The following is a 114,316-nucleotide window of genomic DNA, read 5'->3' as shown; positions in this document are numbered from 1 at the left end:
AACGCCCTGTTTACGGTCGATAACCAGGAGGGGCGGTTGTTGCCCCAGATGACCGCCCAGGTATTCTTTATCCAGGATGAGGCGCTGAATGTATTGCGGGTGCCAGTCAGTGCGGTGGCGAGAAACCAGGTCAAGGTCCTGGATGCAAAAGGGCAGCCACAGATTCGGGACATCGAAACCGGCATCAGCAACCGGGTATACGTGGAGGTGCGGTCCGGGGTGAGCGAGGGTGACCAGGTCGTGCTCGCAAACCGGGATCCACGGGCCGCTCAGGGTGAGGGCAGATCTGCCTTTCGGGGTATGCTGAGATGAGCCCGCGGCCGTTGATTGAGCTTCATGGCATTACCCGATCCTTTGGTGAGGGTGAACTGGCGGTTCCTGTACTCAAAGGCATTGATCTGAAGATCTGGCCCGGTGAGTTTGTGGCCATTATGGGGCCATCGGGCTCCGGCAAGTCTACCCTGATGAACATCCTCGGCTGTCTGGATCAGCCCAGCGCTGGCCAGTACCGATTCAATGGCAGGGACGTATCCGCCCTGGACCGGGACGAACTGGCACTGCTTCGGCGTGACGCCTTTGGTTTTGTATTCCAGAGTTACAACCTGCTGCCCGGGATGACTGCCCGTGAGAATGTGGAGATCCCCGCCATTTACGCCGGAATGGCGCCGGCCGAGCGGCACGCAAGGGCAGAACGGTTACTCACCGGGCTTGGGCTGGGCGAGCGGCTGTCGCACAGGCCGGCACAGTTATCGGGTGGTCAGCAACAGCGAGTGTCTATTGCTCGGGCCCTGATGAATGGCGGCCAGTTGATCTTCGCAGACGAACCGACCGGTGCTCTGGACAGTAAAAGCAGCCAGGAAGTGATCCGGCTGTTAACCGATCTTTCTGAGCAGGGCCACACCATTATCCTGATCACCCACGACCCCGATGTGGCAACCGTGGCTCGTCGGCAAATTCGCATTGCCGATGGAGAGATTGTTGAGGACACCGGCGCAGAAGTGCCCTCAGTCGCGATGCCAGCAACCGAGCAGAATGGCCGTCGCCGTTCCCGCCTTGGTGACTGGCAGGAAGCCCTGAAAAGCGCGGTGCGTTCCCTGCACAGTAACCTGTTTCGGACGGCGTTGACCCTGCTTGGCATCGTAATCGGGGTTGCCTCAGTGATCACCATGCTGGCGATCGGGGAGGGGGCCCGAAAGGATGTGGTCGACAGAATCAGCACCATGGGCAGTGATCTGCTGCTGGTGCGCCCCGGTGGGCCCGATCAGCGGGGTGGGCGCTGGAGCGTGACCACGCTGGTACCATCTGACTTCAAAGCAATCAATGAGATAGAGGGTGTTCTTGCAGCAATACCTGAACTGACTGGCGGCCAGACGCTGCGCTATTCCAACCGGGATCACTCGGCCGAGATCAATGCCACCTCCTTCCGCTTCCCGGTTGCCCGCCAGTGGCCTGTGGTTGAAGGCACCTTCTTCAGCGCCGAGGATGAAGCCAGCTACGCAGCCGTGGCGGTACTTGGCAAAACCACCGCCAACGCCCTGTTTCCCGACGAAAGCCCTCTCGGCAAACACCTGATGGTTAACAACGTGCTGTTTCAGGTGATTGGTGTGATGGATGAAAAAGGCGCCTCTCCCATGGGGCAGGACCAGGACGATGTGGTGTTTGTTCCCTACACCACGGGCAGCCTGCGCATCTTCGGGCAAACGCACCTGCGCAACATCACCGTGGCTGTGGCCGATATCGATCGTATGGATGAGATCGAAGCCCTCATCCACGACACTCTGATGGCCCGCCATGGCATTGAGGACTTTACTATCCGCAACATGGCTTCATTGATTGAAACCATTTCGGAAACCCAGAATACGCTCACCTGGCTGCTGGGCTCTATTGCAGCAATTTCCCTGCTTGTGGGTGGTATCGGGGTTATGAATATCATGCTGGTGAGCGTCACCGAACGTACCCGCGAGATCGGTATTCGCATGGCCACTGGTGCCCGGGCGTGGAATATCCTGCAGCAGTTTCTGACCGAGGCCTGGCTGGTATCGGCCATTGGCGGGTTGATTGGTGTTGTCATCGGCATTGCGGCAACCCGGATTATTGGCTCCCTGGGAACACCCATTCACATGACGCTGCTACCCATGGCTCTGGCCTTTGGTTGCGCTTTTGCCACGGGCCTGCTGTTCGGGTTTCTGCCCGCCCGTAAGGCCGCCCATCTGGACCCTGTTCATGCCCTGGCCTCGGAGTAATGTTATGAGCCTTCGCCATATTGCTCTGTTGTCGGTGTTGCTGACCGGGTGCGCGAGCTTTCAGCCACAACCCGTTGATCTGCCGTTGAATCCGCCAGCCCAGTGGCACATCGGGGCTGGCGCCGGCGAAGCGGTTGGTGCGCGTTGGTGGTATACCTTCGATGATGAAGAACTCAACCGTTTAATAGACCGGGCACTTTCGAATAATCCGGATCTGGCTGCCACCGCTCAGGCAGTGATTCAGGCAGATTTGCAGTTGCGCAACGCCGGAGCTGCCTTGCTGCCGACCCTTGGTGCGTCGGGAAGCACGGGTAAACAGGCAAGCGAGGCCTCCGGCCAGGATCGTGTCACGAGTGGTTCGAGTAGCCTCGGGCTGTCGGTTGACTACGAGCTGGATCTCTGGGGTCGCCTGTCCGCCGCGGAAGCCGGGGCTCTCGCGGGTTTCCAGGCCTCGGAGTATGACTATGACGCCGCCCGAATGACGCTGGTGGCCTCGGTAGCCAGTACCTGGTTCGAATGGCAGGAGTTGCAGCAGCGTTTGGATATTGCGCGTCGGAATCTGGAACTGGGTGAAAAAACACTGGCCCTCGTCGAGGCCCGGTATCGTAACGGTGTGGCCGATCGCTCGGAATTGTCCCGCCAGCAAACCTCCGTACTGAACCTGAAGAATGCGGTGCCGCCACTGGAGTATCAGGCCAGGCAACGGTTGGCGGCCTTGCGGCTACTGACCGGGGATTATCCGTTTACGGAAGAGATTCCGGAGGCTGGGCTACTTGCGGTTCAAGTGCCGGAGATCAACCCGGAAACGCCGGCTAGCCTGGTTACCCGAAGACCGGACCTGGCGGCTGAGGAGGCTCGGCTGTTGGCCGCTAGTGCGGAGGTCGAGCAGGCCAGGGCGGCCTTGATGCCATCGGTGTCGCTCAGCGGCGCGGTTCGCTTCTCTACTAACAGCTTTGTAAGCCTGGCCGACCCATTGCAAACCGCCAATGGCCTGCTTGCCCTCAGCCAGACTTTGTTTGACGGAGGCCAGCGTCAAAACAATGTGGCCATTTCGGAATCCCGGCGGGTGGCTTTGTTGGCGAGTTACCGTGCCAGCCTGCTCTTGGCATTCCAGGAAGTAGGGGATGCACTCGACAGAGAAGCGCTGTACCTGGATCAGGAGCAGCGGTTACAGAGTATTCTCGCCCAGGCGGAAGAGACTTTGCGGTTGACCGAAGTGCGTTACCGGGAAGGGGCAGATGACTTGCTCACCTTGCTGGAAAGCCAGCGAACCGTATTTGATGCCCGGCAGCAGCTGAGCCAGGTGCGGTTGAATCGGCTGATTGCAGCGGTGGATCTTTACAAGGCGCTGGGAGGCGGCTGACAGGCCGATCATCAGGAGAGAGAAACGGCAGAAGCTACGGCGCCGGCTGAGGCAGTTCCCCTTCGATCAGAAACTGGTCCAGGCTGAATTCGTAAACCTGTTTGCTACCATCCGGTTCCGACAGGCTCATGGACACCTGGTTGGGCGACGTCACGGCAATCAGTTTTTGATAACTTCTGGGGGCGGCGTCCCGGAACACACTGGCATTGAACAAAGCTACATTGACGCCTTCGACGCCGTTGTCCGGATGGACGGGGAGCTCATAGAGGCCTGCCTGCAGAGCGCGGGCTGAGAGAAACTGGAAGGCGCCCACTTGCAGGCTGCGCATGTCGGTACCCAAGGCCTGGCTTTCCCGGTAGCTGACTGGATCTGCCAGCGTATGATGCAGATCCTGCCAGTGTTCAGACTGCAGCCGAACACCTCGTTCCGTGCGGAATCGGGCGCTGAACACCGTATGCAAGGTGGTTAACGGGCGCTTGAACGGGACTTTCAGATGGCTCATGAATACAAACCGATAAAACGCGGTTTCCGCCAGAGCCGTGGGAATGCTCATGGCTCCGTAAAACAGACTGGGTTCGAAACTGCGGCCAAAACGTGAGCCGTATTTCAGGGGCGGGTAGCGGAACGGGGTGGTCAGCAGGTAATGGCGTTTTCGGGCCGTGCCGGGCACCGGTGGTTTGTTGCTTTCCAGCAGTTCCTCCAGTCGATTCTGTTCCTGCATACTGTCTACGATGCGTGCCGTCGCGATGTCTTCCTGACTTTCCACCACCCGAAACAGGTTGCCTTGCAGCGGTGTGATGGACTGGGCAATCCGTTCCCGATAGTTCAAATCCGCCCCCGCATGGCGTCCAGGTAGTGAACCACCCGAACCAGGCCTTCCGTGCTCTGGATCATTTGTCTGGGTGTATCCTCAAAATAGTGGTTGGGCGTGTTCAGCCAATGGGTCATGGCCTCCCGTTCACCGCCGGTCAGTGCATAGACGCTGCGGTAAAGCCGGATAAACAACAGTGCCAGTTCACCCGACTTACTGGCCGGATCAATGCCGTCGCGGGTCAAACCTGTGCGGTTGCGGCCAACCACGGCCGCGATTTCCGCTTGTGGCAAACCAAAGGCTTTGGCTGCGTTCAGCAGGGCTTTGGACAGCAGAGCTTTATCGCTGGTTTCCGGTGCTGCACTAACAGCTTCTGGCATGCCCTGGCCTCCGTTGATGAATTTTCATCATTATAGGCTCCTCTGAATAAAAAGTCACCAAAAGGGCTAGCGCGGATAGCCGGTAATCTCCCGGATCTTTTTGTACAGTGGTTGCAGGCGAGGATACATATCCTGATAAACCTCCCGGTAGAGACGTTGATAAAGCGCAGATGCTTCCGGGTTGGGCTCGAATACCCGGCCGGTTCTGGTCATAGCCGTGACCGCCGTGTCGAAATCCGGGTGTAATCCCAGCCCCACGGCGGCATCAATAGCCGCTCCCAGTCCGGAGGTTTCATAGGTATGCGGGCGTTCCGCCGGCAGGCCAAATATATCCGCCGTCAATTGCATGGCCGCATCACTCTGGGAGCCGCCGCCTGCCACTCGAAGCCGCTTGATAGCCTGGCCGCTGCGTTTCTCGATGCGTTCCTTGCCTTCCTTCAAGGCGTAGGCCAGCCCTTCCAGTATGGCCCGATAGACGTGAGCTCGTGTGTGCACGTCGCCAAAGCCGATAATGGACCCCTTGGCTTCCGGGCCAGGTTGGCGCACGCCGGGGCTCCAGTAGGGCTGTAGCATCAAACCCATGGAGCCTGGCGGCACCGCATTCACCAGTTCGTCAAACAGGGCTTCGGGTTCAATGCCTTTCTGTTCTGCCAGCTTTTGCTCACGCAGCCCGAATTCCCGCTTGAACCAGCTCACCATCCAGAAACCCCGATAGATCATGACTTCGGTGGAGTAGTGGCCGGGCAGGGCAGACGGATACGGCGGCATGAACCGGGTGGGTTCCACATAGCGGGCATTGGTGGTGTTGATGGTGGCCGTGGTTCCATAGCTCATGCAGCCGGTCTCCGGAGACAGACCGCCGGAGCCGAGAATTTCGCAGGCTTTATCCGATGCCGCGGCGATGACGGGCAGTCCACCCGGCAGGCCAAGGTGCGCCGCCGCCTCAGGCAGCAGCGTTCCGATCTGCTCACCAGGTGGTATCAGTTCAGGCAGCATTCCCGGGGTCACCGGCATCACTTGCCATTTGAAATCCCGGTGGCCGGCCCAGCTCTGGCGTTTATAGTCAAAGGGCAGGTAGCCCACCTGACTGCCAGTGGAATCCCGGTATTCACCGGTCAGTCGGTAATTCAGGTAGCCTGATAGCAGCAGGTACTTGTGGGTTTTCGCCCAGATGTCCGGCTGATTCTGCGCAATCCAGTTCGCCTGGGTTTTTTCCCGGAATCGGCTGATGGTGTCTTCCAGGCGGGCAAGCTTGAACAGCCAGCCCCAGGGGCCTTTCACCGCCCCGTCTACCCGTGCATGGCGCTGATCCAGCCAGATGATGGCGGGCCGCAGGGGCTTGCCCCCACGATCGAGGTTGACCACCGTGCCGCGTTGCGTGGTAACGGTCACGCCCACCACCTGCTCCGGGCGGGCGCTGGTGGTTTGCCAGAGTTGCTGGCAAGCAATGCCAAGGTTGTCCCAGAAGTACTCCGGGTGCTGTTCTGCCCAGCCGGGTTGCTCGGAAAAGTAAGGCTCGATTTCCTGCTTGCCCTTACCCAACAAGTTACCCTGGGTGTCAAACAGCAGGGCGCGGATGCTCTGGGTGCCGTTGTCTATCGCCAGTATCAGTGGGGTCTCAGGCATCCCGGGCATCCTCGCCCATCGGCAGTTGGTAGGCCTTACGGTAGGTTGCCAGATACCGCTCTTGCTCCTGATCCCAGCGGGCATCATTCCAGCCAAGCAGGCTCTGGCATCGGTTGCGGATTTCAGGAAGTAAGCTGGCCGCCCCGTCAGGCAGGATCAGCCCCAGGCGGGTACGCCGCAGCATCAGATCATCCAGATGCTGAACCTGTTCATGGCGACAGGCCCATTCCAATTCGGCCCAGAGCAAACCGGTGTCCGGGATTTCGGTCGCGTCACCCTGGTTCAGAATAGACTGGCGGTGCGGGCCGTAATAGCCGCCCAGCCGATGCCAGGCCAGCGTCGGAATATCATCGGGTTTACGGTCGTTTGGCGTGGCCGTGAATACCCGTTGCTCGTCGCTACGAAGCCGGTCTTCATGCTGATCACCCAGGGCCATGGCCAACGCCTGTCGTGCCATCTGGCGGAAGGTGGTGAGCTTCCCGCCGGCGATGCTGATCAGGCCCTTGTCGTACCGAATGGCGTGTTCCCGATTCTCCCGGGACGGAGCTCTACCTCCGCCGTCGGTGACCACAGGTCGAACGCCCGCCCAGGTGGACAGCACGTCGGCCCGTTCAATGGTCGCACCGGGGAATAAACGGGTGGCAATTTGCAGCAGATAATTTACTTCCCCACCGGTGATGGCCGGCTCCTCGTTCAGATCTTTGGCGTGTTCGAGATCGGTTGTTCCCAGAACCGTGGCACCTGCCCAGGGGAAGGCAAATACAGGCCTTCGGTCATCCGGGTGCATCAGAGAAACCGCGCAGGTCACCGGCAGCTTGTGCCACGGAATGACCAGGTGACTGCCTCTCAGCGGTCGGATGGTGAGCGGGTGATCTGTCGCTGATTGTTTCTGCAACCGATCGGCCCAGGCGCCGGTAGCGTTAATAACGCATCGGGTATTGACCGTGATGGCGCTCTGCTCTGCATTCTCTTCGGCAGTCAGTCTTAATCCGCAGACAGTTCCGTTATCATCCCGATCGACGGCGGTCGCGGCGACGTAGTTCAGGCACATGGCGCCGTCGTGGGAGGCTTCGGCAATCAGCCTTTGGACCAGGCGGGCATCGTCTGTCACCGCATCGGTAAAACGACTGGTGGCGCGCAGGTTGGTAGTATCGAGCCCCGGGGCCCAGTTCAGGGTTTCCGCTGGCGTATATTTCTGATGGCTGCGGGTGCCGGCCAGGCGGTCGTACATGGCCAGCAGCATCTGGAACAGCCCGGGGCCCGGGAAACTGCCTTTGTAGTGGGGCATCAGGAAAGGCAGTGGATCGACCAGTCCAGGCGCTTCCAGCAACATGCGTTCGCGTTCCCGGACAGCATCGCGGGTTAACCCGATGTGTCCGCTGGCCAGATAGCGAAGTCCGCCATGGACCATCTTGGAAGAGCGGCTGGAGGTGCCCCAGGCGAAATCTTTCTGCTCCACCAGCAGCGTCTTCAATCCGCTGCCCGCGGCTTCGCGGGCAACGCCGGCGCCGGTAATGCCGCCGCCCACCACTACCACATCGAAGGTCTGCGTTTCGCCCTTCAGGTTTTCCAATATCTGTTGTCGATCCATGATCACTTCAATCCAGCAGAGTTTTGGGATTCAGGCGCTGGTCCGGATCAAAGCTCTGGGTCAGCGAACGAATTGCACGCATACCCAGCTCTCCCTTTTCGACAGGGAGGAAGGGGGCATGGTCCTTGCCTACGCCATGCTGATGGCTGATGGTGCCCCGGTTCCGCACGATCAGGTCTGAGGTGGTGTTTTTCAGATGTTGCCAGCGGCTCAGGGTCTCGTCATAGCTATCCGCAACCCGGAAAACATAGGTTGTATAGATGGAACAACCCTGGCCGTAAAAGTGGGACAGGTGGGTAAATACGTGGGTTCGCTCGTTCTTGTCTGCCAGACCTTCCCTGAGGTTGGTTTCAATCCGGTTCATCAGGGTATCAACGTTGTCCCAGTCGGTGGCGGTTTCCAGGGTGTCCACGGCATAGCCTATTTGCCACAGGGCTTCGCGCAGGTAGGGCATGGTGAAGCGCTTCTCCGCCCACTTCGCGCCAAGTTTTGTGCCGGTATAGACACCTTTGTAGTCACTGCAGAGTTTGCGGGCCTCCGTAAGTGCTCCCCGGCACTGGGCTTTGCTGCCGGTTACGCCAAAGGTCATCATGCATTTGCCGTCTTCCGCACCGCGGAAAGCCAGAAAACGTTCCAGTAGCCCGATCAGTTTCGGATGCCCGGCCAGCGCCAGCTGGGTTTCGGTTTCAATGGCGTTGCTCAGTCGTAGCATGGAAAGCTGAACCCGGTTCTGAACCAGCTTGCGAGCGGCGGTTCGGGCCTTGTCCCAGTCCGGGAAGAACACCACGTGAAAGCTTTCCTGTTCAGGCAGACGGCTGATCCGGGCTTTGACCTCGGTAATCAGGCCCAGCCGGCCCTCGGAACCGAGGATCATTTCCCTGACATCCGGGCCGGCGCTGGAGGCCGGAATGGTGGGGATTGTCAGGGTGCCTTGCAGGGTTTCAATCCGGCCGCCGGCAAACAGCTGTTCTATGCGGCCGTACCGCAGTGACTGCTGGCCACTGGAGCGGGATGCCACCCAGCCGCCAATCGTGGAGAGCTCGAACGACTGAGGGAAGTGTCCCAGGGTATAGCCATGGGCTCTTAACTGGGATTCCACCAGTGGGCCGGGGGTGCCTGCTCCGAAGGTGGCGATCTGGCTTTCCCGATCGAGGTCCATCAGGCGGTTAAGATTTGCAAGACTGACGGTCAGAACCGGTTTGCCCTGGTCTACCGGGTTGATGTGGCCAGCCACGCTGGTGCCACCCCCGTAGGGGATCAGTTGGATATCCTTGTCGTTAGCGTAATGGAGCAGGGCGCGAACATCGGTACTGGTGTTCGGGAAGGCCACGCCGTCCGGGAACTCGCCAATATCACCGCTGCGCATGGCCAGCCAGTCTGGCAGGCTTTGGCCCCGGGCGTGCCGGACCCGGGTTTCCGGGCTTCGGTCAATCAGATCGTCAACTCGGGCATCCGAGGGCAACCGGGATCCCGGAACCTGCTCACAAGCGGCATCCAGGGTGATATCCGCCAGCGGGGAGCCGCCTCCCACACGATCTGTGAGAAAGGCCTGACCTTGCTCCGGTAATTCCAGTGAGAACTGTTCGTCACCCCATCCATTCCAGCGTCGCATTCTGTACTGCTCCATCGTTTATCGAATTGCGGGCATTCTAACGGCTGGCCGGCCGTTACCAGTGTCAGAGAGCGACAAGCTCACTGTCATTTGCCGACAATCGGTATTCACAGCGCGTTCTTCTCAAGGGCGGAGGGCTTCGGTCAGCCTGTCGTTAAGATCCCGCCAATGCTCCAGCTTCCGGGCATCGCCAATTCTGGCATTGTCGCCGGATGTGCGATTCAGCCACAGGCCTTCACCGTTGAAGCTGTAAACCGGTTCCAGATCGTTTCTCTGGGAAGCCGGTTTGATGTCATTGATCAGGTTGTCGAGAATCAACGGGTCGGAGCCCGGCGTTTTATACCAGGCCAGAACCATATGGGCCTGGTTCAACTCCAGTGCCTTGACGTAGATAATCCGGAGTTGGTCATCCGGGACGCCCATGGCCCTCAAGGTGAGGTACTTGGCGATGGAGAAATCTTCACAGTCACCGCCGTTGGTGGTGAGCAACTCCACCGGCGTGGCCCAGTAGTCTTCCTGGCCCCAGTGGCGGATGTCGCTGACAAACGTCACCCGGTTGAAGAAGGAATTAACCAGCCGAAGCTGGCGATCTGTCGGAGCGTTGGCAGCCAGCGCATGCAGGCGTTGCCAGTTCTCAAGCCGCTGGTGCGCGGCCTCGCCGAACTCTTCCAGCACATAGGTCATCAGGCGGCTGCTTAATTCAAGTGCGCTGACAACAGACACGGTAAGGATAAGGGGAAGCAACAGGGACTGGCGACGTGTAAGTCTGCTTGCCGCTTCCATGGCGGGCCTCAGTTGTTGTTCTGAAGCCGCTGGCGTAACTGTTCCAGCCGTTGACGGATTTCCTCTCGCCGCTGTTGCTGGTCGGCCGACGAGGCGCTGGTTTGGGGGCGTGCTCTTTGCACCTGAACCTCTTGCTGTGGGGGAGCTTCGTAGGCAGGCTCGTCATTGCTTGCGAAATCGTCCCCGGAGCGATCTTCGGTCTCCGGGAAGTAGAGGTTTTCCAGTTTGCCGGATCGTTCAATGATGACCCGATTGGCAAACACAGTACGAAGCCTGGCATTTCCGGGCAGTTCATCACCCACCAGAAAGGCCTCGGTTTTGCCTTTGTCGTCTTCGATCAGGGCGCTGCCGGGGAAGTCGCCGTCTGCTGCCAGCACACCGCGCAAGGACAGGCGAAGGTTGGTTTCCGGCAGGTTCTCTGTGTTGGTGTCTTCATTTTGCGGGGTGGCAGTCGCCGAGCCGAACACTTCCAGATCCGACAACTGAACATCAGGCACGGTTCTGGCCTGATCTGCACCTGTTGAAGCTTCCCGGGTCGGTTGGGGCGGGGTACGTTGGGTTTCATTCTGCCAGAACTGATAGCCTTGCCAGCCGGTCAGCGCCAGCATGGCCGTTGCTGCTGCTATGGCCAGAAGCAGCGGAGTCCTTCGATCAATTGCAAGCATTGTCGTTCCTGAATGCATTGGGAAATCGTAAAAAGCTCACAGGTTATCAGACTGCAATGAATTAGTGGCAGTATAGTGTATAGAGTTGTTCAGTGGTTCCCATTCCTGTGGTAGCCTTTTTGCTTACGCTGACAACGTGGAGGGCCGTCGTAATGGGTGGCCCCATAAGAACAATCAGTGACCAGACGGATTAACGAGGACGAGCTTGACCACCCAAACCGACATTCAGCCGCAGGATGCGCCGCTGGGCCGACTTCCCTTTACCTTCGCCAAGCGTAATGGAGTCATCCTTACCCGCAACGAAGAGGGCGAGCCGGTCATTCTCGTGCGCCCGGGGGCTTCCCACACCGCACTGGCCGAGGCAAACCGCGTGAGCGGTGGCCGGGCGAAGTTCTCTACCGTCGAACCGGACCGCTTCGACCAGGCCCTGAATGCCGCCTATCAGAATGATTCGGCGGAAGCCATGCAAATGGTGGAGGGGATCGGTGACGACATGGATCTGGCCTCCCTGGCGGACTCAGTTCCGGAAACGGAGGATCTGCTGGAGCAGGAGGACGACGCTCCCATTATCCGCCTCATTAACGCCATTCTTACCGAGGCGGTCAAAACCAACGCCTCGGACGTTCACATCGAAACCTATGAGAAACAGCTGATTGTCCGGTTCCGGATTGACGGCGTGTTGCGGGAAGTGGTCCAGCCCAAGCGGGCGCTGGCACCATTATTGGTCTCGCGGATCAAGGTTATGGCAAAACTCGATATTGCAGAAAAGCGGGTACCCCAGGACGGCCGCATTGCTTTGAGGGTGGCCGGCCGGGAAGTTGATATCCGGGTGTCGACCATGCCTTCGTCCAGTGGTGAACGGGTGGTACTGCGCCTGCTCGACAAACAGGCGGGCACCATTCGGCTGGAGTCACTCGGCATGGCCGGGCAGGATCTGAAAACCCTGCGCAAGCTGATCTATCGTCCGTACGGTATTCTGCTGGTGACCGGTCCCACAGGTTCCGGTAAATCCACCACGCTTTACGCCTCGCTGCAGGAAATCAATGATCGTAGCCGCAATATACTGACGGTCGAGGATCCGATCGAGTACAACCTGCCGGGGATTGGGCAGACCCAGGTGAACCCGAAAGTGGATATGACCTTTGCTCGGGGCCTGCGAGCCATTCTGCGCCAGGATCCGGATGTGGTGATGATCGGGGAAATCCGGGATCTGGAAACTGCGGAGATTGCCGTTCAGGCGAGTCTGACCGGGCACCTTGTGTTGTCTACCCTGCACACAAATACCGCCGTGGGTGCCATTACCCGTTTGATGGACATGGGTATCGAGCCTTTCCTGATCTCCTCCAGTCTTGTCGGTATCGTTGCGCAACGGCTGGTGCGGGTGCTCTGTACCCACTGCCGCGAGCCCTATATGCCTACCGAAGAGCATTGTGAGTTCCTCCAGCAGGACCCGGCCAACCCGCCCACCATCTTCCGCGCCAAAGGCTGTGAGCATTGTAACCAGTTGGGCTATCGGGGCCGGATTGGTATCTACGAAGTGGTCGAGATCACGGAAGAAATCAGCACCCTTATTCATAAACGCGCAGGGGAGCTGGATCTGGAACGGGAGGCCCGCCTGCACAGCCCGAGTATTCATGCCGATGGCGTTCAGAAGATTCTGGATGGCGTAACCACGGTGGAAGAAGTACTGCGTGTGACCCACCGGAGCCAGTAATCCATGCCGGCCTACGAATACAAAGCTCTGGATGCCAGAGGCAAGCAGAAACAGGGCGTGCTGGAAGCCGACGCGCCCAGAGCGGTGCGCCAGCAACTCCGGGAAAAGGGGCTGACCCCGCTGGCGGTAGAAGCGGCCGTAGAAAAACAGGCCCGTAGCAACCCACTGAGTAGCCGCGGCTCTCTGAGCGCAGCCGATCTCGCGCTGGTCACCCGACAGCTGGCCACGCTAATCCAGTCCGGGATTCCGGTCGAGCAGGCACTGAGTGCGGCCGCCCAGCAATCCACCAAGCCGCGGATTCGCAGCATGCTGATTGCTATCCGGGCCAAGGTGATGGAAGGCTACACACTGGCGGACAGCTTCGGTGAATTCCCCAAGGCCTTTCCCCGGCTCTACCGCTCCACGGTCGCTGCCGGTGAACATGCCGGGCATCTGGACCTGGTGCTGAACCGGCTGGCGGACTACACGGAAAGTCGCCAGGAAGCCCGCCAGAAGATTCAGTTGGCTGCGATTTACCCGATTATCCTGAGTGTCGTAGCTATTGCCATTGTGGTGTTCCTGCTCACCTATGTGGTGCCCGACATTATCGAGGTCTTTCTCAAGCAGGGACAGGAGCTGCCCGGGCTGACGGTGGCTATGCTCTCGGTGTCGGAATTTCTCGGCAGTTTCGGAGTCTACCTTCTAGTCTTGCTGGTGGTGGCGATCATCGGCTTCCGTTTCGCGTTGACGAAACCGGCGGTGCGCCTGAAGTTTCACAAGCGGCTACTTCACCTGCCGCTGTTTGCAGGCATGGTACGAGGCGTGAATACGGCCCGCTACGCCAGTACCCTGAGCATTCTGACCACCAGTGGTGTACCACTGGTTGAAGCGATGCGCATTGCCGGGGAGGTGCTTTCCAACGATTATCTCCGGCAGGAACTGCGGGAGGCTGCCCGGAAGGTCAGTGAAGGGGGATCGTTGCACCGTTCACTGGACCAGACCGGTTACTTCCCGCCAATGATGCTGCATATGATTGCCAGTGGCGAGGCCAGTGGCGAGCTGGACAGTATGCTTGAACGCACGGCCCGCATGCAGGAAAACACCCTGCAATCCAAGATCGCCGCTATTGTGGGATTGTTTGAACCCATGATGCTGCTGTTCATGGGGGCGGTGGTGCTGATTATTGTTCTGGCGATCATGCTGCCGATTCTGAACATGAGCAACCTGGTGGGATGATGGCCCGCCGTCGGGCCAGCAAGGAAGCCAGAAAACTTTTCTGAAAGCGACGAGAAACAACGGACCCAAGATGAGTGAAACTATGAGCATGAACCAACCGAAAGCGCTGGCCCGGACCAAGGGCTTCACCCTGATCGAAATCATGGTAGTGATGGTCATTCTCGGCCTGTTGGTGGCAATTGTGGCGCCCAACATCATGGGGCGCAGTGATCAGGCCAAAGTAACGGTGGCCGAAACCCAGATCAGTAACATCGCCAACGCACTGGACCTGTATCGCCTGGACAACAGCCATTATCCCTCTACCCAGCAGGGCCTTGAAGCACTGGTCAACAAGCCCAGCGGCAGCCCTGAGCCCAAGAACTGGAACCCGGATGGCTACCTGAAAAATGTTCCCGAAGACCCCTGGGGTAACAACTACCAGTATGTCAGCCCTGGTGTAGACGGGCCGTACGATCTGTATTCCTATGGTTCTGACGGCCAGGAAGGCGGGGATGGCGATGCCGCTGATATCAGCGTCTGGGACAGCGGGAACTGATTGATTGTGGGCCGCAGGGCTGACCAAAACGGCTTTACGCTGATCGAGATTCTGGTAGTCCTGATCATCGTCGGACTGCTGGCGGCACTGGCGGTGTTCAATATGGCCGGCAGCTCCCAGCAGCGCGAGCTGGAAAGCCAGGTTCGGGAGCTCTACCTCCTGATGCAAACGGCACAGGAACAGGCGGTTCTCAATAACCTGGAAATGGGCTTGCTGCTGGAAGAAGACGGTTATCGGTTCGTGGCGTTTCAGGATAAGACAGGCGAGTGGAAATCCTCAGGTGAGCGCATATTCCACAAGCGAACCCTCCCGGAATGGTTGACCGTTACCCAGTATATCGAAAGTGACGCTCCGCGACTGGCCTCGGCCGAGGATCGGCTCAGGCCAGACGTGGTGTTCTTCTCCAGTGGTGAAACCACACCGTTTGAAATCGAATTCACCCTGGGCCGGGACACTGACCTGATGCACGTGGTTGCTTCAGATGGCGTCTCGCCGTTGGAATGGCGCAAACCTGGTTCCGGGGATGAGTCATGAGTCGGCCTCAGCGTGGTTTCACCCTGATTGAAGTCCTCGTCGCATTGCTCGTGTTCGGTCTGATTGCAACGGCCGCCGCCGAAGTGGGCGGGAATTACATCACCAGTTTCGAGCGCATACGTGACAAGACGCTGGCAGGCTGGGTGGCGGAAAACCGGATTAACGAACTACGGCTTCAGGATGAGCTGCCAGGGATTTCGGAGAATTCGGAAGATACCGACTTCGGAAATTTCCGCTGGCGGGTCACCACCGTTGTTGAGGCTACGGCAGAGCCCACGATGCGGCGGATTGAGGTAACCGTAGCCAAATACTCCGGGGCGCAATCAGAACCGTTTGCCGTCCATACCCTGGCTGCCTTCCTGGGAGAAACCTGATGAGCATGCCCGCGCGCCAGGTCAGGTTAGCCGGGGAGTCCGGTTTTACGCTGATGGAGGTACTGATTGCCGTCACTATCACAGCCGTGATCGGGCTGGGTGTTTGGCAGGTGGTGAGCAGTGTAATGAACTCCCGGGACCGGGTGGATGAGGTTGCCCAGGCGTTCGACGGTTTGCAGAAAACCATGTTGCTGCTGGAACGTGACATCACCCAGATCATCAACCGGCCCGCCCGGGATGTTTATGGTGATTATTCACCGTCCTTAACCTCAAGGGATGATGCGTTTGCGTTGATGCTGACCCGCCAGGGTTGGCGCAATCCGCTTGGTCTCCGGCGTAGCGGTCTGCAGCGCGTCGGCTGGGAATATACCGGAACTGAACTGCGCCGTCGGTATTGGCCTGTGGTGGATCAGGGGCAGGAAGACGAAAGCCTGGACATTCTGATGCTGGACGAGGTTCTGGAGTTTGAAATCCGGTTTCTGGATGAGAACGGTAACTGGCAGGAGCAATGGCCGGAAGATGACGCTTTGGCGCAGATGACGCCGGGTACCCGACCCGACATCTCCTTGCCTCGTGGGATTGAGATTACACTGGAACATGAACGCTTTGGTGAGTTGGTCCGCACATTCAGCTTGCCGGATTTTGAACCGTCGCAGGCCCAGGCGGTGATCAATCAGCAACAGGAGACTCAGACCGAGTCGGAAGATGACGCGGCTGAAGACGGATCTGGCCAGGCCGCGGGCGGGGTGACCGGCAATGATTAAGTTTGCCGGGAGCAGGCAGCAGGGCGTCGCCCTGATCATGGTGCTGTTGGCGATGGCTCTGGTGGTATTGATGGCATCGGGCATGACCCGCCAGCAAAGCCTGCGGGTGTTCAAGGCTGGCCATTACCTGGCCCAGCAACAAGGCCAGAGTATTGCTCTGGGTGCCGAGGAATTTGCCAAGCGTATTCTGGTTCGGGACTACGAAGAGGATAAGGAAAACAGTGTGATGGTCGACAGCCCGGATGAGTTCTGGGCCATGCACGCTGCCATTCTGCCTCTGGACGACAGTGGTGTTGCCGAGGTCCAGATCGATGATCTTGGAGGAAGAATCAACCTGAATAATCTGGTCACCGCGAGCGGAGAAGTGGACCCCATCACCAAAGACCGGCTCACCCGGTTATTTCGTGCTCTGGGTATCACCGGCCTCACCGTAGACCCGCTCATTGACTGGATGGACGCCGACGACCAGGCCATCAGTGCTTATGGCGCCGAAGACGGCCAGTATCTGATGGCAGACCCTCCGTATCGCACTGGCAACCAGCCCTTTGTTTCCATTACCGAGTTGCGTCTGATTGAGGGCATGACCGAGGAAATCTATGCTGCGCTGCGGCCTCATCTGGTGGCACTGCCAGTCTCTGGCGTCGGCATTAACGTGAATACTGCGACGGCGCAGGTTCTGATGAGTCTGCACGAGGATATGAATGAGGCTCAGGCGGAATCGATTATTGCCAAGCGCGAAGAAGAACGATTCGAAAACCTTCAGGATTTCCTGGCACTGCCGGAGTTCTCGGGGATGGGCCTGAAAGCCAACGGGTTAACGCTTCAGACCCGTTTTTTTGAAGTTGTCTCACGGATTACCTACGATAATCGTGTCGTCAATATGGTCAGCACCGTGTATAGAAACCCGGAGGGCGAAGTCCGGACGGTTCACAGGGATACCGGGCAGAAGAATCGCATTACCAAGGAACCTTACACTTTCTCAGAAGGATAACCATGTCTTACCGCCTTTTTGTCCGGCCGGTGCCTCCGTATGCGGACCCGGACCAGAGCCCCGATGCCCAGCTGTTCAGCTGGGTGCTCCAGGATGCCAGTGGCGATGCTCAGGCCAGAGGCACGGCTGATACACGGGAGCATATCGAGCAAACGCTGGCACAGAATGCGCTGGAGAAAGTGCTGCTGATCGGGCTGATTCCCGGTGACGAGGCGGTTTTCTGTCTGGCGGATATACCGGCGAAACAGACCCGTTTTATTCAGCAGGCCCTGCCGTATGCCGTTGAGGAGCAGATAGCCCAGGACATTGACTCGGTGCATCTCGCGCTGGGGCCGCACACGCCTGAGGGCTACCGGGTTGCTGCCATCGATCGCGAGCAGATGGCCCGCTGGCGCCAACTGTTTTCTGGCTGGTACCACGCCCGTCTGGAGGCCGTCTATCCTGACGCTTCACTGTTGCCGGCAGCGGAATCCGGATGGGTGATCTGCCTGGATGCAGAGTCGGCACTCCTGCAGAGCCAGCGGGGAGAGTGGCTGCGCATGCAGGCAGATAATCTTCCGCTGCTTGCAGTGACACTTGCTGCGCCTTCGTCTGACGAAGTGGTGGCCGAAATTCCGGTGCAGCTATATGGCACCGAGGCAGATCTGGACGCGAGCCAGGCCCTGGTGAGCGAGCTTTCGGGAACCACCGGGCTTCTTCGTATCGAAAAGAAGCCGTTGGAGTTTTCAGTAACCGAGTTCCTGGCGTGGTCGTACCACCATCACCTGAGCCAGCCCATTAATCTGTGCCAGGGGGCGTTCGCGTTCAAGGCGGAGGGCAGCAGCCCCCTGAAACCCTGGAAGCCGCTTATCGCCGTAGCATCACTCTGGTTCGTGATCCAGATGGGGCTGGAGATCGGTATGGGAATCTACCAGCAGCAGCAAGCGGAGCAGCTTGAAAGCCAGGCCATGGCAGTTTACCGGAATGCCTTTCCCTCGGACCGCCGAACCCATGCCGGAAACGTACGACGTGTGATCGAAGGCCAGTTACGGGTTGCTGGCTCCCAGGGCTCTGACGTCGATTTTATCACCCTGATGAAATACACCGGCGATCAGTACGGCCGGCTGCAGAATCCCGGAGCTGTTACCTTTAACTCGATCAACTACAGCCGGAGCCGGGGCGAACTCGTGGTGGATATCCGGGCCGACAGTTATGATCGGTTAAGCCGTCTGCGTAACGGACTGGCCAGCGAAGGGCTGCAGGCCCAGATCGGTTCCGTGGTCAACGAATCCAGCGGCGCCCGAGGCCGCCTCACGGTCTCAGGAGGATAAGCCCATGTGGTCACGCATCAAGGATCAACCAGCCGTGGGCAAACTGATTGCTCGCTATGATCAGTTACCCACCCGCGACCGTCAGGCATTGACTGCTCTGGGTATAGCCCTGTTGCTGGCATTGATTTATCTGCTGATCTGGCAGCCGGTGACTCAGTTTCATGACCGGGCTGCCTCGAGTCGTGAGAATGCCGCAGAACTCCTGGCCTGGATGCGGGCTAACGAGACGACCATTCAGCGCCTGGGCTCGGCTGGTGGCGCAGCGACAACTGCGGCAGGGGCTGACAAGCCGGAAGACGGGCGGGCATTGATGGCCCTGGTGACTCGTTCAGCCGGAGAGGCGGGGCTTTCTTTGCAACGCTTCGAGCCCAGCGGTGAGGGTGCCATCCGGGTCTGGCTTGAAAACGCCGCCTATGCGGATGTGGCAGCCTGGCTTGAGCGTTTGCACAGTAATCATGGCGTGGTGATTGACCAGGCCGCACTTGATCGGGGCAATGGGCCCGGGCAGGTATCCGTGAGGCTTACGCTGGCGATCTGACCGGCAAGCGTGACCCCACACTAGCGAGGGAGCAACACGATGGCAGACAACAACAATAATGCTGAAGCTGTTCTGGTTCGCCTGGACGAGACGGCACGAAACGAGGCCCAGTCGGTGCTTTTTCATGCCTATCGGGAGGAGCCGACATTCCAGTACCTGTTCGATCACCGGAAACCCGGTTACAGCCAGAGGGTGAGGGCGACCATCCGGGAACTGATCGACCTTTATCTGGAGCTGAATCAGGATGCCATCGGTGTGATGGTGGACGAAACACTGGTCGCGGTTGCGTTTGTAGGTGAGCCGGAACTCAGGCTGAATCTGGCAGACCAGCTTGGCTGGCGGGTGCGTATGGTTCTGACGGCGGGCTTTTCATCTACGCGCCGGTATCTGGAGTATCATCGCAGGATTCGCGACCTTTTGCCGCAGAGGCAGGCGCATCAGTTGCCGTTGATGGGAGTCAACCCAAAATACCAGCACAAGGGGTATGGTCGGATGTTGCTGCAGGCAGTGGAGCGCCTGTGTGAGGAAACCCCCCGGGGCAGTGGATTGGTGCTCGATACCGGGAACAGCCGTTACCTGCCGTTTTATGAATCCGAGGGGTTCCGAAGCCTGGGCAAGATCCGGCTTGGTGATTTTGAAGACCACGTGTTGTTCCGGGAAGTGCTCGCAGACGAAGATCAGTCGAGTGAGCCCCGGCAGCAGCAATCTTGAAGTAAACAGGAGAAACAGTGTCTGAGAGCCATGATTTTGATCTGATCGTTATCGGGGCCGGTTCCGGCGGTGTCCGGCTCGCCCGCATGTCGGCCCAGCGCGGTGCGCGGGTGGCGGTGGTTGAATCCCGTTATCTGGGAGGAACCTGCGTTAACGTGGGTTGTGTTCCGAAAAAACTCTTTGTCTATGGAGCGCACGTCAGGGAAGAGCTCGAAGATGCAAATGGATATGGCTGGTCTGTGCCAACAGACGATGTCTCGTTTGACTGGCCAACGCTGGTCGCCAACAAGAATGCCGAGATAGAGCGCTTGAATGGCATTTATGGCCGATTGCTCGAGAATGCCGGCGTCACCATCATTGAGGGTACGGCCAGTCTCCGCGACCCTCACACGGTGATCGTTGGTGATAGAGCTTTTTCGGCAGCGCACATCACAGTTGCCACGGGCAGCTGGCCAGTGGTTCCGGATGTTCCCGGCAAGGAATTTCTGCTCACCTCCAATGAGATGTTTTACCTGCCACAGTTACCTCGCCACGCCGTGGTCTGGGGCGGTGGTTACATTGCCGTCGAGTTCGCCGGCATTCTCGCGGGTCTTGGTGTGGAGACCACGCTGCTGTACCGGGGCGAGCTGTTCCTGCGAGGGTTTGACGATGATATCCGCAAGTTCACGGAACAGGAGATGCGCAAGAAAGGCGTGGATCTCCGGTTCAATGTCACGATTGAATCTGTCGAGCAGTTGAATGCTCACTACCAGGTGAATCTGAGCGATGGCAGCAGCATGGAGACCGGGCTGGTTATGGCTGCGACAGGTCGCCGCGCGCTCGTAGACGGACTCGGGCTGACCGATCTGGGAGTGGAACTCAATGCTTCGGGTCATGTTGAGGTGAACGATCATTTCCAGACGGCGGTACCGTCCATCTCCGCCCTTGGTGATGTCATCGGAACGCCGCAGCTAACGCCGGTTGCGCTGGCGCAGGCCATGGTGCTGTCCCGGCGGCTGTTTGGTGATGGCCAGGGTGATATGGACTACAGCGCAATACCGACCGCTGTCTTCTGTCAGCCTAATATCGGAACGGTCGGGTTGACCGAGAAAGAAGCGCGGGACGCGGGGCATTCGCTGCGGATTTACCGTTCCGAGTTTCGCCCCATGAAGTACACCCTGAGCGGCCGTGATGAGCGCTGTCTGATGAAGCTGATTGTGGATGATAGTTCAGACAAGGTACTGGGCGCCCATATGGTTGGGCCGGATGCCGGTGAAATCATCCAGGGACTGGCGGTGGCTATTAAAGCCGGTGCCACCAAGGCCCAGTTTGACGCTACGATGGGCATTCACCCGACATCCGCTGAAGAGTTTGTCACCATGCGAGAGCCGGTGGCCTGACAGGGTGGATAGCGCCGGAGTGCAAAGCCTGCCAGCTCCGGCGCTCGTTATTACACGCGAATCCAGCGAGAGAGTACCTCCCGCAACGTATCCCTTCGCACGGGCTTGGTCAGATAGTCGTTCATACCTGCTTCTTTGCAGGCTTTCTCAGTATCCTCAGACACATCGGCGGTCAGTGCGATAATGGGTACGCCGCTCTGACCATTTCCCTGTTCCCAGTCGCGGATCATACGGGTGGCATCATAGCCATCCATTACTGGCATCTGGCAGTCCATCAGAATGACATCATAACCTTCGTGGTCATTTTTGATTCGTCTAACAGCATCGGTACCATTGGTCACGCATTCGGTCTGGAATCCGAACTTCCGCAACAGCGCTTCCGTTACTTTCTGGTTCACCAGGTTATCCTCGACCACCAGGGCCCGGGCGGTACCGGTCACCTGTTCCCGTGGCTCATCGGTTGGAGGATTCTGATAGGCTAGCTCGAAAGGCAGCTCGAACCGGAATGAGGATCCCTGGCCGATGTCGGACTCCACCTGCACATGCCCACCCATCAATTCGACCAGGCGCTGAACCAGCGACAGCCCAAGCCCTGTGCCACCGTGAGCCCGGTTATCGCCGGCGTCCAGCTGCTCAAAGCTGTTGAAGACACTTTGCAGTCGTTCCGCAGGAATACCAGAGCCTGAATCCTTAACCGAGCATTGGACGAGTACGCAGTGGTTTTCAAGCTCAAGCCAGTTCACCCGGATGCCGACGAATCCTTCGCTGGTGAACTTCAGTGAGTTGTCGATCAGCCCGGCAAGAATCTGCCTCACCCGCGGCGCATCTCCAAGCACGGCAGGATGCCGTGGCCATTCACCGAGGAACTGGAGATCCAGGCTCAGCCCCTGCTTTTCTGCGGCGTGACGGTAGGAGGCGACGCAATTGGTGAACAGGCTCTGAAGATCGAAGGCCTGTTGGTCCAATACCAGATTGCCATTGTCCATTCTGGCGTAGTCCAGGATATCGGAGATCACGGTCAGCAGGTCTTCCGTGGATTGCCGGGCCGTGGTCAGGTAGTCGCTCTGGCGCTTGGTCAACGGCTCTTCATGAATCAGGTCAACCATGCCGAGCACGCCGTTCAGGGGAGTCCGAAGTTCGTGGCTCATGGTGGCAAGAAACTCTGACTTGGCCTGGCTGGCGTGTTCCGCTTTCTCCCGGGCACTTTCAGAAATCGCCAGTGTCTGGTCCCGGGCAGACCGAAGTTGTTCCAGATGAACTGCGAGTTCGTTCAACTGTTGCTGTATCTCCGCAATTTCCCGGGCACTGCCCTTGCTGGAGACCGGTTGCGTGGTGTAGTCACCAACAATCAGCTTGCCAACGCGGCTGGACAGTTGTCGCATGGGCTGAAGGATATTGTTCAGGAAATGGTTTGCCAGCAGCAGGCTGAACACCAGCAAGGCAAAGCCCACGGTCAGGGAGCTCCAGAGAATATCCTGCCTTCGGGTTTCCAGAACGTCGGGGTTCACCCCGACTTGCACCAGTCCCACCCGAAGCGATCCGGAATTGAAGTTCCAGCCGCCGGTAAACCAGTCACCCGCTCCACCAGAACCGATCTCCAGTGGTTCCTGCAGAATCTCGGCGTCATAGATGTCGAAGATTCCGTCTGCTGTATGTTCCGATTCGATACCTCGGCTGACAAAACCGAGCTCTTCGCCAACGACGTCGGTCACGCGAATCCAGTCTGCTTTGCTGCGTTTCAGGGACTGCCCGAGGACCTGCTCCAGAGCCGTTGAGTTACCGGAGACCACGGCATACTCAAGTGCTGGGGCGAGGCTGTCTGCGAGCATCTGACTGCTTTGGGCCAGATCCAGACGGGCATCTTCGAGACGGGCTGAGGTAAAGAAAACCATCAACGCCACAAAAATCACGACCGCGGGCAGGGCGCCAAGCAGGAGAAGGCGCCGCGAGAGCGACATGCCGGGAGTGTTGGCTGTGTTGCTCATTGGCCGGCCTCCTGGTTGTTCTCGCTAATCATGTTTTGTACCGCCTGGGCAATCCACTCCCGTTCTGGCATCGGGATGTTCAGGGATCGCGCAACCTGCTGGTTTACCTCAACCCGGTATTCGTCCGGGTAGGTTGGCGCCGGGAAGGTACCGGAGTCGAAATAGGCTATCAGGTGACCGGCTGCAAGCTCAGCCATCTCAATGAACGGCGCGTAGCTGGAGGCGAGGGCGCCGGCCTTGACGTAGGCCTGGCTCGGGCCGATCAGGATCTTGTTCCTGCGATAGGCGGTTAGCAGAATGTGTTTGATATTGCGTGGGTTGTAAATGGCATCATCCTGTCCGGCAAGCAGAAAATCACCGAAGCTGAGGGCACGAATCAGGCTTGGGATAAGTTGATCCTCGGTATCGGCAATAAAGACCTTGGCCTCCAGGCCGTAGGGTGCCAGTTGATCGATGAGGGGTTCGTAAAGTTCTACGCTTTCGGTCGTGGCAAGCAAGGCGACGCGGGTTGCCTGGGGCAGGATGACCTTGCCGGTCAAGGCTTGCCGTAATAAGGGCGCATCGTAATAGACGGCAGAAACCTGGCCGGAAAATCGTGTGGTATACCCCTCGATGAAATCCTTATCAACCAGTAATGCCAAAACCGGAAGATCTCTGTTGGCCTGGCGCACCCGTGAGAATGCGGCAGGCCCTATTGCGATCACTGGTTCATTCTCGAGAACGGCGAGCTGGCTTTCAGTCAGTGGCTCCAGTGTGACCTGGTCGCCAAGCTGTTCTGTCAGCAGGCGAGCAACGTGGTCATCCAGAGCCGCGTTTCCAGATCCAGCAATATAGGCTGATCCGGTCCCCGATTCCTGGCCTAGCGCGAGACCAGAATTCACGAACAGCAAAGCCATCAGCCAGACCAACATAGAGGTGAATCTGGCAAGTTTGAGTGTACGGCCCGTTGTAACGTTACCGTTAGGGTTGAGCATCGTCTGACAGCTGGCCCATTCCATTGACTGTTTAGTTTCCTGCCCTGCACACCGTCAAAAGCGAATACCGGCTTCAACAAAAAACTGGTTATGATCTTCGATGTTGTTGTCTGAGCTTAGCTCAGGTTCCCGGTTCAGGTAATGTTGCATGGATAGCGCGATTTCAGCCGTATAACGGGGCTGGAATATCTGTTTCACCAACCGGGTATCAAAGCGTTCAAACCGGGTGTTGAATTCGTCGGCCCAGTAAAATGCACCAGACCACTTAAAGCCTGCGGGAAGATCCTGAATAATCGCCAGGCTACCCGAGTGCCGGACAGACATCCGCTCCAGCAGTTCGGTCATGTAGCGCTGCTCGTTTTCGTTTACCGTGCCGTCAGATTCCAGAATCGGCGCGCCGGTATACCAGGTCTCCTGATCAAGATAACCGTAGCTTGCTCGAAGCAGGGTGCCGGGAAAATCGAGGCTGGCTTCAACCTCAAAGCCCTTCTGGTCAACGGCCACGTTGTTTTCCAGCGTCCACTCCTTGAGCTGGATAACGCCACTGATCATGTCTCTGAGCTCATCGCGAAAGCCTCTGACTTCAAGCGAGAACAACGCTTGATCCAGAGGAAACTGCCCGAAGTAGCTGATTTCGTGAGAGGTTATGGTCTCCTCCTCAAGATCGTTACCCAGTGTGAGGATACCTGTTTCCTGGGCGGCGTCCTCAATCGTGACGCGGCGACCATCAAGGTCAGAATAGATTGCCGGTCTGACATTACGCAGGGTGTATCCCCAGTCAGGGCTTTGTTCAAAGCCATCAGGAGTTCTGACAGCCTGGGAGAACACAAACCTCAGGGCGTGGTTATTGTTCACCACGAAGTTTGCGGCTGCGCGGGGAGAGAAATAGCTGTCGCCTGTGGTGCTGGTTCGCTCCCAGTTGCCGCCGGCATTAAAGGTGACCCATTGCCAGGGACTGTATTCCAGGTTGCCGAACAAGCGGGACTGATAGTTGTTTCCGCGCCCGTTGAAGTAGGTTTCTGAACGGAAGATATCTTTACGGAAACCCGCGCCGGAAACCAGTTTCAGGCTGTCGCTGACAATCAGCGTATCCTGAGCTTCCAGTTCAATCCGGGTATCTTCGGAATCTGCATCCACTACTGCAAAAGCGTCGGGACCGCCCTGGGATATGAAACAGCGCCGTTCCCGCCCGCCGGCCGTGTACGTGTACTCGTACAATGGAGTGTTGTTTCGGAGGCATTCCACCGTGCTGTCCGGGAAACTGATGGCATATTCCTGGCGCCGGTCAAAGTTCTCAACGCTGGCCTGCAAGTGGATGAAATGCTCGCTTGAGAAACTATGGTTGAGCTTGCTTTGCAGATAGTAGTCCCGCACGTCGATGTCCGGATGGTCCAGCGGATTGAGTTCGCCGCTTTTGTCCTTGTCCTGGTATTTGGTGCCATCGACCACGCCGCCCTGAAGTTCCAGGTTAGTCCCCGGCGTAAATGTCAGTCGAGAATCGTAGATAAAAGAGTTGATATCGTGGCCATCATTGAACGGGAAGCGTTCATCGTCATCGACCTGATAATCAAATCCGTCGAACTTGCGTCTCTCGAAACTCAGGCGCCAGTCGTAACTCGAATCCGCATTGCCGGTGGAGGCAAACGTGCGCAGGTAGCCTCTGGAGCCACTGGTGACCGTCGTTTCCAGGTTGGCGCTGTCCGCAGGATCCCGAGTAATGATGTTGATGGTGCCCAGAAATGCGTTGATACCATAGGCGGCCGAATTCGGTCCTCTGGCAACCTCAATGCGCTCGATCAGCTCGAGGGGCACAGGCATGGTTTCCCAGTCCATGTCGGACAGGGTTGCCCGGTGAGCCGTCCGGCCGTCTACCAGAACCTGCATTCTCCGCTGTTCGTAGTGGACTGTGCCGTGGTAGGTAACCACGGGCTGATGGCTGCCAACAAAATTCACCACCATGCCAGGCACCAGTCGGAAGACTTCGTACAGGTTCCGTATGCCCAGTTCCCGGATAAGATCGCCGTCAATCACCGTGGTGCTGCCGGGTACACGGGTTTTAGGCTGACGTAGCCGGGTGGTGGTCAATACCTCGGGAATGGTGCCATTGAGCCCGGGTATGTCATCATCAAAACTGGATTCCAGGGTCTGGGCGGTGCCGGGTATTGCCACCCCAATCAGGGCCGCAGAGAGGGAAACCGACAACCACAAGCGTCCGTGCAAGCGATGAAGAGAGCGTTGCTTTGCAAACAGGTAATTCGTAATGGCCATGTGTGTCGTTCTATAATTTGCCGAGATGAAAATATTGTTATGGTTCTCAACTAATCCTAAGTGAGAGAGCCCCGTTTGTCTCCATAAAGAATACAGATTTTCCATTATCGGAGTTGCTGTTGTATGAACTGTTGGGATCTTCTCGGAATTGAGCCGACTGGCGACCAGGATCGGATACGCCAGGCCTACGAGCGTCAGTTGAAGTTTGCGTCAGGCGATGAGGCCCGGGCCCTGGAGCGGGCCTACCGTGAAGCGACCGGTGGCGCGGAGCCCCAATCGACGGCCAATGCGCCGGACGGAGTCCCGTCATCAAGCCCGACAGACAATGATTCCGGACAACTCCGCTATGAAGACGCTGATTCCCGGGCGCTGACGTCCGAAGAGGCCCAGGTTACCCGGGAAGTCATTATCCAGATCAGGGCGTTGATGAACGATAATTACCGCCAGCAGGATGTTGCTATCTGGAAGGCCATCCTGTGTGAACCCCCGGCAGATCGTGTTGATGTTCGCCGGGAGATTGGTCGCCAGTTGGAGCCCCAGGTTCGCCCGCTGGCAGAAAACGGCGCGCTTCCGGCTCCGGTCGCGCGCTTTCTGGGGGACTGGTTCGAGTGGTTCAGCCTGAAAGATGTTGTTGAAGAGCCGGATCCACGGACTTACCCGGAGTCGGATATGCTATCTGGCCGAGGCATGGGGGAGGGGGAAAGCGATTCCGCCGACCAGCCTCCACAGATGGTGAATTTCTGGCCGGCGGTTATTGGCTGGATTGTGGGTTTAGCGATTCTGGCAACCATTTTCGGAGGCATGGGCGGGGGCTGATTTTGCCTGTTGAATTTTCTCACGATACTTCTGCGCAAGAATGGCCCCGACAATCACCTGGATCTGGTTGTAGCACATAATCGGCAACACGATCATGCCAAACCCCGGATGGCCAGAGAACAGCACTTTGGCCATCGGCAAGCCAGACGCCAGGCTCTTCTTCGAACCACAGAACACCACCGCGGCTTCATCCTCCAGACTGAACCCCAGCTTTCGTACCATCAATCGAGCGATCACCATAAACAGCCCCAGCAAACCGAAGCAGATCAGAATGGCCAGGACGATGGCCTGTATCGGAAGGTTCTGCCACAGGCCACTGACCACGGAATGAGAGAAGGCCGAGTACACGATGATCCAGATCACACACTGGTCATAGCGCGCCATTAGCGACTCATTGCGGGACAGGTAGCCGCCGAGCCAGGGGCGCAGGGCATGGCCAACCGCAAATGGCAGCAGTAGCTGAAGCACGATGTCTTTCAGTGCCTCGGCAACCGAGAACTCTCCGGCGCCCGAGGTGGATACCAGGAGCAGCAACAAAAACGGTGTCAGCATCATGCCGAACACATTGGATGCGGCCGCACTGCAGATGGCAGCCGGTACGTTGCCCCGGGCCATGGCGGTGTAGGCAATCGAAGAAGATACAGCGGATGGAAGTACGCCCAGATACAGAAAACCCAGCCCCAGGTCTTTGGGCATCCACTCGGGCGCAATAGTGCTCAGTTCATTGACCGGCAGTACGGCAAGGGGGAAAAACACGAAGGTGAGGGCGGTAATCAGGATGTGCAGCCGCCAATGGGTGGCGCCGTCGATGATCTGCTGTCTGGACAGAGCTGCGCCATGAAAGAAAAACAGTAAGGCCACCGCGATGGTGCCTGCGGTGCCGAGCGCTTCTGCCGCCTGTCCCGTTACCGGCAGGAACGAGGCGAGAACAATGGCGCCAAGTAACAGCAGGGTAAAGGTGTCTATCCGGAATTTCACAGCTTACTCCTTACCACTGAGGGCATTGAGGCTTGGTGTCAGAAGCGCCCTCGATAGTGCCTCCGCTTTATCGGAATCTTTCCGGCGAATGGCTGCCAACAGCAGTTCGTGGTCTTCCTGGCTGGGTTCCGGGAGATCTGAATCCATTTCGGTTCGCTCGATGGTCTGGCTAACCGCGTGAGAGAAATAGTCGTAGAGCTCAATCAGGGCAGAATTGTGAGATGCTCGCACCAACGAGTGATGAAACCGCTCGTCGTGCCGTATACGTTCGGCAATGACCTCTCCGGCCGCCGCTCGCGCATCCAGGGCCTCGGTCATGGCTTTAAGGTCCGCTTCGTTGCGGCGTCTCGCTGCCAGGCGTGCCGCTTCCGTCTCCAGCGTAATCCGGACCTCAATCTGTTCTGCCAGTCGGCTTCGGGCAATTCTCCGAAGTGTTTCTCCGGCGTCCCTGTTTGCGCGCACGTAGGTCCCGTCTCCCTGTCGGGTTTCCAGCATGCCAACGTGCACCAGAACCCTTACGGCTTCGCGGATTGTATTGCGACTGATCCCTAAAGCCTCGGAGAGCTCTGCCTCGACGGGTAAGCGAGTACCTACCGGCCATTCCCCGCTCTCAATCGTTTTCCGGAGACTGTCAATGGCGGTTTCGACCAGCGACCCTTTGCGGATTGGTGTTAGCATAATGGATCATCCCTCTATATGGTGATCCAATCATCCTATGTTTAAGTGTCTGATTCAACTCTGGCTTAAAAAACTCATGAGAGACCTCGGCGGGGCGGTTCCGTGCTGCCAGGCTCAGGCGTTCACCGGGTCAAGAAACTGGTAGTCCGCGGTATCCACTGACCGGGTCGCAAACCGGTAACTGAAGGTGAAGCCGGGCCAGTTCACGGTGTTTCGCCCATGCTCGTCCAGGTACCAGGAGCTGCAGCCAGCGTCCCATACACTGCCTTCCAGCCCGCGCTGGACCACCTGGCAGTATCGGCTCTGGCGATCCTCCCGCACATCCATGGCCGCGCCGGGGTAGCGGGAGAGGGCGTCCAGGGCACTTAACACGTACCGGTACTGAGATTCGAGCATGAACAGAATCGAATTGTGTGCCAGGTTGGTATTCGGGCCATAGAGCATGAAGAGATTGGGGAATCCACTGACTGAGATGCCTTTGAAAGCTTTGCTGCCGTTGGACCATGCGTCATTCAGCGTCAGACCCTCACGGCCGGCAATGTGGATGGGCGAGAGAAACTCGCTGGCCCGGAAGCCAGTTCCGAAGATGATGATGTCGGCAGGCCGGTGTTCGCCTTTTTCAGACACAATCCCGGTCTCGTCTATTCGGGCTATGCCGTCTGTGAGCAGGTTGACGTGGGGCTGATTGACCGCTCGGTACCAGTCGTTGGAGATCAGGATTCGCTTGCAGCCAATGCGGTAATCGGGGATCAAATGGTGGAGTTTATCCGGGTCTGTTACCCAGCGGCGGGCTTCTTTCCGGGCCTGATGGGCGAACAGATCCAGAATCCACGAGAAACGGGTAAATGCCAGAGCCCGGGATTCGTTCTTCCAGTAGATGAGGCCCCGGTAGAGGCGGTCCCACAGTGGCAGCTTTTTAAACAGTGTTTGCTCAAACTGGTGAAACGGCCGGTCCGGCTTGGGCAATACCCAGGCGGCTGAGCGCTGGTAAAGGTCCAGTTGCCCGACCAGTGGCGTAATTTCGGGCACAAACTGAATCGCGCTGGCGCCGGTTCCTATTACCGCAACGCGCTTGTTGCGAAGCTCGGTGTGGTGCTGCCATCGGGCGGAGTGAAAGCAGGCGCCCCGGAAGGTCTCGAGCCCCGGAATGTTCGGTATGGCTGGCCGGTTCAACTGGCCAGTGGCGGTGATTAACACGTCGGCGTTGAATGTGTCGCCGGTTTCGGTCACCACGCGCCACTGGTTGCTGTGATCGTCAAATGTTGCGGACGTTACCGCCTGATTGAACTGGATGTGAGGCTCCAGTTGGTATTTGGTAACACAGGCTTCCATGTATTCGAGGATTTCAGGCTGAGCTCCGAATTTCCGGCTCCAGTCGTGTTTGGGCTCGAACGAGTAGGAGTAGAGGTGGGACTGAACATCGCAGGCCGCGCCGGGGTATGTGTTGTCACGCCAGGTTCCGCCCACACCGCCGGCTTTTTCCAGCAGAGTCAGGTCCGTAAATCCTGCCTGTTTGAGTTTGATGGCCATACCGATTCCGCCGAATCCGGTACCGATAATGAGAACAGAGGGTTTTCGGGTGCGAGCGTGGACCATGGATAATCCTTGTTATTGTTGTACACCAACGACTATAACGGCCTGTTTGCGTAATACATAGGCCGAATCAACCAGATTGATTGTCCGAAAAGGTCAGTAACTCCTCGGCTTTCTGAGCCATCAACTCCCGCAATACCGGCGACTCAAACTGGCGCCGGATACGAATGGCGTAAAACTCTTCGAATACGCCGGGCAGGGCACCGTAGTCCTTCAACTCGCCGTTTCTCAACTCATCCCGGACCACCACCGGCGGCAGTATGGCGTAGTGGCCGCTGTCCCGGGTCAGCAAACGCATCATGGCCATGTCGTCTACTTCAGCGATGATTACAGGGTGAATGTGGTGGTGCTCACAGAGCTGATCGAAGGCCTGCCGTATGTTGTTGTCAGGCCCCGGCAGAATCAGGGGTCGGTCGCGCAGAATATCGGGAAATCCAGGGGCATTCTGGCTGCCCGGCGGCCCGATTACGCTGACCGACTGGCGGGCTATACGGCGTGAGCGCCAGGGCGTTTCTTCGTCACCTTGTACTGGCTGATTCGACAGAATCAGATCGAGTCGGTGCGCTGACAAACGGCGAAGAAGGTCGTCAAGGCTCCCGCTTTGCAGCTTGAGCTCCAGATCTTTTCGTCCCAGCAGGGGCCGCAGGAAGCCTTCCTGAAAGTTTCTGGAGAGGGTTGCGACCGCACCGACTTTCAGAGTTTCCCGGTTGGCCTGACGCCCGGTACGAAACAGCGCCTCTAGTTCCTCCCCCTGGCGGAAAATCTCTTCAGCGTAGGTAAAGGCGACCCGCCCGGCCTCCGATAGTCGAAGTCGACGTCCCTCCCGGACAAAAAGATCGTAGCCAAGGCTTTCCTCCAGCTTTCGTATCTGGCCGGACAATGCGGACTGAGAGATATGAAGTGATTCGGCCGCCCGGGTGAGGTGTCCGGTTCGAGCCACAGTCCAGAAATAGTAAAGGTGATGGTAGTTCAGACGCATGGTGGCCTCTTGTCTGTTCTTTAAAAGTGAACGATTTAATCTTTATAAACCATTTTATGTATGAGTGCATTAACGGCAAAGTAGGCGTGAACCTGAAGGAGCCCAACATGACAACACTTACCACGACTGCTTCGCTCGTGCTGTTGATGGCCTGGCTGGCCCTGCCTGTTGCCCTGCTGGCGCTGGCTGGATTCGCCAACTGGACGAAAAACCCTCTCAAACTGGCTCATTGCTGGCGCCTGGCGGAAAGCGGTTTCAGGCTGTTGCTGCTGGCAACTGCCACGATTGGTGCAGTCCTGTTGTTTGACCGGCTGGTGTTTGATACCGGTCTGCCGGAGCTCGGCATTCGACTGGGACTGTTCCCGGACGGATTGGCGGTATGGATGGCTCTGATGGTCTGCTTCATTGCCTGGGTCATTCTTCGCTATACCCGGGATTACCTGCGTGGCGACCCGGCTTATAATTCGTTTTTGCCCTGGTTCCTCACTACCGTGGTCAGTGTACTGGTGCTGGTGTTTACCGATCACTTGCTGGTGCTGGCTGGTGCCTGGGTGGGGGTAAGCCTCTCATTGCACCAGCTGCTGACGCTGTACGCGGAACGGCCACAGGCTCGCCTCGCGGCAGCTCAGAAATTTATTGCCAGCCGGCTTGGCGATGCCGCCATTCTGGCAGCCGTACTGTTAATCTGGAATCACTACGGCAGCTTCCGCATCCCTGAAATCTATGCTTTGGGCGAACACCTGGGCCGTGAATCCCAGTCGCTGACCATCGCTTCTGTTTTGCTGGCGGTGGCAGCTGCGCTCAAATGTGCCCAGCTGCCGTTCCACGGTTGGCTGATCCGGGTGATGGAAGCTCCCACCCCTGTGTCAGCACTTCTGCATGCGGGCGTAGTCAACCTGGGCGGTTTCCTTTGGCTGCGACTGTTCCCGGTGTTTGAAGGCTTCACGGCAGGGCACATGATCCTGCTGGTTGTTGGCGGGGCAACCGCCATCGTCGCGGTGTTCACCATGATGACCCAGAATTCAGCGAAACATGGCCTGGTCTGGTCCACCAATGCCCAGATGGGCTTCATGCTGTTCGAGATTGCGCTGGGCGCCTACACGCTGGCACTACTGCACCTGCTGGCTCACTCCCTGTACAAGGCGCACTCGTTCCTGGCCGTTGGCCGTACCGTTAAAGTCTCCCGGATTGCGTTTTCAGAGCAAATCAGCAAGTCGCAAGCCGGTCTCGCACTGCTGGCTTCTGGCCTGGCCGCCGCCTTGCTGTGGCAGGCCCCACAACTGGTAGCCCATAAGCCGGTACTGGCGGCCTTGCTGGTGTTCGCGGTTGGCGCTGCCGTTCTGGGTACCCCGGGAGCAAGCCAAAAAGGCGCCCGTGTCGTCGTGTTGCTGCTGGCCGTTACCCTGGTCCCCCTGTACGGGGTGCTTAACTGGCTGCTGAGCACCGCTTTGCCTCAGACCGCGCACACAGCCTTGCCGGTTGGTGCTGAGTGGTTCGCCTGGGTAATTCTGGCCGTGCTGTTTATGTTGTCGCTGGTGCTATTCGCCCGCCCGCAGGGCGTGGTGGCGCAGAAGCTCCACTGGCACTTCAGCCAAGGACTCTATCTCGACAAGCCTTTCGAAAAGCTTACCCGCCGCTGGGCACAAACCTGGCTCAATGCCCACGGTAAACCGGCCGACATCCGATTGCGGCACGGGGCTCTGACTGGAGAAAGATCATGAACGCACCTGTTACGTATTCTGCTTCCTGTGAACAGGTCATTCCGGAGCTTGTTAATGAAGCCTGCGAACGAATTGCGCCCATCTGGCCGTTAGATCGCTGGATTGCGGTTAACCCCTGGTGGGGCAGCAGGACTGGACCTGTCGAAAAGGTTTCCCGAGAACTGGACAACCTGTTCGGGGCAGGGTTGTTGATGCCTCCGGCTTTCTACCGGGAAGCCTGGGATGGCGGTCGTATTCAGCGTCCGCACCTTGAGGAAGCTGCCCGCGAAGCGGGTTTGAAAGATGATAGCCAGGCGCTCCTGGCCCAGCTTTCCGGGGCGGCATCAAATCAGCCCGGGTTTGTGTCGGCTCTTGGTTACACCCGCCGTGGTCAACAGGAACCGTCCCTCGAGGAGGTCCGGGAAGAGATCGGCCGCGCCTGTGCGCGCTACTTCGACCTGCGTCAGAATCGCTGGCGGGTTTCTGGTACAAAACAGGATCTGTATCAGTTCTGGCTTAGTCAGTCCGGACGCTCTCTGGCCCGGAAAGCCAGCGTGGAAATGTTGCTGAAGCCTGACTGGCAGGAAGCGGCTGCAACGGTAGCCCGTGAGTTGCCTTACAGCAGCCGCCAACTGCCCCTGGTGATCCACCACCTGCTCGGCCATTTGCTGGGCTGGGCATCCTGGTGCAGAGGTGTGGACTGGCGAGCAGCACTGGGCGATCCTCATGAAAGCGGTACCGAACACTTCTGCGCGCAATTGGCGACCATCTGGCTCATTCATGAGGCCCATGCGCTGATCAATATGACTGAGGCAGAGCGTGAGAGCTGGCAGAATCGTTACGTCAATGCGTTCGATCTGGCGCCGGCCTCCGCTAATGAACAGGCACTCTGGATATGGCATCGGGCCTATGAGCTGGCCTGGCAGTCCCGTTTCCTTGACGATATCCGCTCCAGTGAGCGGAGCTCGCTGGCGGAACCGGATCCTGTGGCGGAAGTGCAGGCCGCCTTCTGCATAGACGTAAGGTCCGAAGTCATTCGTCGACAGCTGGAGAAGGTATACCCTGAAATCAGAACGCTTGGCGTGGCGGGCTTTTTCGGCATGCCCATTGTTCATCACAGGCATGGTCCAACCGATGACGAAGCCCGGCTGCCGGGACTGCTGGCGCCGGTGTATCGGTACTCGGAAACCCTGGGCAGTCCGTCAGAAGACCGGGAGCTGGACCGGAAACTGGACAGCCGCGAACAGGTTCGGGAGTCCGTACGCCGGGCCAAATACTCCAGCCTGTCTACATTCACACTGGTGGAAACCACTGGCCTTGCCTGGGCCTGGAAGCTGGTTCGCGACAGCCTGAACAGAAACTCTGCAAAAGCAGAGGCGGTGGAACCCGGCAGGCTCCACCACTGCGTGGACGGCTATCCTTTGTCAGATCCTGAGCGGGTAAATCTGGCGGAAGGGCTTTTGCGGGCGATGTCCCTGACCAAAGGCTTCGCCAGCGTGTTGTTGCTGGTGGGCCATGGTGCCCATACGGACAACAACCCCAACGAAGCTGGTCTGGCCTGCGGAGCCTGTGGCGGCAAAAATGGAGGGGTAAATGCCAGAGTGGCTGCCGAGCTGCTGAATGACCGGCAGGTGAGGGCGGGCCTGGCAGAGCGTGGCATTGTTATGCCCGAGAGCACCATTGCCCTGGCGGCTGAGCATTGCACGATCACGGACAGAATAACCATTTACGGGCGGGACCAGGTGCCCGACAGCCATCAGCGGGTATTTAATACGCTGGTTGAGAAGCTTGAGGCTGCTGGCCAGGCCTGTCGCAGAGAAAGAGCCACCAGTCTTGGGCTTAATGGCAAGACCGATGATGACCTGCTTGCCGAACTCAAACGCCGGACTCGCAACTGGGCGGAAGTGCGGCCTGAGTGGGGCCTGGCCAACAATGCCGGGATGGTGATCGGCCCGCGTTCACTTACTCGCTCACTGGATCTCGGAGGGCGCTGCTTCCTGCACGACTATGATCCGTCGCAGGACCCGTCCGGAGAGGTTCTGACCCTGCTGATGTCTGCGCCCATGGTGGTGGCAAACTGGATTAATCTGCAGTATTTCGGTTCCGTTGCCAGGCCGGATATCTTCGGTGCCGGCAACAAACTGCTGCACTCGGTGGTTGGCGGCAACCTGGGTGTCGTCGAGGGGAATGGTGTCGATCTCAAGATCGGACTTCCGTTGCAGTCAGTATTCGACGGTGAGCACTGGCGCCATGAGCCAATGCGCCTTGCGGTGGTGGTCGATGCACCGGCGGAACGTATTGAAGCGGTAATCCGGGGTAACGCCGATGTCCGGGCTCTGGTGGAAAACCGCTGGCTCTGGCTGCACCGAGTGGAGGGCGACCAGACGCTGCGTTACGACGACGGCAGGTGGGTAACCACCTGACCGCCGATCACATATTGCTGGCGTTGGCTGCCTCGGTGTATTGCCAGTCGATCGTTCTCGGTTGAACGCTGTCGGCGACAAAGAGGTGGCCAACGTCTGGTACCGCGTACCAGAGTTCACCACGGGTGGGGTTCTGGCGCGCAAACTCCGCATGGCTCATGCCGATTTCCCAGATTTCATCGCTCTGCCAGCCTTCCGGGGCAAGTTCGATACGCACTTCCGAGCCGATCAGGCTGATGGCTTCAATGCGCAGGGGCAGGCGGGCCTTGGCCGCGGGGGATCGGGACAGCTGAACTTCGTGGGGGCGCAGATAGAGCTGGGCTTCCTGATCTTGACGAATCCCCGGCAAGGATACCCAGGCATCGCCCTGAACCAGTTTCTGACCTTTCACCAAGCCCGACAACACGTTGACGTGGCCCAGGAAGTCGAAAACGAACCGGCTTTCTGGCCGGGCATATAGTCCGGTCGGTGAATTCACCTGTTCCACCTGACCCTGGCTCATAACCACCACCTGGTCTGACAGCTCCAGCGCTTCTTCCTGATCGTGGGTCACGAAAATGCTGGTGAAGTGGTACTCGTCATGCAACGCTCGCAGCCAGCGGCGCAAATCCTTTCTTACTTTGGCATCCAGGGCGCCGAAGGGCTCATCCAGCAGCAGAATACGAGGCTGAGTTGCCAGCGCGCGAGCCAGAGCAACACGCTGTTTCTGCCCACCAGACAGCTGTGCCGGATAGCGTTTGGCCAGTTCGGGCAACTGAATCATCTCGAGCAGCTTGGCCACCCGTTGGCGGATTTCCGGTTTCGAGGGACGCTGCTTTTTGGGGAGCGACTCCAGGCCGAACGCGATGTTCTCGGCAACGGTCAGGTGCCGGAACAGGGCGTAATGCTGAAACACAAACCCGATGTTGCGGTCGCGAACGTGTAACTGGCTGACATCGTCACCACCGAACAGGATGCGGCCGGAATCCGAAGACTCCAGTCCGGCAATAATCCGGAGTAAGGTGGTTTTGCCGGAGCCAGAGGGGCCGAGAAGGGCGGTGAGCTGGCCTTCGGGAATATCCAGAGAGACATTCTTCAGCGCCTGAAAGCCGCCGAAGTGCTTGTTGATCTGGTCAATGGTGATACTCATGTCACGCACCTCCTTCTTCGGGCGTCGCGTGTTCAGCTCGGGACTGACGCCATTCGACAAATGCTTTTGCAATCAGTGTCAGGATGGCGATACCGGCCAGCAGCGAAGCGCTGGCAAAGGCCCCGACAATATTGTAATCCTGATAAAGCAGTTCAACATGCAGCGGTAAGGTATTGGTTTCTCCGCGAACATTGCCGGATACCACCGAGACCGCGCCGAATTCACCCACGGCCCGGGCGTTGGTCAGCACCACACCGTAGATCAATGCCCACTTGATATTAGGCAGTGTGATCTTGCGAAAAATCCGCCAGCCGGAAGCGCCCAGCACCACGCCGGCTTCTTCCTCCTCGCTGCCTTGTTGCTGCATCAAGGGGATCAGCTCCCTGGCCACAAACGGACAGGTTACGAATACGGTGACCATCACGATGCCGGGCCAGGAGAACATCAACTGAACGTCGTAGTTGCTCAGCCAACTGCCCAGCCAGCCGTTCCGGCCATAGAGCAGCAGGTACAGCAGACCGGCAACAACCGGTGATACCGCAAATGGAATATCGATCAGGGTGATCAACAGCTTGCGCCCGGGAAAACGGAACCGAGTAACAGACCAGGCGAGGGCTGTCCCGAAAACCAGGTTAAGCGGCACCGTGAGTGCGGCCACAAACAAAGTCAGGCCGATGGCATCCAGGGTGTATTCATCCAGGACATTGCCGGCAAAAGCGCTCCAGCCTGTGCTCAGCGCCTGCGTAAAGATCACCACTACGGGAATCACCAGCATGATCAGAGTAATTGCGAGGGCCAGCCCGATTAGGCTGCGGCGCACCCAGGGTTGGTCGCCAATACGGCGGTTTTGCGCAGCCATCTATCGACCCTCCAGCCTGCGCAGGTAGCGACCCTGCCAGAGGTTGATGGAGAACAGCAGAATCAGCGACGCCAGCAATACCAGCGAGGCAATGGCACTGGCGGCCGCGTAGTCATACTCCTGCAGACGGATGAAGATCATCAGGCTGGTGACTTCGCTGACATAGGGCGTGTTGCCGGCGATAAAGATAATCGCACCGAACTCTCCTAGGCTCCGCGTGAAGGACAACGCGATTCCAGTTACCAGGGCGGGCCAGAGTGATGGGAATATAACCTTGCGGAACACACGCCCGTCAGATGCCCCCAGGCTAACAGCAGCTTCTTCATCGGCTGGCGACAGCTCCTCAAGCACTGGCTGCACCGTACGCACCACAAACGGGATGCTGGTAAATGCCATGGCTACAACGATGCCCAGGGGTGTAAACGCAACCTCCACACCGATTTTGGCCAGCCATTGGCCGTACCAGCCATTCTGGGAAAACAGCGTTGCCAGGGTGATGCCGGCGACAGCAGTTGGCAAGGCAAAGGGCAGGTCGACCACGGCGTCGACAATGCGCTTGCCCGGAAACTCATAGCGAACCAGCACCCAGGCCAACAGCAACCCGAACAGGCCATTGAACAGTGACGCTGCAAGGGCCGTCCATAAGGTAACCTTGTAGGACTCCACCACGCGCGGATCGGTGATGGTGAACCAGAACTGGTCCCAGGTCATGCCGGAGGTTTCAACGACCAGCCCGGTCATCGGCAGCAGCAAAACCAGGCTGACAAAAAACAGCGAAATGCCGAGGCTCAGACCGAACCCCGGCAATACCCGTTTGTTACGACGACCAAGGCGCCGCACGGGGGCGACGCCTGCTTGAGCGGAGGTGGGCATAGCTTGCTCTTACCGGCGCCGCTGCAACTGGTCCAGCTTGCCGCCACTGCTGAAATGGGTGCTCATAGCGTTTTCCCAGCCACCGGCAATCTCTTCGATGGACAGCAGTTTCAGTTCCGGGAAGCGATCGGCATTCTCGGCTTTCACGGCGTCGTTGTGAACACGGTAGTTGAAGCCTGCCAGCAGGCGCTGGGAGTCTTCGGTATAGAGGTGCTCCAGGTACTCCTTGGCCAGCTCGGCGGTGCCATTCTGTTCAACGTAGTCGTCAATCCAGGTCACCGGGAATTCAGCCAGGAAGCTTACCTTCGGCGTGACAGCCACGTATTCACCGTTCTCGAAACGGTCTGCAATGTTCAGAACCTCCGACTCGAAGGTCAGCAGGACATCGCCAATGCCGCGCTCAACGAATGTGGTGGTGGCACCACGACCGCCGCTGTCAAAAACGCGTACCTGACCGAGCAGGTCCGCCATGAACTGATCAATTTTTTCCTGATCGTCGCCAAACTGGTCCTGGGCGTAGCCCAGAGCGGCAAGGTAGGTGTAACGGCCGTTTCCAGAGGTCTTAGGGTTCGGCATCACCAGTTGAACGTCTTCGCGAACAAGATCGTCCCAGTTCTCGATATTCTTTGGGTTACCCTCGCGTACCAGGAACGCCATGGTTGAGTAATAAGGCGAGCTGTTGTTCGGCAGGCGATCGGCCCAGTCTTCAGGAATCAGACGACCGCGCTGGTGCAGGATGTCGATGTCGGTCACCTGGTTAAACGTTGCAACATCGGCTTTCAGGCCCTGGATAATGGCCTGCGCCTGCTTGGATGAACCTGCGTGGGACTGTTTGATTTCGACCGTTTCACCGGTCTTTTCCTGCCAGTGCTTTTTAAACTCTTCGTTGTAGGCAGCGAACAGTTCGCGGGCGATGTCGTAAGAGGTGTTGAGCAGCTCCCGGTCTGCAGCCAGTACCGGTTGGGCGGAGAGCAGGGCGGCGCCGAGCGCGATTCCCTTGAACAATTGCTTCATAACGAGCTCCTCAGAATGATGGTTCTAATCTGAGGAGCAATCTAACAAAAGGTTTTAAGAACGAAAAATATTAAAAATAAATATTGAAAGGCTTGTTTGGTATATGAGCGTCAGCAATTAATAGCGTAGCAGTGCCGAGCCCCAGGTGAACCCGCCGCCAAAGGCCTCCAGCAGAACAACCTGCCCACGCTGGATTCGCCCATCGCGAACGGCTTCATCAAGCGCCAACGGGATGGAGGCCGCCGAGGTGTTGCCGTGGCGGTTGACGGTTACCACCACCTGATCCATCGGCATGTCCAGTTTGCGGGCCGTGGCTGCGATAATCCGCAGGTTGGCCTGATGCGGAACCAGCCAGTCGATATCGGATTTCTGCATCTGGTTCGCTTCCAGGGTTTCATCGACAATCCGGCCGAGAGTATTCACTGCCACCTTGAAGACTTCGTTGCCTTTCATCTCCACAAACGCCTGGCCGGCCTTTACAGCCTCAAAATCGTTGGCGATGCCACAGGGGACGTGCAGCAACTCTTCATACCGTCCATCGGCGTGCAGGTGTGTAGACAGAATGCCGGTCTCCTCACTGGCCTCCAGCACAACAGCGCCGGCGCCGTCGCCAAAAAGCACGCAGGTGGTACGGTCTTCCCAGTTAAGGATGCGGGAGAATACCTCCGCGCCGATCACCAGCGCTTTTTTGCTTGAACCGGTACGGATGAACTTCTCGGCAGTGGCCAGCGCATAGACGAAACCGCTGCACACGGCCTGAATATCAAAGGCGGGGCAGCCCTGAATGCCGAGCCGGGCCTGCAGGATACAGGCGCAACTGGGGAATACCTTGTCTGGCGTGGTGGTGGCAAAAACAATCAGATCAATATCGGTGGTTTCAATGCCGGCGGCTTCAATGGCGTTCAGGGCCGCTTGCTCAGCAAGATCCACCGTGCTTTGTCCGGGCAGGGCAATATGCCGTTGCTCGATACCGGTGCGTTCGCGAATCCACTGGTCAGAGGTTTCCATCTTCTGTTCCAGGTCGCGATTGGTAACGATGTTGTCCGGCAGATAGGAACCGGTTCCGGCAATGCGTGCAAAGGTCATGGACAATTTCCAGGGGTTTATAGGGTAACGATAGACCCATGCTAAACCTTTGCAACCGGATTGGTTATTAGCGGATTGTCAAAGACTGCCCGGGCGACACATTGGGCGCCCGGGCAAGGGGTGGGATATTAGCCTTCTTTCAACGTTTTCATATCAATGACGAAGCGGTACTTCACATCGCCTTTCTTCATGCGCACGTAGGCTTCGTTGATGTTCCGGATATCCAGCATCTCGATATCACAGGTGATGTCGTGCTCCGCACAGAAATCCAGAACCTCCTGTGTTTCCGGCATTCCGCCAATGAGAGAGCCGGCTACCACGCGGCGCTTGGTCACCAGCAGGCCAGCCTGAAGGGCGGGTTCAATTGGGGTGAGCAAACCCACGAGAATATGTGTGCCGTCGTACTTCAGACACTTCAGGTACGGGTTGAGGTCGTGGGCTACAGGAATGGTGTCGAGCAGAAAATCGAAGGAATCTGCGGCGGCTTTCATCTGCTCCTTGTCGGTGGAGATGATGACGTGGTCCGCGCCCTGCTTCTTCGCTTCCGCCACCTTGGCTTCGGAACGTGTGAAGATAGTGACTTCGGCGCCCAGCGCTTTGGCAAATTTTACGCCCATGTGGCCGAGACCGCCCATCCCCAGTACGCCTACCTTGTGGCCTTTGCCGACATTGAAGTGCTTGAGGGGGGAATAGGTGGTGATGCCTGCGCACAGAATGGGAGCCGCACTGGCGGGGTCGAGTTTTTCCGGTACCCGGACCACAAAACGTTCGCTGACAACAATCCGCTCGGAATAGCCGCCGTGGGTGACCGAGCCATCGTGACGATCCAGGCTGCCGTAGGTCATGGTGGAGCCTTCAATGCAGTACTGCTCCAGGCCGGAGTCGCAGGCGGAACAACTGCGACAGCTGTCTACCATGCAGCCCACGCCCACCAGGTCGCCGGCTTTGAAGTGACTGACCTCCGGCCCAACGGCGGTGACCCGGCCAACAATTTCGTGGCCCGGAATGACCGGATATTTTGAGCCGCCCCAGTCATTTTCAACGGTGTGGAGGTCACTGTGGCAGACACCGCAGTAGTCGATCTCGATCGCTACATCGTCAGCACGGAGTTCCCGGCGATCAATGGCGTAGGGGGCCAGGCCGGAGTCCGGGGCAGTGGCGGCGTATGCTTTGGTATTGGCCATTCGTTCACTCCTTTTCAGTTTTAGAACAAGGATCACGGTTCTGTTGCAGCAGGACAGTTACCTTGTGTTACTCAGCACATATCTATTGTAACCTACGTATTCCACTCCATCAGGGATGACCAGATGACAAACACGCAATCTCTTAAAGCTGTGTGGCTGGCGAGCGCAATCGCGCTGGGCGCGGGCCTGGTCGGCGGTTGTATGCCGGGAACCATTGCCACCGGCGTTGGCACCGGTTTTGTGTATGAGCAGAAACAGGACCACAAGCACCGCCATGAAGTGGAGCGGGCGGTGGATCAGTACGTCGAAGACCACGCCAACTCTCCGTGCAGGCACGGGGAAGACCGGGTAATGGAGTCTGCGGCGGAGATTCTCAAGGAATACCGGTTAACCGGTTTGAAGGAAGTGCTGGGCCGACTGGATAAGATCTATCAGGATGAAAGTCAGCCGGATCATATCCGGGCCGGTGCCCTGTACAACATGGCGGTGTTGCAGTCGCGCCGCAAGGAACCCAACAAGGTGCTCGCGCGGGAGTACTTCAAGCGCCTGTATGTAGAATTTCCCAACGAGTATCGTTGCATCTTTGAAGAATCAGACTGGCGGGATTCAATGATTGAACAGCAGTTGCTGCTGCCCGGCGAGACGGTTGAATCCTTCCTGAGAGATGCGAAAGCCGATGTGGAGCGCATGAAGCGGCAGGACTGAGCCTGCCGCCTTCAATATCAGGCTATCCAGCCGAAGAAGAAATCAAACAGCCAGGAGAAGAAGCCGCCGCTGCTCTGTGGGCGCGGTTCGGCCTTTGCTTCCTGGTTAGCAACCGGCTTGCTGGCGTTTGCCACTGGCGCATCAACAATCACGGGTTCCGGTTCTTCTTCAACGACGAGCGGCTCGTCCGGGCCCGCTGCGGTGGGCTCGGTGGGCAGTTGGGCGATCAGTTCTTCGTTATCGCCAGTGACCACCTCGACGACTTCTGCCGGCTCCTGATCTGCGGTGACTGGCGTTTGATAACTTTCGGAAACGGATGAAGAAAGCTCCATAACATGCTGTTCTGGCGTGTTTTCATCCGGGTTTGGTTCAGGGTTTTCTGCGGGGAGCGATTGTTCTGCCAGCTCCACGGCCGCCACCTGATTTTCTCGCGGTGCCGCAGTATCCACGACCTCCGGCTCGACTGTTTCCGGTTCAGGCTCCTGAGCTTCGGGAATTGGCTCCGGCCTGGGCTCTGGTGCGACAGCGGCAACGGAACGGGTGGGTGACGGGACCTTTTCGGTAAGTCCAAGTTGATCACGTGCCGCAGACCGGGAAGCCACAGAATTGCTCTGGATCGTCAGGGCCGGAGCCGCCTCAACACCAAGGGATTTGAGCGTGGCTGAATCCAGATTTCCGCTTGCTGAAAGCTCTGGGCGATCGGACTGGTACTGACGAATGGCCGTGCGCAGCTTGTTGTCTATCCAACCGTCAGCCGTACCGATATCGTAGCCGGACCCATAGAGCGCATTTTCAGCAGCAAAGACGGTGTGAACTGGAGAATTGGCCTGGGCCCAGCCACAGATGGCTATGCTTGAGAAAAGGGCCATGCCTTGCGCGGTAGTTTTGCAGCGTCCCTGCAACGGTGAGCGTTTCATGGCGAATCCCTCCAGAGGCTCTTTGGTATTGTTGTTTACATATTGTTACTAAGTGTCTTCACCGTATCAGGGATTAATAGTTGCGCCTATGAAGTGGTTAACAAGTTGGCGCAAGGTGCCCGTAGGATGTTGCGGGGGTTGCTGGTATTGTCACAACCCATCAGGCACAGAACGGGCAGAGCGCCCCCGGTAGTTTTGGCAGGCCAAGCATGCAGAATCTCGATTATCGCGTTATACAGCAGGCCATTGACTGGCTGGAGCAAGGGCACACGATCTGGCTGTGCACCGTGCTGTCCACGTTCGGCTCTTCCCCCCGGGAACCCGGAGCGATGATGGTAGCGAAAGCCGACGGAGCGCATGTGGGGTCATTGTCCGGCGGCTGTGTTGAAGAGGATTTTCTGGATCGACTGGTGCAGGGGGAATATACCTTGCCATCCGTTGTCATTAGATATGGTGGCGACAGCGAGGAAAACCGCAATCCAAAGGTAAAGCTGCCCTGTGGGGGCGCATTGGAAGTACTGGTTGAAAAGCGAGCTCCGGAGTCACCTTTTGTCGATCAGCTGCGGACGCTGCTGCAAGGGCTTTCAAGTGGTGAAGCTTTGGAGCGGGAAGTAGGCCTGGCTGGTGGCAACGTCAGTCTCCACCCTGTCGATGATCACGGTAGCCGGGTCATTTGGGAGCAGGGAAGCGAGACCATAAAGATTGTTGTCGCACCCGTCGCACGATTGATTCTGGCCGGATATTCAACGGTAGCGGACGCCTGCGCCCGGTTTGCTCTGGGCCTGGGTTATGAGGTGGTGCTTTGCGATCCACGGGAAGACACTGCAGGCACCCACAATTTGCCCGAAGGTGTCGAGTTTATTGCTCAACTGCCCTCCGTATACCTCGGCAAAGACGGTGCCTGTGCCCCCTCGACGGCCGTAGTGGCCACTACGCACGATCCAAAGATTGATGACCTGGCGATGATGGCCGCGGTCAAAACGCCAGCGGGCTATATCGGTGTCATGGGCTCAATGCGCACTTCAAAAGCCCGGGCGGAACGGTTGAAGCGCAGTGGCGGGCTCACTGAGGCCGAGATTCAGCGTATTCATATGCCGGTGGGGGTGGATATCGGCAGCAAGACACCGGCCGAGATTGCCCTGTCGATTATGGCAGATGTGGTTCGTGCCCGGCGCCAGCTTTTCCGGGCGGTCAGTTAACGCTCTCGGCTCGCGGGTTTCGAGGGTAGTACCGGTCGGGTAGCCGCTCGATGTGGGGGAAAAACCGGGTGTCCTTGTAGGGCATCTTCATATACCCGGACACGCCAAGCCCGGTAATCTGCTCTACCGCAGACAGGATCTCGCCCAGCAGCTCCCGGAATTCCGGTTCCCGCTCAGGATCCAGCAGCCGGTAATGACTGTGGATCTTCAGGTGCCGGGGCAGGGCTTCGAAGATGATCATTCCGGTGTGGTGAATGTCGTTCAGGCGTTCCAGTGCCCGGATAATCGTCTCGGGCAATACCAGGAATTCTTCCGGGTCTGGTCCATCCTCGAAATAGGAGTGCACGCGGCTTTCATCTTCCACTTCCGGTGCTGCGCTCACTTCGTAGTGTAGATTCATGCCGGGGGAGACGAGAAACGGCTGGCCCGGGTCTTCACGATCAATGTGCAGGGTGTTACGGGCGTTGAACAGGCAGCTTTTGAAGATACCTTTGCGGTAGATGGCCTGGGCCAGGTACACCATGTTATTGACGGCTTGGACAAAGGCCGATTTCAACGTCGGATCATGCAGGTTCAGAGAGGTATCGATATAGATGCCGTCGGTTTCCCAGCGTACCGCCAGGCCACCTTCTACGGGGTAGCGTCCGAGCCGACTAACCGCCGCCAGAAACGCTTTCTCGGTTTCTCCCATGCCCTGCATGAAGTTCTTGTAGTAGCGGTCGAGCTGGACGTCGTTCACATCACTCAGGGTCTCCGGCGCGCCTTCCTCCCGCAAAAACGATTTCCGGGAACTGTAGACCACGGTATCAATTTCCTGCCCGGACGCCCGCACCCATACCGGCACCTGCGGAGTGGTCGGCCGTGCCGGCAGGTCAATCATCACCGTGCGGGCCATTCGGGGCATTTCCCGCAAGTAGTAATCACCAGCCTTGCGGCGAGTCTCCGGGTCGGGCGACAGCATGCCATCGAGCATACGGGCAAATTCCATGGGAAGCCCCAGAGACGTAGCCGGAATAGCCCGGTGGCCGAATCGACAGGATTGTGCAGAGGCGAGGGCGTACAGGGTTCCGGCGGCGCCCTGTTCATCAAAACGGGGCGAGGATAGCCCTCCGTTCAGCTGCTCCTCGCCGATAAAATAGACATCGCCCAGTCTGGCATTGGTTTGCTGCAGGTTATCCGACATCAGTTCCATCACATTGGCGGTGACGAACTGTTGATTGGCATCCAGCTGGGCGAACACCGAGGACCCCCAGTCAATCAAGGCAATGTTCTCGGTGCGGGCGTCAAATACCAGGTTGGAAGGTTTGATGTCACCATGAACAATCGGACGGCCGGCGGGCCCGGTTTCCCGGCGCAGGCAGCGCAGAATATCCGCCAACTGGTCCGCTATCCGAATAATAAGCCGGGGCTTCAGACGGCCTTCCTGCAGCGAGACTTCCTCCAGATTGAGCCCTGCGGCTCGTTCCATGACCAGGATAGGTTGGTTGTTGGCGCGCTGGAAAGCGATTAGTCGCGGTACTCTGGGGTGATGCACCTGCTCCAGAATGAAGGCTTCGTCTTCCAGGCGATCCTGCAGGTGCTGGGGCAGGTTGATGCGAGTGAATTTGAACACATGCTCCGGGCCTGGTGTGTCCAGGCCGGGAAAACGGCCGGCAAACACAAAGCCATAGGCGCCCTTGCCAATCAGTTCAACGTCCCGGTAACCCAGTTGCCGGAGCTGGGCAACGCAAAGCGCCACCCAGTCCTTGAGCTTCTTGGCATCATCGTGGCTGAGCAGGTAGATCGACTGCTCTTCCGGTATATAGAATTGCTGAAGATGCTTTTCCTGCTCCATCACAGCCCGTCAGCCCATATGCAACAGCATGGTCTGGGGCGACTCCAGATAGCTCTTCCATAGATTGCAGAACCGCGCGATGGTGCCGCCATCAATAATGCGGTGATCGCCGGCCCAGCTGATCGTCATGATCGCCCGCTCAACCACCTGACCATTGGCGTCGAAACGCGGTAGTTTCTGGGTGCGGCCCAGTGCCACAATCGCCACTTCCGGTGCGTTGATGATGGGCGCTGCGTAGGTGCCGCCCAATGCGCCGATATTGGAAATGGTGATGGTGCCGCCTTTGAGATCATCCTGGCTGACACGTCCGGAACGGGCGGCCTCAGTCAACCGGGCGATTTCCTCGGCAATACCCAGCAGGGTGAGCTGTTCCACGTGCTTGACGTTGGGCACCACCAGGCCGGCCTTGCCATCTACCGCCATGCCAATGTTGCAGTGGGGCAGGTAGTGGATTTCGGTCACATCCTCGTTCAACTGACTGTTCAATACCGGGTATTCCTGAACAGCCAGGGCCATGGCCTTCATAAAGAACGGCATGAGCGTTAGCCGGGTGCCTTTGGCTTCAGCCTCCGGCTTCAGCTGTTCCCGCAGCATGAGCAAGTCGGTTACATCAATATCCTCACTGTAGATAAAGTGAGGGATGGTGGTTGCCGACTGAACCATCGCCTTGGCCATGGCCGCTTTCATGCCTTTGATCGGTTCCACGCGGACTTGCTGATCACCTTCGGCGTGGCGGCGAGGCGCCGTGCTGGGGTCAACCTGACGTTCGGTGGCACTGGGCTCTGATTTGGGCTGCTCCAAATGCGCCAGAACATCCGCCTTAAGCACCCGGCCATCCTTGCCGGAACCGGCAATGTCGCCCAGGTTCAGCTCGTGCTCGCGCACCAACCGACGGACCGCCGGGCTTGCTGGAATCCGGGCCCGAGTGCCGGTTGCTACCGGTGTCGCTTTTGTGGGCGCGGCGTCCGCCGAAGGCCTGGATTCACTCTTTGGCTGAGGAGCCTCTTCACGATCCCGCGGGATGAAGGCAAACAGCGGTGAATGCACCCGCGCCATGGATTGCTGCTCGTGGTAGAGCTTGGTGATTCGGCCGGCCTTGGGGGCGGTGATCTCAACCATGGCCTTATCGGTCATCACGTCCACTACCGGCTGATCTTCTTCGATCTCGTCGCCCTCGGCGACGCGCCATTCAACCACCTCGCACTCGACAATTCCTTCACCGATGTCGGGCAAAATAAAGTCTTCAGTCGCGTTATCGTCCCCGCCTTGTGCGGGTTCCGCTTTGGCTACAGCTTCCGGGGCAGCATCTACCTGCGACGACTCTTCAGCGCTTGCTGGTGCCGGCGCCCCGGCCTCGCCACTCTCATCCACCAACTCGAACAGTGGCGCATGCACCTTCGCGATATCGCCTTCCTTGTAATAGAGACGGGTAACCCGGCCCTTGTAGGGGGCAGGAATTTCCACCAGCGCCTTGTCAGTCATCACTTCGGCCACCGGCTGGTCTTCCTCGATGACGTCGCCTTCGGCTACCAGCCATTTGACCAGTTCACATTCCACGATACCTTCGCCGATATCGGGCAGAATAAAATCACTCATGCTTGTTCTCCTGTCCTGATATCCGCCTAGAATTCCACGCTTTCCCTGATGGCCTCGTAGACCTTCAGGTGATTCGGCAAGTGCTCCTTCTCAAGCACCAGCGGGAAGGGGGTGTCCATCCCGGTTACCCGCGCAATGGGAGATTCCAGGTACAGGAAGCAGCGCTCCTGAATGGTCGCTGCAATTTCGCCGGCAAAGCCGCCAGTGAGAGGAGCTTCGTGGGTAATCACAAGGCGCCCGGTTTTGAGCACGGAATTGGCCACGGTTTCCACATCCCAGGGCAGGATCGACCGGAGGTCAATCACCTCGCAGGAAATGCCTTCCTTCTCAGCGCGCTCAACCGCCTGGTCTATCACGTCCATCTGGGCGCCCCAGCCAAGAATGGTCACGTCAGTGCCTTCCTTGGTGATCTCGGCTTCACCCAGAGGCAGGCGGTAATCTTCATCTGGCACCTCGCCCACGGAGGCCCGGTACAGGCGCTTGGGTTCAAAGAACAGCACCGGGTTGGGGTCGTGGATGGCAGCCAACAGCAAGCCCTTGGCCTGATGGGGGTTGCGGGGCACCACGATTTTGAGGCCCGGGGTATGGGCAAAATAGGCTTCCGGAGATTGAGAATGGTAAAGGCCGCCGGCAATGCCACCACCGTAGGGTGCACGAATGGTCAGACCGCCAACGTTAAAGAGGTTGCCGGAGCGATAGCGGTATTTCGCCGATTCGTTCACGATCTGATCGAAGGCCGGGAAGATGTAGTCGGCAAACTGAATTTCAGCCACCGGCACAGAGCCCTGGGCGGCCAGACCGTTGGCAAAACCGATAATGCCCTGTTCCACCAGCGGTGTGTTGAAACAGCGGGACTTGCCGTATTTCTGTTGAAGATTACTGGTAGCGCGGAACACGCCGCCAAAAACGCCCACGTCTTCACCGAAACACAATACTTTGTCATCGGCCGCCATGGCGGTATCCAGGGCATTGTTGATGGCCTGGAGCATATTCATCTTGGTCATCTCACGCTCCTCCCTTAACGTGTTCGGCGCTCTTTGGGTACTCATCCGGATATCGACGTATGTGAGCCTTCAGTTTCTCAAACTGCTCGGCCAGCATGGGAGGTACTTCGTCGTAGACATCGGTAACCAGAGTTCCGAGGGCTGGTGGCGAACGCTTCTGCGCCCGCTTCATGGTTTCCAGCACTTCCCGGCGCATGTTTTCCTGGAACTGTTTTTCGTCGTCCTCACTCCACCATTTCTTGCTTTCCAGCCACAGGCGCATGCGCAGGATCGGGTCTTTCTCGCGCCATACCGCTTCCTCGTCTTTGCTGCGATAACCGGACGGGTCGTCGGAGGAGGAGTGGGCCGCAAGGCGGTAGCTCATGGCCTCGATCAATACCGGTCGATTGTGTTTGACGGCCAGCTCCCGGGCGGCTCTGGTGGCTTCATACATGGCCAGTACGTCGTTACCGTCTACCCGGATAACGTCCATCTTGTAGCCATAGGCTCTGGGTGCTACGCCGTCGGCTGCGAACTGTTCGGCTGCGGGGGTGGAAATGGCATAACCGTTGTTCCGGCACAGGAAGATGACGGGTACGCGATGGACTGCAGCCATGTTCAGGGCCGCGTGAAAGTCACCCTCGGACGCGGCGCCTTCGCCAAAATAGGTGATGGTGCAGTGGCCGTCTCCCGCCAGCTTCTGGCCATAGGCATAGCCGGTGGCCTGGGGAATCTGGGTGGCCAGGGGCGAAGAGATGGTCATGTAATTCAGCTTTTTCGAGCCGTAGTGCACGGGCATTTGCCGGCCCTTACCGTAATCAAGCTCATTGCCGAAAAGCTGGTTCATGAATTCGTCGATGGAAAAACCGCGGTAGGCGAGGGCGCCTTGCTCCCGGTACTGCGCCATGATCATGTCGTTATCATCCAGCGCGGCGGCGCTGCCGATCACGGCGGCTTCTTCACCGGTACACTGCATGTAGAAGCTCAGACGCCCCTGGCGCTGGGCAGCAAGCATACGCTCATCGAGAATCCGGGTGGTGACCATGGCCCGGTAGATGCGAAGGGCTTTCTCTTTTTCAAGATCCGGCGCTTTGGCGCTCTTATAGAGCTTGCCATCCTGCTTCAGGAGCTTGAACGTGGGAATACGGAATTCCGCACCATCGGTGAACGAGGGGGAATACACAACTTTCGATTTTGTTGTTGTCATAGTCCTCTTCCTGGGGTATTGGCCTGAGGAAACAAAACACGCCTTGTGGGCGTGTCGTTAATGTCATTGTAGACAACCTGGGGAAATCTGATGTGGATCATTCCAGGCTTACCTTTACCTTAACGTAAACTGCATCCATCGGGTAGACCCAGAATGCAGATTTTTATTTAACTGAGCCAAACCGATGAATTTTCCGTGTTGGCCGCAAGCATGCTAACGTCAATACAGGTACTCTATTGAATAGCTTCATTAAACGGACTCTGGTGGGCAGGCATATGAATGTGATCGTGATCGGCGCAGGGATAATGGGAACCACTTTTGCCACCCTGGCGAAGGAACTGGCGCCCGAACTGGATATCACCATTCTGGAGCGACTGGACAGCCCGGGCGCAGGCAACTCCTGGTCTTTCAACAATGCCGGCACGGGCCACGAGGCCAACTGCGAGCTTAACTATACGCCGGTGGATGGCGAGGTAATCTCGGTGGAGAAAGCCTTGAAAATCCATGCCCAGTTCAACGTTGCCAAGCAGTTCTGGGCCTACCTTGTTCGAAAAGGTGCGATAAAAGAGCCCACTAGCTTCATCAACCAGACCCGCCATTGCACCCTGGTCTCCGAGCCGTCCATCGAGGAACTCAAGCTACGCTTCAAGGAAATGTCCGCCCACCACTTTTTTGAGCACATGCGCTTTTCCGAGGAATTTGACGAGATCAAGAGCTGGATTCCCTACACCATGGACGGCCGTCCCCATCACGAGAAAATGGCAGCGACCGTTGTGGAAACGGGAACCGATGTGAATTTTGGTTCCCTGACTGAACAGATGGCGGAATATGCGACGAAGCAGTTGGGCGTAAAAGTCGAGTATGGCGTCCATGTAAAGCGGGTGCACCGAAACCCAGCGGGGAGCTGGTTGGTAGAAACGCAAACCCGGGGCGCTGCCGTTCAGCATCGGGCCGACATACTGTTTGTTGGCGCGGGCGGGGGTGCCTTCCCCATTCTCAAGAAAAGTCATTTACCGTTTGCCCGGAGGTTCACCGGTTTTCCGGTGGGCGGGCGTTTTCTGCAGGCGGAAATTACCGAAGAGCAGGCCCGTCAATACCGCGCAAAAACCTACGGCAAGGCGGAAGTTGGTGCACCTCCAATGTCTGTACCGCATCTGGACCTGCGGGTGGCTGATGGCAGGCATTATTTGCTGTTCGGCCCATTTGCCTCATTCAAGCCCGTTCTGGAAAAAGGGCGCGGATTCATTGATTATCTGAAGGCCATGCGCCTGCACGATATCCCCGGGTTGCTGAGCGTCGCGATAGAGCATTTCGCTCTCGTGAAATACCTGGTTTCTGAGACCTTCAAAGGCGAGAAAAGCATGCTGGAGTCGCTGGAGAAATTCGCTCCGGGCCTGAGCTCCAGGTTTGACTGGAAGCCTATTGAGGCTGGCCAGCGGGTACAGATCATCAAGGATGGGGATCTGCAGATGGGTACAGAGATTATCGTGTCGAAGGATAAAACCTACGGCACAATACTTGGGGCGTCGCCTGGCGCCTCGGTGTCACCTGAGGTGATGCTGCGTGCCCTGGAGCAATTGTTCCCGGCGGTATTTGCTGGAGAGTCCGCCAGATCCAAGCTGAAAGAGATGTTCCCTGAGGACAATCTGGATACACTGATCAGCAATCCGGAGCGGTATCGCGAGATTCGGGACGCCGTAAACTCAGCCTTGGGCATCCAGTCAGAGATACCAGCTTAGCCAAACGTTCTCAGGGACGAACACAAATAGTGAAAGCACTTGAACTCAAGGTTCCACCCGTTGTTCTAGTTATCCTTTTCGGGGCGGCCATGTGGGCTATTTCGAGGCTGTTGCCGTCTGGCTATTTTACCGTTCCGGGCAGGCTGATTCTGTGCACCCTCATGGTCCTGGCTGGCGCAGGTATTGCCCTGGCCGGCGTTCTGGCATTTCGTGCAGCAGGCACCACCGTGGATCCTCGTACGCCCCATCAGTCTGCCAGCCTGGTGGTTGACGGGATTTACCGTTACACCCGCAATCCCATGTACCTCGGATTTCTGCTGATGCTTATTGCGTGGAGCCTGTACTTGGGCAGTGTATTTGCCGCTCTGTTACTGCCTCTGTTCATGCTGTACATGAATCGCTTCCAGATCAAACCCGAGGAACGACACATGCGGGCGTTATTCGGTGACGACTACACCCAGTACGCCTCACGGGTTGGGCGCTGGTTCTAGCCGGATAAGGGAATAAAGTCTTCTTCATCACCGGGTACGGTGGGAAAACGTCGGTTCTGCCAGTCATCCTTGGCCTGTTCGATACACTCCTTACGGCTGGACACAAAATTCCATTCAATAAACCGTCGACCCAGTGGTTCGCCGCCAACAAGGGCGATCCGGGTATCTTCAATCGCCTCAACCGTAACGCCCTCGTGAGCCGCCAAAACGGCCATGGAATATTCAGGCACCTCCGTTCCGCCTGCCCGCAGCTTTCCTTTGGCAACGTACAACCCTCGTTCCTCGGCATCAGGCAGAGTAAGCTTTTGCCCCGGTTTCAGCCATGCCTCAATGTATAGGGTATCGGCAAAGGTCTTGACCGGCGACGCGGCAGCGAAAGCGGTTCCCACGGTGCAGGATTTCACCTTCAAACAGGTAGGTAACGGTCGCAATGCCAATATGGGGGTGAGGGCGCACGTTAATGCCATCCCCGGCCGCAAAATGGGCCGGCCCCATATGATCAAAAAAGATCCATGGCCCGATCATTCTCCGGCCAATTACCGGCAGAACCCGCCTTACCGAAAAGCCCCCGAGGTCACGGTTTCTGGGCTGAAGGAGCTGAACTATGGCGCCACATTCTTCGGTGATGGGGAAATCCATTTCAGTGTCGGGCGCGAGATTGCTCATGGTCAGCTCCGGACTTGAGTTCAATTAAGTGGTGCTCTTGGAGCTTGGTGCCAGCATGGGAAAGTGTCAAATGGGAACGATGGCTATGCCAGAGTTTGGCTTGGCTCAATACTTGTGCCAACAGCTGGCATCGCTATAATTGGCGCCCGCTTTGGTGTGCCCAGGCTGCGAATTTACCGCTCGCCGGCGGCTACGCCAGAAACTGGCACCGGCAGAAGCTCGTGCCACTTGTTGGCATGACGCCTCCAGAGAGTCTATGTACCGCGATTTCAAGACCACCCTTGAGCTCATTACCACTGTGCTGGATAACGCTGATCTGACTTCAGATGAGATCCGAAGACGTTATGCCAACATGCCTGACCGGACATTTAAGCGACACATGGCGATTGCCCGCAAACACGGCGCACAGATGGAATGTGTCTCTGATCCTGCCGGCCGCTATACCTGGATTTGTCGCAACAGAAATCAGATAGAGAGCCGAGTCCGAACCTGGCTGATCTTTGAGCGCGAACGAACACTGGTGGGCGATTCCCAGCTCGACCTTTTGCACCAGTCGCTGTAGTGGCTTTCATTCGCCCGAATGTGGCGCGTGTCGAAATCGCCACCATTGCCTCGATTTTGCTAAGCTTTCAGAGAGCAGGGAGAAGATGCAATGGCCTTCCATAACCCGGATCCAAAAATCCGTGAAATCGAACGTGACAATGCCCGACTACGTGCCGAATTTTTCGCCGAACTGTTTGGCGGTGCGTGGCGTGTGTTTCGCCGGGTTTTGTTGCGCTGTCGGGTCCGCCAGCCGCGCGTTTGTTGCCTGAAAACTGAGTGCGCACCCCACGAAAATTCTGATCAGCGAAGTGCAAGCTGCTCACAGGTACCGCGCTGAGGTTTGCCCGTATACCTGACGAACAACGACGAGATGAGCATTTCATGGCTGCGGCAACTGAAAGTGAGCTTTGGAGTAACCGATATAAGGAGATCGCTCGGGAGGCTTATGTGTTGCTTCGAAACCAAAAACGCACCGTCTCTGGTTCCAAGACGCAAATGAAGCAGCTATAGCTCAGCCGTGGCTTTCGGGCTGAACCTGGCCGCGGATAACAATCTGACCGCTGTATGGGGCCGGTTTTGCTGCATGGTACTCAGCGTCGCGATCCTGAATTTCACCGCGAATCACGATCTGTCCGCTATAGGGGGCGGGCTGAGCCTGCTCCGAGCGGGCCTCATCGGATTTGCGGTCTGCCAGGGTTGCGTTGGCGAGGCTGCCGGGAGAAGCTCGCCGCGCTCCCCGAAGGTGAAGGTGACCTCCAGTGGTTTGGCCGGGCAGCAGAGTGGGTCTTCAGCCGCATAGCTAAACCCGGACAGGACGAGGCCTTTTCCGGTTTCGCGAACGCCAGTGAACAGGCGGTCACCCTTGCCCCCAACGTGACGAACAGAGAGTAAGCGATAGGTCTTGACCGGCGACACGCCAGCAATGCTGTCGTTGATGGCGTACAAGGCAAGGTACTGATTGTTGGTTGCTCCGCCTCCCCAGCCCCCCAGAGTCATGAGCACGGCAACACCGTTGCTGTACCCGGGGCCATTCAGCGATGAGAGGGAGAGGTAAGAGGCACTTTCGGGATAGAAAACCGCCCGCCCATCACTGAGTATGCTTCCCAGCATGCCGGCCTCCTCGGCAAGCTCGTCTGGCAGGGAGGCAGGGTCTGCCAGAGCAAAGCCGCTCCAGAGCAGAAATAGCAGCATTAGAAGGGGATTCATGAACGGACGGACTCCTGCCAATAGTGATACAGATCGCGGATGTTACCAGAGCAGAGTAGTGGCATCGCAGCCTGAATGTCGTCCAGCGGCCAGTCCCACCAGGCCATCTCCAGAAGCCGCGCAATGTCTTCGTCGCAGAAGCGCTGTTTAATAGTTTTCGCTGGGTTGCCGCCCACGATCGTGTAGGGTTCGACATCCCGGGTGATCAGCGCACGGCTTCCAATAACGGCGCCATGACCGATGGTGATGCCGGGCATAATCATTGCCTCTGAGCCGATCCATACATCACTGCCAATCACCGTGTCGCCAGCCCGCTGAAATCCATCCAAGGCACTGGTGAAGGCGGCTTCATCTATCATATAAAAGAACGGAAACGCGGAAACCCAGTCGTGCCGGTGGCCCTGATTGCCTGCCATGATGAATGATGCACCGGAGCCGATGGAACAGAAACTGCCGATAACGAGCCGATCAACGTCATCACGATCAGGCATGAGATACCGGGCGCAATCGTCGAATGAATGGCCATGGTAATAACCGGAATAGTAACTGTATCGCCCGACCCTGATGTTTGGGTTAGTCACCTGGTTTGCGAGAAACTCGCCTTTGAAGGGGCCCTCAAAATGGTTGGTCATGGGGTCTGGAAAGCTCCTGATTCCTTGTGGGTTTCCTGGCTGTGAGGGCTAGCCCATTCTGGTAAGTTTAGCGGGCCCGGGGCAAACAAAGTAGGGGCTGCACTACTCACAGGTTCTATTTCGGAGCCGGAACCCCAGGGTATGCTGGACGATCACACAAGGTGCTAAATTCGTGGTCCGACTTGGCGTTCGGATGAATATCGCTGGAACCGCATGATTGGGAACGCGTAACAGGCATGAGTAGCAGGGGGCGCTATAAACAAAAGCGAACGTTCTAGATCCTCCACTGCGAACCGGTTTTTAATTCAGTCCTGAAGAACAATGAGCCGCTTCAATGGTTCGGCAATGCAAAGCCATTAGTTAACGAAATAGCGGCCCCATTTGTTCATGAAACCTGTTTATACGCAGTATTTGAGCATGAAGCCATGGACCGTTCCCTGTAGTTTGGCTGTAGGAAGCTCAACCAAGCCTTCCGAGAACCGGAAACGTCGACAACATCCACGACGCAAAGAGTGTCATCCGACCGGTGAGCACCATTACTCCCATTACAACGAGCACCAAGCCAGCAAGCGCTCTCAGCAGTCTACTCCAGCGACTGAGCCAGCGTACTCGTTGCCGAAAGTGTTCAATAAACAGGGCGGTTCCGAGAAAAGGAAGAGCCAACCCCAACGAATACGCCGCCAGATACAGCATGCCCGCCTCAGCATTGGCATGCGTGGAGCTGAGCGCCAATATGGCCCCGAGTATGGGGCCTATACAGGGTGTCCAGCCGATGGCAAACGCGGCGCCAATTCCCCAGGTTGCAAGATCAGGAATTTAGTCCCCTAAGTTTTGTAAGTCCGTTAAACTGCCCAGAAATCAAATTTGATACCTTCACTGGAAGGGTCGTTGTCGATGATAACCCTCGACCGCCATAGCATCTTGCCGGTACCGCACTCCGGCAGGGTAATGGTTCCCTGGTAAACACCCTGGGCATTCGGTAGCAGCTGGGTGCGGACCACGCCCATGTACATTTCAAGCCCTTCGAAATCCACGATCAGGGAGTCTGCTGTCATGTTATCGAGACGCACACGAATGGGAATCTCTGTCATCGATTCGATGGCTTCATTACCTAAGCCGACTGTGATGGTTTGATCGCCCTTTCGCCCGATACACTGACCTTCAAAAGGTGCGCATCCCTCGGTGGCGTAAAAAGTGACACCGGCATCCAGATCAGGCTTCAGGTACTGCGGCAACACGAAAATTGCAGCGACCACCAGACTGAAACCGGCTATACCGAATAACCATGACCATTTATTGAAGTGCTGCTTCAACGACATTTTCGAGTTACCGAGATTTAAAGGAGTGTTGTCTGGTATCCGTGAGAAGTCAGGAGGGGCTCTCGGCCTGGTTAATGTCCTGACTTTCGTTCTGTTGATAGCGGCGCTGGTCGTCTGTCCATAGTGTTCTCAGGTACTCGATCACCCACTGAATTTCCTCGTCGGTGAGGGTGTCCTCAAATGCTGGCATAGCCAGCCGATCTGTTTTGTTGAAGGGATGCCGCCATCCCTCGGCAATCATCCTGAACAGCATGGCATCACTGTGGCGCCAGGTGTGGCCGGTCTCATCGTGTGGTGGCGGGGGCATTTCGCCTTTCTCATCCGGTTTGTTCCAGTTGGCCGCACCTTCACCCTGCCATCCGTGGCAGGCGGCGCAGTATTGCTCGTAGATCTGGCGACCCTTGGCCACTTCGGTCGGCAAGCTGTCGCTGTTTGGTGGCGCGCCACCGGCCATCAGAAGGGCCGGGGCAACGAGCAAGACCAGCGGGACAAACCACTTATTCATGAACAGGCACCCATTCGCCAGAGGCGTTCCGCGAAAGCAGGTCTCCGTTTTCCGTGCCCACCACGAGTCCTTCCTTGGGTGAGAATGTCAGAGCGGTGATTGCCTGGGGTATTTCAAGGCCAACCCAGGTTTCGCCGCCGTCAGAACTGTGGTGAAGTTGCCCCTCGATTACGGCGTAGACGTTCTCCGGGGCCGAAGGATCGTAATCAATGGCCGTCACCGCCCCTCGCAATTCGCCGGCATCGCCCCAGAAGCAAAAACAGTCCATGGAACGGGCCACACCACGGGTGGTGCCCGCGAACAGCCAGCCACTTTCCATGCTGCCGGGCATATCCGAGTGCAGGAACGCCTGCACCGGCTCCCGGGGTCCACCGTCAACCTTCACCCATTCGCCACCGCCGTCCCTGGATCGGAACATGCCACCTTCACCAAGATAGGCGTAGAGCGTTTCCGGTTGGGTGGCGTGGGCGGCAATGGCGGTGATTCCGAGATCCGGCAGGGTGTCATTGAGGGAATGCCAGCGCTCGCTAGCATACTCATAGCGCCAGATGCCAAGGCCTGGCCCTGCCAGGTACAGGCGTTCGTCCGCGCCCTTTGCCATGGAACGGGGTTGAGCGCCGGAATCGGACGGTGGCAGCGGGATGTCGGCGGCAGTCTTATCATCAAGAACAAGCAGGCCGCTATCCCGAAGCACCAGCAGGGCGCCGGAGGAGTCAGTCGCCAGCGCTTTCACTGCTTGGGCATCATTCGCAGACTCGGCTTGAACCAGGGCCGGCATGACGGCAACCAACGCGAACAGGAAAAGCCTGGAAACGCCAGAATTCAGGCGGTAAACCATCGTTTTCATGGGGCTGACCTCAGTAATCCTTGTGTTCACGGAAAACACCTTGCTCAGGGCCTTCCAGAAGCCCAGTGCGCCGTCGCCAACAGCTAGCTTGGGCGAAGGCTCCAGGCCTCTTTCCCGTATGTCCGTGAGCAGCTCTCGCCAGCTGGCTTCGGACTCCCGGTGGCCGTCCTCGACCGCAACCAGCTCCTTGTGGCCGTGCTCGGTCACGCCAATGATCACCAGCAGGCAGAGCCGGTCATCCAGGCGGACGTTGCTGTACACGCCGTCCGCCCACCAGTAGACGTAACGCTTCTGGCTCAGGTCTCGTCGCTGCCAGTCCTTGTGCTCATCAAGCCACTTCGCCTTGAGCCGAGACACTGTGTTGGCCGACAGGCCATTGGCTTGTTCACCAACCAGCGCACTCAGGGCCTCCTGGAAATCACCGGAGGAAACACCTCGCAGGTAGAGCCAGGGAATCAGTTCCTCCAGGCTCCGGGCGCGCTTCAGGTAGGGTGGCAGCAGGTGGCTGTTGAAGCGAATGCCAGAGCCACTGCGGTCCCGGACCTTGGGAACCTGGACTTCTACGTCGCTGACGCCTGTCTGAACAGCGCGTTTGGGAAGGTGCCCATTGCGCACCACAGCACGGCGGCCATCCGGCGTCTTGACGTCCGCGTACTGCTTCAACAGGCTCTCCAGCTCCGTCTCAACGGCCTGTGCGATCAGATCCCGGGCACCCTGCCGGATCAACTCGTGCAACGGGTCGTTGCTGGCTACCTCTGGTTGTGAAAGAGCATGCAGGTTAGACTTGGGCATGGCGTATCATTCCTCTGTTGGTTGTGATCTTGGCGGAGATCAACCAACAGGATACGCCACCCCTTCAGCCTGCTTCCATACACCAGAAATCACCATAACTCGGTACTTGGCGTCGCAGCCCTCGGCAAGTACCTGTTTTCGAAAAACAGGGACGATTCTGGACGCGCGAGTAAGAACGCCAGAGGAGATTATGACTACCACCCTGAAGCATGAATTTCATCGGGTACCCATGGCAAGTATGGGAGTTAGACCGAACGCAAAAGCAAAAATAGTCGGGGTTATGCTCTTGCTGGCTGCACTGGCTGCGATCTATTGGGTCATGCTGGAGACCGGAGCATTGACCACCGTGACCAACAAGGCGGCCTTGTCGGAATGGATTGACCAACTGGGGTATTGGGGGCCGGTGGGTATCATTGGCCTGATGATCACGGCCATTGTCCTGAGCCCGATCCCCAGCGCCCCGATCGCCATGGTTGCCGGTGCGGTCTATGGATCGCTATGGGGAACAGTCATCGTGGTTATCGGTGCTGAGGCCGGCGCACTGATCGCTTTCGCCATTGCTCGATCCTTGGGGTACGACGTTATCCATCGCTGGAAGCGACTACGTCCGGTATTGAATTGGCTTGGCAAGGAACGCTCTCAGGGCGCATTGATGCTTGTCATTTTTACATCAAGGTTGGTGCCTTTTATCTCCTTCGATGGGGTCAGCTATGCAGCGGGCCTGACACCACTCGCGTTCTGGCGCTTCGTGGTCGCAACGCTGGCCGGTGTTATTCCGACAGCCTATCTGATCACTGCGTTTGGTGGCTTGCTCATGGCCTCTGAGTCCGGGGTGGTGACGGTGCTTCTGATTCTGGTCAGTGGCATTACCCTGTTACCGATTGTTGCCAAGCTGCTCATGGCTCGCCTAAGGCACCAGAAAGCGTCCGAACTTGCATGATAGAGGTTGGGTTGAAGGCGCCTTGGCAAATACTCATCCCGCACAGCAGGACAGCTGTTTCACGTCTTTGGTGAAGGTTTGCGCGCAGAGCTTGAGGCCTTCCACCATGGTCAGATAAGGAAACAGTTCATCGCCGATGTCCTGCACGGTCATCCGTGACCGAAGTGCAATGACTGCCGTCTGGATCAGTTCACCGGCTTCCCCGGCTACCGCCTGCACCCCCAGCAAGCGTCCCGAATCGCGCTCGGCCACCATCTTAATAAAGCCATGGGTGTTGAAATTCACCAGCGCTCGCGGCACGTTTTCCAGATCCAGCAGACGGGTGTCCACATTGTAGCCCTGCTTGAGCGCTTCGGCCTCTGTCAGGCCAACTGTGGCGACCTGAGGATCGGTAAACATCACCCCCGGCATGGCGCTGAGATCCAGGGTGGCCTCGCCTCCCGTCATGTTGACCGCAGCCCGGCTGCCCCCGGCAGCGGCGACGTAGACAAACTGCGGCTGATCGGTGCAGTCACCGGCGGCATAGACACCGGGGACCGTGGTTTGCAGTTGCCCATCTACCTGAATCGCGCCACGGGAGGTTTCCACACCGATGCCCGCCAGGTTCAGGTTTTCGGTATTGGGTATCCGGCCGGTCGCCACCAGCAGTTGATCAGTTCGTAAGGTACCGGCATTGGTCTCGATAACGAATTCATTGTCGGTATAGTCCACACGGCTGGCCTGGGTCTGCTTGAGCACCTCGATGCCCTCGCGCCTGAACGCCGCCTCTATGGCCTCACCGACGGCGGGTTCTTCACCGGATAGCAGGTGGCTGCGGGCCAACACGGTGACCTTGCTATCCAGCCGGGCGAACGCCTGGGCCAATTCCAGGGCAACAAAACCGGCGCCGATAACGATCAGCCGTTCAGGCACAGTAATTAATGCCAGCGCACTGGTGGAGGTGAGATAAGGCGTCTCAGCCAGCCCCGGTATCGACGGCTCTGCGGGACGGGCGCCAGTGCCAATAAAGGCGCGATCGAAATGGACGTTCTGCTCGCCGCCCTCGTTCAACTGGACCACCAGGTTATTGGCATCGACAAACCGGGCTTCACCGTTCAGGACCGTGATTGCCGTCTGGTCGCGCAGAATCCCTTCGTACTTGGCGTCGCGCAGTTCCTCGACACGCGTCTGCTGTTGCTGAAGCAGGTTCGCCCGGTCCACCTTCGGTATCTGGGCGCTGACGCCCCCGTCAAATGGGCTCTCCGTGCGCAGATGCGCGATATGCGCGGCACGACTCATGATTTTCGACGGCACGCAGCCGGTATTCACGCAGGTACCACCAATAATGCCGCGCTCGATCAGGGTGATGCGGGCGCCGCGCTCCGCGGCCTTCAGGGCAGCCGCCATGGCTGCGCCGCCGCTACCAATCACAGCGATATGCAGGTTTTTGTCACTATTCATTCCGAGTTCCTTGAATTACTGGGGCATTGTCACGGCAGGCGCCGAGTCGCGTGTAACAGAGGGCGCTTGGAGTCCTTTATCACAACTCACTTACTGTCCGTTTCCAGGGATTTCAGGGTGGAGGGATAGCCGACATCGCCCGTTGCCTGGGTTAAGGCTTCCACCGATGTTCGTGTGTCGTCAAAGGTAATCACGGCTTCTCGATCCGGATAGCTCACGTCGACTTGTGAAACACCGTCCACCTTGTTCAAGGCCAGCTTGATGGTAATGGGGCATGCGGAACAGGTCATCCCCGGAACTGGAAGCGTCACTGTCTGCATGGCGGCCCACGAGGGCATGCTGAGCAGGGCGAAAAGCAACGTCATGGCAAAGCGCATTTTCATGGGACAATCTCCTTTCAATAAAACAGAGGAAGGGCATAGGGAAACAACAGGGCGACCAGTATCAGTGCCGTTACTGCCCAAAAGATCACCTTATAAGTCGTTCGCACCCGTGGTACGGCACACACTTCACCGGGTTGACACTGTTCCACTGGCCGGAAGATTCGACGCCAGGCGAAGAACATGGCCACCAATGCAACGCCGATGAAAATCGGGCGGTAAGGTTCAAGAGCCGTGAGGTTGCCCATCCAGGCACCGGAGACACCCAGCGCGACAAGTACCAGCGGTCCGAGACAGCAGGCCGAAGCCAAAAGGCCCGCAATACCTCCCGCAGCCAAGGGGACACGCCCCGATTTGGAATTCGGCATAACGCTGACACCTTTCATGGTTTCATTCGATGAGATAAGATTACTTCCGTAGTCAGCTACGGAGTCAAGGGGTATGCCGGATAAAGCGAATTCATTGACCATCGGTGGCCTGGCTAAGGCTGCCAACGTCCATGTCGAGACAATCCGCTATTACCAGCGGCGACGTCTAGTACCGGAGCCGGAACGTCCTCCAGGTGGTATTAGGCGCTATGGTCCAGCTGATATCGAGCGGTTAATGTTCGTGAAAACGGCTCAGCAGCTGGGCTTCAGTCTTGTCGAAATCAGTGACCTGCTACAACTTGAAGATGGCGCTCACTGCCAGGAGGCCAGCGCTCTGGCCGAGCACAAGTTGCGGGACGTGCGTGAGAAAATCGACCAACTGGGGAGAATCGAGAAGGTACTGGGCGAGATGGTTGAGCAGTGCCATGCCCATCCGTACAATATTACCTGCCCATTGATTGCATCATTGCATGAGGGGGCAGTGGGGGGGAACGATCAACGTGAAAGAACATGATTTTCACTCGACTGAGGGCTCGAGGGAGAGCGGATGTTTTATCCCCGGATAGTCCCCACACCCAAGCTTCTGAGGAACTTATGTGCGCCGCCAACATCTTACTCTGGTAGCCGAATTGGCGGATACGGTGATGGAGCGTGTCTGTTTGCACTTCCGCCAATGTAGGTTAAAGTGGGCGACTATCTTCCCACGCGGAAGATGTTTTAGCTGTTCTGTAATCAGGATATCAGTGCGATGACCACACGGCTTATGGGACTGGCAGTACTACTGCTCGTGGCTCTTCTCCCCGTTGCACAGGGAGTTGCCGCGACCTCTTTTGAAGCGGAACCCATGGCCGAGGCTTGTGTCATGTTGCCAGACACCCAGGTGATGCATGACTGCGCCGGGCTCAATGCCGAGGGCAGCTGCAGTAGCCCGTGTTCAACGTCCCATGTCGGGAAATCTGCAATTAGAGACTCGGTAGTGCTGTTATCTTCCCCCTGCCCGAAAGGCTATTCTTCTCATTCCGGCCGTGTACTTTCTGGCCCAGACCCTTTTCCTCCCAAGTAATCAACAGTCTCCTGAACCTTTGATTACCAGAGGCTTTCGCTTCGAGTGCCTGTCGTTTGGCCTTGCGCGGTAGACCACCACGTAGGCAGCTTTGCTGGTGATTTTATCGACTGATGAATACATGAAAACGGGAACGTATCTGTGATGTCATTCTATCTGGAATACCCGGTGCGCGGCATGACCGTGCTCTGCCATAAGCTTTCGATGGCACTTTTTTTGAGTTTATTCGCTGCCTTGGCCTCGGCGTCACCACCAATGGACCCGGGAATCAAGGCACTGCAGGAGAGAATCGGTTTTACGGTGACTGAACGCTTCTCCACGCCAGCCGAGGGCGTGACCGGCTATGTTGTAAAGACCGGCGACGGGAAAACCGGAATCCTCTATGGTCTCGGTGACCTCACTTTTTCCGGCGCACTTCTGGAGAGTGATGGCAACGATCTGACCAGCGAATATTCCGCTCGTTATATACCGAAGCCGACGTATGCGTCGGTTGCCGAGCAGCTCTCCCGGGACCCCCATCTGGTGAGCGAGGGCGGTAAAGATGCCCCTGAGGTCTATATCTTCGCGGATCCCAACTGCATTTTTTGCCACAAATTCTGGCAGCAAACCAGGGATTGGGTTGCGGAGGGGAAAGTCAGGTTGCACTGGGTCATGGTTGGGTTTCTCAAACCGTCCAGCCTGGGGCTTTCTGCAGCAATCATGAACGCAGAGGATCGAGCCGCGGCGCTCCAGGTGTTTGAGGAAAACTTCGGAAAAAGCGGTGACGGCCGCGGCATTTCTGAACTCACTCCGATCCCGGCCGACCTTCAACAGGCCCTCGAACAACACGGTCAGTGGATGGCCGAGGCGGGTTTCAGCGGGACGCCAGGGCTGCTGTTCAAGGACACGAGCGGACAATGGCGGGGCCAGACTGGTGTGCCCAGCCAGGAAGCGCTCGGCAGGATGCTGGGAGTCACTGAGTAATGGATCAGCTGCCCTCATTACTCATTGCCGGCCAGATCATGATGGCGGTTATGGCAGGTCTACTGCTGAACCTGACGCCCTGCGTGCTGCCCGCGATCCCCATCAAGGTCCGGACCATCCTGCGGGAGGCGGGCGGCCAGAGGTCCCATCGGGTGCTGGCCGCGTTGGCATTCACGGCCGGAACACTCACCTTTTTCCTGACGCTGGGCGGCCTGACCGCACTGCTGCAGTGGAACTGGGGCACATTGTTCCAGTCAACGCTATTCGTGGCCGTCCTGGTTGCGTTAATGGTCGGGTTTGCGGTGATTACCTGGCTCGATCTGCCCATCCCCGTCCCGACATTCGCCGCCTCGGCGCATGGCCGGCGTTACTTTGAAGCCTATGTATCCGGGCTGTTGAGTGCGATTCTGGCCGCGCCCTGCGCAGGACCATTCCTCGGTGGCGTTCTGGCCTTTGCCGTTACCCAGCCGACACCGGTCATCATGGGGATATTCGGCAGTATCGGGCTGGGGCTGTCGTTGCCCTACGCGGTACTGATGCTCAGGCCCGAGTGGCTGAGCCGGTTGCCCAAGGCGGGCCCCTGGACCCTGGCCATTCGTGAAGTGCTCGCGCTGATATTGCTGGCCGCCGCCGTCTTTTTCAGCGCGAGCCTGGTGCCCAAAGCGGTATACCCCTGGCTGTGGTGGGCCTGGCTGGCGCTGGTGCTGGTCTGGGGTCTCCGTCGTTTCGTTCAGGGGAGCGGTGCCGTTCGCGTGATCACTGCAACGGCGACAGGCCTTGCCCTTGCGGTGACAGTGGTATTCGCATCTCCGTTGGGCAGCGGCGAAGACGAACTTGTCTGGCAGCCCTACTCCGCAGAACTCCTGGCGGACACAAAAGCCCGTGGCACGCCGTATTTGCTGGAGTTCACTGCCGATTGGTGCATCAACTGCAAGGTCCTGGAGCGCACCGTGTATAAAGAGCCCGCTGTGGCTGAAGCCGTAGCGCGGGCCGGCATGGTGCCGATTCAGGTGGATGTGACAGCAAGCGATCCCGAAAAAGACGCATTGTTAACCGCGACGGGTGGGCAAGCTTTGCCTTTTGCGGCGATTTTTGACGCTGACGGCACCGTTGTCGCCCGTTTCACTGGGCTCTTTGATACCGACAGCCTGGTCGAGGCGATCAACCGCACCGAGAATTCACAACCCTAGATACTGGAGATGAACCATGACAACCCAAGCCAAAGTATTGCTGACCGGCATAGCGGTTTTTCTGATCGCGATCGCGGCGTTCATGTTGATCGGTACCAATTCCGGAAAGGCCCCTGGCTCAGCCCAGCCTGAACAAGCCAGTTCCGACCCCCAGGCGCCAGTTGCCCGCACGGGGTTGGCAGATTCTTCCGATAAGGTCCGCCTCAATCTTGCGGAAGGCGGCAAAGCCCTGATAGGGGAGACCGGTGAAATCGTTCTGACACTGGACATTGAACCGGGCTGGCACGTGAATGCGAATCCAGCCTCCATGGAGTTTCTGATCCCCACCGTCGCCAAGTCTTCGGCTGGCGGCCAGTCGCTCGATATTCCGACGGAGTACCCGCGCGGCCGGGTCAGTGACATTGTGCTGGGTGACACCGCCCTGGAGGTGTACGACGACGGTGCGAGCATCCGGCTGCTGCCAGATGAAAAACAGACCGCCGCGCTGAAAGAGGCAGGCAAGCTAGACATGACGGTACGGGTACAGGCCTGCAGTGACGAGGGCGTTTGCCTGGCACCAGCTGACCTGCCCGTTGCGCTGAATCTGGACGATATCAAGCCACAATAAACCGGGACTCCCTTCGGAAAACAACTCAAATGGAGAATGACTGTGAACAGTGTATTCAGAATTGCTGATTGCCATGGTTGCCCAGGTCAGCACCAATGCCATGGCCCATTCCATGGAAGATGTGGAGGCCTCGTTGAACGAGAAAGAGCGGTATGCCCAGTTTGTGGATCAGCCGGCCCCTGAATTTGATCTTACAGGCGTTGATGGCAATACCCTTGCCCTTGCCGACTTAAACGGCAAAACCGTTGTGCTTAACTTTCTCTACACGCGCTGTACCGAGGCCTGCCCTTTGCATATGAACCTGATCCGGCAGTTGCAAACCGGGGTTGAAGAAGAAGGGCTGAGTGAAGAGGTGGTGTTCATCACCATTGCCACGGACCGGGAAGATGTTGCAGGCACCCGGAGAAACATGCGTGCCTACGGCGAGAATTTCGATCTGAATCCCCGCAACTGGCAATTCCTCTACCGAGCCAGGATGGAACCACCTGAACTGACACCAGAACTTGCTAAAGCCTACGGCGTTCAGTTCAGGGATACGGGTGAGGGTGTACAGGTCCATGGTGTGGTAACCCACGTGATTGACCCGGAAGGGCAGATGCGGGCCCGGTTCCATGGATTGAAATTCAAGCCTGAACACCTGGTGACCTACCTGACGGCCATTGCCAAAGGCCCCAACGCGGCAGCCGATGATGGGTTCTGGGGCCGACTGCACGGGCGAATTGAAGAGCTGTTACAGAGTGAGTAACGCGTGGGGCACCATGCCGGCAACAAACCGACCACTGTAATCAGGAGTAATGTCCAATGAGTCACCAGCGCATATCTGCCGCCCGGGGAATCGCCGTAGTCCTTTTCGCGCTTGCTATTTCCATAGCCGCTCAAGTTATGGCTGCAGGGAAGGTTCCGAAGTCGGTGGGGCCCCAGGGTTTCCTGATCTGGGAGTCCCCTCGCACTCTGCCCGAGCTGGCTTTTGAAGACGAAGACGGCAGGCCGCTGACACTGGCTGACTTTAAGGGTAAGGCGATTTTGCTCAATATCTGGGCGACCTGGTGCGCACCCTGCCGTGAGGAAATGCCGACGCTTGACTCACTCCAGGCTCAACTGGGCGGCGAGCAATTTGAAGTGGTCGCGCTGTCCGTTGACCACGTAGGCATCAGCGTTGTTGAAAAATTCTACCGGGAAACAAGCATTCAGCATCTTCGCCAGTATATTGATCCGTCCACACTGGCGACCTCAACACTGGGCATAGAAGGTGTTCCTACAACGCTGCTGCTTGATCATGACGGTCGCGAAATTGGCCGCCTGGTCGGTGCCGCGGAATGGGACAGCCCGGCCATGGTGGATTTGATGACCCGCACCATTGAAGGGGTTCCGGACTGACTGGATTTACGCAATTGAAAAGGCAGGTGCGTAATGCTTCAAGCTACTACTGCATGCTTCCTTCGCTGAGCCCTTCGAGAACCCCGCAGGCCTCAATTTCCCGATCATCGTTACAACTCGCTCGCAGCGACACAAGTTGTTTCTCCAGTACCTGCAGATCGGTTATCTGAGACCGTACTTGAGCGATGTGATCATCAAGCAAGGTGTTGATGGCCCTGCAAGGCTGATGGGGCGCGCCCTGATAACGCTGTAACTCGTGAATTTCAGCGAGTGACAGCTCGAGTATTCTGCAGCGCCGGATGAAGGCCAGTCGCTCAACATGCCGTTCAGTGTAAATACGATAGCCGTTGTCCTGACGATCCGGCGGCGGTAACAAGCCCTCTCGCTCATAGAAACGGATGGTCTGGGTGTCGACCCCTACGGACCGTGCCAACTGACCAATGCGCATCGGGTTTCTCCTCAACAGATGGTATCTGCTTTATTGACCTTATAGTGGCTATATGGTTTTAAATCATAATCCGACAATACTCAAGTGGAGCCGTATCATGAGTAAATCCTGTGAAGACGCCTGTGGCTGCGGACTGAATTGAGCGGAGCAAAAAAGCATGAGCCACAGGGTTGATACTGGCTTCGGAGGCGAGAGCATTGGGTGATAAGTACGCGCTACCCTCCACGGGCATGCGCCACAAGGAGCTTCTAACAAGGGGGATAGCTCTACTTGCCGGAGGCGCCATGCCGCTTGCCTTTGCCCCTGTGGGCTGGGCATGGCTTGCAATGATCGCTCTGGCTGCATTTTTTGCCCTGACCGCGCAATCTTCAAAGCGTCAGGTGCTATGGTCGGCCTACCTCTTTGGCCTTGGTTACTTCGGCGTAGGTGTCTCCTGGGTCTTCATCAGCATCAGCCAGTACGGCAATGGCCCTGTGGTGGCGGGGTTAGCCACAGCGGCCTTTGTCTCGCTGCTCGCCCTCTTCCCATGGGGCGTCGCCTATCTCGTGCGCCGCCTGAGACCTGAGATGGATGCGATGGCGCTCTGGCTAGGACTACCGGCGGCATGGGTGTTGAGTGAATGGATGCGCACCTGGTTCTTGACCGGCTTTCCCTGGCTCTTTATCGGCTACAGCCAGACCGACACCACACTCGCCACTATCGCTCCTGTCTTTGGTGTGCTTGGCGTGAGTTTTCTGGTGGCACTGTTCGCCGGCGGTCTTGCGTGGGTTATCTTAGGCCCAAGCCTGCGCCGTGCAGCGGTAGCCGGTGCCGTGTTAATCGTTACTCTCGCTGGCTTGCAGCTCCTGGACCGCGAGTGGACGCAGCCAGCCGCTGACCCTATCGATGTCGCCCTCTTGCAAGGAAACATCGCGCAAGACAAGAAATGGGACCCGGATTACCGGGAAATCACAATTGAGCGCTATCAGGCGCTTACGAAGCAGCATCTCGGGGCCGACATCGTGATCTGGCCAGAAGCGGCAATCCCGATGTGGCATGACCAGGCCAAAGAATATCTTGCTGAGCTTGAGGCGTTAGCCGATCAGGCAGGCACCTTGTTAATGATTGGCGTCCCGGTACGCGAGGCGGATGGCCGCGCCTATAATGCAGTGGTAAGCCTCTCCGATCCCTCAGGCTTCTACTACAAACGCCACCTGGTGCCCTTCGGTGAATATGTTCCGTTTCGGGAGTTTTTGGGTTCGGCCCTCGACGTGCTCGGGGCGCCCATGTCCGATTTTACACCGGGACGGGACGCGCACGTCCTGAATGCAGCAGGGGTGCCCGTAGGGGCACTCATCTGCTACGAGGCGGTCTTTGGTGCTGAAGTCACGGAACTTCTGCCCGAAGCGCAGGTGCTGGTGAATGTCAGTAATGATGCCTGGTTCGGCAGCTCGCTCGGCCCTCTCCAGCACTTCCAGATGGCCCGCATGCGTGCCATCGAAACCGGACGTGACCTACTGCGAGCCACGAACACGGGTATCACAGCAGCTGTCAGCTACGAGGGAAAGATCCTCAAGCGCGCTCCTCAGTTCCGCGTAGCCAGCCTCAGCGTCGAGGTGACACCGCGAACTGGTGCGACCCCTTATGTGCGCTGGAGGGATTGGCCTGTCCTTGGTGTGATCGCACTCGGACTCGGCTTGCTCCTGCTTCTTCGAATTCGCCAGTATCATCGGCTGGGTACATGACGCCCGCCACTCTATAGCGAGCAGATTTTCAATTGGGTGAGGAGGAAGGAATTTGTCTACTTATGGCAATTGGCTCGCAGAGAAAGCCCACGAGCCGAGAAAAACGATGCGCTGGCTGTGGCTCTCGCTCCTGTTACTGCTGGCGGATCAGGCGAGCAAGTACCTTGCCAGTACCATGCTTATGTATGGAGAAAGTGTATCGGTCACGCCCTTCTTCAATTGGGTCCACCGCCACAATACGGGGGCGGCGTTCAGCTTTCTAGCGGATGCCGGCGGTTGGCAGCAGCCGCTTTTCATCGGGCTGGCCTTGGTTATCTCGACGTTACTGGTGTACTGGCTTTGGCGTTCACCGAGCGTACTGAGTTATCGGCTCGCACTCAGCGCTATCCTCGGCGGTGCGTTGGGCAATGTCGCAGATCGCTTACGCTTGGGCTACGTCGAGGATCTTCTCGATTTTCATTATGCCCAGTGGCACTGGCCATCGTTCAACCTGGCGGACGTATGGATCGTCCTCGGTGCTGCCCTCTTTATCTGGGCCGAAATACGACATCAGCCAGGCAGCCGTCGCCGCGGAATCGGCTAGAGTCTTCGCTGTCGCACGCTTGATCCTATCCCAGATATACGTAGCTTCTTTCTCATAAAGCACACAGCAAGCCGGTTGCCCATGCAGGTTGATGGTAGCATTTGCGGATGGAAGCGCCGACGCAGACAGGGGACATCACATGATCTTTCGACAACTGTATGAACCCGTATCCAGCACTTACACCTATCTTCTGGGCTGCGAGGAAACCGGACGAGCGGTCCTGATTGATCCGGTTATCAACTCGGTCGAGCGCGACCTGGCAGAGGTATCAAAGCTGGGGCTCAAGCTGGAATACACTCTGGATACCCATATCCACGCCGATCACATCACTTCCGCCCGCGAGCTAAAGCAGAAAGCGGGCAGTAAAATCGCGGCGCCTGCCATGGATTGCCTGCCCTGCACGGACGTAGGAGTTGAGGAGGGGAGGCCCTTTCAGGTCGGTCGGCTCAGCTTCCAGCCGATTCACACGCCGGGCCATACCGATGGCCATTTCGCATACCGTCTGGACGACCGTATTTTCACCGACGACGCTCTTCTGATCGAAGACAGTGCTATTTTTCCTGTACTTGCTGATCTCATAGCGTTTCTGATGCACGACTGCTGCGATGGGCACTGTGCTTATTGCGACAAAGCCATCGAGTTGTTCGCGCAGTGTGAAGGTCGCCCAACCTCATCGGGCACGGTGGACTCCAAGATATGATCAGATTCATCTATTTTGTGGAGTCTAATCTTGTTTGGTTCGTTATCACTTTAGCTGGTTTGGTCTTAGTATTCCCAGGGTTAGGAACGCACCTAGAGCCCTTTATCGGTCCACTGCTCGCGCTGCTGATGCTTGTCATCAGTCTTACCTTCGACGCACATGCCGTTGGAGTGGTCTTTCGCAAACCTTCAAGGCAACTTTTAGCACTAGGTCTGGTCTATGGTCCGATGTCGATTGCCGGTTTTCTGACTGGCCGTTTATTTTTCGGGAACGGACCTCTTGCAGCAGGTCAAACGTTGCTTGGCACATTGCCGACAGATGTTTCGTCTCCGCTGCTGGTATTAATGGCGCGGGGGAATGTTGCCTTAGCAGCCGTTTTTAATGCGGTCAATACAGCACTATCGCCATTCATTGTTCCGTTCCTGTTTTTATGGCTGACTGGAATACAACTGGAAGTTCCTCTCGGGGCAATCATCTTTGAATTAGCCTTGATCGTTCTCGTTCCCACTGTTGTTGGAGTGAGCTTACGCACAGGATTTCCAGATTTTTTTGCACGCCATGATTCAACGTACGCGGGAATTGGATCAATCATATATCTTCTGATACTACTGGCTGTAGTAGGCCCAAACGCAGAAACTATCATTGGCTATGGCTGGTACGCTTTTTTGATTGCTGGAGCAGCCCTGAGTCTTAATCTGATTGGCTACCTGATAGGAATGTCCTCACGGTTGCTAACCTCTGACCGGAAAGAAGTGATTACCTATCTCTTCACCGTGAGCAAAAAAGAATTTAGCATTGCTGCTGCTTTTGTCGCCGCATCTGGCTTACCTTCAGAAATTGCGATTCCTGCCGCATTCTTTGCCGTGATACAAATGATTACTTCACCCATTGCCGCTAAGATCCTTGCACGGCACGGCTTACTACGATTCCGAGCGAGCGATCAGCACTAAGGATCTTGGTATTGTTTCAGCGCCGAATTACCCAACGAACTACTGGCAACAGTTGATGCAGCCTTTTCAACGAAACAGGAGATGATGAAGTACTTGCTCCATCTGCCGACTACTCAGGCTCCGTGTTGCCGAAAAACTCTGCCAGGGAACGGATGTTCAGCACCTACGCAAGTATCTTGATCTTTCCACGCGGGCTACCCTAATACTGAGCATAAGTGCTTCAGGCTACTGCTGCATGTTTCCTTCGCTGAGCCCTTCGAGAACCCCACAGGTCTCAATTTCCCGATCATCGTTACAACTCGCTCGCAGCGACACAAGTTGTTTCTCCAGTACCTGCAGATCGGTTATCTGAGACTGTACATGAGCGATCTGATCATCAAGCAAGGTGTTGATGGCCCTGCAAGGCTGATGGGGCGCGCCCTGATAACGCTGTAACTCGTGAATTTCAGCGAGTGACAGCTCAAGTATTCTGCAGCGCCGGATGAAGGCCAGTCGCTCAACATGCCGTTCGGTGTAAATACGGTAGCCGTTGTCCTGACGATCCGGCGGTGGTAACAAGCCTTCTCGCTCATAGAAACGGATGGTCTGGGTATCGACGCCTACGGACCGTGCCAACTGACCAATGCGCATCGGGCTTCTCCTCGACAAATGGTATCTGTTCTATTGACCTTATAGTGACTATATAGTTTTAAATCATAATCCGACAATACTCAAGTGGAGCCGTATCATGAGTAAATCCTGTGAAGACGCCTGTGGCTGCGACGCAACACCCGCCGAGGGTAATACCGGGTCGTGGGCCTCTGAAGCGTCCGGCAACTGGATCAGTGTGTATACCGTACCGAAGATGGATTGTCCTTCGGAGGAACGGATGATTCGCCTGGCCCTGAACGGTTTTGAAGACATTCGCGGGCTGTCCTTTGAGCTGTCTGATCGGCGGTTGAAGGTTGTGCACGATGGCGAGGCTGAGCCTATCACCGCGAAGCTGGCAACCCTCGGGCTGGGAGCTTCGCTTCAGGAAACGGCCGCTGCCGACCCTGAGTCAATCAAGGCGGTCGGGGGTACGGCTATCTCGGCCGAGCAGGAGTCCGGCACCCTGCGTTGGTTGCTCGGTATCAATGCCGTCCTGTTTGCGGTGGAAATGACGGCCGGCCTGATCGCCCAGTCTACCGGACTGATTGCAGAATCCCTGGACAATTTCGCCGACGCGGCCGTGTATGGGCTCGCCCTGTATGCGGTTGGGCACAGCGTGAAAATGCAGGTGCGTGCGGCGCATCTCGCGGGCGTACTCCAACTGATTCTGGCTGTGGGCGCACTCGCAGAGGTGGTGAGGCGCTTTGTCTTCGGCAGTGAGCCGGAGTCGCTGGCAATGATGGGGATTGCGTTCATCGCATTGATCGCTAACACCACCTGTCTGCTGCTGATATCCAAACATCGGGAGGGCGGTGCCCACATGAAGGCGAGCTGGATATTCTCAGCCAACGATGTGGTCATCAATCTGGGGGTCATTACCGCTGGCGCCCTGGTCGCATGGACTGGCTCCAATTATCCGGACCTGATCATCGGCAGCATCGCGGGGATTATCGTACTCAACGGTGCCAGGCGCATCCTGGCGCTTAAGGGTTAAACAATGTCCATCGTTACCAAAAAACTCTTGCCGTATAGCCTGCTGGCGATTTCGGGCCTGATTGCGGCGTCTGATCAGGTTGTAAAATGGCTGGTCCAGCAGTCAATGGCGTATGGCGAATCGATTCCGGTGACCCCGTTCTTTAACTGGGTTCATGTCTGGAACACCGGCGCCGCATTCAGCCTGTTTGCCGATGGCGGAGGTTGGCAGCGATACTTTCTTATCACAGTCGCGGTAGTTGTCTCGATTGTACTGATCGGGCTGATTCTTCAGTGCCGCCGCAGGGGAGAAGCCATCGCGTACAGTCTTATTCTTGGCGGTGCCATGGGCAACCTGATTGACCGGATATTCCGCGGCTATGTTGTGGATTCCTTTGATGTCTATTGGCAATCCTGGCACTGGCCAGCCTTTAACCTTGCCGATATCGCCATTGTGCTGGGCACCGTGCTTTTCCTCTATGTCAGTTTCATACCCGAAAAATCGGGCACGAACGTCGAGCTCGATGGATCAGGCTAAAAAACATCTGACAAACGCCTTGACCTTAAAGTTGACTTTAAAGATATCGTCTGTACTGACGAACCGAGAACGACAGCCAAAGCAAAGGAGAATGAAACGATGACATTGCAACTTGGAGAAACCGCTCCCGATTTCACCGTCGCATCCACCGAGGGAAACATTCAGTTTCATGAGTGGCTGGGAGACGACTGGGCCGTGCTGTTTTCACACCCCGCCGACTACACCCCTGTCTGTACCACAGAGCTCGGCGCCTTCGCCAAGCGTAAGGACGAGTTCGCCAGTCGCGGTGTGAAGCTGATCGGGGTCTCCGTCGACCCGCTCGACTCCCATAAAGACTGGGCGAAGGATATCGAGAAAACCCAGGGCAAGGGGCTCAATTTTCCCCTGTTGGCAGACAAGGATCAGGTGGTTGCCGACCAGTACGGAATGATCCATCCAAAAGCCGATCCCAAGGTGACTGTTCGAACGGTATTCATTATCGATTCCGCGAAAAAAATCCGCCTGATGCTGACGTATCCGCCCAGCACCGGGCGCAATCTGGACGAGATCCTGCGCGTCATTGATTCGCTCCAACTGACCGACAACCACAAAGTGGCCACGCCGGTGGACTGGAAGAATGGCGAGGATGTGATCATCGTTCCGTCGCTCTCCAACGAAGAGGCCAAAGAGCGCTTCCCCGACGGATGGGATGAGCAGACACCGTATCTGCGCGTTACCCGCCAACCTGGTCGGAAGTAATAGAGAATTCGTCAGCTGGCCTTGTGGCTGGCTGACGAAGCAATACCTGAGAAACCTTCACCGATAGGTTCGGTCATCGCCGAACCCGCAACCGAACACGGCCCCGAAATGCTTACCCTGACAATCCCTGAAGTTGGTCTCTTCGCGTTATTGATTGCACTTTGCCTGTCGCTGCTTCAGGCGACCGTGCCCTTGCTGGGAGCCGCCACCCGGCGCCCGTTGTGGATGGCATTTGCAGAGCCCATGGCATGGGGGCAATTTGTTTTTCTACTGGTTTCTTATGCCAGCCTGACCGCCAGTTTTCTTCTGGATGATTTCAGCGTGGATTATGTGGCCCGTAATTCCAACTCGATGCTGCCCTGGTACTACAAGTTCACCGCCGTCTGGGGCTCTCATGAAGGCTCGGTGCTGTTATGGAGTCTGATTCTCAGTGGCTGGGGCTTTGCCGTCAGTCTGTTTTCCCGCCAGTTGCCACGGGATATGCTGGCACGGGTTCTGGGAGTTCTGGGTGTCGTCAGCGCAGGGTTCCTGCTTTTCATCGTCGTTACGTCCAGTCCCTTTGATCGCCTGTTGCCGGGCATGCCAGCCGACGGTGCCGATCTGAATCCGTTGTTGCAGGATGTTGGCCTGATCATCCATCCGCCGATGCTTTACATGGGCTATGTGGGTTTTTCAGTGGTCTTTGCTTTTGCCATCGCTGCGCTGATCGAAGGGCGTCTCGATGCGGCCTGGACGCGCTGGGTTCGGCCGTGGACCAACATTGCCTGGGCCTTTCTGACCCTCGGCATCGCTCTGGGTAGCTGGTGGGCCTACTATGAGCTGGGTTGGGGCGGCTGGTGGTTCTGGGATCCGGTGGAAAATGCATCGCTCCTGCCCTGGCTGAGCGGGACAGCGCTGATACATTCACTGGCGGTCACGGAAAAACGCGGCACGTTCAAGAGCTGGACGGCACTGCTGGCGATTTTCACGTTCTCACTCTCGTTACTGGGCACCTTCCTGGTGCGCTCAGGGGTACTGACCTCGGTTCATGCCTTTGCCAATGATCCATCTCGGGGGCTCTTCATTCTGGCGTTGCTGGGAATAACGGTCGGCGTCTCGCTTTTGATCTTTGCGCTACGGGCGCCGCGAATGAGCGCCAATGCGGGCTTTAGCTGGCTTTCCCGGGATGCTCTGTTGCTGATCAACAATATTTTGCTGGTCATCATGACGATCACGGTCCTGATGGGCACCCTGTACCCCTTGATCCTGGATGCACTCGGGCTGGGCAAGGTCAGTATCGGCGCGCCTTACTTTAATAGCCTGTTCGTGCCACTGACCGTCATGCTGTGTGCCTTTATGGGGCTGGGGCCGGTCTCACGCTGGAAGCAGATGCCCGGTCGGGAGCTGTTCCGGCGACTACTGGGGGCGGGCTTGGCCGCACTGGCGATTGCGATATCGATACCGTTTCTTTACAACGGCCAGTGGAATGTCGCCGTGGCGCTGGGGATGGTGGCGGCCCTGTGGGTAGTACTGGCGTTGGTGCGCGACCTGTTTGATAAAGTCCGCAATGCGTCCTCTGCGCTGTCCGGATTGCGTAAGTTGACCCCTTCATACTGGGGCATGGTGGTCGGCCACGTGGGCCTGGCCGTCACCATCGTGGGCGTGGTGATGGTGTCGAACTACGCCATGGAGCGTAATGTGCGGCTTGATATCGGTGAGCAGGTGAATCTGGGCGGGTACGATTTTACGCTGACCGAACTGGGCGAGCGTCGGGGGCCCAACTTCCTCGCCGATACGGCGACCATCGAGGTTGCCCGTGAAGGCCGGATTGTCACCACCCTGTACCCGGAGAAGCGCCTGTACATTGCCCGAGGGCAGCCGATGACCGATGTCGCACTCGACCCCGGCCTGTTGCGGGACCTTTACGTGGCCATGGGGGAGGAACTGGACGACGGCAGCTGGGCAATGCGCCTACAGGTCAAGCCATTTGTACGCTGGCTTTGGCTGGGTGCGCTGCTGATGGCCTCCGGGGGCGTGCTGGCCGTGGCAGACCGTCGCTACCGTCGCCGCCGTGCAGCCGCAGCTGACCGCGAATCGATGAGGCCGGCACGCGAGGTTCGCGCATGATGCGTCGCCTGTTGCTGCTGCTTCCGTTTGTGGTGTTCCTTGGCCTGGCCTTCTTTTTGTACCGGGGGCTTTCGCTGGATCCCAGTGCTCGCGAGTCAGCCCTGATAGGCCAGGCGTTTCCCGCGTTCACGCTCCCGACGCTGGAGGACCCTGATACCGAGGTGGATGAATCCCTGCTTCGCGGGCAGATATCTCTGGTCAATGTCTGGGCATCCTGGTGCCCGACCTGCAAGGAGGAAATGCCCCAGCTACTGGCGCTCTCCGAGCGCGGCATTCAGATGGTGGGCATCAACTATAAAGACGCCCGTGACCTGGGGCGACAGTTTCTCGAAGAGTTCGGAAAACCTTTCGAGGTCAACATCTTCGATCCTGCCGGTGACCTGGGTTTTGAAATTGGCGTGTATGGCGTGCCCGAAACCTTCCTGGTCGACGCAGACGGTATCGTTCGATACAAGCACGTTGGGTACATAACGCCCGCCCAGGTGGATGAAGTCATGATGGAGGTAGAGAAATGGCGCTAACCCTGAAGATCCGTTGCTGTGTGGTCATCGTGCTTTTGATGGCCTCGTTCCAGTCGATGGCGGATACGGCAATTGATGCGCGTCATTTCGAGGATCCGGTGATGGCGGAGCGTTATCGCGACCTTACGGCGTCATTGCGGTGCCCTAAATGTGATGCTCAAGCCATCGACAGCTCCGATTCGCCGGTGGCGGCGGACATGCGGGAGCGGGTAGCGCTGATGCTTCATGAGGGGCGTGCGGATAAGGAAATTCTTGATTTCATGGCTAATCGTTTTGGCGAGTTCGTTCTTTACAATCCGCGCCTTGACGGGCGCACGTGGCTGCTTTGGGCATTGCCGGCAGCGCTGGTAGCAGGAGGCGCCCTGGTTGTGATTGCCTTTGTCCGGGCACGCAGGCACCGGCGAGTGCGGCCGCTCTCCGAGGAGGAGCGTACCCGCCTGTCCTCTTTGATTCATCGTCATCGTGAGAGGTCGGAATGACTATGCTCTGGTTAAGTATCGGCACACTGTTGCTTATAGCGCTGTGGTTCCTGAGTCTACCGTTGCGAAGAGCAAGGGCGATCCATGACTGGCAGCAGCGGTTTGAGGCCGATGATCACGCTGAGGCGCAAAACCTGGCCGTCTATGAACGCCGGCTTTCAGCCCTGAAAAGCGCCCGCGATCGCGGCGAGATTGACGTCGCCCGTTTTGAAGAAGGCCGCCACGAGCTGGACCGCAATCTGCTGGAGGACACCGAGGCCCATCGCCGAATGCCTCTCAGGCGCCCCCTGTCAGGACGTTTGATGATTCCACTGGTGATAACGGCAGTCATGGCTGCCAGCATGATCGGCTATCGATGGCTGGGTGCCGATGGCGATCTGGCGCTGCATGCCGCCCAGCAGGACGTGCTCAACACGCCCGGTGCCTCAATGAAAACCCTGGTTGGTCGGCTCGAAGAGGAAGCCGGGACTCAGCCGGATAATCCCAAGGTCTGGTCCTTGCTGTTTCCGCTTTACCAGAAGATCGGTCAACCGGGTCAGGCGATTGACGCCCTGGAACGACTGATCGAACTGGAAGGCCGCAGAGTAGATCTTCTGGCCCAACTGGCTCAGATAAAATTCTTTGTGGCCGGGCGCAGCCTGACCGATGAAGTGCATGCGCTGATCGACGAAATACTCGACAAGGATCCACGTGAGCCAACGGCGCTGGGCATACTGGGGGTCGAGGCCTTTGACGACGGCCGCTATGAACAGGCGATCAATTACTGGCGCCGGGCATTGGCTGGCTTCGGCGATAACGAGTCCGCACAGGCCATGCGCAGCGGTATCGCTGTTGCCAGGCAACGATTGGAGGAGACAGCCAATGGAGCGGAACGTGTTACTGATTGAAACCCTAACGCACGTTCACACACGAAATCAGGGAAGCTTATGCTTCAGTATCCTCAAATAGACCCGGTAGCCATTGCACTGGGCCCACTGAAAATCCATTGGTACGGCCTGATGTACCTTGTCGGTTTTCTCGCGGCCTGGTGGCTGGGGCGTCGTCGGGCTCATCGACTCGGGTTGAACGCAGACGCTGTTGAAACATTGATTTTCTACTGCGCGATGGGCGTCATTCTCGGTGGCCGCGTCGGTTATGCGCTCTTCTACGGTTTTGACAAGCTGGCAGACAATCCGCTTTGGCTGTTCAAGGTCTGGGAAGGGGGCATGAGTTTTCACGGCGGCTTGACCGGCGTCCTGATTGCAGCCTTGGTCTTCGCCCGCAAGCAGAACCTGCGGTTTTTCCAACTCACGGATTTTATAGCGCCACTGGTGCCAATTGGCCTGGGGGCGGGTCGCCTTGGCAACTTTATCAACCACGAGCTCCCGGGGCGGGTCAGCGACGTGCCCTGGGCCATGGTGTTCCCGAATATGGGGTCGGCGCCACGTCACCCGTCGTCATTGTACGAGTTTGCCCTGGAAGGTGTTGTGCTGTTTGTGGTGCTGTGGTGGTTCTCACGCCACCCTCGTCGGATGGGCGCAACGTCCGGCCTGTTCCTGTTGCTCTACGGAATTTTCCGTTTTGCGGTCGAGTTTGTTCGCCTCCCCGACCCGCAACTGGGGTTCATTGCCCTTGACTGGGTGACCATGGGGCAGTTGTTGACCTTGCCGATGATCCTTGGAGGCCTTGGGTTAGTCGCTTGGTCGAAAAGCCAACCGATCAATAACGTAAAGGTGGCGACGGGCGGATAAAGGTCGACTTCATTTATGCAATAACAAATTGAGAGAGTTTCAGAGTGGTCATGCTGGCGTTTTCTCCTCTGATATATCGGGATCTGTTTCATGCGAGCGATGTGGGCACGATGAAAGTCAATGAAATTGCAAACTTGGCGGATGTCTCTCCGGACACCGTTCGTTTCTATAACCGTGAAGGGTTACTTCGGCCACGAAAAGATCCCCGAAATGGCTACAACTTGTATAATTCGGAAGACCTGTGGCGCTTACGGTTTGTTCGCGTGGCAAACAAGCTGGGATTCAACCTGCGTGAAGTCAAAGTCATTCTAAGTCATGGGACGGAGGGTGGCTTGGCTGGCAGCGACCTGAAGGAGCTATTCACAGACCGCCTTTGCAGACTGGATCAGGAGTTAAAGGAGCTCAAGAGACTTCGTGACGACATGAAAACTACAGTCCAGGTTTGGAGACAGATGCCTGATGGAGCCCCCAATGGCCATTCTGTCCAGGAATTCAGTAGGGCACCTACTTCGGTATACGCCTATATTTTCGGTTTGAAAATAAGTGAACGTGCATTTATTTTAGGCCGACCAATTTGAAGCGTTGAGCAGACAAATGCGGCAAAGAGACGACTCGAAACGAATAGCCTTCCTGGAAGCTACCGTGAGGGAAGTAGCAGATCACGGTTTTTCAGCAACCTCGGTTGGCAAGATAGCCAAGGCTGCGGGTTTGTCACCAGCCACGCTGTACATCTATTACGAAGATAAAGAACAGCTTTTATTGGCGACATTTTATTACGTCAGCGATCAGGTCATTGATGCGGCGCTGGACAGTTTTTCTCGCGGGAAAGATCTGCGTGAAGGACTGCGACGCCAGTGGCACACACTGTTCCGGATCGGCCTTGAGCGTCCGGAACTATTCCGCTACCACGAGACGTTCACGCATTCTGCTTGGATGACTCCCGAGATCCAGGCACGAAACGAAAGCCGAGCCGCAAATCTTTTGAATGCAGTTGATCAGGGAAAGCAATCCGGGCTGATCAAACCGGTACCTTTTCCACTTCTCGAAACGTTTATGTTCCGCCCGATTTACCACCTCGTTCAACGATGCCTGCAAGGGTCGTTCGAAGGTACCGATGAGCATATCGAATTAGCGTTTAATATGGCTTGGGATGCGGTTGCCGATCGTCGGAATACCTAATTTTTTCTGGAGAGTGACGCGTTATGAAATTCAAGATGGTCAGTACCGCCATGCCCTTGAGAGGCCTACAAGCGCTTGCAATGCTTTCGAGCCTCCTGGTGATGGGATGTTCGGCGGAGGCGCCCCCTCTGACACAGCAAACTGTCTACCCGGTAAAGCTCATGACGCTGGAGCAGGCGCAGTCAGGCACGCTCAATCAGTATCCGGGCAGAGTCTCGGCGTCTGACCATTCAGAACTCTCTTTCAGAGTGGGAGGAGAGCTGACGGAGCTGGCCGTTAAAGCAGGCGACACTGTGGAAAAAGGGGAGGTCGTTGCCCGCCTGGACGATCGGGACGCAAGAACCCGCCTGGAAAACGCCCGGTCAAATTTCAATCTGGCACAGGCCACCTTCGAGCGAATGCGAATATCGTTGGAGCGCCAGGCCATCAGTCAGGCCCGTTTCGATGAGGCCGAGGCCGAGTACCTCTCTGCCAGAGCGCAACTGGCCAGCGCGGAGGACCAACTTTCCTATACCGTTCTCAAAGCGCCATTTGATGGCGTCATTTCACGGGTGCCGGTGGATGTCTTTCAGGTTGTATCAGCGCAGCAGGCCATTGCCGAACTGCAACGGCCCGGCTCTATCGACGTCTCGTTCCAGATGCCTGAACAACAGGTCCGCCGCCTTCAACCACAGAGATCCAGGAACGTTCGCGCCAATGGCAACACTATCGCGTGGGTACAGTTTCCCGAGCTTCCCGATAAACGCTACGCCGCGAGCTACAAAGAGCATGACAGCAATGCCTCTCAGGGGTCGCTCAGTTATGAGGTTACCGTAACGCTCCCTGAACCCGAGGACATCACAGTGCTTTCGGGGATGAGCGCGACCGTTCTGCTTGATTACGGCACATTGGCTGGAGAGAGCGCCCCGTCGTGGCTGATACCAACCGCGGCGCTTGTAACACCTGACGCAGAACCCGGCACTAGCGTGGTTTGGCGATACGTGGCTGCTGCCGATGGTGAGAATGGCGATAACACGGGCAGCGTCGAGCCGGTGGATGTCGAGCCGGGTAAGAAAATGAACGATGGCGTGCTTGTTCGGGGAGAGCTCAGCCCGGGCGACAGAATCGTGGTTGCCGGCGCTCACCGGATGAACAGGGATCGTTCGGTCCGTCCCTGGGAAAAAGAGGGCGGGCTCTGAGATGGTCGATTATTTTCTTGATCGGAAGTCCATCAGCTGGATGGTCACGCTGTTGCTTGGGGTTGGGGGCATGTTCGCGTTTCTGGGTCTTGGCCAGCTTGAATTCCCGGAGTTCACGTTACGTTCCGCCTTGGTGACCACCCAATATCCCGGAGCAACGCCTCTTGAAGTCGAGGAGGAGGTTACGCTGCCTCTGGAAAAAGCGATCCAGCAGATGCCGGGCATCGATGACATTACTTCGGTGAACTCGGACGGCTTGTCGCAGATTACTGTCCAACTCAAGAAGACGGTCAGAGAAGGGGAGTTAGACCAGTATTGGGATATCCTTCGGCGAAAGATTAATGATGCCCAGCCTGGTCTGCCACCAGGCGTGAACACGTCCATCGTGAACGATGACTTTGGCGATGTCTTCGGCCTGCTGCTCACGTTGCGTGGTGACGGCTACTCGCTGAAAGATCTTGGTGACCATGCGGATCTCATTCAGCGAGAACTGCGATTGTTGGAGGGCGTCGCAAAAGTCAGTATCGGTGGTCGTGTCGACGAGCAGATGATCGTGTCACTGGACCGTGACCGTATGCGTGCTCTTGGCATCTCGCCAGAATACCTGGCAAGCCTTCTGAATGCGCAGAATACGGTGGGCAACGCTGGCCACCTGCGCAGTGAAGGGCTGTCGTTATCCGTTCAGCCAACCGGTCAGCTTGATTCCGTTCAGGCACTTGAGCAACTGGCAGTTGGAAGCGCTGATTCGGGTATTATCCGGCTCAGCGATCTGGCCGAAGTTCGCAGGGTGACCAATGACTCACCCGCCTTGCTTTACCACTCTGACGGATTGCCTGCTTTGACCATCGGCGTGTCATTTGCAGAGGGCACCAACGTTGTTGATGTAGGTGAGAGTCTCAATGAGGCTTTGAAACGCCTGGAAAAACAGCAACCCATCGGCATGACACTGAACACAGTGTATAACCAGCCTGAAGTAGTCGAGGAGGCAGTATCTGCTTTTCTCATGAACCTTGCTCAGGCGGTGGGCATTGTCATTATTGTGCTTTTGCTGTTCATGGGGCTGCGAAGTGGCCTGCTCATGGGGCTGATCCTGCTGATTACCATCATGGGTACATTCGTGCTTATGGCAATACACGGTATTCAGCTCCAGAAGATTTCATTGGGTGCGCTGATCATTGCGCTGGGGATGCTGGTCGATAATGCCATCGTCGTCACCGAGGGCATGATGATTGGCCTTTCCAAGGGCAAGTCCAAAAGGCAGGCAGCCAAAGAAGTGGTCTCGCAGAACCGGTACCCGCTGCTCGGCGCTACCGTGATTGCCATTACGGCCTTTGCTCCTATCGGCCTTTCACCAGACACCACCGGAGAATTCATTGGCTCCCTGTTCTGGGTTCTGTGCTACTCGCTTTTCCTGAGCTGGCTGACGGCACTCACTCTGACCCCGTTTTTCTTTGATATGTTCTATCCCGACAAGCTCGAGAGTGTCGGGCAGTCATCCGATAACGACCCCTATAAGGGAATTGTTTTCGTCGTCTTCCGCCGCCTGCTGACCTACGCGATTCATTATCGCTTCGTGACATTAACACTTGCGATCGCGCTTCTGGCTGGGGTTCTATCGTTCTCGGGACAGGTTAAGAATGCTTTCTTCCCGAATGCCACAACGCCACTCTTCTTTGTTGACCTTTGGTTGCCCGAGGGCGCCGACATCTTGCAAACCGAAGAGACCGTAAAGCGGCTGGAATCGCGCGTGAATGACATGGACCAGGTCGTTCAGGTGACCAGTGTCACCGGTGGCGGAGCCCAGCGTTTTACGTTGACGTATTCACCGGAGCAGCGATACGCCAGTTTTGGCCAATTGATCGTAGAGACCCGGGATAAGGCGTCGAGAGAGGCCCGTATGGAGGAAGTCATTGAGCAACTGCGTACAGACTTCCCGAACGTGCATTACAAAGTGCAGGCTTTGCAGGTGGGGCCCTCAGCCAAAGCCAGTCTTGAAGCTCGTATCTTTGGAGAAGATCCCGAAGAACTCCGGAAAATCGGTGTGCGCGTGCAGGCAATTTTTGAAAATGAACCTCTGGCCGACAGCGTGCGCTTGTCCTGGGGTAATCGGGAAGCCGTGATCGTACCGGAGTTCCTCGAAGAACAGGCCCGGCGCCTTGGCGTATCTCGCGAATCACTGCACCAGGCGTTGTTGCTGAATAATCAGGGGCAGCAGGTTGGAGTGTACCGTGAGGGGAGCGACCTCATTCCGATCATTATGCGGTCAAGAGAGGAGCAGCGTTTTGACATCGAAAACCTTACCTCGATCAATGTCTGGAGTGAAGAGCAGGGCCGCTATGTCAGCGCGGGCAACGTCATCAATGCCATCAATACGGAACTGCGGGATCCGTTGATAAAACGCAGAAACAGGGAGCGGATGTTGGCGGTTTATGCCGAACCCATGCCTTTGTCGGGGGAGACGGCGGCGAGTGTGCTGGAGAGGATCCGCCCGCAGGTCGACGCGCTGGAGCTTCCCCACGGCTATTCGATTGAGTGGGGTGGAGAGTACGAGACCTCATCCGAAGCTCAGACTTCGCTTTTCTCCTCGCTGCCTCTTGGACTGCTGGGGATGTTCATTATTTCGATGCTGTTGTTCGGTAGCTTCCGACAGGCTCTGTCTATCTGGATGATTGTTCCTCTCATGATGATTGGAATCATTGGTGGACTGGTATTGCTCGGCGCGCCTTTTACATTCATGGCGCTGCTCGGGACTCTGAGTCTGATCGGTATGGTACTGAAGAATGCCATTGTGCTGGTTGAGGAGATCAATATTCAGTTAGAACAGCAGGATGATGCATTCACTGCGGTGGTTGAGGCCGCGGTAAGCCGGGTACGACCTGTGCTTATGGCGGCCGTAACCACCATGTTGGGAATGATTCCTCTGTTCAGCGATGCCTTCTTCGCGAGCATGGCGGTGGTTATCGTGTGCGGTTTGGGTGTTGCAACGGTATTGACGTTAGTGGTGCTGCCAGTGGTGTACTGCACGTTAATGAGAATTTCTTATCATCAATAACGCACCCGCTGTTTTTCAGGCGTCTTTTTTTCCTCCGGACAAGCGATCCGGAGGAAAAAAGCCTCCGGCAATCATTGCATTCATCAGTTCGCCTACTTTTGCACGCAGGTCATCCCTCAACAACCTCATTGCCGGCGTTATTGACTGTCGGGTAGGACAAATCAGCCACAGCTCGGATACCGGCGGCGCATAGTCCGGCATGATTGTGGTGACACGGCCTGCAAGCAGATCATCCGACATATCAAGACACGATTTTATCGCAAGACCGCGACCAGCGACGCACCACCGGCGAACCAGATCGCCATCGTTTGAGGCGCGATCGCCCGTCATTTTGACTCGATATTCCTCGTCTCCCCGTTTGAACGTCCAGAGGTCAAATGGGATGTCCTGCAACTGATAGAACAGTCCGTTGTGGTTCTCAAGGTCATCAGGATGAATGGGGCGACCATGACGCGAAAGGTAATCAGGAGATGCGCAAAGCAGGCGCGGCACATCGCAAATTTTGAAGCCATACAGGTTGGTGTCACTGGGCGCGCCGTAGCGAAGCGCCATGTCGACCGAATCCCGGTAAAAGTCCACGTTGGTGTCAGTAATCTGAACTCTGAGATTCAAACCTGGATGCGTTGCCATCAATTCGTCGATCCAGGGCACAACGCGGTAGCTGACCGAGCAATGACCACACCGGGTTGCGCAATAGGGCGTCACTGGGCGATGTGCCTGTTTCGCTAAGCGCTGTTTCCAGGTTGATGGATGGCAGCATGTCCTTGTAGGCAACGGACGTTCGAAAATCATTTGCCCTGATAGCCATATAGGCCGCTTTAAGGTCCGGGCGACGCTGCAATGTTTGCTCTGCAAGGTCGGACAGGGGTAAAAGAACCTGCGGATAGTCGGCGGAAATGACCGTGCTAGCCTGGCTTCGCCCGAGCAACAGGTTCAACGCCCTTTGCTGTTGCTGCAGGGATTCCTGAACTGCAATCAATGTCGCCCTGGCACTGGCCGCAGAGCTTTGGGCGCTGTCCAGATCTTCAAGGTCACCCAGTCCCGAGCGGTAACGCTGAAGAATCCACTGTTCGTTTTTTTCCAATAGCTCCGCGCGTTGCTTTTCGATGGCAACGGAGCGATTCAGATTCACCAGTTTCAACCAGCCCTGCATGACCTCGGCTGCGAGCGTATCCCGCGCAGCTTGGTAGAGAGCCAGCTGTTCAGCAACGTCACTGGCGGCAGCCGACGCCTCATCAGAAATCTTCGACCACAAATCCAGCTCCCAGCTGATGCTGACGGTGCCGGTGTAGGCAGTATCTAGACCGTCAGTGTTATTCGCGACGAATCCAGCCTCGACGTCGGGGAGTTGATCCGCCTGAGTCGCTCGGTATTGAGCACGGAGAATTTGGAGTGAAAGCCGTGTTTGCTGGAAATCAGGATTGGCCGCGCGCGCTTCGACAATAAGCGCGTCCAGGTCATGGCTGTTGACCAGCTCATTCAGGTAGGCTGTTTCGAGACCAACCTCCATCTCAAACTTGGAGACGACGTTCTGACGCTCGGAATCGGCCTGAGCGAGATAGTCCGTTCTCGTGGACAACGAACTGCAGCCTGCAATAACCAGGCAGCATAAAGCAGTCAGCACTACTTTCGAGCAGGGCAAGCGATACATAGGTAAAGTCCATTCGGGCGCGGTCAAATCTGCGGTAAACGACGGGATACAGACTATCTAGGAGGTGGTTAATGGAGGGTTAAGACCTTCATGGACCTGCCTATTATCTACGGCGACGACCAATGGATGCTCCATGAAGAACAGGGCCATGCGCGTGTCACGAAGACCAAAGAAGCATTCGAAGCAGCCGCCGCCCCGACGTGGCGGAAGAGTACAAGAACTACTGCGGTGAAGGACGCATAAAATGGCTTAAAAACGGCGAACCTGTCACTCCGCATGTTGCTGAGCGCCGCGAACAGGTAGAACAGGTTGGTGTTCTTCGACAGGCTGCGATCGCGGACTTTGGCATAACTTAACTGCCGCTTGATGGTGCGAAAGGGATGCTCCGAGTTCAAAAAGTCCGTCAACTGGACCAGAGTGTTCCAGTGCAATTCCACGAATCGGCCCGTTAGGCTGGCGCTATCTTCCAAGCTGAATGTTCGCTTTGCGACCAAACCCAACTTCGCATTCAGGCATCAATGCATCCCCAATAGCCATGAAATCTACGTTTGGTTGGCCAGATTGGGAATATGACTCGTGATCTGGAGGGGCAGGGCGGCTGTCGGTGTCCGGCGCTATCAACAAGACACATAACAAATGGGCTGAAAAATATTACCTGTCAGGTACGCAAACCAGAGTGCGTTTGAGGTGGTTGAACAATAATAACAACTGCTCTTTAAAGTTGATTCGGTTGCCGTACTAACCAAGATATTTGTACCCGGCATCTTGCAACGCTTCCTTCAGTGGCTCCTCGGGAGGTTCTTAGTAAATGAGCGTGGTTGACGGTGAGACATGCCCAGCGATTTTTCGCGCGACTTTAACTGACTTCTTTTTTCATGAATGATATGCGTTATTAACGTCCTCCGGCCGCTGTGGGAGCAGGCTCGCTCAATACCTGCCCAATGCCTCTGCATGTGGGCAAAGTGTTCCTGGAGAGTACTGGGGGAATAGAGGCTTTCTTCATTGGAAGATCACGCGATTTACCACGATGCTTTTTGACCTCAGGATAAAAATCCTTCGGTTTGATCTCGGCGCCGGCCTTGGCCATGATTTCAATTCGCTGAACAAGATGGTGGAAATCGTGAACACCAAAACTGATTCGACGCGGCTGATACGTGGATTTGGACCGCTTCAACGCATCGGCACACTTAGTGTAAGCCGAAGGCAACGCAAGGATTTCCGTAAGTTTGAAAGAGCGCTGACCAGAATCCGTACTCACAGGGCCAAGCTCGGCGACGTCTTTTATCTGGAGAAGCGCGATATCCTGGACTCGTAGTCCGAGCTTGAAGCTGATACGAGTCGGCGCCGTGTTCTTTTTCGGGTATCGATGCTTCTGGATAATGCCTAACAGGTGGGCGAACTGTTCGGGAGTAAGCGCGGGTGGCTGGCCGGTTTGCTCATCGGCTAAGCTCCTGGTAAGCCGCTAGGATGCAAGGAGAGAATGCAAAGATAGAATCCGTAATACTGTTATTTGAACGGATACCAGACTGCGCATAATGTATATTATGTTAAATATGATATTCACCGCTGAAGACCTAACCTCCCAATAACCTCTGCGCAAAATGCCCAGCACCAAATGCCAGCCCCGCAGCGGCCGTACCCATGCTCAATGTTCGGAGTCCTGATCGCACTACCGGTAAGCCATATACGATACTCTTAAGCATTCCGATACCGAGGAAGACGACTCCTGCCAATCCAAGACTGATCATGAACTGAATCCGACTCTCCAACCCCGGGATCGCATAAGGAAGCAACGGTAAAGCACCGACCGACAAAAATGCAGCGAACGTTGTCAGCGCAGCTCGACGTGGGCTAATTCCGGCACCCGAAAGTCCGTACTCTTCCCGCAACATGGTTGCCACCCAAACATCGGGATTACGACTAATGACATCTACAACTTGCTCCAGCAATTCACCGTCAAAGCCCTTCGCCTGAAAGAGCTGGCGAATTTCCTCGCGTTCACCTTCTGGCACAGCAGTTATATGTTCCCGTTCTGTGCGCTCAGCAAACTTGATTTGATTCAACTGCACCTGACCCGCTTCATAATTACTCACGGCCATGCTGAACCCGTCTGCAATCAGATTTGCAAAACCAAGCACCAGCGCGACCTGGGGCGAGAAGCCAGCACCGAAGGCCCCCGATACAACTGCAAACGTTGTGACGCAGCCATCGATGCCGCCAAGCACAGCATCTGGTAGCGTCGAGGCCTTAACGGGACCAGCAAGCCGTGCACGAACGGCATTAGGCTGGTGCTCGCTGAGCAGTCTTTCATTTTCTGTGGATGGCATCTTTCAGCTTCCTGTTCAGGACGCGATTTGGTGCTTTGGGATTATAGGCTCAGTTCGACCTTGTCACTTTATCTGTCAATATACATCTTCAAGATAACGTCCCTGGCCTCTCAGAGTTTCAATATCGATGTGCAAGGGTTTGAGAATGTCTTCTATAACCTGCCGCACAGCCGCCGCCATATCCCGGCCACCACAGACCAGTATCTGCGCACCGGTGTTAACCATCTGTCGCACGGCTAATTCATCCTGTTTGAGCTTATCCTGCACGTAGGCGCGCTCGTCTGTTCTTGAGAAGGCTGTGTTCAGCCCGCTCAGTCGATGATCCTCAAGATAGCGCCCAAGCTCAGGTTGGTAGAGAAAATCTGACCTGGCATCGCGACCGCCCCAGTACAGATACATAGGGTTGCATCTGGTATTGTTTCTGATGAAACCGGTTAACGGACCAATCCCGGCACCTGCACCGACAAGAATAACTGGTCGGTTACCGGTAGCTGGCCGAAAGCCTGGATTGGGGCGGATGAAGCCATCGATACAATCACCCGGCTTGAGGTCATGCAAATAACCGGAGCAAAGACCGCCGGCCTGCTTACGGACGCATATCTCAACAATTTCGTCATTAGCCGAGGAGGCGAGCGAGTAGAACCGCGGGGGTTGACCGTGTGGGGGAATAACCCCCAAAAGGTCTCCCGCCTCGAACGGTGGCAGCGCTTTAAATCTTCTTGGAAAAGCCGTTAGCCATCCGCCCTGCTCCGCCGGTTTGAACCGGAAGATACTGGTTGGTGCCTGAACCGCAATCCCGTAATCCGCCCTTTCTACCAGTTCCAGTTTGACCGTTGCTGGCTGCAATGCACAGTAGTTCAAGAAAAGCGGAGTACCGATAACCTCACCAACCCGGTTTCCCCACTCACTGAATTGCGAGGCAGAACACCGATCAATCAGTTCAATGGCGTGCAAACGGCTGACGCCTTTACCGGCGAGCGCAGCATCCACCGACAAGGCAAACTGACAGAAGTTCGGAAACTGCCGGTCACCAAAACCCAGCACCGTGTATCGCAGGTTCTTCTCAGCCCGGAAGTCTTTGAGCCTGGCCATAAACTGCCGGGCCGATGCGGGTGCATCACCATCGCCGTATGTCGAAGTCAACACGAACAGCCTGGAAGCCTGCGGATACTGCTTAGCCAGGGCATTCATCTCGCTGCAATGCACGCGGAAACCGGCCTTGTTCAGGCTGCTATGGAGTTCCCGGGCAAATCCCCAGGTGGCATTACCTTCGGAGCCGACCAGAATAATTGTATCCGCCTGAGCGGCATCGGCGTTGGCAGGAAGCTGCCCTGAAGACCGGCGACGCTGCCACCAGATGGTTGCACCTGTTATCGAGAGAGCTGGCACGGTCAGTGCCGTAGCGCCAAGAATCAGGCCCAGCCACCATAGGCCTTCACCGGTGTGCAAACGTACAATCCAGTCCTGCAATACGCCGCTGTCAGAGCGCGGCTGGAACTGCAGCAACTCGCCCGTAGCCTGGTCCACGAATCCGGAGCCGCCGGCGGTTGACAGCGAATAGACATCCTGCGGATCACCGGGATAGGGAAACACCAGTTCCCGGAGTTCGCCAAGGTCGAAATTGCCCAGTGCTTTTAAGGTGCCCACAGGCGATGGTTGCCCGCCCGAGACCTCAGCCGGAAACCCTGGCCCTGTGTCAGGCGCTTCCGGCAGCAAACCAAAGCGCTGTGCCGACATATAGCTACCGGTCAGTGCGGATAACAGTAGGCCGAGCACGGCAAACCGGGCCAGCTCGGCATGGATTCGTTTCCCGCCTGAGCCGGAAAGCGGTCTTAATATATTCTTCCAACCCCCGGTACGCCGGGCTATCAACAGTATTCCCGAAAGGCACAGAAGTACCATCAAAGCAGCTAATACGCCGGCAAGCGCCCTACCGGCATCATCAAGCATAAACGCACGGTGCAGGTTCTTGACCCAGCCAAAAAATGCGGAAGGTTCGTAGGGTGCCGTGCCCTCACCTGTTACCGGATTCACCAGATCCGCACCGGCCTGGCCGTCATGGCTGTAATAGACGATGATCTTGCCGGAAGGCTCTCGCACGATCTGCTCAGTCCCGGGATAGTGAGCAACAACCCGGTCAGCCAGTTCGGCGATACTGATTTCACCGGAAGCCGGAATGACCGCTGAGGCTCTTTCCAGCACCGGCGCCAAAGCCAACACAGCACCCGTGACTGAGAGAGCCATCAGAAACAAACCAGCAAGCAGGCCCGGTAAGCTGTGGAACTTGCGCAACATAGTCGATGCTCCCGGTGGATTATTGAAGCTCGTAGGTAAGAGCGCGCACGTAACCGCGCCCGGAAACCGGCTTCCCGGAACCTTCAGTGGTCAGGGGGGCTATGACATCAGCTCGAATATCGCGCATATCCTCAACGGCAGAGTCGACCCGAACCTCATAACCGTTGTCGATCAGCGAATCATCTAGGTTAAGAGTGATTTTCAACGTGCGGCCACTGGTGACACTGGCACCGGTCAAGCCATCGTACTCTGCCGGATCAAGCCGACTGCCGCGGGCCCATCCTCCCAGGTGTTTGTAGTATTTAGATTTCTTCCCGGAAACCCAAAGGGTACCCTGATACTCTCCGGCAGCATCGGTAAGATACAGAGCCAGATAGGCTCCATCGCCACCGTAATTCTGTAGTTCCGTAGTGAAGGTCACGTCGCGGGCCTGGGCGAATGCCGGCAAAACAAGGGCTGCAAAAAGGCTGCAAGTGAGAACAAACGTTTTCATAAATGGTCTCCGAAAACCTGATGAGCGTTAAATGAATAGGCCAAATTCAATCAGTTACTCAACGGAAACGGTGGGGCGACCCTTGACGATGCCGTTGCTTGGCGCCTGACTTTTGGGATTGCTCTGTCCATTTTTCCTGTTGCCGTGGTCCCTCTCCTCATCGTCACTGTCTTCACGCTCCCACTTCATCATGATCAGTGAAGCGGGCGCGAAGGAGGCTTCTGCGCTGACCCCCTTGGCGTCGAGGCCCCTGACTTCATAACAACCGTCGTCAACCTTTATTCGGTGAACTGTCCAGCCTTCTGCTTCCAGTTTTTCACGCAGGTTTTCACGGGGCTGCCAATTCGCCACCGGATCATTGCAGTCGTCATCTGCAAGTGCGGCGCCACTGAGAAGTAAAAAAGACAGGCTTAAAATAACGGGGTTCGTCTTCATGGTGTCTCTCCTGCTGGTTGCGTTAAATCCACTTTAAGGCGCTAACCTGACAACGACCTGAATAAGCGAGGCTATTTCAGCGGAACCGAAAAGCCTCTTTATGGAAGCGAGTCCGGCGGAAGGGCGCCGCGCGCAAGCCTTTTCTTATGGCTTGCCCCAATCCCACGGGGCCGCAGAACCAGACCTCTGCGCCTGCTGCCGAGCGTCCGTTGGTAGTCAACGTCTCGGCAGAAAACGCCTGCGCCTTGCTGCTGTCATGAATCTCAAGGTGAATCCCGGGAAAGCCATCGCAAAGAGCCCGAAGTCGATCCACCATGGGGTCCTGGTCGGCGTTGCGCGTGCAATAATGCAGATCGGCTTCAGCCACGGTGACGTCGGTTGCGCTGCCAAGATCTTCGAGCCAGGCCAGGAACGGCGTGATCCCGATGCCACCGGCTATCCAGATCTGGTGGGATTTTCGGTTGCGGCGCTCGAAGTTAAAGCAGCCGTAAGGGCCTTCTATCTTCACGGTTTGCCCCACTCTGAGTTTTTGGCTCAGATTGCGGGTGAAGTCGCCGAGCGATTTAATGATGAACGTAACCGTGCCATTTTCTCGATCGGCACTGGCAATCGTGAATGGGTGCGCGCCCTCTCGTCGCTCGAAGGTCACAAAGGCGAATTGCCCCGCACGGTGACCGGGCCATGCAGGCCCCATGTGGCAAGTAACTTCGGTGACGTCCCGGCCCGGTGTTTTGATCGCGGTGACGGTGCCGCAAACCTGGCGACGACGGCCAACTCTGCCGGTCAGAGACAGCCCGCTGGCGATGCTGCCGCCAAAGAGCAAAATGGCCATCAGTAGTCCGATTGGCTGCTGCCACCATTGCAGCGGAGTCAGCCACGCCGCGTGGAAAGCGAGCAACAGATAAAGCACCGGCATACCGCGATGCAAATAGCGCCAGTATCTGTAGGGGAACTTGCGCAACAAGGTGATCAGCAGCATGGCGAACAGCAGATAGACGGCGAACTCCCCTACCTCTTCCGCCGCATCGCGCATGGTTTCGATGAACCCGGAATAATCCTGATCGTGCAGCTTGGCGGCCTTTCCGAAAATCGACTCTATTACATCGTCACCCATTTCAATCAGCCAATGAGCGGCCGCGAATACCACGGCCAGAATGCCTGCCCATTTGTGGGTGCGATAGATCTGATCCAACCCGCCCAGCGGTCTCTCCAACCAGGCTGGGCGCAGTGCCAGCATCATGGTCAGTGACATCAAAGCAATGGATAACAGCCCACTGAGCAGCAGGCTCTGGTCATAGACTGCCCAGGGAGAACCGGCCCCAGGACCTGCAAAAAGGCTCCAGGCCCATAGGACCGAAACCAACATAACGAAAGGAAAGATCATCCGCATCATCACATCTCCTGCGATCGGTACCTGGAATATTTCCTCGAAGGCTAGCGTCCAAACCTGACAGCCAGCTGAAGGCCGCTGCAGAGAGATCGAAGCGTTATTGACCATTCAAGCTGTTGTCAGGTTTGAGCTGTAGTATCTTGGTTCCAGGGCTGGGTCAGAGGTGAACGATGCGGGTACTTTTGGTGGAGGATACCGTGGGGTTGGGCGAGTCGGTCCGGGATCAGATTGCCGACGACGGCCACGCCGTGGACTGGGTGCAAACGCTCGGCTTTGCCGAGGCGAGTGTCAGGACCACAACCTACGACCTGATTCTGCTGGACCTTATGCTGCCCGACGGCCATGGCTTGGGCTTTTTGCGAACACTCCGGGCTACCGGAAAAACAACACCGGTGATCATTCTTACGGCCAGGGATCAGGTGTCTGACCGGATTGAAGGATTAAATGCCGGTGCTGACGACTACCTGGTCAAACCCTTTGATCTTTCGGAGCTGTCGGCCCGCGTGGCCGCGGTAGCTCGCCGGTATCGGGGCGATCCAAGCCCGATCATCCAAGTGGGCGAACTGGTGATTGATCTTGGTGATCATCGCATCAGTCGCAACGGCTTGCCGGTAGAACTGACGGCACGGGAGTGGGCCTTGTTTGAGGGCTTTATCCAGCGACCAGGAATGCTGTTGTCGCGATCGCAACTGGAGGATCGTCTTTACGCCTTCGGGGCAGAAATCGAAAGTAACACCATCGAAGTTTATGTCAGCCGTCTGCGTAAAAAGCTGGGGCGGGACGCTATCGTAACTGTCAGGGGAATGGGCTATCGCCTGGAAACACATGGCCACTAGAACAAGTCTGCAAAAAACACTCGGTATCGGCCTGACGCTCGGCGTCACCCTGCTCTGGCTGCTAGGCGTGACCGCTTCGGGACTGGTGGCGCAGCACGAAATGAACGAGGTCTTCGACAGTGCCCTGGAAGAAACCGCACAGCGAATACTGCCGCTGGCGGTCACCGACATCCTGAACCGGGAGAACGGAGCGGGCAATCAAAAGGCCCCGGCCCTGAAAGACCATGACGAATATCTGACTTATCTGGTACGGGATCAACACGGAAACATTCTGCTCCAGTCCCACGATGCAGACCCTGGCGTGTTTAGCAGAACCCCCGCGGAAGGGTTTTCAGATACGCTGACCCACCGGCTATATGGCGTATCTGCAGTCAGCAATACCATCTATCTTGAAGTGGCCGAACCCCTGGCGCACCGGCGTGAATCCGCTCTGGAGGCGGGGTTAGCCTTACTGTTGCCTTTACTGGTGCTGATTCCAGTCAGCCTGTTGAGTGTCTGGTGGATTGTCCGGCTTTCCCTTCGCAAGGTGGTCGATTTTCAGCAAGACATTGAATCCCGAGGTGCAGGAGACCTTTCCCCTGTTGCAGAGGGCCAGCTACCCAATGAATTTGAACCAATCGCTGTTGCCGTCAACCGGCTGCTTGAGCGATTACACCGTGCGCTTGAATCGGAACGGAGCTTTACGGCCAACAGTGCCCATGAACTGCGGACACCTCTCGCAACAGCACTGGCCAAAGTGCAGCGGCTTAAAACCAGAGTGCCCGATGATCACCTGAAGAACGATATTGGGGAAATTGAAGAAGCGTTACGCAGGCTGTCTGTGCTGTCCGGAAAACTGCTCGAATTGGCAAAAGCCGAAGGCGGCGGTGCACTTTCACAAAGCCAGAAGGATCTTGCCCCCATCCTCGCGATGATAGTCCGGGATTTTGAGGCCCAGGCACCCGGGCGATTTGTTTTATCCTTGCCGGAGCGCGAAGTGAACTCCTTTCTTGATCCCGACGCCTTCGCCATCCTGGTGCGTAACCTGATCGAGAATGCGCTTAAGCATGGCTCCCGTAGCGAGCCGGTGGAGATCAACCTGAACGATAATGGCGTTCTAAGAATTTCCAATGGTGGTGAAAGGGTGCCACCTGAACAGCTCGCTCTTTTAAGAAACCGGTTTGCACGCGCCCATACGGGCGTCGCGGGATCTGGTTTGGGCCTCGCGATTGCCGATGCGATTGCGAAAGGTGCCGGCATGACCTTGCATCTCAGATCGCCGGCAACCGGACGGCAGGCTGGTTTTGAAGCGGAGCTGAGTCTGGCATGTATCTGACACTCACCGACATTGTGCTGCTGACGAGCATCTTCTGTGCTCTTGATGCGCGCCACCAGTAAACGTAATCTCGCTTCGGCCGCTTAAGGCACGGTTTAATTCATTTTCGGCGTTACTGGTTTCCCTGGCGCTGATTCTGGAGCATCTGTTCCATCATCAACTGCATCTGGTCCATGCGTTGTTCCATGCGCTGCAGCCGCTGATCTTCGCTCATGGCCGGGTTGCCTTGCCGCATTCCCTGTCCGCTGTTGCCAGGCCCCTGATTCTTCATCTGGCCCTGACCGGGATTTCGGTTACCCATGCCGGGGCCCTGGCCGTTCATTCCCATGCCTTGCCCCATCATTCCCGCGCCCTGGCCCATCATGCCTGGCCCCATTCCGGACTCTCGCATAATTTGCAGGTGTTCCTGCATGTGCTCCATATGTTCCTGCCGCAGGCGTTGGCGTTCTTCTCTGGTCGTCGCATTCTGCATCTGCTGCATGGTCTGGTTCATTCGATCCATGTTCTGCTGCATTTGCTGAATCCGTTCCTGGTTCATCATTCCTGCCTGACTGCCCTGCCCGGATCCACTCTGGGCAAAGGTAGCGAGTGGCAGCGAAATCAGGCTGGCACAGACCAGTGTTCTCAAACTGTGTTTCATGACTTTCTCTCCCCATTGTGACCTTTCCATCAATAACAGAAAGAGCGAATGCCCTTTTGATGTGCGTCAGATTTGAGTATAGCCAGTGCCCAGTAGTTTACTAACCTTGGAGGCTGCGACTAATGGGTTTAGAATCGCTGCCTTATCTCCCCCGGTGTTCAGGGTTCCAAAATGCCGATTCTTGAAGCTGTTCTGATTGCTGTTGCCATTTTGGCGCTGCTCGGCGTCATCTTTGAAGAAGTCATTCACGTCAACAAGGCGAAAACCACACTGTTCTTTGGTACGTTCAGCTGGGTTCTCCTGTTTCTGTTCAGTTCCGGTGTAGACGAAACCGCTGCAGTTTCCTCTGGCCTTTCGGAAAGCATTGCCGAGATCGCCGGGTTATGGCTGTTTCTGGTGGCGGCGATGACATTTGTGGCCTACCTGAACAAGAAAGGCATGATCGAAAACATGATCTACCTGATCATGCCTCGTCAGGTCACCGAGCGGCGATTGCTGTTTCTGACCGGTCTATTCTGCTTCGTGTTTTCTTCCCTGGCCGATAACATCACAGCAACACTGGTTTCCTGCTCCCTGATTCTCTCTTTAAACCTGGATCTGAAGAAGCGGTTACAATTTATTGTTTTGGTTGTATTTGCAGTGAACTCCGGCGGCGTTTCACTGATCACCGGCGATGTCACCACGCTGATGATCTTCCTGGCAGACAAAGTGGAAATCCTGACGCTGCTGACACTGGCCATTCCCGCTTCAATCACGGTGTTTTTGCTGGCCGTGCTTCTTTCAGGGGGGCTGTCCGGCACCGTTACCCTGAAAGCCAGTTCCAATGAAGTCCGAGCCGTGGACGCGGTAATCGCGGGCCTGTTTCTGGTTACAATCATTGCCACCATTACTGGCAACGCGTTATTCAGTATTCCTCCGGTGCTGACCTTCCTTTTTGGTCTTTCCATCATGTTCCTGGTGTCCCGCTTCATGAGCGACGACTCGGATCTGGACCCGATTCTCGAATACATCCGGGTTATCGAGTTTGAAACCCTGCTGTTCTTCCTGGGGATCCTGCTTCTGGTGGGTATGCTAAAAGAAATTCATGCTCTGGATTCACTGGTGGCAATCTATGATGTCATGCCGCCGGTGTACGCCAACTATCTGATGGGCATTTTCTCCGCGGTCATCGATAACGTGCCTTTAACGGCCGCACTGCTGAAGTCCGGTATCGACATGAGCCCCGGGGAATGGATGGGGCTAACCTATGCCGTTGGCGTCGGTGGTTCGTTGCTGGTAATCGGTTCTGCGGCGGGAATTGTAGCCATGAGCAAAATTGAGGGGCTCACGTTTGTGGCTTACCTGAAGTACGCGCTACACCTTCTGGCCGCGTACACAGTGGGCTATGCCGGGGTCATTCTGCTTGGCTCTGTGATGAACGGCTAACGTCGAATGCCTGCGAGGTCCCACCCGCAGGCATTGGTTATCTCATCGTCAGAAGTTGACCTGAACGCCCAGGCCGATGCCATCTACGGTAATATCATCGTCATCGTAGTAACGCATGTATTCGAGGTTGCCTGACAGGTTCTTGGCGAACTTCACATTCAGGCCGGCACCGTACGAGAAATCGGAATCATCGTCTTCCACTGAGCCTGCCTCAGCTTCAATACGAGTGAAACCGAAAACAGCGTAGGGTGTTACCGGGCTCTCGTTCACCACGTTCACCGTGCCGTAACCACCGAAGAAGTTGTCGATTTTAACGTCAACGCCGGCAATCCGATCGTCATCCACACCAAAGCCCGCTCGGGCCTCAACACCGAAATAGTCCGTGGCCATAACGCCGACCTTGCCAGACAAGGTGCCGGTGTCGGCTTCTGCCAGGCCATCGAAATCGGTTTCCATGAAGGTGTAATTCAGGCCGGCGTAGAGCCCGCCAACACCGGATTTATACATATCCTGGGCAGAAGCAAGCCCAGCCAGGGCCAGCCCGGCGAAGGCAGTTGATGCAACAAGAACCTTTCTTGTGGTCTTCATAGTCTTTCTCCCTGTTCATACAGGCCTTCACGGCCTGACAGTAAACGTGCATCAGTCCGACGATTCCCGCCATAGGTGCGTTCCGTATTTACCCATTTTTTACGCCGATTTAATTCCGGGTTAATACTTCTGTCCGGGGCCTGTTTCCTTGCGGTTAAGCAAGCCCGCGGGTATGCTGACGCCGTCTTTTTGTCAGCTGGCTTGAGCGTGCCTTGAGAAACCTAGCCCCTGTCGTCTTCATTGTCAGCGTCATGTTTATACTTCTGAGTGTTTTCATGACGTTACCGGTACTGCTGTTGGCTGCCACCCCTTCCGGTGCACCCAATGCCATCGCGTTTGCCGAATCGGCGGCTATTGTTTGCGTGCTTGGTGTTCTGGGGCTGTTGCTGACCTACCGTGAACCCCGCGAACTGAAACCGCGCTATATGTTCGTGCTCACGGTCTCCAGCTGGTTTGTCATCGCCCTTCTATCTGCCCTTCCCTTTTACCTGAGCGATAACGACATCTCGGCGGCAGATGCGTTTTTTGAGGGCACTTCCGGTATCACCACCACGGGGGCTACTGTGTTCACCGGTCTGGACACGATGGACAAGGATCTGCTGCTCTGGCGCTCGATCCTTCAGTGGCTGGGCGGTATCGGGATTATCGGCATGTTCGTTGCCGTGCTGCCTTTCCTGCGGGTAGGCGGGATGCGCCTGTTCGCTACCGAATCGTCTGAGTGGACGGAAAAGGCTCTGCCACGCATGAAGACTCTCAGCCGGGGCCTGCTGTTGGTGTATCTGGTGTTTTCCGTGGTTGCGGTTGTCACCTACTGGCTGTCTGGTATGTCTCTGTTTGACGCGTTCAACCATGGCCTGACCAGCATTGCCACAGGCGGCTTTTCAACCTCAGACCTGTCCATGGGTAAGTTCAACGACCTTATCCTGCTGGAAGCCACCTTTTTCATGATCATCGGCAGCCTGCCGTTCTTCCTGTTTGTGCGGGAAATGCACGGCCAGCATGGGGTTCTGTTCCGTGACCAGCAGGTTCGTCTGTTCCTGGGGATTCTGTTCGCGGTGCCGGCCATGCTCACGCTCTATCGCTGGTGGGTATCCCCGGTACCCTTCGATCCGATTCACAATTACGCAGCCACGCTTTTTAATGTGACTTCCGTTGTTACGACCACGGGCTACGCGTCTGAAGATTACTCCGCCTGGGGGCCTCTGGCCTTTGTGGTGTTCTTCTTCCTCATGTTTGTGGGCGGCTGCTCAGGCTCAACCGCCGGTGGCATGAAAATCTTCCGGTTCCAGCTATCGCTGATCATTCTGCGAGAGCAGTTAATGCGGCTGTTGCACCCACGGGCCGTATTTACCCGTAACTACAACGGCCGTGCCGTCAGCGACGAAATCATCTCCTCGATGATTGCCTATACCTTTATCTTCCTGTTGTGTCTGCTGGTGATCACCGTGTTGCTGGCATCCCTTCAGCTCGACTTTGTCACTGCCCTTTCTGGCGCCCTCACCTCACTGACCAACGTTGGTCCCGGCCTTGGCGATATCATTGGCCCCGCCGGGAACTTCTCGCCTCTGCCCGACGCCGCCAAGTGGATTCTGTCAGTGGGCATGCTGATGGGGCGTCTGGAAATCCTGAGCGTGGTGATCGTGCTCTCACCGGGCTTCTGGCGCGGCTGATCAGCGTAGCCAGAGAATGTGAGCGTCTTCCAGGGGCAGGTTTAGCCTGGGTTCATGAATGCGGATGCGTGGAGTGAAATGCTCTAGCGGGCGTGGTGGCACCGTGCAGTAATATCGGTACGTCTGTTCGGCTTCCTGTAGTGGCCCGTTAAACGCCATAGACTGCACCAGGCGTGGGCCGAAGCTTGAGGATTCTGCCACCAACTCTACGGCGACCAGTTCCGGGCTCAGGCCATCCAGATACACATCCAGATCGAAGCGCAGTTTTTGGCCTTCCTCCCGTGCGTCCATTGTGCCAAACCTAAGGCGTGGCCAGTGTCGGGCTATGGTTTCTTTCACTGAAACAAGTTCGTCAGCACCTGCAGCGGTGCGCTCCGCGCCTTGGGCCACCATGGGCAGATAGAAATCCGTGACATATTCCCGAACCATGCGGTTGGCCGAGTATCGCGCAGTTAATTCGTTCATGCTGGCCCGGATTCTCGCCAGCCAGTTGGCCGGTAAACCCTGTTCATTACGCAGGTAGAACTCCGGCACAACCTGATTCTCCAGCAACTGATAGAGTTCTTCAGCATCCGCCTCATCGTGTTTATCCGTCTGGCTCAACTCCTCGAAGGTGGCTCCCGGCCGAATGGCCCAGCCCAGCTCAGGCTGCCAGGCTTCTGCCCACCAGCCATCATACTGGGACAGGTTCAAACCACCATTTACCAGCACCTTCATGCCGCTGGTACCGCAGGCTTCCCAGGGATGGCGGGGACAATTCAGCCAAACATCCACGCCCTGAATAAGTTCGCTGGCCACCGCCATGTCGTAGTCTTCAATGAATACCACGCGCCCCTCTACTTCCGGCAGACGGGTAAACTGCTTCCAGCGTTTGATGATGTCCTTGCCTTCGTTGTCGTGAGGGTGGGCCTTGCCCGCCAATACAATCTGCAGGGGCCGGTCCCGATTGCTGAGGAGTCGGATCAGTCGTTCCGGATCTGTCAGCAGCAAATCCGGGCGCTTGTAATCGGTAAAGCGGCGGGCAAAACCTAGCGTCAGAGACTCAGTATCCAGAAGCAGACCACACGCCGCTTCCTCGCTGTTGCCGTAGTTGTGCTCACAATGCTGGCTCTGCAGTCGCGCTCGCAGGTAATACACCAATCGATGTCGCTGGTTTCTGCGCATCTGCCAGAGATCATGGTCAGTAGTCTCTTTCAGCGGGCAAAGGTCCGTCATAGGCTGTCGCCAGCGGTCCTGGCCACAGGCCGACGTCCATAATTCGTCCGCCTCCGGAGAATCCCAGCTTGGGGTATGCACGCCGTTGGTAACATATTCTGCTGGCACATCGGCCGCCGGCCAGCGCCCGAACCAGGGTTGGAAAATGGATTGAGTGACCTGTTTGTGAATCTGGCTGACACCGTTAAAACGACCGCTCATACCCAGCGCAAGCCCCGACATGTTCAAATCGCTTGAACCACCATTGGCAACGGTCAGTATGGTCTCCAACGGCTGGCCGATTTCCTGCAACCAGGGCTCCAGGTACAATCGGGCAAGTTTCGCCGGGAACCGGTCAAAACCAGCAGCTATCGAAGTGTGGGTGGTAAAAAGGTTGGTGACTCTGGTTGCCAGCCGCGCCACTTCAAAACTGGTCTCATTCTGCTGTTGCCAGTGCACCGCGCGTTCAACCAACGCCAATGCGCTGTGGCCTTCGTTAATGTGGCACAAAGCAGGTTTGCGCCCCAATTGTGCCAACAAGCGCCAGCCGCCAATTCCAAGCACCATTTCCTGTTGCAGGCGTTTTTCCGGATCGCCGCTGTAGAGTTCGCTGGTAATACCCCGGTCGCCGGGCTCATTCCGGGGGTCATTACTGTCGAGCAGCAACAATTCACAGCGCCCCACCTGTCCTTTCCAGGCCCTCAGGCGAACCGTACGGCCGGGAAAAGGTACGTTTACCCTTGCCCATTCTCCGTTGCTGTCCCGTAACGGAGTAACCGGGAGCATGGTCGGATCGTTATAGGGGTGAAACTCCAGCTGTTCCCCCTCAGCGTTCAGGGCCTGCCGGAAATAGCCCTGCTGGTAGAGCAAGCCCACGGCTGTGACCGGCACACCCAGATCGCTGGAAGCCTTCAGGAAATCCCCGGCCAGAACGCCCAGGCCTCCGCTGTATAACGGCAGGGATTCCGACACCCCATACTCCATGCAGAACCAGGCGACGCCAGTGGCCAGCTGGTTTCCGCAGTTTTCAGAATACCAGGTCGGGCACTGGTTGAAGGCTTCATGGCGATTCAGTTGTTGCTGGTACTGGGCCAGGAATTCGGGGTCTTCGGCCAGCTGTTGCAGCCGTTCTGCCGAAGCGCTGTTCAGCACCAGCCAGGCGTTATGGGTTGCCTCCCAGATCTCTTCATCGAGCTGCCGCCACAACTCATCACATCCGTGGTGCCAGCTCCACTGCAAATCCAGTGCAATCGCCATCAGCCCTGACATCTGTGCTGGCAGGGCCCTCATAGTATACGCGGCCAGAGTCATGGGGCTTCAGCCGTTAATGCGCGGTATAGCCGCCGTCGATAACCAGTTCGCTCCCGGTCATGAATTTGGACTCATCAGAGGCGAGGAAAACAATGCCCCAGGCAATGTCGTTCGGCTCGCCCATATGGCCAAGAGGATGTAAAGCGGCGGTGGCCTGCTTGGCAGCTTCCAGATCCTGGCCGGTGGTTTTCAGGTGGTTTTCGACCATCGGGGTCCAGATAAAGCCCGGATGCACGGAATTCACCCTTATGTTGTCCGGGGCGTAGAGCATCGCATCTGTTTTGGTCATCAACCGGACAGCACCCTTGGACGCATGGTATGGAGGTGCGTCCGGCGCGCCGATCAGGCCGTAAATGGAAGACAGATTGATGATGCTGCCGCCGCCGGCCTTCTTCATGTGAGGAATGGCGTGTTTGGTGCAGAAAAACACCCCTTTTACGTTAACCGCCTGTACCTTGTCCCATTCTTCCTCGGTCACTTCGTGGGTCGGCTTGTTGGCGCCGGACATGCCAGCGTTACTAACCACGACGTTTAGCGCTCCGAAGTGCCCGGCCACTCCGTCCAGAGCGGCTTTCACCTGCTGTTCATTGGTCACATCACAGTGCCAGTAACCAACCTTGTAGCCTTTGTCGCTGAGTGATTTGGCGAGGGTCTCGCCTTCGCTATCCAGGCAGTCAAGAATGCCAACGGCAGCGCCCTCTTCTGCCATCCGTTCAACCGTTGCTTTGCCAATGCCCAGTGCGCCGCCGGTTACCGCAGCTACTTTTCCTTCAAGTCGTGCCATGTCAGTCGTCCCTTACAGAATCAGTTGTTGTCATTATTGAAGTCAGTGCATTTGCTTGCGAACTCGCCCGGCAAGAAGGTCTGTAGACGCCTGTTCCTGCAGGCAGGCAATCAGTTCAGAAATTGTCAGCGCATCGTTCTCAACGCCGTCAAAATCAACCCCCAGACCGCCATCATCAGTCCTAACCACATGGGCGCTCAGCGTGCAGTGCCCCCGCTCCGAACGTTCCGGAAACCGGAAGGACAGCTCGATCGTCTGGTTCAGTCTCACATCCGAATAATCGGTCGCAATAAACAGACCACGTCGGGATGCATCCCGGATCATACCAGTCGCTACTGGCATGCCACGTTTGTAGACCAGAATGGGCAACCCGCCTTCTACCCGTTGGCTTAGCCGGTGTTCCATGCCGTTTCCTCCTGTCAGCTTGCCGAGTGGATACCGCAACTCCTCCACTTTACACCTGATTAAATATTAACCATCTTGATTCTGATCAAGAGGGTGATCACTCGGCTATCGACCGTATAGGTTCACAATATTTCTCAGCCCTGGCAGGTCGATCCTCGCTCGATAATCCTCGGGTAAGGTCCATTTCCAGTTACCCTGGATCGTGCCGGGCGTGTTGAAGCGTGCCTCGGATCCAAGAGCCAGAAGATCCTGTATCGGGACGATCACCAGTCGTGATACCGAGCCCATCGCAGCCTGTATCACGGGCCATGGCATATCCGGGCTGTTAATTCTCAGATACCGGTTAACATGCTCCCGGGTTCGCTCATCCAGGCTCTGGTACCAGCCCATTGTGGTGTCGTTGTCGTGGGTACCGGTATAGACCAGATCCCATTCCTTGTGGTTATGCAATAGATGGGGGTTGGCGGCGCTGCCATCAAAACCGAATTGTATGACGGTCATACCCGGTAACCGGAAACGGTGTCGAAGGGCTTCCACATCTTCCCCGATGATGCCGAGGTTCTCGGCAACCAGCGGCAAACGGGGTAACTCCCGGAAGCAGGTTTCCAGAAAATCATCGGCCGGGCCCGGCACCCAGTAGCCATCGACCGGGCGCGGATTCTCCGCCGGAATCTCCCAGTAAGCCTGCAGCCCCCGGAAATGGTCAATTCTAAGGAGATCGAACCGTTCCTGCTGGCTGGCCAGGCGCTGCACCCACCAGTGGTATCGGTCCTCCTCCATTCGCTGCCAGTCGAATAGCGGGTTTCCCCAGTGCTGACCCTCGGGGGAGAAATAGTCCGGGGGCACCCCGGCAACCACTCTGGGCTTACCTTCACCATCAAGCTTGTACAGGTGGGGTGCGGCCCAGACATCGGCGCTGTCGTGAGCGACGAAAATGGGGATGTCGCCAAACAGCCAGATGCCCCGTTCGGCCGCATAATGACGCACCGCTGTCCATTGTATGAAAAACAGGTACTGCTCCAGGCACACCCGTTCCAGTGTACTTTGGTGGGATTCTCTCAGGGCTTCCAGGGCGGCCGGCTTGTGATCCCGCAGGTCGTCGGGCCAGTCCAGCCAGTTCACGCCCGGAAACGCCTCTCTGGCTGTCATGAACAGCGCAAAATCATCCAGCCACTGATGGTGCTCCAGAAAATTCTGATAGGCCTGTGCGTTGAGCGCTTCTGACTCACGATAGCGACCGGCATGGAATCGCTGGCTGGCATGTTCCAGGGCTTCGGTACGGGTAAAGGCGGTAAGTTCCTGGCTATCGAGAAGACCGGGCGCCACCAGTTCCTCAAGGTCGATCAGAACGGGGTTCCCGGCATGGGCCGAGAGCGACTGGTACGGCGAAAGGTCTGCATGAGTGGGCCCCAATGGCAGTGTCTGCCACACCGTGATGCCTGCCTCGGCCAGAACATCCACAAACTGCCGGGCAGCGGCGCCCAGCTTGCCGGAAACGCCAGGTAATGCGGTCGGGTGCAACAGCACACCGGCACGCCGCCTTGCCAAAACCGGATTGGATGGCATTTCTACAGTCATGAATCAGCCTCATGCCCCGGCCGCATGGCACCGCCCTTGGCGGGCTCCCCTCCACCCTGGCTCAGGGGCTGGAACAGGCTGGACGGCGCCGGGTAGCCAATACGCTCATAAAGGTTGGCCAGGTGCCGGCGATACAGCTGCTCGAAATCCCGAACCACCGCTGCCGGGTTGTAATCGCCAAACCACCAGAACCAGTCCGAGCCTTCACACAATCCGAGCTGATGTGTGGCCGCCTGCTTCTGATCCATGTTGAGGGAGCCATTATCAAGCGCCCGGTCAAAATGCTGCTTGGCCTCACACAGCAGGTCCCAGGCCCGGTTTTTGTCGGAGTCGCCTATCCAGGTGGAAAAGGTTCCATAAATCCAGCTTCCAGCCACCAGTTCCGGGAGTTGCACAGGCTCTGTGTAATGCTCTTCCTGAAGGGTCGAATAAGTGGTCAGCCGCAGTTTCGGGTGTTTCTCAAGCACCCGGTACAGCTCGTCAAGAAAATGGAAGCCGTTCTCCGGGTAGTACTCCCAGGCATTCTCGCCGTCCAGAATCACCGAGATCACCGGGTTCTTGTCTTCTCTGGCGATGTTTTCCATGTGATGCACCAGGTCGCCAACCGCGTCCCTGGCGTGCCAGTCGGCATAGGTAAAACCAATCAGATCCGATAACCCATCGTCACGAAAAAAAGCCGTTACATTGGCATCAGTAAACCGGTACGGCTGATGGATGCTGGCAGCTTCAGGCAAGGATTTATTCGCCCTGGCCTTGTTGATGCTGTTATTGATGACTGAATCGCCGGAAGCGGTCCATCGAAAGCCTTGCTCGCCAAGCAACAGCAGCGTGGCCTGGCTCAACCCACCTTCAGAGGCCCAACAACCCGCAGGTTCGGTGCCGAAAAAGCGTTTGAAGGCTCGCCTGCCCTCGGCCAGATGCCAGATGGCCCGCTCTTTCCCCCCTGGATAGTGGTCATGCTCCGGAAGCGCGATGTCTGGCATCGCTTCTCGGGCGGCACTGAAATCCAGCAGCAGAGGCACGATGGGATGGGCCCAGGGGCTCATGGCCAGTTCCACCTGGCCTGTATGCGCCAGGTGACGGTAGCGAGGGCCTATGCTGGCCATCAATTCTGCGATCACGTCCAGCAATGCCTTGCGATCGTCCAGTGTGTACTGATGGGCCTTTTCCTGAAGGCTTTGTACCACGCCATGTTTGCGGCGCACGGTTTCCGCCATCCAGCCCAGGTGGTACCACACCAGCAGATCGGCAAGAAACTGGGTAGAAAGATAACGCTGAATGTCGGGCCGGGTTCGGTATAGATCGGCCACTTCCGCCAACCGAGCATAGGCGGGAAAACGCTTGATAATCCGCTCGGCGTTTGCCCTCAGGCACTTTTCCATCAAATCCAGAAATGCCGGTGAGCCAGGTTCCGGCAGCGCCGGATCAACCAGAGCCGCAAGCAGAGGATCGCCGATGGTTTGCCCTCCATGGCGCCATCGCTCAATGTGGTACAGATAGGTCTCAATCTGTTCCAGCAGCACCGGCGCGAAGTTCACCACCGCACGGGCATCCGGGTGGGCTTCCAGGTGCGCAGCCATGTCCACATAATCCTTGATGCAGTGCAGATAGACCCAGGGGAACAGGAACTGCCCATTGCTGTGATCCTGATAATCCGGCTGGTGCATATGCCAGCAAAGTACCACTGGCGTGCGGGGGTCAGAGGCCATGGGGATAATCCTGCCCGAGCATCTCGGGAGTGATCAGCACAACACCTTTAGACGACACGTGGAAGCGTTTTTCATCTGCTGTCCGATCAAAACCAACCCGGGTGCCTTCCGGAATCCGGCAGCCGCGGTCAATCACCGCTTTGCGAATGTGGCAATCGCGTCCAATGTCCACGTCCGGGAAGATTACAGAGTCCTCCACCTCACTGAAGGAATGCACCCGAACCTGGGAGAACAACAGCGAGTGTCGAACGTGAGCGCCAGAAACGATGCAGCCGCCGGCCACCATGGAATCGACGGCCGTGCCCCGACGGTTGTCATCATCGAACACGAACTTGGCCGGCGGTAACTGTTCCTGGTAAGTCCAGATCGGCCAGTCCGAATCGTACAGATTCAGTTCCGGGCTGATACCGATCAGTTCCAGGTTGGCCTGCCACAGGGAATCGATGGTTCCGACATCGCGCCAGTATGCCACCTTGTTGTTGACTGGATCCCGGAACGGGAAAGCCGTAACCCGAAGGCGCTTGATCACCGAGGGAATAATATCCTTGCCGAAATCATGGGAAGAGTTACCGTCCATCTTGTGATCCCGCAGCAGTTCATCAAACAGAACTTTCGTGCTGAACACGTAAATACCCATCGACACCAGCGCTGTCCCCGGTTTACCCGGCATGGCCTTGGGGTGGGCCGGCTTTTCCTCGAATTCGGTAATGCGTAAATCTTCATCCACCGACATCACCCCGAACGCCGAAGCTTCTTCGACGGGCACCTCAATACAGCCCACGGTAATATCCGCCTCCTGTTCCACGTGGGCAGCCAGCATGGTGCCGTAATCCATTTTGTAGACATGGTCACCTGCCAGAATCAACACGTACTCCGGCTGGTGGCTGCGAATGATGTCCAGGTTCTGCAGCACGGCGTCTGCTGTGCCCTCGTACCAGGAGGTCTCAATGCGCTGCTGGGCCGGCAACAGTTCCACAAATTCATCCAGCTCCCCCCGCAGGAACCCCCAGCCGCGCTGAATGTGACGGATCAATGAGTGGGATTTGTACTGGGTGATAACGCCTACCTGACCAATGCCGGAGTTGATGCAGTTGGACAACGGGAAATCGATAATCCTGAACTTACCCCCGAAGGGAACGGCGGGCTTGGCTCGCCATTTTGTGAGGTCGTGCAGTCGTGAGCCCCTGCCGCCAGCCAGCACCAGGGCCAGGGTTTGACGAGTAAGGCGACTAACGAAACGCTTGGCGGTTTGCATAGCAGCTTCCCTGTTTAAACCGGATACGCGCCGACACAAATTTGACGTTTGTTCTTTCAGAAAAACACTATCATTGAATTATGACGTACAATTGTCTTAGGTCATATTTTGTACAAACGCAAAAACGATTCATGGTCTAACCTCTGATTTCCACTTTTGTTCAGGAATCTGTGGTCTATGGAAAGCCCCGCCCTGAGTGAGTTCGACCTGCACCTGTTTGCCGAAGGCAGGCACTGGCATATCTATAATGTTCTGGGTGCCCACCTCGGGAATCAGCGAGGAATCGAAGGCGCTCGTTTTGCCGTTTGGGCACCCAACGCCCAGGCCGTGAGTGTGATCGGCGACTTCAACGACTGGGACAGCGGCCGTCATCCCATGGCGGTTAACAAAGATTATGGTGTCTGGTCGGTATTCATTGGGGGAGTAAAGCCGGGAGACCTTTACAAGTTTGCCATCACAACCCGAAACGGCCACCACATCACCAAAACCGATCCGTATGGGCAGGCCTTTGAGCACCGGCCTTCCAATGCCGCAGTGGTGACCGAGCGGGGGCAATACGCCTGGAGCGACGGAGACTGGCTTGAGTGCAGAAACCGGTTCGACTGGCAGCGGAGCCCGATTTCTGTCTATGAGGTGCATCCGGGCTCCTGGCGCCATCACGGTTCCGGGCGCTGGCTGACCTATCGGGAGCTGGCCGATCAGTTGGTGCCCTACGTGTTGGAAACCGGCTTTACGCATATTGAGCTGCTCCCGATTACCGAGCACCCGCTGGACGAATCCTGGGGTTACCAGACTACCGGCTATTACGCCCCCACCAGCCGTTATGGCAGCCCGGATGATCTTAGATATCTGGTCGACCTGTGCCATCAGAACAACATCGGCGTGATTCTCGATTGGGTGCCGGGGCATTTCCCCGATGACGACTTCGCCCTCGCCGAATTTGATGGCACGGCACTCTATGAACATGAAGATCCCCGCCGCGGGCGTCACCAGGATTGGGGCACACTCATCTACAACTACGGTCGCCACGAAGTCCGGAACTTTCTCATAGGCAGTGCGCTTTTCTGGCTGGATACCTTTCACATGGACGGGCTGCGGGTGGATGCGGTTGCTTCCATGCTGTACCTGAACTACTCCCGGAATGAGGGAGAATGGCTGCCGAACGAACATGGCGGCCATGAGAATCTGGACGCGATCCGGTTCCTTCAGGATCTGAACCGGGTATGCCAGAGCCGGTTTCCCGGCGTGCTGATGATGGCGGAAGAGTCCACGTCCTGGCCCCGGGTGACGCGGCCGCCGGAGATTGGCGGTCTTGGATTCAATCTGAAATGGAACATGGGATGGATGCACGACACCCTGCACTACCTGCAACAGGACCCCGTGTATCGCCAGTATCACCACGACAAGCTCACCTTTGGATTGCTCTACGCTTTTTCGGAAAATTTCGTGCTGCCGCTATCCCACGACGAAGTCGTACACGGCAAATCCAGCCTGATTCAGAAAATGCCGGGAGACGACTGGCAGCAGAGGGCCTCGCTGCGCCTGCTGTTCAGCTACATGTTCGCCTACCCCGGCGCGAAACTGCTGTTCATGGGGGGTGAATTCGGCCAGCGCCAGGAGTGGAGCGAACGCCGTGAGCTGGACTGGTATCTATTGCAATACCCGGAGCACCAGGGGCTGCGAAAACTGATCCAGGACCTTAACGGCCTCTATCGGCTATACCCGGCCCTGCATCGAAAAAGCTTTACCGGTGAAGGATTCGAGTGGATTGACTGCCACGATTCCACCCAATCCGTAATCAGCTTTCTACGGAGTGCCGGCTCACCGGAGCATGGGCCGCTGGTGGTTGTTGCCAACTTTACACCCGTGCCCAGGCATCACTACCGTATTGGCCTGCCTGCCGGAGGCAACTGGCAGGAAGTATTTAATTCAGACTCCACCTGGTATGGCGGCAGCAACCTCGGTAACCCCCTGCCCTTGCAAGCTGAGCCCACACCCTGGATGGCTCGGCCGTGCTCCGTGGAGTTAACACTCCCGCCCCTGGGCCTGGTTATGCTGAGGCCCGCGCCATGACCCGGGTACTGTTTGCTACCAGTGAAGTTTTTCCTCTCGTGAAAACCGGGGGGCTGGCGGATGTTTCTGCCAGCCTTCCTGAAGCACTCTGCCGTCTGGGCTACGACTGTCAGGTGCTGCTGCCCGGCTATCCTGCTGCACTGAAGGCAGCGCGAGAGGGTGGCGCCCGCAGGAAAACCCGGTTCCGGTATGGTCAGTATGATGTCGCCCTGTGGCAAACCCGTCTGCCGGGTACTGCGGTAACTCTGTGGTTGGTGGATTGCCCAGCCCTGTTCGACCGTGCTGGCGACAGCCCCTATCAGAACGAAGAAGGCGAGGACTGGTGGGACAACGCTCACCGGTTTCACCTGTTCGGACGAATCGGTGCCATGTTGGCGCTCGGGCAACTGGGCCTGGCCTGGCGTCCGGACATCGTGCACTGTAACGACTGGCAATCCGCACTGATCCCGGTGTTTCTGGCAGATAGTCAGGACGCCCCGAAAACTGTGTTCACCATCCACAATCTCGCTTACCAGGGGCTGTTTTCCCACGAAACCTTTCGTGCCCTGGGCCTGCCGGACTCACTTTGGCGATACGAGTTCCTGGAATTCCACGGCCAGCTTTCCTTTATCAAAGGTGGACTGGTGTTCAGCGATGCAATCACCACCGTGAGCCCCAGCTACGCCGATGAAATCCAGACACCCTGGTTCGGTAATGGTCTGGACGGCTTGTTGCGCCACAAATCCGCCAGGCTGAAGGGCATTCTCAATGGCATTGATACCCGCCAATGGAACCCGGAAGACGACCCGCACCTGGAGTTTCACTACGGCGCGGACTACCCCGCCAACAAATCACAATGCCAGGCAAGGCTGCAGCAGGAACTCGGGCTGGAGGTTTGCGGGGCTCCATTGCTGGGGTTCGTCGGGCGCCTGGTGGAACAGAAAGGGCTGGACTGGCTGCTTGGGGTCATCAAGCCGTTGCTGGAACGAGGATGTCAGTTTGCCCTGCTCGGCTCCGGCGAACACCACTACCAGGAAAGCCTTAAAGCCATGGTTCGTGAATGGCCCGGGCAATGTTCACTCACCCTCGGTTACAACGAAAGCCTGGCACACCGGATAACCGCCGGGGCCGATATTTTCCTGATGCCTTCCCGGTTTGAACCCTGCGGCCTGAACCAGATGTACAGCCTGAGATACGGCACCGTACCTGTGGTGCACGGCGTCGGCGGCCTTAACGATACGGTGTTTGACCCCAATGAGGAAACACCGGAACAAGCCAATGGTTTTGTGTTTCGTGAGGCGACGCCAGACGCATTACATGCCGCCATTACCCGTGCGCTGGCAGCGCGGGAGGACCGGAAAACCTGGCGCAAATTGCAGGAAAACGGCATGAAAGGCGACTATTCCTGGAAGAACCGGGCCGGCGAATACGCGGCCCTTTACCGGAACCTCATTGCCGGCAACGACCGGATACATGAAGACTGACACGGTGCCCCTGGCCCAAGGAGGTCATCACCATGCACACCGCAACTGAATTCCGGCTGGAAGCCCGCCCCAGACTACCAGAAGCACTGGAACGACTTGATACGCTGGCCAATGACCTGTTCTACAGCTGGGATCATGGCGTGCGCAGCCTGTTCGCGCGGATTGATCTCCGTCTCTGGCAAAAAGTGGAGCACAACCCGAAACTGTTCCTGCGACGGGTGGCCCAGGCCCGGCTCGATCAGGCATCGGAAGACCGCGCCTTTCTCGCCGAATACCGTCGAGTATTATCCGCTTACGACGCTTATCTTGAATCCGAACCCGGCACCGAAGTGCTGGAGGCACTGAACCCTGAAGATAGCCTTGTCGCCTACTTTTGCGCCGAGTTCGGGTTTCACGAGAGTTTCCCGATCTACTCCGGGGGCCTTGGCATACTGGCTGGTGACCATTGCAAGGCGGCCAGTGACCTGGGGTTACCCTTTGTCGCCGTCGGGCTACTGTATCAGCAGGGTTATTTCATTCAGACCATTGATGCTCAGGGGCACCAGATTGCCCGTTATCAGTGCCACTCCAGCGATGAGCTGCCAATCACGCCGGTAGAGGTAGATGACAAGGCACTGACCGTCTCTGTGCCCTTCCCGGGGCGCGAAGTGCATGCACGGGTTTGGCTGGCCAGGGTCGGGCATATTTCCCTGTACCTGCTGGACACCAACACCGCGGAAAATACAGATGAAGACCGGGAACTTACCTTACAGCTTTATGGTGGCGACTCCGCTACCCGCATCAGCCAGGAAATGTTGCTTGGCATTGGGGGCACCCGGGCACTGGCCGCCCTGGGTATTCAGCCTACGGTGTGGCATATCAACGAGGGCCACGCAGCCTTCCAGATACTGGAACGTTGCCGTATGGCCATGGCCGAAGGGCTGTCTTTTGGTGCCGCCCTTGAGTCGGTAGCCGGATGCACCTTGTTTACCACCCATACTCCAGTGCCGGCGGGCCACGATATCTTCCCCCGCGACCTGGTGGAGCACTTCCTGTCGCCTTTCCTGGACCACTCCGGGCTGGAATTCGATGCCGTTTTCGGGCTCGGCAGCAAAAATGGTGATCAAAGCTTCAATATGACGAGTCTCGGCCTTCGGGGCTCCCGGTTTCATAACGGCGTAAGCCGGATTCACGGCGGTGTAGCCGCTCGGATGGAAGGCGATATCTGGCCACAGATACCGGCGGCCGAGAATCCCCTTGGCTATATCACCAATGGTGTTCACGTGCCAACGTTCCTGGCGCCGGAATGGGCAAGTCTGTTCGATATCCAGGCGCCGACCTGGAAAAGTGAACTGCGAAACCCGACGTTCTGGCAGTTCATCGACAAGATCCCGGACTACCATTACTGGAGCGTTCACAAGGCCCTGAAGCAGCAGATGGCCGAGTTCATCGTGCGGCGCCTGAAACGCCAGCACAAGCGCAATGGCACGGGCCATTCAGTCACTGAGCGAATGGCCCGCAAGCTGGTGTCGCCGGAAAATGACGCGCTGGTGGTCGGCTTCGCCCGCCGCTTTGCTACCTATAAGCGAGCTACGCTGATTTTCTCCGATCTGGCCCGCCTGGAACGGCTGCTCACCAATCCGGAGCAGCCGGTTGTGCTGGTATTTGCCGGCAAGGCCCATCCCCAGGACAAACCCGGGCAACAACTGATCAAGGTCATACACGACCTCTCCATGCAGCCCAACCTGATGGGGCACATTATCCTGTTGGAGGATTATGATCAGGCCATGGCGCGCCGGTTATTGAGCGGTGTTGATGTCTGGCTCAACACGCCGGAATACCCCAAGGAAGCCAGCGGCACCTCTGGCGAAAAAGCGGCCGTTAATGGTGCCCTGAATCTGAGCGTGCTGGACGGCTGGTGGGGTGAAGGCTATGACGAAACCAATGGCTGGGCGATTACGCCGCGGGACATCGAACTGGATGTGGAGTTTCGCAACCGCGAGGAAGCCCGGGACCTGTTGGACCTGTTGGAGCAGGAAGTCATTCCGCTCTATTACAACCGAGCCTCTCAGGGCTACTCGCAGGGCTGGGTAACGCGCTCGAAAGCGTCCATGAAAACCATTACGCCCAGGTTCAACGCCCAGCGCATGGTGATGGACTATGTTCGCAACTATTATCAGCCAGCCACCCGGCAGGGCGCGCGGTTGAGAGACAACAATGCCGCACTGGCGCAGGAGCTGGCAGAGTGGAAAGCCCGGGTGCAAGAGGCCTGGAGCGGCGTGTCCATCCATGTGGACGGCTGCGTGTCAGATCGCTGTCACTGGGATGAATCCGTGGAGCTGAAAGTGTCGGTGGCTCTGAATGGTCTGGCGCCCGATGATGTACGGGTGGAATGCCTGGTTGAGCCTGAATGCACCGGCACTCACACTGGCCCCGGGCCAGACGCATTTGTGCTGGAAGCCAGCGGAGAGAAAGATGGTAAAACCCTGTTCAAAACCCGGGTCCAGCCACCCTACCCGGGGTTACAAACGCTGCGATTGCGCATCTATCCGCACCACAAGGCGCTAACCCACCCGCTGGAGATGGGGGCCATGCTCTGGGCATGACACCTATTCGGTAGTCGGGTTCAGCGGTTGCTCGTGGTTATTCGCGGCCAGTGCGTTGACCACCGGGTTGGCATACATATCCAGCAAATAAGGGCGGATCGCCGGATCACAGGCCTCCAGCCGGCGCTCCATTTCTGCCGTGGCAGCGTCCATATCGGCCGGAGACCAGGTCTCGGCGG

At 57.1% G+C, this 114,316-nt stretch carries 107 protein-coding genes and 1 pseudogene (2 of these 108 only partly in view); 53 read left to right on the top strand and 55 right to left on the bottom strand.

Annotated features, from left to right (window positions below; translation table 11 throughout):
• The 3 genes in view from QPL98_RS03515 to QPL98_RS03505 are tightly spaced (at most 4 nt apart) and all read left to right on the top strand, a layout consistent with a single transcriptional unit that may run on beyond the window.
• A protein-coding gene (locus QPL98_RS03515; RefSeq protein WP_303292688.1) for an efflux RND transporter periplasmic adaptor subunit crosses the window boundary here: on the top strand, positions 1-312 show its final stretch. Its footprint begins 843 nt before the window's first position; only the last 312 of its 1,155 coding nucleotides appear in the window; its start codon lies beyond the left edge, outside the window; its stop codon occupies positions 310-312.
• Complete coding sequence (locus tag QPL98_RS03510; RefSeq protein WP_303292687.1) at positions 309-2,243, top strand: MacB family efflux pump subunit; 1,935 nt, start codon at positions 309-311, stop codon at positions 2,241-2,243. The genes QPL98_RS03515 and QPL98_RS03510 overlap by 4 nt, the downstream gene beginning before the upstream one ends.
• A 4-nt stretch (positions 2,244-2,247) precedes the next feature.
• Complete coding sequence (locus tag QPL98_RS03505; RefSeq protein WP_303292686.1) at positions 2,248-3,606, top strand: efflux transporter outer membrane subunit; 1,359 nt, start codon at positions 2,248-2,250, stop codon at positions 3,604-3,606.
• Positions 3,607-3,640: 34 nt separating this feature from the next.
• Here the strand turns inward: QPL98_RS03505 and QPL98_RS03500 are convergent, their stop codons facing one another.
• The 7 genes from QPL98_RS03500 to QPL98_RS03470 all read right to left on the bottom strand — a co-directional run bounded on the left by QPL98_RS03500 (position 3,641) and on the right by QPL98_RS03470 (position 11,074).
• On the bottom strand, positions 3,641-4,435 hold the full coding sequence (locus QPL98_RS03500; RefSeq protein ID WP_303292685.1) for an RES family NAD+ phosphorylase: 795 nt from the start codon (positions 4,433-4,435) through the stop codon (positions 3,641-3,643).
• Complete coding sequence (locus tag QPL98_RS03495; protein ID WP_011784835.1) at positions 4,432-4,797, bottom strand: MbcA/ParS/Xre antitoxin family protein; 366 nt, start codon at positions 4,795-4,797, stop codon at positions 4,432-4,434. The genes QPL98_RS03500 and QPL98_RS03495 overlap by 4 nt, the downstream gene beginning before the upstream one ends.
• 66 nt (positions 4,798-4,863) lie before the next feature.
• The gene (locus tag QPL98_RS03490; protein WP_303292684.1) at positions 4,864-6,423 is read right to left on the bottom strand and encodes an FGGY-family carbohydrate kinase; all 1,560 of its coding nucleotides are present in this window, start codon (positions 6,421-6,423) and stop codon (positions 4,864-4,866) included.
• Positions 6,416-8,014 (bottom strand): glycerol-3-phosphate dehydrogenase/oxidase, encoded by a 1,599-nt coding sequence (locus tag QPL98_RS03485; protein WP_199452622.1) that lies wholly within the window; start codon positions 8,012-8,014, stop codon positions 6,416-6,418. The genes QPL98_RS03490 and QPL98_RS03485 overlap by 8 nt, the downstream gene beginning before the upstream one ends.
• 7 nt (positions 8,015-8,021) lie before the next feature.
• The gene (locus QPL98_RS03480; protein ID WP_303292683.1) at positions 8,022-9,626 is read right to left on the bottom strand and encodes an FAD-binding oxidoreductase; all 1,605 of its coding nucleotides are present in this window, start codon (positions 9,624-9,626) and stop codon (positions 8,022-8,024) included.
• A 123-nt stretch (positions 9,627-9,749) separates the two neighbouring features.
• Positions 9,750-10,409 (bottom strand): transglutaminase-like cysteine peptidase, encoded by a 660-nt coding sequence (locus tag QPL98_RS03475; RefSeq protein WP_014421651.1) that lies wholly within the window; start codon positions 10,407-10,409, stop codon positions 9,750-9,752.
• 8 nt (positions 10,410-10,417) lie between these two features.
• Complete coding sequence (locus tag QPL98_RS03470) at positions 10,418-11,074, bottom strand: type II secretion system protein N (protein ID WP_303292682.1); 657 nt, start codon at positions 11,072-11,074, stop codon at positions 10,418-10,420.
• 205 nt (positions 11,075-11,279) lie between these two features.
• Between QPL98_RS03470 and gspE the strand changes: the two genes are divergently transcribed.
• The 11 genes from gspE (at position 11,280) to gorA (ending at position 21,139) form a co-directional block, all read left to right on the top strand.
• Positions 11,280-12,788: a type II secretion system ATPase GspE gene (gspE, locus tag QPL98_RS03465; RefSeq protein WP_022992398.1), complete on the top strand. Its 1,509-nt coding sequence runs from the start codon at positions 11,280-11,282 to the stop codon at positions 12,786-12,788.
• Between the two features lie 3 nt (positions 12,789-12,791).
• Complete coding sequence (gene gspF / locus QPL98_RS03460) at positions 12,792-14,003, top strand: type II secretion system inner membrane protein GspF (RefSeq protein ID WP_011784842.1); 1,212 nt, start codon at positions 12,792-12,794, stop codon at positions 14,001-14,003.
• An 88-nt stretch (positions 14,004-14,091) separates the two neighbouring features.
• On the top strand, positions 14,092-14,538 hold the full coding sequence (gene gspG / locus QPL98_RS03455; RefSeq protein ID WP_031210904.1) for a type II secretion system major pseudopilin GspG: 447 nt from the start codon (positions 14,092-14,094) through the stop codon (positions 14,536-14,538).
• 6 nt (positions 14,539-14,544) lie between these two features.
• The gene (gspH, locus tag QPL98_RS03450) at positions 14,545-15,072 is read left to right on the top strand and encodes a type II secretion system minor pseudopilin GspH (protein ID WP_014421646.1); all 528 of its coding nucleotides are present in this window, start codon (positions 14,545-14,547) and stop codon (positions 15,070-15,072) included.
• A complete protein-coding gene (gspI, locus tag QPL98_RS03445) occupies positions 15,069-15,446 on the top strand; it encodes a type II secretion system minor pseudopilin GspI (protein WP_011784845.1) in 378 nt (125 codons plus the stop codon). The genes gspH and gspI overlap by 4 nt, the downstream gene beginning before the upstream one ends.
• Positions 15,446-16,210, top strand: a complete 765-nt coding sequence (gspJ, locus tag QPL98_RS03440) for a type II secretion system minor pseudopilin GspJ (protein WP_199452619.1) — start codon at positions 15,446-15,448, stop codon at positions 16,208-16,210. Before gspI ends, gspJ begins: the two co-directional genes overlap by 1 nt.
• Entirely contained in the window at positions 16,203-17,201 is a 999-nt protein-coding gene (gspK, locus tag QPL98_RS03435) for a type II secretion system minor pseudopilin GspK (protein ID WP_011784847.1), read from the top strand. Before gspJ ends, gspK begins: the two co-directional genes overlap by 8 nt.
• Before the next feature lie 2 nt (positions 17,202-17,203).
• Positions 17,204-18,511, top strand: coding sequence for a type II secretion system protein GspL (gene gspL, locus QPL98_RS03430; protein WP_011784848.1), 1,308 nt, complete (start codon positions 17,204-17,206; stop codon positions 18,509-18,511).
• Positions 18,512-18,515: 4 nt separating this feature from the next.
• Positions 18,516-19,049, top strand: a complete 534-nt coding sequence (gene gspM, locus QPL98_RS03425; RefSeq protein WP_011784849.1) for a type II secretion system protein GspM — start codon at positions 18,516-18,518, stop codon at positions 19,047-19,049.
• 39 nt (positions 19,050-19,088) lie between these two features.
• Positions 19,089-19,760: a GNAT family N-acetyltransferase gene (locus tag QPL98_RS03420; RefSeq protein ID WP_011784850.1), complete on the top strand. Its 672-nt coding sequence runs from the start codon at positions 19,089-19,091 to the stop codon at positions 19,758-19,760.
• A 17-nt stretch (positions 19,761-19,777) separates the two neighbouring features.
• Complete coding sequence (gene gorA, locus QPL98_RS03415) at positions 19,778-21,139, top strand: glutathione-disulfide reductase (RefSeq protein ID WP_303292681.1); 1,362 nt, start codon at positions 19,778-19,780, stop codon at positions 21,137-21,139.
• A 50-nt stretch (positions 21,140-21,189) separates the two neighbouring features.
• Here gorA and QPL98_RS03410 read toward each other — a convergent pair whose 3' ends face one another.
• From QPL98_RS03410 to QPL98_RS03400, 3 genes are all read right to left on the bottom strand, one after another.
• Positions 21,190-23,124: an ATP-binding protein gene (locus QPL98_RS03410; protein ID WP_011784852.1), complete on the bottom strand. Its 1,935-nt coding sequence runs from the start codon at positions 23,122-23,124 to the stop codon at positions 21,190-21,192.
• Positions 23,121-24,035 carry an ABC transporter substrate-binding protein gene (locus QPL98_RS03405; protein ID WP_041656790.1) on the bottom strand — a complete coding sequence of 305 codons (915 nt, stop codon included), beginning with the start codon at positions 24,033-24,035 and terminating at the stop codon, positions 23,121-23,123. Before QPL98_RS03405 ends, QPL98_RS03410 begins: the two co-directional genes overlap by 4 nt.
• 117 nt (positions 24,036-24,152) lie before the next feature.
• Positions 24,153-26,366 carry a TonB-dependent siderophore receptor gene (locus tag QPL98_RS03400; protein ID WP_303292680.1) on the bottom strand — a complete coding sequence of 738 codons (2,214 nt, stop codon included), beginning with the start codon at positions 26,364-26,366 and terminating at the stop codon, positions 24,153-24,155.
• A gap of 123 nt (positions 26,367-26,489) precedes the next feature.
• Here QPL98_RS03400 and QPL98_RS03395 point away from each other — a divergent pair, with 123 nt between their 5' ends.
• A complete protein-coding gene (locus tag QPL98_RS03395) occupies positions 26,490-27,182 on the top strand; it encodes a J domain-containing protein (RefSeq protein WP_303292679.1) in 693 nt (230 codons plus the stop codon).
• Here the strand turns inward: QPL98_RS03395 and QPL98_RS03390 are convergent.
• From QPL98_RS03390 to QPL98_RS03375, 4 genes are all read right to left on the bottom strand, one after another.
• Complete coding sequence (locus tag QPL98_RS03390) at positions 27,138-28,160, bottom strand: bile acid:sodium symporter family protein (protein ID WP_303292678.1); 1,023 nt, start codon at positions 28,158-28,160, stop codon at positions 27,138-27,140. The genes QPL98_RS03395 and QPL98_RS03390 overlap by 45 nt on opposite strands.
• A gap of 3 nt (positions 28,161-28,163) precedes the next feature.
• Entirely contained in the window at positions 28,164-28,838 is a 675-nt protein-coding gene (locus tag QPL98_RS03385; RefSeq protein WP_222448131.1) for a FadR/GntR family transcriptional regulator, read from the bottom strand.
• A 114-nt stretch (positions 28,839-28,952) separates the two neighbouring features.
• Complete coding sequence (locus QPL98_RS03380) at positions 28,953-30,434, bottom strand: NAD(P)/FAD-dependent oxidoreductase (protein ID WP_303292677.1); 1,482 nt, start codon at positions 30,432-30,434, stop codon at positions 28,953-28,955.
• Positions 30,435-30,501: 67 nt separating this feature from the next.
• The gene (locus tag QPL98_RS03375; RefSeq protein ID WP_222197786.1) at positions 30,502-31,410 is read right to left on the bottom strand and encodes a LysR family transcriptional regulator; all 909 of its coding nucleotides are present in this window, start codon (positions 31,408-31,410) and stop codon (positions 30,502-30,504) included.
• 107 nt (positions 31,411-31,517) lie between these two features.
• On the opposite strand from QPL98_RS03375, the gene QPL98_RS03370 reads away from it, so the two are divergent.
• The gene (locus QPL98_RS03370) at positions 31,518-33,131 is read left to right on the top strand and encodes an NADH-quinone oxidoreductase subunit L (RefSeq protein WP_022992385.1); all 1,614 of its coding nucleotides are present in this window, start codon (positions 31,518-31,520) and stop codon (positions 33,129-33,131) included.
• Entirely contained in the window at positions 33,128-35,533 is a 2,406-nt protein-coding gene (locus QPL98_RS03365; protein ID WP_278349975.1) for a YbcC family protein, read from the top strand. Before QPL98_RS03370 ends, QPL98_RS03365 begins: the two co-directional genes overlap by 4 nt.
• Positions 35,534-35,540: 7 nt before the next feature.
• Here the strand turns inward: QPL98_RS03365 and QPL98_RS03360 are convergent, their stop codons facing one another.
• The 6 genes from QPL98_RS03360 to QPL98_RS03335 form a co-directional block, all read right to left on the bottom strand.
• Entirely contained in the window at positions 35,541-36,662 is a 1,122-nt protein-coding gene (locus tag QPL98_RS03360; RefSeq protein ID WP_014421629.1) for a sulfate/molybdate ABC transporter ATP-binding protein, read from the bottom strand.
• Between the two features lies 1 nt (position 36,663).
• Positions 36,664-37,521, bottom strand: coding sequence for a sulfate ABC transporter permease subunit CysW (gene cysW / locus QPL98_RS03355; protein ID WP_011784863.1), 858 nt, complete (start codon positions 37,519-37,521; stop codon positions 36,664-36,666).
• Positions 37,522-38,394: a sulfate/thiosulfate ABC transporter permease CysT gene (cysT, locus tag QPL98_RS03350; protein WP_011784864.1), complete on the bottom strand. Its 873-nt coding sequence runs from the start codon at positions 38,392-38,394 to the stop codon at positions 37,522-37,524.
• Positions 38,395-38,403: 9 nt separating this feature from the next.
• A complete protein-coding gene (cysP, locus tag QPL98_RS03345) occupies positions 38,404-39,408 on the bottom strand; it encodes a thiosulfate ABC transporter substrate-binding protein CysP (protein WP_011784865.1) in 1,005 nt (334 codons plus the stop codon).
• Positions 39,409-39,525: 117 nt separating this feature from the next.
• Positions 39,526-40,494: a beta-ketoacyl-ACP synthase III gene (locus QPL98_RS03340; protein ID WP_286715398.1), complete on the bottom strand. Its 969-nt coding sequence runs from the start codon at positions 40,492-40,494 to the stop codon at positions 39,526-39,528.
• A 128-nt stretch (positions 40,495-40,622) separates the two neighbouring features.
• Positions 40,623-41,678, bottom strand: a complete 1,056-nt coding sequence (locus tag QPL98_RS03335) for an NAD(P)-dependent alcohol dehydrogenase (protein WP_222533682.1) — start codon at positions 41,676-41,678, stop codon at positions 40,623-40,625.
• Between the two features lie 123 nt (positions 41,679-41,801).
• On the opposite strand from QPL98_RS03335, the gene QPL98_RS03330 reads away from it, so the two are divergent.
• The gene (locus QPL98_RS03330; protein ID WP_222197780.1) at positions 41,802-42,383 is read left to right on the top strand and encodes a hypothetical protein; all 582 of its coding nucleotides are present in this window, start codon (positions 41,802-41,804) and stop codon (positions 42,381-42,383) included.
• A 17-nt stretch (positions 42,384-42,400) separates the two neighbouring features.
• Here the strand turns inward: QPL98_RS03330 and QPL98_RS03325 are convergent, their stop codons facing one another.
• A complete protein-coding gene (locus QPL98_RS03325) occupies positions 42,401-43,300 on the bottom strand; it encodes a peptidoglycan-binding domain-containing protein (RefSeq protein WP_303292675.1) in 900 nt (299 codons plus the stop codon).
• 209 nt (positions 43,301-43,509) lie between these two features.
• Between QPL98_RS03325 and QPL98_RS03320 the strand changes: the two genes are divergently transcribed.
• Positions 43,510-44,499, top strand: a complete 990-nt coding sequence (locus QPL98_RS03320; RefSeq protein WP_303292674.1) for an XdhC family protein — start codon at positions 43,510-43,512, stop codon at positions 44,497-44,499.
• Here the strand turns inward: QPL98_RS03320 and QPL98_RS03315 are convergent.
• The 4 genes from QPL98_RS03315 to QPL98_RS03300 are packed head-to-tail and all read right to left on the bottom strand — an operon-like array spanning position 44,492 to position 50,119.
• Positions 44,492-46,333 carry a protein kinase gene (locus tag QPL98_RS03315; protein WP_303292673.1) on the bottom strand — a complete coding sequence of 614 codons (1,842 nt, stop codon included), beginning with the start codon at positions 46,331-46,333 and terminating at the stop codon, positions 44,492-44,494. The genes QPL98_RS03320 and QPL98_RS03315 overlap by 8 nt on opposite strands.
• 9 nt (positions 46,334-46,342) lie before the next feature.
• Complete coding sequence (locus QPL98_RS03310) at positions 46,343-47,929, bottom strand: dihydrolipoyllysine-residue acetyltransferase (protein ID WP_303292672.1); 1,587 nt, start codon at positions 47,927-47,929, stop codon at positions 46,343-46,345.
• Between the two features lie 26 nt (positions 47,930-47,955).
• Positions 47,956-48,933 carry an alpha-ketoacid dehydrogenase subunit beta gene (locus QPL98_RS03305; protein ID WP_022992373.1) on the bottom strand — a complete coding sequence of 326 codons (978 nt, stop codon included), beginning with the start codon at positions 48,931-48,933 and terminating at the stop codon, positions 47,956-47,958.
• 1 nt (position 48,934) lies between these two features.
• Positions 48,935-50,119: a thiamine pyrophosphate-dependent dehydrogenase E1 component subunit alpha gene (locus tag QPL98_RS03300; RefSeq protein ID WP_303292671.1), complete on the bottom strand. Its 1,185-nt coding sequence runs from the start codon at positions 50,117-50,119 to the stop codon at positions 48,935-48,937.
• 275 nt (positions 50,120-50,394) lie between these two features.
• On the opposite strand from QPL98_RS03300, the gene QPL98_RS03295 reads away from it, so the two are divergent.
• Together QPL98_RS03295 and QPL98_RS03290 are read left to right on the top strand one after the other, a co-directional pair.
• Positions 50,395-51,858, top strand: coding sequence for a malate:quinone oxidoreductase (locus tag QPL98_RS03295; protein WP_011784875.1), 1,464 nt, complete (start codon positions 50,395-50,397; stop codon positions 51,856-51,858).
• A gap of 89 nt (positions 51,859-51,947) precedes the next feature.
• The gene (locus tag QPL98_RS03290; protein ID WP_011784876.1) at positions 51,948-52,349 is read left to right on the top strand and encodes an isoprenylcysteine carboxylmethyltransferase family protein; all 402 of its coding nucleotides are present in this window, start codon (positions 51,948-51,950) and stop codon (positions 52,347-52,349) included.
• Here QPL98_RS03290 and QPL98_RS03285 read toward each other — a convergent pair.
• Positions 52,346-52,738: a pirin-like C-terminal cupin domain-containing protein gene (locus tag QPL98_RS03285; RefSeq protein ID WP_049756870.1), complete on the bottom strand. Its 393-nt coding sequence runs from the start codon at positions 52,736-52,738 to the stop codon at positions 52,346-52,348. The two genes, QPL98_RS03290 and QPL98_RS03285, sit on opposite strands and share 4 nt — an antisense overlap.
• Positions 52,677-52,874 carry a pirin family protein gene (locus QPL98_RS03280; RefSeq protein ID WP_236078988.1) on the bottom strand — a complete coding sequence of 66 codons (198 nt, stop codon included), beginning with the start codon at positions 52,872-52,874 and terminating at the stop codon, positions 52,677-52,679. Before QPL98_RS03280 ends, QPL98_RS03285 begins: the two co-directional genes overlap by 62 nt.
• 397 nt (positions 52,875-53,271) lie before the next feature.
• Here QPL98_RS03280 and QPL98_RS03275 point away from each other — a divergent pair, with 397 nt between their 5' ends.
• Positions 53,272-53,577, top strand: coding sequence for a hypothetical protein (locus QPL98_RS03275; RefSeq protein WP_014421613.1), 306 nt, complete (start codon positions 53,272-53,274; stop codon positions 53,575-53,577).
• 602 nt (positions 53,578-54,179) lie between these two features.
• Here the strand turns inward: QPL98_RS03275 and QPL98_RS03270 are convergent.
• From QPL98_RS03270 to QPL98_RS03245, 6 genes and pseudogenes are all read right to left on the bottom strand, one after another.
• Positions 54,180-54,764, bottom strand: coding sequence for a hypothetical protein (locus tag QPL98_RS03270; RefSeq protein WP_011784878.1), 585 nt, complete (start codon positions 54,762-54,764; stop codon positions 54,180-54,182).
• Positions 54,761-55,396: a type B chloramphenicol O-acetyltransferase gene (gene catB, locus QPL98_RS03265; RefSeq protein ID WP_011784879.1), complete on the bottom strand. Its 636-nt coding sequence runs from the start codon at positions 55,394-55,396 to the stop codon at positions 54,761-54,763. The genes QPL98_RS03270 and catB overlap by 4 nt, the downstream gene beginning before the upstream one ends.
• A gap of 459 nt (positions 55,397-55,855) precedes the next feature.
• On the bottom strand, positions 55,856-56,212 hold the full coding sequence (locus QPL98_RS03260) for a cytochrome c biogenesis CcdA family protein (RefSeq protein ID WP_223268841.1): 357 nt from the start codon (positions 56,210-56,212) through the stop codon (positions 55,856-55,858).
• Between the two features lie 26 nt (positions 56,213-56,238).
• On the bottom strand, positions 56,239-56,715 hold the full coding sequence (locus QPL98_RS03255; protein WP_011784881.1) for a hypothetical protein: 477 nt from the start codon (positions 56,713-56,715) through the stop codon (positions 56,239-56,241).
• A 49-nt stretch (positions 56,716-56,764) separates the two neighbouring features.
• Positions 56,765-57,220, bottom strand: coding sequence for a cytochrome c (locus tag QPL98_RS03250; protein ID WP_011784882.1), 456 nt, complete (start codon positions 57,218-57,220; stop codon positions 56,765-56,767).
• Positions 57,221-58,100: 880 nt separating this feature from the next.
• A pseudogene (locus tag QPL98_RS03245) lies at positions 58,101-58,859 on the bottom strand (IS256 family transposase); the annotation flags it as partial.
• Between the two features lie 190 nt (positions 58,860-59,049).
• Here QPL98_RS03245 and QPL98_RS03240 point away from each other — a divergent pair.
• The gene (locus QPL98_RS03240; protein WP_091704929.1) at positions 59,050-59,799 is read left to right on the top strand and encodes a TVP38/TMEM64 family protein; all 750 of its coding nucleotides are present in this window, start codon (positions 59,050-59,052) and stop codon (positions 59,797-59,799) included.
• Between the two features lie 33 nt (positions 59,800-59,832).
• Here QPL98_RS03240 and merA read toward each other — a convergent pair whose 3' ends face one another.
• The 3 genes from merA to merT all read right to left on the bottom strand — a co-directional run bounded on the left by merA (position 59,833) and on the right by merT (position 61,987).
• On the bottom strand, positions 59,833-61,239 hold the full coding sequence (merA, locus tag QPL98_RS03235) for a mercury(II) reductase (RefSeq protein ID WP_091704926.1): 1,407 nt from the start codon (positions 61,237-61,239) through the stop codon (positions 59,833-59,835).
• An 86-nt stretch (positions 61,240-61,325) separates the two neighbouring features.
• The gene (merP, locus tag QPL98_RS03230; RefSeq protein WP_199451891.1) at positions 61,326-61,622 is read right to left on the bottom strand and encodes a mercury resistance system periplasmic binding protein MerP; all 297 of its coding nucleotides are present in this window, start codon (positions 61,620-61,622) and stop codon (positions 61,326-61,328) included.
• 14 nt (positions 61,623-61,636) lie between these two features.
• A complete protein-coding gene (merT, locus tag QPL98_RS03225; RefSeq protein ID WP_011784885.1) occupies positions 61,637-61,987 on the bottom strand; it encodes a mercuric ion transporter MerT in 351 nt (116 codons plus the stop codon).
• Positions 61,988-62,060: 73 nt separating this feature from the next.
• Here merT and merR point away from each other — a divergent pair, with 73 nt between their 5' ends.
• From merR to QPL98_RS03195, 6 genes are all read left to right on the top strand, one after another.
• A complete protein-coding gene (gene merR / locus QPL98_RS03220; protein WP_011784886.1) occupies positions 62,061-62,501 on the top strand; it encodes an Hg(II)-responsive transcriptional regulator in 441 nt (146 codons plus the stop codon).
• 693 nt (positions 62,502-63,194) lie between these two features.
• Positions 63,195-64,013: a thiol:disulfide interchange protein DsbG gene (gene dsbG / locus QPL98_RS03215; RefSeq protein WP_011784888.1), complete on the top strand. Its 819-nt coding sequence runs from the start codon at positions 63,195-63,197 to the stop codon at positions 64,011-64,013.
• Complete coding sequence (locus tag QPL98_RS03210; protein WP_011784889.1) at positions 64,013-65,203, top strand: protein-disulfide reductase DsbD; 1,191 nt, start codon at positions 64,013-64,015, stop codon at positions 65,201-65,203. The genes dsbG and QPL98_RS03210 overlap by 1 nt, the downstream gene beginning before the upstream one ends.
• 16 nt (positions 65,204-65,219) lie before the next feature.
• Entirely contained in the window at positions 65,220-65,810 is a 591-nt protein-coding gene (locus QPL98_RS03205) for a protein-disulfide reductase DsbD domain-containing protein (RefSeq protein WP_011784890.1), read from the top strand.
• A gap of 49 nt (positions 65,811-65,859) precedes the next feature.
• Positions 65,860-66,555: an SCO family protein gene (locus QPL98_RS03200; RefSeq protein WP_011784891.1), complete on the top strand. Its 696-nt coding sequence runs from the start codon at positions 65,860-65,862 to the stop codon at positions 66,553-66,555.
• Positions 66,556-66,611: 56 nt separating this feature from the next.
• Positions 66,612-67,187: a TlpA disulfide reductase family protein gene (locus tag QPL98_RS03195; RefSeq protein ID WP_011784892.1), complete on the top strand. Its 576-nt coding sequence runs from the start codon at positions 66,612-66,614 to the stop codon at positions 67,185-67,187.
• A 46-nt stretch (positions 67,188-67,233) separates the two neighbouring features.
• On the opposite strand, the gene cadR (QPL98_RS03190) is transcribed toward QPL98_RS03195, so the two are convergent.
• Positions 67,234-67,635, bottom strand: a complete 402-nt coding sequence (cadR, locus tag QPL98_RS03190; RefSeq protein WP_008173755.1) for a Cd(II)/Pb(II)-responsive transcriptional regulator — start codon at positions 67,633-67,635, stop codon at positions 67,234-67,236.
• Between the two features lie 284 nt (positions 67,636-67,919).
• On the opposite strand from cadR (QPL98_RS03190), the gene lnt reads away from it, so the two are divergent.
• From lnt to QPL98_RS03170, 4 genes are all read left to right on the top strand, one after another.
• The gene (gene lnt, locus QPL98_RS03185) at positions 67,920-69,359 is read left to right on the top strand and encodes an apolipoprotein N-acyltransferase (RefSeq protein ID WP_011784893.1); all 1,440 of its coding nucleotides are present in this window, start codon (positions 67,920-67,922) and stop codon (positions 69,357-69,359) included.
• 106 nt (positions 69,360-69,465) lie between these two features.
• Entirely contained in the window at positions 69,466-69,942 is a 477-nt protein-coding gene (gene lspA, locus QPL98_RS03180; protein ID WP_028615086.1) for a signal peptidase II, read from the top strand.
• Between the two features lie 139 nt (positions 69,943-70,081).
• A complete protein-coding gene (locus tag QPL98_RS03175) occupies positions 70,082-70,642 on the top strand; it encodes an MBL fold metallo-hydrolase (protein WP_011784895.1) in 561 nt (186 codons plus the stop codon).
• Positions 70,639-71,592, top strand: a complete 954-nt coding sequence (locus QPL98_RS03170) for a bile acid:sodium symporter family protein (protein ID WP_011784896.1) — start codon at positions 70,639-70,641, stop codon at positions 71,590-71,592. The genes QPL98_RS03175 and QPL98_RS03170 overlap by 4 nt, the downstream gene beginning before the upstream one ends.
• Positions 71,593-71,817: 225 nt before the next feature.
• Here QPL98_RS03170 and cadR (QPL98_RS03165) read toward each other — a convergent pair whose 3' ends face one another.
• Positions 71,818-72,222, bottom strand: coding sequence for a Cd(II)/Pb(II)-responsive transcriptional regulator (gene cadR, locus QPL98_RS03165; RefSeq protein WP_011784897.1), 405 nt, complete (start codon positions 72,220-72,222; stop codon positions 71,818-71,820).
• Between the two features lie 97 nt (positions 72,223-72,319).
• Here cadR (QPL98_RS03165) and QPL98_RS03160 point away from each other — a divergent pair, with 97 nt between their 5' ends.
• The 12 genes from QPL98_RS03160 (at position 72,320) to QPL98_RS03105 (ending at position 84,715) form a co-directional block, all read left to right on the top strand.
• Positions 72,320-73,216: a cation transporter gene (locus QPL98_RS03160; RefSeq protein WP_150994391.1), complete on the top strand. Its 897-nt coding sequence runs from the start codon at positions 72,320-72,322 to the stop codon at positions 73,214-73,216.
• Positions 73,217-73,219: 3 nt separating this feature from the next.
• The gene (lspA, locus tag QPL98_RS03155; RefSeq protein ID WP_303292670.1) at positions 73,220-73,732 is read left to right on the top strand and encodes a signal peptidase II; all 513 of its coding nucleotides are present in this window, start codon (positions 73,220-73,222) and stop codon (positions 73,730-73,732) included.
• 99 nt (positions 73,733-73,831) lie between these two features.
• The gene (locus QPL98_RS03150) at positions 73,832-74,470 is read left to right on the top strand and encodes a peroxiredoxin (protein ID WP_058089838.1); all 639 of its coding nucleotides are present in this window, start codon (positions 73,832-73,834) and stop codon (positions 74,468-74,470) included.
• A 108-nt stretch (positions 74,471-74,578) separates the two neighbouring features.
• Positions 74,579-76,576: a heme lyase CcmF/NrfE family subunit gene (locus QPL98_RS03145; RefSeq protein WP_058089887.1), complete on the top strand. Its 1,998-nt coding sequence runs from the start codon at positions 74,579-74,581 to the stop codon at positions 76,574-76,576.
• The gene (locus tag QPL98_RS03140; RefSeq protein WP_011784902.1) at positions 76,573-77,097 is read left to right on the top strand and encodes a DsbE family thiol:disulfide interchange protein; all 525 of its coding nucleotides are present in this window, start codon (positions 76,573-76,575) and stop codon (positions 77,095-77,097) included. The genes QPL98_RS03145 and QPL98_RS03140 overlap by 4 nt, the downstream gene beginning before the upstream one ends.
• Positions 77,088-77,576, top strand: a complete 489-nt coding sequence (locus QPL98_RS03135; RefSeq protein WP_011784903.1) for a cytochrome c-type biogenesis protein — start codon at positions 77,088-77,090, stop codon at positions 77,574-77,576. The genes QPL98_RS03140 and QPL98_RS03135 overlap by 10 nt, the downstream gene beginning before the upstream one ends.
• Positions 77,573-78,463, top strand: coding sequence for a c-type cytochrome biogenesis protein CcmI (gene ccmI, locus QPL98_RS03130; RefSeq protein ID WP_011784904.1), 891 nt, complete (start codon positions 77,573-77,575; stop codon positions 78,461-78,463). Before QPL98_RS03135 ends, ccmI begins: the two co-directional genes overlap by 4 nt.
• 39 nt (positions 78,464-78,502) lie before the next feature.
• Positions 78,503-79,306 (top strand): prolipoprotein diacylglyceryl transferase, encoded by an 804-nt coding sequence (lgt, locus tag QPL98_RS03125; protein WP_053115065.1) that lies wholly within the window; start codon positions 78,503-78,505, stop codon positions 79,304-79,306.
• 50 nt (positions 79,307-79,356) lie between these two features.
• Positions 79,357-79,884 (top strand): MerR family transcriptional regulator, encoded by a 528-nt coding sequence (locus QPL98_RS03120; RefSeq protein ID WP_011784906.1) that lies wholly within the window; start codon positions 79,357-79,359, stop codon positions 79,882-79,884.
• A 64-nt stretch (positions 79,885-79,948) separates the two neighbouring features.
• Entirely contained in the window at positions 79,949-80,485 is a 537-nt protein-coding gene (locus tag QPL98_RS03115; RefSeq protein WP_014420756.1) for a TetR/AcrR family transcriptional regulator, read from the top strand.
• Between the two features lie 23 nt (positions 80,486-80,508).
• On the top strand, positions 80,509-81,663 hold the full coding sequence (locus tag QPL98_RS03110; protein WP_008172291.1) for an efflux RND transporter periplasmic adaptor subunit: 1,155 nt from the start codon (positions 80,509-80,511) through the stop codon (positions 81,661-81,663).
• Position 81,664: 1 nt separating this feature from the next.
• Positions 81,665-84,715, top strand: a complete 3,051-nt coding sequence (locus tag QPL98_RS03105; RefSeq protein ID WP_011784908.1) for an efflux RND transporter permease subunit — start codon at positions 81,665-81,667, stop codon at positions 84,713-84,715.
• A gap of 15 nt (positions 84,716-84,730) precedes the next feature.
• Here the strand turns inward: QPL98_RS03105 and QPL98_RS03100 are convergent, their stop codons facing one another.
• From QPL98_RS03100 to QPL98_RS03090, 3 genes are all read right to left on the bottom strand, one after another.
• Entirely contained in the window at positions 84,731-85,345 is a 615-nt protein-coding gene (locus QPL98_RS03100) for a substrate binding domain-containing protein (protein WP_227716182.1), read from the bottom strand.
• Positions 85,302-86,393, bottom strand: a complete 1,092-nt coding sequence (locus QPL98_RS03095; RefSeq protein ID WP_143151237.1) for a TolC family protein — start codon at positions 86,391-86,393, stop codon at positions 85,302-85,304. The genes QPL98_RS03100 and QPL98_RS03095 overlap by 44 nt, the downstream gene beginning before the upstream one ends.
• Positions 86,394-86,473: 80 nt before the next feature.
• A complete protein-coding gene (locus QPL98_RS03090; protein WP_014420760.1) occupies positions 86,474-86,836 on the bottom strand; it encodes a hypothetical protein in 363 nt (120 codons plus the stop codon).
• Between the two features lie 557 nt (positions 86,837-87,393).
• On the opposite strand from QPL98_RS03090, the gene QPL98_RS03085 reads away from it, so the two are divergent.
• A complete protein-coding gene (locus tag QPL98_RS03085) occupies positions 87,394-87,681 on the top strand; it encodes a hypothetical protein (protein WP_011784910.1) in 288 nt (95 codons plus the stop codon).
• 259 nt (positions 87,682-87,940) lie between these two features.
• Here the strand turns inward: QPL98_RS03085 and QPL98_RS03080 are convergent, their stop codons facing one another.
• From QPL98_RS03080 to QPL98_RS03060, 5 genes are all read right to left on the bottom strand, one after another.
• Positions 87,941-88,693, bottom strand: coding sequence for a VIT1/CCC1 transporter family protein (locus tag QPL98_RS03080; RefSeq protein ID WP_023010251.1), 753 nt, complete (start codon positions 88,691-88,693; stop codon positions 87,941-87,943).
• Between the two features lie 75 nt (positions 88,694-88,768).
• Positions 88,769-90,988, bottom strand: a complete 2,220-nt coding sequence (locus QPL98_RS03075) for a PepSY domain-containing protein (RefSeq protein ID WP_303292669.1) — start codon at positions 90,986-90,988, stop codon at positions 88,769-88,771.
• A 19-nt stretch (positions 90,989-91,007) separates the two neighbouring features.
• Positions 91,008-91,481: a DUF2271 domain-containing protein gene (locus QPL98_RS03070; protein ID WP_303289641.1), complete on the bottom strand. Its 474-nt coding sequence runs from the start codon at positions 91,479-91,481 to the stop codon at positions 91,008-91,010.
• Between the two features lie 54 nt (positions 91,482-91,535).
• Positions 91,536-91,916: a PepSY domain-containing protein gene (locus tag QPL98_RS03065; protein WP_113880058.1), complete on the bottom strand. Its 381-nt coding sequence runs from the start codon at positions 91,914-91,916 to the stop codon at positions 91,536-91,538.
• A gap of 76 nt (positions 91,917-91,992) precedes the next feature.
• Positions 91,993-93,414, bottom strand: coding sequence for a ferric reductase-like transmembrane domain-containing protein (locus tag QPL98_RS03060; RefSeq protein WP_303292668.1), 1,422 nt, complete (start codon positions 93,412-93,414; stop codon positions 91,993-91,995).
• Positions 93,415-93,476: 62 nt separating this feature from the next.
• Here QPL98_RS03060 and QPL98_RS03055 point away from each other — a divergent pair, with 62 nt between their 5' ends.
• Entirely contained in the window at positions 93,477-94,142 is a 666-nt protein-coding gene (locus tag QPL98_RS03055) for a response regulator transcription factor (RefSeq protein ID WP_303292667.1), read from the top strand.
• Positions 94,132-95,457: an ATP-binding protein gene (locus QPL98_RS03050; protein WP_288036450.1), complete on the top strand. Its 1,326-nt coding sequence runs from the start codon at positions 94,132-94,134 to the stop codon at positions 95,455-95,457. Before QPL98_RS03055 ends, QPL98_RS03050 begins: the two co-directional genes overlap by 11 nt.
• 112 nt (positions 95,458-95,569) lie before the next feature.
• On the opposite strand, the gene QPL98_RS03045 is transcribed toward QPL98_RS03050, so the two are convergent.
• Positions 95,570-96,097 carry a hypothetical protein gene (locus QPL98_RS03045; protein WP_183578299.1) on the bottom strand — a complete coding sequence of 176 codons (528 nt, stop codon included), beginning with the start codon at positions 96,095-96,097 and terminating at the stop codon, positions 95,570-95,572.
• 171 nt (positions 96,098-96,268) lie between these two features.
• On the opposite strand from QPL98_RS03045, the gene nhaD reads away from it, so the two are divergent.
• Positions 96,269-97,522, top strand: a complete 1,254-nt coding sequence (gene nhaD / locus QPL98_RS03040) for a sodium:proton antiporter NhaD (RefSeq protein WP_303292666.1) — start codon at positions 96,269-96,271, stop codon at positions 97,520-97,522.
• A gap of 48 nt (positions 97,523-97,570) precedes the next feature.
• On the opposite strand, the gene QPL98_RS03035 is transcribed toward nhaD, so the two are convergent.
• Positions 97,571-98,110 carry a porin family protein gene (locus tag QPL98_RS03035; protein ID WP_011784914.1) on the bottom strand — a complete coding sequence of 180 codons (540 nt, stop codon included), beginning with the start codon at positions 98,108-98,110 and terminating at the stop codon, positions 97,571-97,573.
• A gap of 251 nt (positions 98,111-98,361) precedes the next feature.
• On the opposite strand from QPL98_RS03035, the gene QPL98_RS03030 reads away from it, so the two are divergent.
• On the top strand, positions 98,362-99,780 hold the full coding sequence (locus QPL98_RS03030; protein WP_121206494.1) for a TrkH family potassium uptake protein: 1,419 nt from the start codon (positions 98,362-98,364) through the stop codon (positions 99,778-99,780).
• Here the strand turns inward: QPL98_RS03030 and glgP (QPL98_RS03025) are convergent, their stop codons facing one another.
• The 6 genes from glgP (QPL98_RS03025) to glgC all read right to left on the bottom strand — a co-directional run bounded on the left by glgP (QPL98_RS03025) (position 99,781) and on the right by glgC (position 108,016).
• Entirely contained in the window at positions 99,781-102,243 is a 2,463-nt protein-coding gene (gene glgP / locus QPL98_RS03025; protein WP_303292744.1) for an alpha-glucan family phosphorylase, read from the bottom strand. It lies immediately after the preceding gene.
• A gap of 55 nt (positions 102,244-102,298) precedes the next feature.
• The gene (locus QPL98_RS03020) at positions 102,299-103,069 is read right to left on the bottom strand and encodes an SDR family NAD(P)-dependent oxidoreductase (protein WP_286896029.1); all 771 of its coding nucleotides are present in this window, start codon (positions 103,067-103,069) and stop codon (positions 102,299-102,301) included.
• Positions 103,070-103,111: 42 nt separating this feature from the next.
• Positions 103,112-103,474 carry a PilZ domain-containing protein gene (locus QPL98_RS03015; RefSeq protein ID WP_014421476.1) on the bottom strand — a complete coding sequence of 121 codons (363 nt, stop codon included), beginning with the start codon at positions 103,472-103,474 and terminating at the stop codon, positions 103,112-103,114.
• 105 nt (positions 103,475-103,579) lie between these two features.
• Entirely contained in the window at positions 103,580-105,052 is a 1,473-nt protein-coding gene (gene malQ, locus QPL98_RS03010) for a 4-alpha-glucanotransferase (protein WP_286896031.1), read from the bottom strand.
• Positions 105,049-106,761 carry a glycoside hydrolase gene (locus QPL98_RS03005; RefSeq protein WP_153740067.1) on the bottom strand — a complete coding sequence of 571 codons (1,713 nt, stop codon included), beginning with the start codon at positions 106,759-106,761 and terminating at the stop codon, positions 105,049-105,051. Before QPL98_RS03005 ends, malQ begins: the two co-directional genes overlap by 4 nt.
• A complete protein-coding gene (gene glgC, locus QPL98_RS03000; RefSeq protein WP_114434095.1) occupies positions 106,751-108,016 on the bottom strand; it encodes a glucose-1-phosphate adenylyltransferase in 1,266 nt (421 codons plus the stop codon). Before glgC ends, QPL98_RS03005 begins: the two co-directional genes overlap by 11 nt.
• Before the next feature lie 177 nt (positions 108,017-108,193).
• Here glgC and glgB point away from each other — a divergent pair, with 177 nt between their 5' ends.
• The 3 genes from glgB to glgP (QPL98_RS02985) are packed head-to-tail and all read left to right on the top strand — an operon-like array spanning position 108,194 to position 114,137.
• Positions 108,194-110,089: a 1,4-alpha-glucan branching protein GlgB gene (gene glgB, locus QPL98_RS02995; protein WP_303292665.1), complete on the top strand. Its 1,896-nt coding sequence runs from the start codon at positions 108,194-108,196 to the stop codon at positions 110,087-110,089.
• Positions 110,086-111,552 (top strand): glycogen synthase GlgA, encoded by a 1,467-nt coding sequence (glgA, locus tag QPL98_RS02990; RefSeq protein ID WP_303292664.1) that lies wholly within the window; start codon positions 110,086-110,088, stop codon positions 111,550-111,552. Before glgB ends, glgA begins: the two co-directional genes overlap by 4 nt.
• A gap of 32 nt (positions 111,553-111,584) precedes the next feature.
• A complete protein-coding gene (gene glgP, locus QPL98_RS02985) occupies positions 111,585-114,137 on the top strand; it encodes an alpha-glucan family phosphorylase (protein WP_303292663.1) in 2,553 nt (850 codons plus the stop codon).
• Positions 114,138-114,140: 3 nt separating this feature from the next.
• Here the strand turns inward: glgP (QPL98_RS02985) and QPL98_RS02980 are convergent, their stop codons facing one another.
• Positions 114,141-114,316, bottom strand: partial view of a 1-acyl-sn-glycerol-3-phosphate acyltransferase gene (locus QPL98_RS02980; protein ID WP_303292662.1) — the 3' portion only. It continues 1,030 nt past the right edge of the window; only the last 176 of its 1,206 coding nucleotides appear in the window; its start codon lies off the right edge, out of view — the gene reads right to left on this strand; it ends in the stop codon at positions 114,141-114,143.

It is taken from the genome of Marinobacter sp. ST-43 (assembly GCF_030541085.1).
Lineage (GTDB): Bacteria > Pseudomonadota > Gammaproteobacteria > Pseudomonadales > Oleiphilaceae > Marinobacter > Marinobacter nauticus.
Note: the sequence above shows the minus strand (reverse complement) of the source record. Positions and strands in the feature narration are given on the sequence as shown.

Bases quoted from the DNA above. Each gene is read 5' to 3' on its own strand.
- QPL98_RS03045 (WP_183578299.1), bottom strand. From the start codon at position 96,097: ATGAAACACAGTTTGAGAACACTGGTCTGTGCCAGCCTGATTTCGCTG.
- ccmI (WP_011784904.1), top strand. From the start codon at position 77,573: ATGACTATGCTCTGGTTAAGTATCGGCACACTGTTGCTTATAGCGCTG.
- QPL98_RS03145 (WP_058089887.1), top strand. From the start codon at position 74,579: ATGCTTACCCTGACAATCCCTGAAGTTGGTCTCTTCGCGTTATTGATT.
- QPL98_RS03380 (WP_303292677.1), bottom strand. From the start codon at position 30,434: ATGGTCCACGCTCGCACCCGAAAACCCTCTGTTCTCATTATCGGTACC.
- catB (WP_011784879.1), bottom strand. From the start codon at position 55,396: ATGACCAACCATTTTGAGGGCCCCTTCAAAGGCGAGTTTCTCGCAAAC.
- gspF (WP_011784842.1), top strand. From the start codon at position 12,792: ATGCCGGCCTACGAATACAAAGCTCTGGATGCCAGAGGCAAGCAGAAA.
- QPL98_RS03240 (WP_091704929.1), top strand. From the start codon at position 59,050: ATGACTACCACCCTGAAGCATGAATTTCATCGGGTACCCATGGCAAGT.
- QPL98_RS03080 (WP_023010251.1), bottom strand. From the start codon at position 88,693: ATGCCATCCACAGAAAATGAAAGACTGCTCAGCGAGCACCAGCCTAAT.
- QPL98_RS03405 (WP_041656790.1), bottom strand. From the start codon at position 24,035: ATGTTGGTCTGGCTGATGGCTTTGCTGTTCGTGAATTCTGGTCTCGCG.
- QPL98_RS03170 (WP_011784896.1), top strand. From the start codon at position 70,639: ATGATCAGATTCATCTATTTTGTGGAGTCTAATCTTGTTTGGTTCGTT.
- QPL98_RS03060 (WP_303292668.1), bottom strand. From the start codon at position 93,414: ATGGTCAATAACGCTTCGATCTCTCTGCAGCGGCCTTCAGCTGGCTGT.
- QPL98_RS03075 (WP_303292669.1), bottom strand. From the start codon at position 90,988: ATGTTGCGCAAGTTCCACAGCTTACCGGGCCTGCTTGCTGGTTTGTTT.
- nhaD (WP_303292666.1), top strand. From the start codon at position 96,269: ATGCCGATTCTTGAAGCTGTTCTGATTGCTGTTGCCATTTTGGCGCTG.
- QPL98_RS03335 (WP_222533682.1), bottom strand. From the start codon at position 41,678: ATGGCCAATACCAAAGCATACGCCGCCACTGCCCCGGACTCCGGCCTG.
- cysP (WP_011784865.1), bottom strand. From the start codon at position 39,408: ATGAAGCAATTGTTCAAGGGAATCGCGCTCGGCGCCGCCCTGCTCTCC.
- QPL98_RS03320 (WP_303292674.1), top strand. From the start codon at position 43,510: ATGCAGAATCTCGATTATCGCGTTATACAGCAGGCCATTGACTGGCTG.
- QPL98_RS03480 (WP_303292683.1), bottom strand. From the start codon at position 9,626: ATGCGACGCTGGAATGGATGGGGTGACGAACAGTTCTCACTGGAATTA.
- gspM (WP_011784849.1), top strand. From the start codon at position 18,516: ATGTGGTCACGCATCAAGGATCAACCAGCCGTGGGCAAACTGATTGCT.
- QPL98_RS03250 (WP_011784882.1), bottom strand. From the start codon at position 57,220: ATGAATAAGTGGTTTGTCCCGCTGGTCTTGCTCGTTGCCCCGGCCCTT.
- glgA (WP_303292664.1), top strand. From the start codon at position 110,086: ATGACCCGGGTACTGTTTGCTACCAGTGAAGTTTTTCCTCTCGTGAAA.
- merP (WP_199451891.1), bottom strand. From the start codon at position 61,622: ATGAAAATGCGCTTTGCCATGACGTTGCTTTTCGCCCTGCTCAGCATG.
- QPL98_RS03015 (WP_014421476.1), bottom strand. From the start codon at position 103,474: ATGGAACACCGGCTAAGCCAACGGGTAGAAGGCGGGTTGCCCATTCTG.
- cadR (WP_008173755.1), bottom strand. From the start codon at position 67,635: ATGCGCATTGGTCAGTTGGCACGGTCCGTAGGGGTCGACACCCAGACC.
- QPL98_RS03065 (WP_113880058.1), bottom strand. From the start codon at position 91,916: ATGAAGACGAACCCCGTTATTTTAAGCCTGTCTTTTTTACTTCTCAGT.
- QPL98_RS03395 (WP_303292679.1), top strand. From the start codon at position 26,490: ATGAACTGTTGGGATCTTCTCGGAATTGAGCCGACTGGCGACCAGGAT.
- glgP (WP_303292744.1), bottom strand. From the start codon at position 102,243: ATGTCAGGGCTGATGGCGATTGCACTGGATTTGCAGTGGAGCTGGCAC.
- QPL98_RS03510 (WP_303292687.1), top strand. From the start codon at position 309: ATGAGCCCGCGGCCGTTGATTGAGCTTCATGGCATTACCCGATCCTTT.
- QPL98_RS03310 (WP_303292672.1), bottom strand. From the start codon at position 47,929: ATGAGTGATTTTATTCTGCCCGATATCGGCGAAGGTATCGTGGAATGT.
- QPL98_RS03305 (WP_022992373.1), bottom strand. From the start codon at position 48,933: ATGACCAAGATGAATATGCTCCAGGCCATCAACAATGCCCTGGATACC.
- merT (WP_011784885.1), bottom strand. From the start codon at position 61,987: ATGCCGAATTCCAAATCGGGGCGTGTCCCCTTGGCTGCGGGAGGTATT.
- lnt (WP_011784893.1), top strand. From the start codon at position 67,920: ATGCCGCTTGCCTTTGCCCCTGTGGGCTGGGCATGGCTTGCAATGATC.
- cysW (WP_011784863.1), bottom strand. From the start codon at position 37,521: ATGGCTGCGCAAAACCGCCGTATTGGCGACCAACCCTGGGTGCGCCGC.
- QPL98_RS03475 (WP_014421651.1), bottom strand. From the start codon at position 10,409: ATGGAAGCGGCAAGCAGACTTACACGTCGCCAGTCCCTGTTGCTTCCC.
- lspA (WP_303292670.1), top strand. From the start codon at position 73,220: ATGTCCATCGTTACCAAAAAACTCTTGCCGTATAGCCTGCTGGCGATT.
- QPL98_RS03330 (WP_222197780.1), top strand. From the start codon at position 41,802: ATGACAAACACGCAATCTCTTAAAGCTGTGTGGCTGGCGAGCGCAATC.
- gspK (WP_011784847.1), top strand. From the start codon at position 16,203: ATGATTAAGTTTGCCGGGAGCAGGCAGCAGGGCGTCGCCCTGATCATG.
- QPL98_RS03385 (WP_222448131.1), bottom strand. From the start codon at position 28,838: ATGCTAACACCAATCCGCAAAGGGTCGCTGGTCGAAACCGCCATTGAC.
- merA (WP_091704926.1), bottom strand. From the start codon at position 61,239: ATGAATAGTGACAAAAACCTGCATATCGCTGTGATTGGTAGCGGCGGC.
- QPL98_RS03140 (WP_011784902.1), top strand. From the start codon at position 76,573: ATGATGCGTCGCCTGTTGCTGCTGCTTCCGTTTGTGGTGTTCCTTGGC.
- glgB (WP_303292665.1), top strand. From the start codon at position 108,194: ATGGAAAGCCCCGCCCTGAGTGAGTTCGACCTGCACCTGTTTGCCGAA.
- QPL98_RS03205 (WP_011784890.1), top strand. From the start codon at position 65,220: ATGACAACCCAAGCCAAAGTATTGCTGACCGGCATAGCGGTTTTTCTG.
- QPL98_RS03315 (WP_303292673.1), bottom strand. From the start codon at position 46,333: ATGGAGCAGGAAAAGCATCTTCAGCAATTCTATATACCGGAAGAGCAG.
- QPL98_RS03150 (WP_058089838.1), top strand. From the start codon at position 73,832: ATGACATTGCAACTTGGAGAAACCGCTCCCGATTTCACCGTCGCATCC.
- QPL98_RS03400 (WP_303292680.1), bottom strand. From the start codon at position 26,366: ATGGCCATTACGAATTACCTGTTTGCAAAGCAACGCTCTCTTCATCGC.
- glgP (WP_303292663.1), top strand. From the start codon at position 111,585: ATGCACACCGCAACTGAATTCCGGCTGGAAGCCCGCCCCAGACTACCA.
- QPL98_RS03360 (WP_014421629.1), bottom strand. From the start codon at position 36,662: ATGAGTATCACCATTGACCAGATCAACAAGCACTTCGGCGGCTTTCAG.
- QPL98_RS03195 (WP_011784892.1), top strand. From the start codon at position 66,612: ATGAGTCACCAGCGCATATCTGCCGCCCGGGGAATCGCCGTAGTCCTT.
- QPL98_RS03375 (WP_222197786.1), bottom strand. From the start codon at position 31,410: ATGCGTCTGAACTACCATCACCTTTACTATTTCTGGACTGTGGCTCGA.
- QPL98_RS03050 (WP_288036450.1), top strand. From the start codon at position 94,132: ATGGCCACTAGAACAAGTCTGCAAAAAACACTCGGTATCGGCCTGACG.
- QPL98_RS03175 (WP_011784895.1), top strand. From the start codon at position 70,082: ATGATCTTTCGACAACTGTATGAACCCGTATCCAGCACTTACACCTAT.
- QPL98_RS03340 (WP_286715398.1), bottom strand. From the start codon at position 40,494: ATGACCTTTGCACGCATTGCCGGAACCGGTTCCTATCTGCCGGACAAC.
- QPL98_RS03100 (WP_227716182.1), bottom strand. From the start codon at position 85,345: ATGGCAACGCATCCAGGTTTGAATCTCAGAGTTCAGATTACTGACACC.
- QPL98_RS03070 (WP_303289641.1), bottom strand. From the start codon at position 91,481: ATGAAAACGTTTGTTCTCACTTGCAGCCTTTTTGCAGCCCTTGTTTTG.
- QPL98_RS03295 (WP_011784875.1), top strand. From the start codon at position 50,395: ATGAATGTGATCGTGATCGGCGCAGGGATAATGGGAACCACTTTTGCC.
- QPL98_RS03300 (WP_303292671.1), bottom strand. From the start codon at position 50,119: ATGACAACAACAAAATCGAAAGTTGTGTATTCCCCCTCGTTCACCGAT.
- QPL98_RS03280 (WP_236078988.1), bottom strand. From the start codon at position 52,874: ATGATCGGGCCATGGATCTTTTTTGATCATATGGGGCCGGCCCATTTT.
- cadR (WP_011784897.1), bottom strand. From the start codon at position 72,222: ATGCGCATTGGTCAGTTGGCACGGTCCGTAGGCGTCGATACCCAGACC.
- gspJ (WP_199452619.1), top strand. From the start codon at position 15,446: ATGAGCATGCCCGCGCGCCAGGTCAGGTTAGCCGGGGAGTCCGGTTTT.
- QPL98_RS03485 (WP_199452622.1), bottom strand. From the start codon at position 8,014: ATGGATCGACAACAGATATTGGAAAACCTGAAGGGCGAAACGCAGACC.
- QPL98_RS03105 (WP_011784908.1), top strand. From the start codon at position 81,665: ATGGTCGATTATTTTCTTGATCGGAAGTCCATCAGCTGGATGGTCACG.
- glgC (WP_114434095.1), bottom strand. From the start codon at position 108,016: ATGCAAACCGCCAAGCGTTTCGTTAGTCGCCTTACTCGTCAAACCCTG.
- QPL98_RS03005 (WP_153740067.1), bottom strand. From the start codon at position 106,761: ATGGCCTCTGACCCCCGCACGCCAGTGGTACTTTGCTGGCATATGCAC.
- QPL98_RS03365 (WP_278349975.1), top strand. From the start codon at position 33,128: ATGAACGCACCTGTTACGTATTCTGCTTCCTGTGAACAGGTCATTCCG.
- QPL98_RS03505 (WP_303292686.1), top strand. From the start codon at position 2,248: ATGAGCCTTCGCCATATTGCTCTGTTGTCGGTGTTGCTGACCGGGTGC.
- gspI (WP_011784845.1), top strand. From the start codon at position 15,069: ATGAGTCGGCCTCAGCGTGGTTTCACCCTGATTGAAGTCCTCGTCGCA.
- QPL98_RS03035 (WP_011784914.1), bottom strand. From the start codon at position 98,110: ATGAAGACCACAAGAAAGGTTCTTGTTGCATCAACTGCCTTCGCCGGG.
- QPL98_RS03495 (WP_011784835.1), bottom strand. From the start codon at position 4,797: ATGCCAGAAGCTGTTAGTGCAGCACCGGAAACCAGCGATAAAGCTCTG.
- QPL98_RS03020 (WP_286896029.1), bottom strand. From the start codon at position 103,069: ATGGCACGACTTGAAGGAAAAGTAGCTGCGGTAACCGGCGGCGCACTG.
- malQ (WP_286896031.1), bottom strand. From the start codon at position 105,052: ATGACTGTAGAAATGCCATCCAATCCGGTTTTGGCAAGGCGGCGTGCC.
- QPL98_RS03160 (WP_150994391.1), top strand. From the start codon at position 72,320: ATGAGTAAATCCTGTGAAGACGCCTGTGGCTGCGACGCAACACCCGCC.
- QPL98_RS03120 (WP_011784906.1), top strand. From the start codon at position 79,357: ATGCTGGCGTTTTCTCCTCTGATATATCGGGATCTGTTTCATGCGAGC.
- QPL98_RS03290 (WP_011784876.1), top strand. From the start codon at position 51,948: ATGTGGGCTATTTCGAGGCTGTTGCCGTCTGGCTATTTTACCGTTCCG.
- QPL98_RS03210 (WP_011784889.1), top strand. From the start codon at position 64,013: ATGGATCAGCTGCCCTCATTACTCATTGCCGGCCAGATCATGATGGCG.
- QPL98_RS03490 (WP_303292684.1), bottom strand. From the start codon at position 6,423: ATGCCTGAGACCCCACTGATACTGGCGATAGACAACGGCACCCAGAGC.
- QPL98_RS03470 (WP_303292682.1), bottom strand. From the start codon at position 11,074: ATGCTTGCAATTGATCGAAGGACTCCGCTGCTTCTGGCCATAGCAGCA.
- gspL (WP_011784848.1), top strand. From the start codon at position 17,204: ATGTCTTACCGCCTTTTTGTCCGGCCGGTGCCTCCGTATGCGGACCCG.
- QPL98_RS03275 (WP_014421613.1), top strand. From the start codon at position 53,272: ATGTACCGCGATTTCAAGACCACCCTTGAGCTCATTACCACTGTGCTG.
- QPL98_RS03030 (WP_121206494.1), top strand. From the start codon at position 98,362: ATGTTTATACTTCTGAGTGTTTTCATGACGTTACCGGTACTGCTGTTG.
- QPL98_RS03270 (WP_011784878.1), bottom strand. From the start codon at position 54,764: ATGAATCCCCTTCTAATGCTGCTATTTCTGCTCTGGAGCGGCTTTGCT.
- cysT (WP_011784864.1), bottom strand. From the start codon at position 38,394: ATGCCCACCTCCGCTCAAGCAGGCGTCGCCCCCGTGCGGCGCCTTGGT.
- QPL98_RS03135 (WP_011784903.1), top strand. From the start codon at position 77,088: ATGGCGCTAACCCTGAAGATCCGTTGCTGTGTGGTCATCGTGCTTTTG.
- QPL98_RS03325 (WP_303292675.1), bottom strand. From the start codon at position 43,300: ATGAAACGCTCACCGTTGCAGGGACGCTGCAAAACTACCGCGCAAGGC.
- QPL98_RS03410 (WP_011784852.1), bottom strand. From the start codon at position 23,124: ATGAGCAACACAGCCAACACTCCCGGCATGTCGCTCTCGCGGCGCCTT.
- QPL98_RS03420 (WP_011784850.1), top strand. From the start codon at position 19,089: ATGGCAGACAACAACAATAATGCTGAAGCTGTTCTGGTTCGCCTGGAC.
- dsbG (WP_011784888.1), top strand. From the start codon at position 63,195: ATGTCATTCTATCTGGAATACCCGGTGCGCGGCATGACCGTGCTCTGC.
- lgt (WP_053115065.1), top strand. From the start codon at position 78,503: ATGCTTCAGTATCCTCAAATAGACCCGGTAGCCATTGCACTGGGCCCA.
- gspG (WP_031210904.1), top strand. From the start codon at position 14,092: ATGAACCAACCGAAAGCGCTGGCCCGGACCAAGGGCTTCACCCTGATC.
- QPL98_RS03370 (WP_022992385.1), top strand. From the start codon at position 31,518: ATGACAACACTTACCACGACTGCTTCGCTCGTGCTGTTGATGGCCTGG.
- lspA (WP_028615086.1), top strand. From the start codon at position 69,466: ATGCGCTGGCTGTGGCTCTCGCTCCTGTTACTGCTGGCGGATCAGGCG.
- QPL98_RS03255 (WP_011784881.1), bottom strand. From the start codon at position 56,715: ATGTCGTTGAAGCAGCACTTCAATAAATGGTCATGGTTATTCGGTATA.
- QPL98_RS03085 (WP_011784910.1), top strand. From the start codon at position 87,394: ATGCTTTTTGACCTCAGGATAAAAATCCTTCGGTTTGATCTCGGCGCC.
- QPL98_RS03110 (WP_008172291.1), top strand. From the start codon at position 80,509: ATGAAATTCAAGATGGTCAGTACCGCCATGCCCTTGAGAGGCCTACAA.
- merR (WP_011784886.1), top strand. From the start codon at position 62,061: ATGCCGGATAAAGCGAATTCATTGACCATCGGTGGCCTGGCTAAGGCT.
- QPL98_RS03055 (WP_303292667.1), top strand. From the start codon at position 93,477: ATGCGGGTACTTTTGGTGGAGGATACCGTGGGGTTGGGCGAGTCGGTC.